At 47.1% G+C, this 115343-nt stretch carries 95 protein-coding genes and 1 pseudogene (1 of these 96 running past the window's edge); 40 read left to right on the forward strand and 56 right to left on the reverse strand.

Annotation, left to right across the window (positions count from 1 at the left end; translation table 11 throughout):
* Positions 1 to 480: 480 nt before the first annotated feature.
* The 9 genes from R6242_RS09595 to mpl all read right to left on the reverse strand — a co-directional run bounded on the left by R6242_RS09595 (position 481) and on the right by mpl (position 11761).
* The gene (locus tag R6242_RS09595; RefSeq protein WP_318426225.1) at positions 481 to 1095 is read right to left on the reverse strand and encodes a hypothetical protein; all 615 of its coding nucleotides are present in this window, start codon (positions 1093 to 1095) and stop codon (positions 481 to 483) included.
* Between the two features lie 597 nt (positions 1096 to 1692).
* Positions 1693 to 2079 carry a hypothetical protein gene (locus R6242_RS09600; protein WP_318426226.1) on the reverse strand — a complete coding sequence of 129 codons (387 nt, stop codon included), beginning with the start codon at positions 2077 to 2079 and terminating at the stop codon, positions 1693 to 1695.
* Between the two features lie 579 nt (positions 2080 to 2658).
* Positions 2659 to 3420, reverse strand: a complete 762-nt coding sequence (locus tag R6242_RS09605) for a hypothetical protein (protein ID WP_318426227.1) — start codon at positions 3418 to 3420, stop codon at positions 2659 to 2661.
* Positions 3421 to 3426: 6 nt separating this feature from the next.
* The gene (locus R6242_RS09610; protein ID WP_318426228.1) at positions 3427 to 3732 is read right to left on the reverse strand and encodes a hypothetical protein; all 306 of its coding nucleotides are present in this window, start codon (positions 3730 to 3732) and stop codon (positions 3427 to 3429) included.
* Positions 3733 to 4001: 269 nt separating this feature from the next.
* Entirely contained in the window at positions 4002 to 4655 is a 654-nt protein-coding gene (locus R6242_RS09615) for a hypothetical protein (protein WP_318426229.1), read from the reverse strand.
* Positions 4655 to 6025 carry a hypothetical protein gene (locus R6242_RS09620; RefSeq protein ID WP_318426230.1) on the reverse strand — a complete coding sequence of 457 codons (1371 nt, stop codon included), beginning with the start codon at positions 6023 to 6025 and terminating at the stop codon, positions 4655 to 4657. Before R6242_RS09620 ends, R6242_RS09615 begins: the two co-directional genes overlap by 1 nt.
* A gap of 2 nt (positions 6026 to 6027) precedes the next feature.
* Positions 6028 to 8850 (reverse strand): type VI secretion system Vgr family protein, encoded by a 2823-nt coding sequence (locus tag R6242_RS09625; RefSeq protein ID WP_318426231.1) that lies wholly within the window; start codon positions 8848 to 8850, stop codon positions 6028 to 6030.
* 419 nt (positions 8851 to 9269) lie between these two features.
* A complete protein-coding gene (locus R6242_RS09630; RefSeq protein WP_318426232.1) occupies positions 9270 to 10121 on the reverse strand; it encodes a PIG-L deacetylase family protein in 852 nt (283 codons plus the stop codon).
* A gap of 275 nt (positions 10122 to 10396) precedes the next feature.
* Positions 10397 to 11761 (reverse strand): UDP-N-acetylmuramate:L-alanyl-gamma-D-glutamyl-meso-diaminopimelate ligase, encoded by a 1365-nt coding sequence (gene mpl / locus R6242_RS09635; protein WP_318426233.1) that lies wholly within the window; start codon positions 11759 to 11761, stop codon positions 10397 to 10399.
* A 104-nt stretch (positions 11762 to 11865) separates the two neighbouring features.
* Here mpl and R6242_RS09640 point away from each other — a divergent pair, with 104 nt between their 5' ends.
* On the forward strand, positions 11866 to 12840 hold the full coding sequence (locus R6242_RS09640) for a GGDEF domain-containing protein (RefSeq protein ID WP_318426234.1): 975 nt from the start codon (positions 11866 to 11868) through the stop codon (positions 12838 to 12840).
* 50 nt (positions 12841 to 12890) lie between these two features.
* Here R6242_RS09640 and R6242_RS09645 read toward each other — a convergent pair whose 3' ends face one another.
* A complete protein-coding gene (locus tag R6242_RS09645) occupies positions 12891 to 14282 on the reverse strand; it encodes a diguanylate cyclase (protein ID WP_318426235.1) in 1392 nt (463 codons plus the stop codon).
* Positions 14283 to 14515: 233 nt separating this feature from the next.
* The gene (locus R6242_RS09650; protein ID WP_318426236.1) at positions 14516 to 16561 is read right to left on the reverse strand and encodes a M3 family metallopeptidase; all 2046 of its coding nucleotides are present in this window, start codon (positions 16559 to 16561) and stop codon (positions 14516 to 14518) included.
* Between the two features lie 382 nt (positions 16562 to 16943).
* Between R6242_RS09650 and R6242_RS09655 the strand changes: the two genes are divergently transcribed.
* The 4 genes from R6242_RS09655 (at position 16944) to R6242_RS09670 (ending at position 22541) form a co-directional block, all read left to right on the forward strand.
* Positions 16944 to 18740: a monovalent cation:proton antiporter-2 (CPA2) family protein gene (locus R6242_RS09655; protein ID WP_318426237.1), complete on the forward strand. Its 1797-nt coding sequence runs from the start codon at positions 16944 to 16946 to the stop codon at positions 18738 to 18740.
* A complete protein-coding gene (gene earP / locus R6242_RS09660) occupies positions 18737 to 19876 on the forward strand; it encodes an elongation factor P maturation arginine rhamnosyltransferase EarP (RefSeq protein WP_318426238.1) in 1140 nt (379 codons plus the stop codon). Before R6242_RS09655 ends, earP begins: the two co-directional genes overlap by 4 nt.
* A 37-nt stretch (positions 19877 to 19913) precedes the next feature.
* Entirely contained in the window at positions 19914 to 20474 is a 561-nt protein-coding gene (efp, locus tag R6242_RS09665) for an elongation factor P (RefSeq protein ID WP_293935843.1), read from the forward strand.
* A gap of 144 nt (positions 20475 to 20618) precedes the next feature.
* Positions 20619 to 22541 carry a PAS domain S-box protein gene (locus R6242_RS09670; protein ID WP_318426239.1) on the forward strand — a complete coding sequence of 641 codons (1923 nt, stop codon included), beginning with the start codon at positions 20619 to 20621 and terminating at the stop codon, positions 22539 to 22541.
* An 81-nt stretch (positions 22542 to 22622) separates the two neighbouring features.
* Here R6242_RS09670 and R6242_RS09675 read toward each other — a convergent pair whose 3' ends face one another.
* Positions 22623 to 24695: a prolyl oligopeptidase family serine peptidase gene (locus R6242_RS09675; RefSeq protein WP_318426240.1), complete on the reverse strand. Its 2073-nt coding sequence runs from the start codon at positions 24693 to 24695 to the stop codon at positions 22623 to 22625.
* Positions 24696 to 25016: 321 nt separating this feature from the next.
* Positions 25017 to 27032, reverse strand: coding sequence for an excinuclease ABC subunit UvrB (uvrB, locus tag R6242_RS09680; protein WP_318426241.1), 2016 nt, complete (start codon positions 27030 to 27032; stop codon positions 25017 to 25019).
* Between the two features lie 365 nt (positions 27033 to 27397).
* On the opposite strand from uvrB, the gene R6242_RS09685 reads away from it, so the two are divergent.
* On the forward strand, positions 27398 to 28966 hold the full coding sequence (locus tag R6242_RS09685) for a hypothetical protein (RefSeq protein WP_318426242.1): 1569 nt from the start codon (positions 27398 to 27400) through the stop codon (positions 28964 to 28966).
* Between the two features lie 686 nt (positions 28967 to 29652).
* The gene (locus tag R6242_RS09690; protein WP_318426243.1) at positions 29653 to 30696 is read left to right on the forward strand and encodes a hypothetical protein; all 1044 of its coding nucleotides are present in this window, start codon (positions 29653 to 29655) and stop codon (positions 30694 to 30696) included.
* Between the two features lie 356 nt (positions 30697 to 31052).
* On the opposite strand, the gene acs is transcribed toward R6242_RS09690, so the two are convergent.
* The 5 genes and pseudogenes from acs to R6242_RS09715 form a co-directional block, all read right to left on the reverse strand.
* On the reverse strand, positions 31053 to 33023 hold the full coding sequence (gene acs, locus R6242_RS09695; RefSeq protein WP_318426244.1) for an acetate--CoA ligase: 1971 nt from the start codon (positions 33021 to 33023) through the stop codon (positions 31053 to 31055).
* A 333-nt stretch (positions 33024 to 33356) separates the two neighbouring features.
* On the reverse strand, positions 33357 to 33794 hold the full coding sequence (locus tag R6242_RS09700) for an acetyltransferase (RefSeq protein WP_318426245.1): 438 nt from the start codon (positions 33792 to 33794) through the stop codon (positions 33357 to 33359).
* A 1-nt stretch (position 33795) separates the two neighbouring features.
* Positions 33796 to 34509 (reverse strand): hypothetical protein, encoded by a 714-nt coding sequence (locus R6242_RS09705; RefSeq protein WP_318426246.1) that lies wholly within the window; start codon positions 34507 to 34509, stop codon positions 33796 to 33798.
* Between the two features lie 4 nt (positions 34510 to 34513).
* A pseudogene (locus R6242_RS09710) lies at positions 34514 to 34891 on the reverse strand (GNAT family N-acetyltransferase); the annotation flags it as partial.
* 336 nt (positions 34892 to 35227) lie between these two features.
* Entirely contained in the window at positions 35228 to 35833 is a 606-nt protein-coding gene (locus R6242_RS09715; RefSeq protein ID WP_318426247.1) for a LysE family translocator, read from the reverse strand.
* A 373-nt stretch (positions 35834 to 36206) separates the two neighbouring features.
* Between R6242_RS09715 and R6242_RS09720 the strand changes: the two genes are divergently transcribed.
* The 4 genes from R6242_RS09720 (at position 36207) to R6242_RS09735 (ending at position 41198) form a co-directional block, all read left to right on the forward strand.
* Entirely contained in the window at positions 36207 to 36608 is a 402-nt protein-coding gene (locus tag R6242_RS09720; RefSeq protein WP_318426248.1) for a winged helix-turn-helix domain-containing protein, read from the forward strand.
* A 156-nt stretch (positions 36609 to 36764) separates the two neighbouring features.
* Positions 36765 to 37421 carry a helix-turn-helix domain-containing protein gene (locus R6242_RS09725; protein ID WP_318426249.1) on the forward strand — a complete coding sequence of 219 codons (657 nt, stop codon included), beginning with the start codon at positions 36765 to 36767 and terminating at the stop codon, positions 37419 to 37421.
* 1 nt (position 37422) lies between these two features.
* The gene (locus R6242_RS09730; protein WP_318426250.1) at positions 37423 to 39729 is read left to right on the forward strand and encodes a KGGVGR-motif variant AAA ATPase; all 2307 of its coding nucleotides are present in this window, start codon (positions 37423 to 37425) and stop codon (positions 39727 to 39729) included.
* Positions 39730 to 39731: 2 nt separating this feature from the next.
* Positions 39732 to 41198: a hypothetical protein gene (locus tag R6242_RS09735; RefSeq protein ID WP_318426251.1), complete on the forward strand. Its 1467-nt coding sequence runs from the start codon at positions 39732 to 39734 to the stop codon at positions 41196 to 41198.
* 47 nt (positions 41199 to 41245) lie between these two features.
* Here R6242_RS09735 and R6242_RS09740 read toward each other — a convergent pair whose 3' ends face one another.
* Positions 41246 to 41407: a hypothetical protein gene (locus R6242_RS09740; RefSeq protein WP_318426252.1), complete on the reverse strand. Its 162-nt coding sequence runs from the start codon at positions 41405 to 41407 to the stop codon at positions 41246 to 41248.
* Between the two features lie 213 nt (positions 41408 to 41620).
* On the opposite strand from R6242_RS09740, the gene R6242_RS09745 reads away from it, so the two are divergent.
* Positions 41621 to 43066 (forward strand): PLP-dependent aminotransferase family protein, encoded by a 1446-nt coding sequence (locus R6242_RS09745; RefSeq protein ID WP_318426253.1) that lies wholly within the window; start codon positions 41621 to 41623, stop codon positions 43064 to 43066.
* 106 nt (positions 43067 to 43172) lie between these two features.
* Here the strand turns inward: R6242_RS09745 and R6242_RS09750 are convergent, their stop codons facing one another.
* The 4 genes from R6242_RS09750 to R6242_RS09765 form a co-directional block, all read right to left on the reverse strand.
* The gene (locus R6242_RS09750) at positions 43173 to 43586 is read right to left on the reverse strand and encodes a type IV pilin protein (RefSeq protein WP_318426254.1); all 414 of its coding nucleotides are present in this window, start codon (positions 43584 to 43586) and stop codon (positions 43173 to 43175) included.
* A 136-nt stretch (positions 43587 to 43722) separates the two neighbouring features.
* Positions 43723 to 45627, reverse strand: coding sequence for an esterase-like activity of phytase family protein (locus R6242_RS09755; protein WP_318426255.1), 1905 nt, complete (start codon positions 45625 to 45627; stop codon positions 43723 to 43725).
* 304 nt (positions 45628 to 45931) lie between these two features.
* Complete coding sequence (locus tag R6242_RS09760) at positions 45932 to 47740, reverse strand: cation acetate symporter (RefSeq protein WP_318426256.1); 1809 nt, start codon at positions 47738 to 47740, stop codon at positions 45932 to 45934.
* Complete coding sequence (locus R6242_RS09765) at positions 47737 to 48045, reverse strand: DUF485 domain-containing protein (RefSeq protein ID WP_293938271.1); 309 nt, start codon at positions 48043 to 48045, stop codon at positions 47737 to 47739. Before R6242_RS09765 ends, R6242_RS09760 begins: the two co-directional genes overlap by 4 nt.
* Before the next feature lie 238 nt (positions 48046 to 48283).
* Between R6242_RS09765 and R6242_RS09770 the strand changes: the two genes are divergently transcribed.
* Complete coding sequence (locus R6242_RS09770; protein ID WP_293938273.1) at positions 48284 to 49171, forward strand: LysR family transcriptional regulator; 888 nt, start codon at positions 48284 to 48286, stop codon at positions 49169 to 49171.
* 274 nt (positions 49172 to 49445) lie between these two features.
* Here the strand turns inward: R6242_RS09770 and rpmG are convergent, their stop codons facing one another.
* The 15 genes from rpmG to flhB form a co-directional block, all read right to left on the reverse strand.
* Positions 49446 to 49601, reverse strand: coding sequence for a 50S ribosomal protein L33 (gene rpmG / locus R6242_RS09775; RefSeq protein WP_046350383.1), 156 nt, complete (start codon positions 49599 to 49601; stop codon positions 49446 to 49448).
* 17 nt (positions 49602 to 49618) lie between these two features.
* Positions 49619 to 49852, reverse strand: a complete 234-nt coding sequence (gene rpmB / locus R6242_RS09780; RefSeq protein WP_082752868.1) for a 50S ribosomal protein L28 — start codon at positions 49850 to 49852, stop codon at positions 49619 to 49621.
* Positions 49853 to 50518: 666 nt separating this feature from the next.
* The gene (locus R6242_RS09785) at positions 50519 to 52858 is read right to left on the reverse strand and encodes a DNA translocase FtsK (protein ID WP_318426260.1); all 2340 of its coding nucleotides are present in this window, start codon (positions 52856 to 52858) and stop codon (positions 50519 to 50521) included.
* 307 nt (positions 52859 to 53165) lie between these two features.
* Positions 53166 to 54140 carry a tetratricopeptide repeat protein gene (locus R6242_RS09790; protein ID WP_318426262.1) on the reverse strand — a complete coding sequence of 325 codons (975 nt, stop codon included), beginning with the start codon at positions 54138 to 54140 and terminating at the stop codon, positions 53166 to 53168.
* A 46-nt stretch (positions 54141 to 54186) separates the two neighbouring features.
* On the reverse strand, positions 54187 to 54930 hold the full coding sequence (locus R6242_RS09795; RefSeq protein ID WP_318426264.1) for a lysophospholipid acyltransferase family protein: 744 nt from the start codon (positions 54928 to 54930) through the stop codon (positions 54187 to 54189).
* A gap of 113 nt (positions 54931 to 55043) precedes the next feature.
* Positions 55044 to 55784 (reverse strand): flagellar motor protein, encoded by a 741-nt coding sequence (locus R6242_RS09800; protein WP_318426266.1) that lies wholly within the window; start codon positions 55782 to 55784, stop codon positions 55044 to 55046.
* A gap of 9 nt (positions 55785 to 55793) precedes the next feature.
* The gene (locus R6242_RS09805; RefSeq protein WP_318426268.1) at positions 55794 to 56534 is read right to left on the reverse strand and encodes an RNA polymerase sigma factor FliA; all 741 of its coding nucleotides are present in this window, start codon (positions 56532 to 56534) and stop codon (positions 55794 to 55796) included.
* A 44-nt stretch (positions 56535 to 56578) separates the two neighbouring features.
* A complete protein-coding gene (locus tag R6242_RS09810) occupies positions 56579 to 57160 on the reverse strand; it encodes an ABC-type transport auxiliary lipoprotein family protein (protein ID WP_318426270.1) in 582 nt (193 codons plus the stop codon).
* A 69-nt stretch (positions 57161 to 57229) separates the two neighbouring features.
* Complete coding sequence (locus tag R6242_RS09815) at positions 57230 to 58282, reverse strand: MlaD family protein (RefSeq protein ID WP_318426272.1); 1053 nt, start codon at positions 58280 to 58282, stop codon at positions 57230 to 57232.
* Positions 58283 to 58617: 335 nt separating this feature from the next.
* On the reverse strand, positions 58618 to 59361 hold the full coding sequence (locus R6242_RS09820) for an ABC transporter ATP-binding protein (protein WP_318426274.1): 744 nt from the start codon (positions 59359 to 59361) through the stop codon (positions 58618 to 58620).
* Positions 59361 to 60431 (reverse strand): ABC transporter permease, encoded by a 1071-nt coding sequence (locus tag R6242_RS09825; RefSeq protein WP_318426276.1) that lies wholly within the window; start codon positions 60429 to 60431, stop codon positions 59361 to 59363. The genes R6242_RS09820 and R6242_RS09825 overlap by 1 nt, the downstream gene beginning before the upstream one ends.
* A complete protein-coding gene (locus R6242_RS09830) occupies positions 60431 to 61333 on the reverse strand; it encodes a MinD/ParA family protein (RefSeq protein ID WP_318426278.1) in 903 nt (300 codons plus the stop codon). The genes R6242_RS09825 and R6242_RS09830 overlap by 1 nt, the downstream gene beginning before the upstream one ends.
* Positions 61311 to 62855: a flagellar biosynthesis protein FlhF gene (gene flhF, locus R6242_RS09835; protein ID WP_293938295.1), complete on the reverse strand. Its 1545-nt coding sequence runs from the start codon at positions 62853 to 62855 to the stop codon at positions 61311 to 61313. Before flhF ends, R6242_RS09830 begins: the two co-directional genes overlap by 23 nt.
* A 408-nt stretch (positions 62856 to 63263) precedes the next feature.
* Positions 63264 to 65357, reverse strand: a complete 2094-nt coding sequence (gene flhA / locus R6242_RS09840) for a flagellar biosynthesis protein FlhA (RefSeq protein ID WP_318426281.1) — start codon at positions 65355 to 65357, stop codon at positions 63264 to 63266.
* Between the two features lie 123 nt (positions 65358 to 65480).
* Positions 65481 to 66617, reverse strand: a complete 1137-nt coding sequence (gene flhB / locus R6242_RS09845) for a flagellar biosynthesis protein FlhB (protein WP_318426283.1) — start codon at positions 66615 to 66617, stop codon at positions 65481 to 65483.
* Between the two features lie 158 nt (positions 66618 to 66775).
* Between flhB and R6242_RS09850 the strand changes: the two genes are divergently transcribed.
* From R6242_RS09850 to R6242_RS09895, 10 genes are all read left to right on the forward strand, one after another.
* The gene (locus R6242_RS09850; protein WP_318426285.1) at positions 66776 to 67885 is read left to right on the forward strand and encodes a flagellar hook-length control protein FliK; all 1110 of its coding nucleotides are present in this window, start codon (positions 66776 to 66778) and stop codon (positions 67883 to 67885) included.
* A 185-nt stretch (positions 67886 to 68070) separates the two neighbouring features.
* The gene (gene fliL, locus R6242_RS09855; protein WP_318426287.1) at positions 68071 to 68607 is read left to right on the forward strand and encodes a flagellar basal body-associated protein FliL; all 537 of its coding nucleotides are present in this window, start codon (positions 68071 to 68073) and stop codon (positions 68605 to 68607) included.
* Positions 68608 to 68752: 145 nt separating this feature from the next.
* The gene (gene fliM, locus R6242_RS09860) at positions 68753 to 69775 is read left to right on the forward strand and encodes a flagellar motor switch protein FliM (RefSeq protein ID WP_293938305.1); all 1023 of its coding nucleotides are present in this window, start codon (positions 68753 to 68755) and stop codon (positions 69773 to 69775) included.
* Positions 69776 to 69954: 179 nt separating this feature from the next.
* Positions 69955 to 70368 carry a flagellar motor switch protein FliN gene (gene fliN, locus R6242_RS09865; protein WP_293938307.1) on the forward strand — a complete coding sequence of 138 codons (414 nt, stop codon included), beginning with the start codon at positions 69955 to 69957 and terminating at the stop codon, positions 70366 to 70368.
* Between the two features lie 123 nt (positions 70369 to 70491).
* On the forward strand, positions 70492 to 70932 hold the full coding sequence (gene fliO, locus R6242_RS09870) for a flagellar biosynthetic protein FliO (protein WP_318426290.1): 441 nt from the start codon (positions 70492 to 70494) through the stop codon (positions 70930 to 70932).
* Positions 70929 to 71684, forward strand: a complete 756-nt coding sequence (gene fliP, locus R6242_RS09875) for a flagellar type III secretion system pore protein FliP (RefSeq protein ID WP_318426292.1) — start codon at positions 70929 to 70931, stop codon at positions 71682 to 71684. The genes fliO and fliP overlap by 4 nt, the downstream gene beginning before the upstream one ends.
* A gap of 2 nt (positions 71685 to 71686) precedes the next feature.
* Entirely contained in the window at positions 71687 to 71956 is a 270-nt protein-coding gene (gene fliQ, locus R6242_RS09880; RefSeq protein ID WP_130106695.1) for a flagellar biosynthesis protein FliQ, read from the forward strand.
* 8 nt (positions 71957 to 71964) lie between these two features.
* Positions 71965 to 72765 carry a flagellar biosynthetic protein FliR gene (fliR, locus tag R6242_RS09885; RefSeq protein WP_318426294.1) on the forward strand — a complete coding sequence of 267 codons (801 nt, stop codon included), beginning with the start codon at positions 71965 to 71967 and terminating at the stop codon, positions 72763 to 72765.
* Between the two features lie 501 nt (positions 72766 to 73266).
* Positions 73267 to 74058: a GTP cyclohydrolase FolE2 gene (folE2, locus tag R6242_RS09890; RefSeq protein ID WP_293938316.1), complete on the forward strand. Its 792-nt coding sequence runs from the start codon at positions 73267 to 73269 to the stop codon at positions 74056 to 74058.
* A gap of 60 nt (positions 74059 to 74118) precedes the next feature.
* Positions 74119 to 74301, forward strand: a complete 183-nt coding sequence (locus R6242_RS09895) for a hypothetical protein (RefSeq protein ID WP_318426296.1) — start codon at positions 74119 to 74121, stop codon at positions 74299 to 74301.
* Positions 74302 to 74333: 32 nt separating this feature from the next.
* On the opposite strand, the gene R6242_RS09900 is transcribed toward R6242_RS09895, so the two are convergent.
* From R6242_RS09900 to R6242_RS09915, 4 genes are all read right to left on the reverse strand, one after another.
* On the reverse strand, positions 74334 to 74555 hold the full coding sequence (locus R6242_RS09900; RefSeq protein ID WP_318426298.1) for a YbdD/YjiX family protein: 222 nt from the start codon (positions 74553 to 74555) through the stop codon (positions 74334 to 74336).
* Positions 74548 to 76614, reverse strand: coding sequence for a carbon starvation CstA family protein (locus R6242_RS09905; RefSeq protein ID WP_318426300.1), 2067 nt, complete (start codon positions 76612 to 76614; stop codon positions 74548 to 74550). The genes R6242_RS09900 and R6242_RS09905 overlap by 8 nt, the downstream gene beginning before the upstream one ends.
* A gap of 608 nt (positions 76615 to 77222) precedes the next feature.
* Positions 77223 to 77813 carry a YigZ family protein gene (locus R6242_RS09910; RefSeq protein ID WP_318426302.1) on the reverse strand — a complete coding sequence of 197 codons (591 nt, stop codon included), beginning with the start codon at positions 77811 to 77813 and terminating at the stop codon, positions 77223 to 77225.
* Between the two features lie 116 nt (positions 77814 to 77929).
* On the reverse strand, positions 77930 to 83713 hold the full coding sequence (locus R6242_RS09915) for an alpha-2-macroglobulin (protein ID WP_318426304.1): 5784 nt from the start codon (positions 83711 to 83713) through the stop codon (positions 77930 to 77932).
* Between the two features lie 182 nt (positions 83714 to 83895).
* Between R6242_RS09915 and R6242_RS09920 the strand changes: the two genes are divergently transcribed.
* Positions 83896 to 84231: a hypothetical protein gene (locus tag R6242_RS09920; RefSeq protein WP_318426306.1), complete on the forward strand. Its 336-nt coding sequence runs from the start codon at positions 83896 to 83898 to the stop codon at positions 84229 to 84231.
* 135 nt (positions 84232 to 84366) lie between these two features.
* Here R6242_RS09920 and R6242_RS09925 read toward each other — a convergent pair whose 3' ends face one another.
* The 8 genes from R6242_RS09925 to phoB form a co-directional block, all read right to left on the reverse strand.
* Positions 84367 to 87597, reverse strand: a complete 3231-nt coding sequence (locus R6242_RS09925) for a type I restriction endonuclease subunit R, EcoR124 family (protein WP_318426308.1) — start codon at positions 87595 to 87597, stop codon at positions 84367 to 84369.
* On the reverse strand, positions 87587 to 88012 hold the full coding sequence (locus R6242_RS09930; RefSeq protein WP_318426310.1) for a four helix bundle protein: 426 nt from the start codon (positions 88010 to 88012) through the stop codon (positions 87587 to 87589). The genes R6242_RS09925 and R6242_RS09930 overlap by 11 nt, the downstream gene beginning before the upstream one ends.
* A gap of 21 nt (positions 88013 to 88033) precedes the next feature.
* On the reverse strand, positions 88034 to 88639 hold the full coding sequence (fic, locus tag R6242_RS09935; RefSeq protein ID WP_318426311.1) for a protein adenylyltransferase Fic: 606 nt from the start codon (positions 88637 to 88639) through the stop codon (positions 88034 to 88036).
* 206 nt (positions 88640 to 88845) lie between these two features.
* Positions 88846 to 90132: a restriction endonuclease subunit S gene (locus R6242_RS09940; RefSeq protein WP_318426312.1), complete on the reverse strand. Its 1287-nt coding sequence runs from the start codon at positions 90130 to 90132 to the stop codon at positions 88846 to 88848.
* 3 nt (positions 90133 to 90135) lie between these two features.
* Positions 90136 to 92748 (reverse strand): type I restriction-modification system subunit M, encoded by a 2613-nt coding sequence (locus R6242_RS09945; RefSeq protein WP_318426313.1) that lies wholly within the window; start codon positions 92746 to 92748, stop codon positions 90136 to 90138.
* Positions 92749 to 93353: 605 nt separating this feature from the next.
* On the reverse strand, positions 93354 to 94433 hold the full coding sequence (tal, locus tag R6242_RS09950) for a transaldolase (protein WP_318426315.1): 1080 nt from the start codon (positions 94431 to 94433) through the stop codon (positions 93354 to 93356).
* 180 nt (positions 94434 to 94613) lie between these two features.
* A complete protein-coding gene (phoR, locus tag R6242_RS09955) occupies positions 94614 to 95900 on the reverse strand; it encodes a phosphate regulon sensor histidine kinase PhoR (RefSeq protein ID WP_318426317.1) in 1287 nt (428 codons plus the stop codon).
* A gap of 128 nt (positions 95901 to 96028) precedes the next feature.
* A complete protein-coding gene (gene phoB, locus R6242_RS09960) occupies positions 96029 to 96721 on the reverse strand; it encodes a phosphate regulon transcriptional regulator PhoB (protein WP_293932823.1) in 693 nt (230 codons plus the stop codon).
* Between the two features lie 214 nt (positions 96722 to 96935).
* Here phoB and R6242_RS09965 point away from each other — a divergent pair, with 214 nt between their 5' ends.
* From R6242_RS09965 to R6242_RS09995, 7 genes are all read left to right on the forward strand, one after another.
* Positions 96936 to 97307 carry a DUF971 domain-containing protein gene (locus tag R6242_RS09965; RefSeq protein ID WP_318426321.1) on the forward strand — a complete coding sequence of 124 codons (372 nt, stop codon included), beginning with the start codon at positions 96936 to 96938 and terminating at the stop codon, positions 97305 to 97307.
* A gap of 45 nt (positions 97308 to 97352) precedes the next feature.
* Positions 97353 to 98090, forward strand: coding sequence for a bifunctional demethylmenaquinone methyltransferase/2-methoxy-6-polyprenyl-1,4-benzoquinol methylase UbiE (gene ubiE, locus R6242_RS09970; RefSeq protein ID WP_293932821.1), 738 nt, complete (start codon positions 97353 to 97355; stop codon positions 98088 to 98090).
* On the forward strand, positions 98090 to 98641 hold the full coding sequence (locus R6242_RS09975; RefSeq protein ID WP_318426324.1) for a sterol-binding protein: 552 nt from the start codon (positions 98090 to 98092) through the stop codon (positions 98639 to 98641). The genes ubiE and R6242_RS09975 overlap by 1 nt, the downstream gene beginning before the upstream one ends.
* Before the next feature lie 664 nt (positions 98642 to 99305).
* Positions 99306 to 100820, forward strand: coding sequence for a ubiquinone biosynthesis regulatory protein kinase UbiB (gene ubiB / locus R6242_RS09980; RefSeq protein ID WP_318426326.1), 1515 nt, complete (start codon positions 99306 to 99308; stop codon positions 100818 to 100820).
* A 653-nt stretch (positions 100821 to 101473) separates the two neighbouring features.
* Positions 101474 to 102265, forward strand: coding sequence for a transporter substrate-binding domain-containing protein (locus tag R6242_RS09985; RefSeq protein ID WP_318426328.1), 792 nt, complete (start codon positions 101474 to 101476; stop codon positions 102263 to 102265).
* Positions 102266 to 102516: 251 nt separating this feature from the next.
* The gene (locus tag R6242_RS09990) at positions 102517 to 103308 is read left to right on the forward strand and encodes a transporter substrate-binding domain-containing protein (RefSeq protein ID WP_293932817.1); all 792 of its coding nucleotides are present in this window, start codon (positions 102517 to 102519) and stop codon (positions 103306 to 103308) included.
* Between the two features lie 204 nt (positions 103309 to 103512).
* On the forward strand, positions 103513 to 104235 hold the full coding sequence (locus R6242_RS09995; RefSeq protein ID WP_293932816.1) for an LOG family protein: 723 nt from the start codon (positions 103513 to 103515) through the stop codon (positions 104233 to 104235).
* A gap of 61 nt (positions 104236 to 104296) precedes the next feature.
* Here the strand turns inward: R6242_RS09995 and R6242_RS10000 are convergent, their stop codons facing one another.
* A complete protein-coding gene (locus R6242_RS10000; RefSeq protein ID WP_293932815.1) occupies positions 104297 to 105853 on the reverse strand; it encodes a LysM peptidoglycan-binding domain-containing protein in 1557 nt (518 codons plus the stop codon).
* 99 nt (positions 105854 to 105952) lie between these two features.
* On the reverse strand, positions 105953 to 106705 hold the full coding sequence (gloB, locus tag R6242_RS10005) for a hydroxyacylglutathione hydrolase (RefSeq protein ID WP_318426332.1): 753 nt from the start codon (positions 106703 to 106705) through the stop codon (positions 105953 to 105955).
* Positions 106706 to 106711: 6 nt separating this feature from the next.
* Here gloB and R6242_RS10010 point away from each other — a divergent pair, with 6 nt between their 5' ends.
* A complete protein-coding gene (locus R6242_RS10010) occupies positions 106712 to 107464 on the forward strand; it encodes a class I SAM-dependent methyltransferase (protein WP_318426334.1) in 753 nt (250 codons plus the stop codon).
* Here R6242_RS10010 and R6242_RS10015 read toward each other — a convergent pair.
* Positions 107461 to 107763, reverse strand: a complete 303-nt coding sequence (locus tag R6242_RS10015; protein ID WP_318426336.1) for a hypothetical protein — start codon at positions 107761 to 107763, stop codon at positions 107461 to 107463. The genes R6242_RS10010 and R6242_RS10015 overlap by 4 nt on opposite strands.
* A gap of 98 nt (positions 107764 to 107861) precedes the next feature.
* Between R6242_RS10015 and rnhA the strand changes: the two genes are divergently transcribed.
* From rnhA to R6242_RS10045, 6 genes are all read left to right on the forward strand, one after another.
* Complete coding sequence (rnhA, locus tag R6242_RS10020) at positions 107862 to 108305, forward strand: ribonuclease HI (RefSeq protein WP_293932811.1); 444 nt, start codon at positions 107862 to 107864, stop codon at positions 108303 to 108305.
* Positions 108305 to 109024: a DNA polymerase III subunit epsilon gene (dnaQ, locus tag R6242_RS10025; RefSeq protein ID WP_318426339.1), complete on the forward strand. Its 720-nt coding sequence runs from the start codon at positions 108305 to 108307 to the stop codon at positions 109022 to 109024. Before rnhA ends, dnaQ begins: the two co-directional genes overlap by 1 nt.
* Positions 109021 to 109713, forward strand: a complete 693-nt coding sequence (gene ispD, locus R6242_RS10030) for a 2-C-methyl-D-erythritol 4-phosphate cytidylyltransferase (protein WP_318426340.1) — start codon at positions 109021 to 109023, stop codon at positions 109711 to 109713. The genes dnaQ and ispD overlap by 4 nt, the downstream gene beginning before the upstream one ends.
* Entirely contained in the window at positions 109713 to 110081 is a 369-nt protein-coding gene (locus R6242_RS10035) for a YybH family protein (RefSeq protein WP_318426342.1), read from the forward strand. The genes ispD and R6242_RS10035 overlap by 1 nt, the downstream gene beginning before the upstream one ends.
* A gap of 179 nt (positions 110082 to 110260) precedes the next feature.
* Positions 110261 to 110737: a 2-C-methyl-D-erythritol 2,4-cyclodiphosphate synthase gene (ispF, locus tag R6242_RS10040; protein ID WP_293932807.1), complete on the forward strand. Its 477-nt coding sequence runs from the start codon at positions 110261 to 110263 to the stop codon at positions 110735 to 110737.
* A gap of 242 nt (positions 110738 to 110979) precedes the next feature.
* Positions 110980 to 111903: a bestrophin family protein gene (locus R6242_RS10045; protein WP_318426344.1), complete on the forward strand. Its 924-nt coding sequence runs from the start codon at positions 110980 to 110982 to the stop codon at positions 111901 to 111903.
* 4 nt (positions 111904 to 111907) lie between these two features.
* Here the strand turns inward: R6242_RS10045 and R6242_RS10050 are convergent, their stop codons facing one another.
* The 3 genes from R6242_RS10050 to R6242_RS10060 form a co-directional block, all read right to left on the reverse strand.
* Positions 111908 to 112639 (reverse strand): UDP-2,3-diacylglucosamine diphosphatase, encoded by a 732-nt coding sequence (locus tag R6242_RS10050; RefSeq protein WP_318426346.1) that lies wholly within the window; start codon positions 112637 to 112639, stop codon positions 111908 to 111910.
* A 111-nt stretch (positions 112640 to 112750) separates the two neighbouring features.
* On the reverse strand, positions 112751 to 113254 hold the full coding sequence (locus R6242_RS10055; RefSeq protein WP_293932804.1) for a peptidylprolyl isomerase: 504 nt from the start codon (positions 113252 to 113254) through the stop codon (positions 112751 to 112753).
* A 103-nt stretch (positions 113255 to 113357) separates the two neighbouring features.
* Positions 113358 to 113927 carry a peptidylprolyl isomerase gene (locus R6242_RS10060; protein ID WP_293932803.1) on the reverse strand — a complete coding sequence of 190 codons (570 nt, stop codon included), beginning with the start codon at positions 113925 to 113927 and terminating at the stop codon, positions 113358 to 113360.
* A 147-nt stretch (positions 113928 to 114074) separates the two neighbouring features.
* On the opposite strand from R6242_RS10060, the gene coq7 reads away from it, so the two are divergent.
* Positions 114075 to 114710, forward strand: coding sequence for a 2-polyprenyl-3-methyl-6-methoxy-1,4-benzoquinone monooxygenase (gene coq7 / locus R6242_RS10065; protein WP_318426349.1), 636 nt, complete (start codon positions 114075 to 114077; stop codon positions 114708 to 114710).
* Positions 114711 to 114838: 128 nt separating this feature from the next.
* On the forward strand, positions 114839 to 115343 hold the 5' portion of the coding sequence (locus tag R6242_RS10070) for a formate/nitrite transporter family protein (RefSeq protein ID WP_293932801.1). Its footprint extends 344 nt past the window's final position; 505 of the gene's 849 nt are visible here — the first part of the coding sequence; its start codon is at positions 114839 to 114841; the stop codon falls past the right edge of the window.

Raw genomic sequence — 115343 nt, forward strand, 5'->3', positions numbered from 1 at the left:
ACAGCAGGTTGGAAATTAGCGCATGCTTGATGTGAAGAACATCGGAAAGCCGTGTGCGGGAAAATCGCATGCACGGTTTGATGAGGGAGGGTAGGTGAAAACCTGCTCTCTACTCTACCACAATTAAATCCTACGATGCTTAATGCTCTTAGAGCCAAAGAAAGAGGATTTAACTTTACTCTGACCCCAGTTATTCCGAAACCCTAGAGGCTATAATATTTTGAGCGCTCGCATAGTTAAATATAGTCACCAAAGCAAAGAACACGTAAATTTCAATCTTCATACTCAAAAATTCAATGAAATATTTTTTGCTACACGAGTTAATTTTCACTTGCCACCCTAATTAATATAACCTCATTAATTACATAGGTTAACACCTTTGGAATCAAAAAATAAAGGCTGCGGCCTAGCTTAGATAAAAATGAGCACCCGCATGATAAGATAAGACCATAAATATTATGCAATATAGTACTTACTCCATTAATTCCAATTTGTCTCCATTGTAGAAAACAATAAATTTACTGATTTTATAAAATCAAGATCCATATTGTTTTTTGGGTTGTAATTTACAGAGTAACGAATATAAGGAGGATTTCCTGATAAAGAATAAAATGAAAATTCTTTATTACTCACGGAGTCAGAAATTTTTTTGTCAATGGAATAAAAAATTCCCTTATCATTTTTTTTGAACTCTACATTCAGACCTTCGACGGGTACTCCATCATCAACTAGATCTGATGATGTTAGGCTGTTGTCATTTATTTTCTTTAAAATCAATTCAGGAATAGAGCTTTTAAGGTCAATAAATGCTTCAGACTTTTTCCTATTATCAGTCCTATTTATTGGAATAACCCTATCACATGCAGCAAGGTTTGTTTTTATTCTAGCGGAGCTTAAATCTGCCCCCTTGCCCCATGCAGGCATATTAACTCTTTGAAGGTTGTTTGAATTCCTTCTTATTGTATTTGAATCAATAGGGCTAACAACTGACAACCAAACAATGTCGCAATAATTTATTTTTTTGACATCACTAGAAAGTGCTTCTTTTGCACTAAAAGCAAACATAAATAAAAAAATATAATATAATTTTTTCATAATTTCACACCAAAATAGGGTCAAAGTTTTCAGGAGGGACGACTTCATCATTAAGAGCGAAGTAAGCGCTTTCAAAACATGGTAACCTTTTTTCAGCAAATTCTAGCCCCTGACTATTGACGCGCTTAGTTACCTCAAGATAATTTTCGGGACTACTTCCTTTATCTGCCCAAGAGTTAACGCTGAGTTTCCCATTTGGAACAATTACATTCTCAGACCTCCCATTTCTAACGTAAAAATTAAGCAGCTGGCCTACGCTGCAATTGAATAAAAAGCCGCACGTTCCGGCCAGTCTGCTTGAATGCCATGTTAGGCGTAGTACGGCTGCACAAAAAACAAAACCCCGTTTTTCGTAGCAAACCACAAAACTAAATAAGAAAGCCACTAAAACGGAGAAAACGAATTAAAAGCGTATTAATAAACCACGTAAACAGAAAGCTGCAAAACAGAATAAAAACATCAGCGCACCGCAACACAAACTGCCACTACAACGCGCCAACTAAAAAATAAAATAATTAGTAGCTGTGCCTAACGATTAAGCTAAGGGGCAGGCTTTAGCCTGTCCCAGCGAACGAAGTGAGCGATTTGAGCGCCTTGTTAGCGGCTCCACGGTCCCGTGATTTCCCGCCAATTCAACCCGTCACCAAAGGCATCGATGATAGCTGCTGTTGCTTCTTCGTGAGTTTTGCCTTTTCCATATGTGCCGCAATCCTGGCACTCGCAAAGGTAGTAATTGTTATTTATGTTGTATATTTTTAGCTCTTTTAAGCCACATTGCGGGCATTCTTCGGTGGCTAGATAGTGTTTTTCTTTTTCATTAAGCCAAGCATTTAGAAGAAGTTTATTTATTTCTTCACGTGCATCTGAGATTTTTTGCTCTTCCCGCTGGATTGTTTTTGCCAGTTCAGGATTGAATCTACCGTCTGCATAATTTGCAGGATTTTCTTCTGGGAAATCTTCGAAGTACTCAGACCATTCGCCCATGTTGGGATCTCCAATATTCGTGCTGTTTAGGTTTTGCCGCTAACAAGATGTAGACACCCGAAAACGGCAAAAAAACCACCACCTTGGGTGTATAAAAACGCTTCGCCCCTCTGGAATGCTTTACCGGGCGCAGCCTGAAGTGTCTTATATCAAGATGCTACACCTGACAAGGCGGATGTTTGCACCATGCAACTAATAAGCAAGTTTCGTGACAGGCTAAGCATAGTACAAAATAAAGGCTTTGCTTGTTCATCTGTCATGAAGGCTATATTTCAGCTATTTCGTTTGATTACTTCACCTGCGGGATTTTTGCGGGGTAGGGTGGTTATCAGTTGTGATTTGTGGTGATGCTCTTCAATGGGGCTTAATGCTAAGTGTTTGATTCTGTGGGCTAGATTTAAACCCCTCACGCATGGGGTGCAAGGCTGAATAACAGAGATTAACTGGGGTCATAACAAAATTAAATTTTATTTTGCTTAGTTTTTTTAGGGCCAAAGAAAGCTAATTTAACTTTGCTCTGATCCTAGTTATATGTTTTTTATGTTTAAAGAAACAAAGGATTAGCCAAAATTTTTTTATTTATTCAATTTCACGCCATACGTTTTTCCATTCATCGCCAAATAGTCGTTTTGGAATAATATAGTTTAAATAAATGGTGTAAACCATCATGAATATTAATGGTGGTGATATTATAAAGCTAAGGGCCGCACAAAAATATCTAACCATTAAATCAGGGTTGGGTGATAGTTTATAAACACCGCCAACCATTGCTAGACCTATTAAAATTAATACGGGTAAAGCAGTTGCGATTAATTCTATGAATTTGAATGGGTACTTATTTATTGTGTCATCAATCGCGTTCATGGATTTTTTTTTGATAATTATTTTTGTACCATCGTTAAAGAAGCCAGATGTCGTTAGTTTAATGACTGCTGGACAATTTTCTATTATTTGTATTGATTTTTTTATACTTAGGTAAATGTATAGAATAACACCTAGTCCTAAAGGAATGGCCAACACTAAGGGCATGGGTGGAGCTATTAGCGATAGAAGTAGGAAATTAAATGGGAAAATAGAAGAAAATACAAAAATAAAAGTGAGTGATAATAAAAAGTAATTTAATAGAGTGCTTTCAAAATTATTTCTATATATTTTAAATAAAACCCCTAGGCAGACGAAAAAAGAAATAACATAAAATACTGAACCTGTTATATAAATGTAATAGCTTGTTTCGCGGTACATGCTTTCGCAGAATTTATATAAAAAAAAGATAAAAATAAAACAACCAGAAATTATCTTTTTATATAGTTCCGAGATGGGGAAATCGATTTCTTTACTCATAAAAATTTAACTTTTCCTTGATGTTGGGTAATTGCTTGCAGGGTGCAATGATGTATTAACACCATAGGGGCGGTATGTTGCTTTATAAGAGTTTGGTTCAACGCTTGTAATATATTCCCATGACTTTCTTAGAGCATCCGTTAATTTACTTGTAGCTGAATGCTCGGCATCAGCTTTGTTTAAATAAAATCCTATAGCTATAGAAATTCCCACAGCAATGCCAGCGACGATCAAGCCTATAGGAGTTAGCCCCGCCATCATTCCAATTGAAGCAAAAAAGCTTAATGCTAGGCTGCCTATTTCTCCAGCCACTACAGTTTTAACCAGACTCAGTCCAACATTGCCAGCTAAATCAAAAAAATCTTTCGTAGGTTTTCCATGTGCATCTAGTTTGCTATAGTCGGTATACCACTCAGCAACACTAATACCTATAGAAAAAATAACCGCAATGCCTACCCCTATAGACTGACTTTATTTGGGGCTGAAATTAATTTAATAGATAATTGTTTAATTAACAAAAAAACTATAAAAAATCCGTGTAGGGTGGATTAGCCGCAGGCATAACCCACCTTGCAAGGCTTTCATTTTAATTTATTAATCCGGCCAGCCACCAGCCAGCAAGCGAATGAAAACTGATAGCAAATTAAAGAAATAAAACCAGCACCAAACAAAAGGCATATACCAGAAAAAGTAGGAAATGCTCTAATTGTGTTATAACCCACGAGAAGTAGAGCAAGGATCATCACAGAAAGAAATAATGGCAAATTATGCATAACAGATAAATTGTCATCAATCAGCTCTTGCGCACTCTTTTCAGAGTATTTTTGTTTTATAACTACTAATAGTTCTTCCTTTATCCCCCTTGCTTTTAACCACGTTTTTATTAGCATAAACGCTAAAGTCAGCACTAAAAGCGTGATCACGACAACTTTTGTTATTTCGCTATTTATTAGGTAGATACCAGGAAGACCAACTCCAGAAGAAAGGCAGGAAGCTACTAGAACAACCATACCTCTAGTTGCAATCTTTGCTGAGGGGCTACTTGGAATGGCTTTGAAATTAAGAATTAAATTTGCCATTGCAACAACTAGAGTGATTGCAATTAAAAGAATAACTGGATTGAAAATCAAATCAACACCAACAGTATATTTTCTCAGCATCAGTACCGCGCCCAGTATAGACAATACCGTGATAAATATGAATCCGTATAATGCGGTCCTTTGTAGTGTGTTCATTATCTTGCCCATGCTGCAGCAGACTCTTTCGCACCTGTTGAGTTATCAATATAATCAACGATTTCAGCAGCAATGATATAGCCAACAATTACTAGCGCTACAACCATAATTACAGGTGCACCTAAAGTGGCGGCCCCCATAGATATTATGGCAGCAAACGCACCACCAATTGCAGCCGTTGCTCCCGCTTTTAAAACAGATACCCCCGCACGGCCTAGAAACTCACTAAAGTCATGGCTACTTCCATCTTTCAAAAAAACTTCATTCGCATCGCCGAATATATCAATCACTGTGCCAATAGCGCCAATTTTCATACCCCCGCCAAAATTAGCTTTAGTTATAATATAAATACGTTTCATTGAACCTAACCCTCCCCTCCCTCGATACTGGTAACCACTACCAAGATGCTCAAATTTTGCATTTCCAATTGGAGCTTTAATCGTTGTCTTTGTTGCCGCAACGCCTGTAAAAGTAAGTAAACGCCCTTTTAATACATAGCGGTACATCCCTTTATTGGCTTTTTCAACATATAATTTCATGCCTAATGTGTTAAAAATACGCCAATTTGACTGAGCATATCCTGCAGTTTCTTTAAATGCATTAGCGGTCATAACACTACCAGTTAATGCTGAATTCGCTTCATTTGCTAAATTGGCCACTACTACACCAAGTTGGCTATTATCTCTCGGTTCTTTGAGTAATTGAGCCGGGTCGCCACTAATTGATCCTGTTCGCTGAAGGTCACTAAGAGCTGTAGGCTTTAAGTCACTTTCAGCAATTAGGCCGACAACAGCACGCTCCTCAAACTTAGGTTTCTGCTCTACATATTTTATATAATCAAACTGGCTAGGCTTGAGCTTTTGGTCCGCAAGGTACTTTTGATAGAAATCCTGATTTCCTGGTTGGACTGATTGGTCATAAAACGAATTTAAATCCCCCATTTTACACTCAAGGGAGCTACGTGATTGTTGCCCAATGACGACCATCATAGGCTCAGGTTTAATTTTCGGATCACCATCATACTGTTTATCGTCCAACGCATTGGGTTGGTATTTTCCAATTGCCTTGCCATTTAGTTCCAGTATTAAATTTCCTTTAAACTCTCTTGAAACCCTAATATAAAAACGTTCACCATCATCAAATTGTGAAAATTGTTTTTTCTTTATTTCGACCAATTTTTTGCGCTTTTCATCATAAAAATTACTCTTTTCCGCACGCAGTGTGTAGCGATTCCCTTTCTTCAAATTTATATCAAAAATTACATCCCGGTGTTTGCGTAAAATAATTCGATTATCGCAACCAGCCAACACACCTTTTGCATCCTCCCCCGGTAGGCAGATATAGAGTTTATTTTCAGGTAATTTGCTCATAATTAACCATCCTTCCTACGAGTTTGCACTGCTTTAAACTTATCAAAATCAATACCTTTCAATTCTACCCAACCATCCCCACCAAGCTCCAAAGCCTGCTTAGCGCCATCCGGCGTTATTAGTTGAAAACTCTCTCCAGATGGGGCGTTACCATCAGCATCTTCATAGCGCACACGCATATCGGTTTTTTTTCCTTCCAGTTTATAGCTTTGCATAAGGCTTTGCCCTCCACTTATCTCATGGTTCGCGCCCTTAATACTCACTTCCCCTGGGCAATGAATTTCGATATTGCCACCTTTTAATCGGATATAGCCGCCGCCCGCTGTGAAGAGCACTTCGTCCCCTGCGGCGATTTCTACTTTTTCTTTGCAGGCAGTTATTTTGACGTTTTTGTCTGCGGTGATTTCAACGTCATCGCTTTGTGCTTGCATCTGGATTTTGCCTTTGGCTGCGATCAGTTTGAGTGCAACTTTGTCTTTTACCCCAGCTACAAACAGGCTGATATGCTGGCCTACGTTGTGAATCCAACGGCGGCCAGAGGTTTGATTGGTGTCGCGCTGAGCAACAAGGTCTAAGTTTGTGCCTGCGGTAATCGTTTGGCTTTGCGGGCTGGTGATCGCTACGCCGTCTTCCCCGTGTAGCAGGATGATTTTTTGCTGACCCGCCTGGTCTTTGGATTTGCTCTTACCGTCTTTGTCTGTGTTGCTGCCTGCTTCAAGGCTTTTGCTGGCGTGTACGTGGTGGTGCAAGTGGCCGGTGGTGGCTTTGCCGCCTGCGCTATTGTCTGGCTTGACGGTTTTATCGCCTTCGCCGGTTTCGATAGTATCAGCGAGTTGCTTGGTGGCTGTTTCGCCTAGACTTTGGGCCAACGCTAAAGCTGATTCAAGCTGGCTTTGGGCTGGGCTATGGTCAAGTTGCTTGCCGCTTGCGCCGTTTTTGGCTTCGGTACTAATCAGCAGGCCGTTGGCGCGGATTGCGCCTTGATTATCGGTGCGCAGCTCAAAGCCTTCGCCGCGTGGCTCGCCTTTGCCGTCGGTGCGCGGGTGGATTAAATAGCCAAGGTTAAGCTGAGTTTTGCCGTGCTCGCTGGATAGTTTTGTGCGTACTTCACCTTTACTGTCGTCAAACAGCAGTTCGCCGTATTGGCCGCCTTCATGCTCTTTGCTTTTGATGCCTGATAGCGTTTTATTGGCAGGCAAAGCGCCAGCACCGCTAAACGCGGGTACTGAATGGCTACCGTTGTAAACTACACCGGTCACAATCGGGCGGTCGATATCGCCTTCGATAAAATCAACGGTCACCTCATTGCCGATTCGCGGAATGAACTGATGACCAAAGCCCGCGCCTGCTGATGGATAGGCAACACGAATCCAGCAAGAAGACTTGTCATCCATATTTGCGCCAAACTCGGGGTGTTCAGCTCTTCTAGTCCAGTGCATTTGGAGCTTAATCCGGCCTAGCTCATCGGTATGGACTTCGGTATCCGCAGGGCCAACCACGGTAGCTGTTTGCACGCCTAGGCTGGTGGGCTTAGTAAATTCTTGCTGGCCTAGATGGCTAAGCAGAGGCTGGCCGCGCCTTTGGGCGGTAAAGTCTACTTGATAAGGTGCGCTATCTTTAGCCGAAGCGGCAAGTAGGCTGGGGGCGATTAATTGTAATTGCTGGCTTAAATCCACCGGCAAATTATTATTTGCGGTGAAGTTAAGCTCGGTAACAGCGAATTCCCTTTGCTCGGCTGAGTCCCATTCGTGGGCGGGGTGATCTTCTAATCTAAACCATTGCCCCGCTTGCAGGCTGCGTAAAGTGCCAGAGCCAGTAAACGATTTCTTTTGCCCGTCTAAAGCATCTTGGCGCAGCTTAGCATCGTGGTTCAGCTGGTCTAAATCGCTGGCGTAGTAATGCGCCTGTGGGTCGTAATATTCGAGGCTGGATTGAATTTGCTGTCCGCCATCGCCTTGATCAACCGCGCCATCGCCTTGATCAACCGCGCTATCGCTCTGGCTGTGGCTGGTACTAGTGGCTTTGTAATCGAAGCTAGCCAAAGCCACCGAGCTACTACCAATTTGCCGCTGCGTCTGCCATGTCGTGAGTGAATCGCTTTCTTCTGCGGCCGATGCGCGGTGAAATCTGGCGATGGGGTCTAAAGCTTCGGGAATCGAAAAAACATCATCAAACACCACCAGCTGCACTTGTGGTGTACTTCCTCGCGACGCTGCGCTACCTCGCTCGGTCGCTCCCGCCAGATGCTCAAAACGCCAAGAAAGGCCGCTTTCTTTGAGCTGCCTGCACACAAAGGCAAGATCGTCTTCTCGGTATTGCACGCAATAAGAGCGTGGTGGATATTCGCCGGATAATTTGAAATCAACGGTTTGCACGGCAGCAAACACCGGATTTTTAGCCTGATGTTCGGCCAAGATCTGCTTCACTATTTCGACAATGGTTAAATCTTGGAATATGCGAGAAGTGCGGCGATATCTAAGCAGTGCAAAAGGCGGCTCTACGGTGAGCGAATACTTAGCAAAGCCGCCATCAGATCCCAATAGTTGAGCTTGCGAGATTACCCCGCAACGCTCAATTGCATCGCCATTGGCATCTGCAATAGACAATACCACCGGCAAGCCTAATAGCGATTTAAGCTCTAAATCGCCAGTGGGGGAAAGACATTCGATCTGATAGCAATAAGCCCGATTAATCCCCTCGCTGCCTGTGACGTGCTGGGGGAGTAACTGTTCACCCCATGCCGTACCGTCCCCCAATTGAAGAGAAATAAGACGCTGTTCTTGATTAAAAGCAGCGGCGAAAGAGGCAAGTAGATCAAAGGTCATGAGAAACCAAGGGCTTACGAGAAGTTCTGTATATTACACGAAGCTTTGCGCTTGCTGATCTAATCTGTAGAAAAATGTAGGGTGTAATTATGAACAAAATTATACATTGTAAGGTATTTTGCTTATTCTTGTTTCAAGAAAATTCTATGCAGTTATTAAGTAGAATGTACCTTGGAAGAATGGGGGACTTGGTAAAGATGAGTTCTTGGCGTGATTTTTGCGTAAAACTGTTACAGGCTGTTGTAGTTTGTTGCGGGTTAATGGCAAAAGTGAGTTTTTATAAGTTGTTGATTTTATTGGTTTATTACTCTTCCGTGCCGCATGGGGTGCATGGCATTATCTTTGGGAGTCACCCATTTAGGGTGGGCACAAAATCGTGCCCATCCTACAGTGCAGAGCATCTCGTGCCCTGGCCGCTATTATTTAAAGATGCTTCCGATTTTATCCCCAGCAGAAAGAATATATTTCTGCCCAGAGTCTTGCAGTGCCTTGCCATCAAAACGATCAATACGGTAAATCGTTCCAAACGAGAAGGTTGGGGCGGCTACGCCTGCGCCGCCTACTACTTCGGCACCACGGCGTACATTGTCGGCCATCCATGAGGTTAAGCGCAGATGGTAGGGATTGCGCTGTACTTCGCCCACGTGGCAGGCCAGTGCGGCGATGAGGTCGGCGGTGTCGGTGATGGTGGTTTCGATCAGGGCATTAGGCGTTGCCATGGCGCGCCAGAATTCAGATTGCACCACAAAGCAGGCGTGGCCAAGTTTAGCCAGTGCATCTAGCAATAAATAATGGGTGCCGATATGCGCGGCGTGGCCGTCGTTGTCGTTTGGCACTACGCATACCGTTGGCTGGTACTGCTCAATCAGTGCTGCGATTACGGCTACTTTTTCAGCCCATGCGGTTGGGTCGCTATCTCGGGTTTTTGGGTTCACCGCCATCAGGCCACCGGGGATGGTTTCTTGTAATTCAAAACCCAGTACCTGACAGGCACGATCAAGTTCGGCCAAGCGCTCTGGCTGGCGAGGCAGATTAGAGCCAAGGGTGACTGCAATATTAATTACGCGATAGCCATCTTCACGGGCTAAACGCAGCGGTAAGGCTCCAATAATGCATTCATCGTCTGGGTGCGGAGCAAACACCATTGCCACGGGGCCAGAGGTATTTTTTGCCGCGATCGTTAGGCCGTCTAATGCGCTAAATAGTGGAGCATCTTGCTTTTGTAACAGAGCATCGTGGGCCTTTACCAGCTCGATATAGGGATTGCTCATGCAGTCTTCTCCAAATCTTATGATGCAGTGGGCAGTATGCCGTGCCTGCGTACTGGGTTTTGAATTGTAAGTAAAAATACTTAGCTAGTATAAACTTTTGTAAGTGGGATGGGGGCACCAAAGGTGGCTGGCTTGTGATTTCGCAAAGCGTTTTGCAGCGTCTCTGTGCATGGTGGGTTATGCACAGTCTGTGCACGGCGGGTTACGCCAGAAAAGCTGGCTAACCCACCCTACGAAACTAGACCCCAGACCCCTCGCTTCCTGATTGGCCCCGATTAAAGCACTGCTAATAGTTTGTCGTGTAAGCCGCCAAAGCCGCCGTTGCTCATGACTAAAATATGGTCGCCTGCTTGGGCTATTTTGCGGATGGACTCAATCAGTTGGTCTAAATCATCAAAGCTTTGTGCGCGTGCGCCAAGGGAGGCTAGTGCGTCTTGGCTGCTCCAGCCCAAGTTGGCGCCGTAGCAAAAAATCAGATCGGCGTCGCTTAGGCTGCCTGGCAGCGCTTCTTTCATACTACCCAGCTTCATGGTGTTAGAACGTGGTTCTAGCACCGCCAAAATACGCGCGTTGCCCACTTTTTGACGTAAGCCCGCCACGGTGGTGGCAATGGCAGTAGGGTGGTGAGCAAAGTCGTCGTAAACGGTGATGCCCTTGCTATTGCCCTTTATTTCCATCCGGCGTTTTACGTTTTTAAATTCTGCAAGGGCAGCAATCGCAACTTCAGGGCTAACGCCAACATGGCGCGCAGCGGCTATAGCGGCTAGCGCATTCATTTGGTTATGCTCACCAAGCAGATCCCAGTGCAGCTCGCCCAGTGATTGTTCGCCCAATTTTATTTCAAAGCCATCGTCAAAGCATTGCCCTACACGCCAGCCTGAGGCGCCGCCAAAATATTCTACTTCGCTCCAGCAGCCCTTATCCAATACCCGTTTTAGGCTAGCTTCCTTACCATTTACAATCAGGCGGCCAAGGCTGGGTACGGTGCGAATTAGATGATGGAATTGGGTTTCAATCGCGGCTAAATCGGCAAAAATATCGGCGTGATCAAATTCAAGATTATTCAGTACGGCGGTACGGGGCCGGTAGTGCACAAATTTGCTGCGCTTATCAAAGAAAGCCGTGTCATATTCATCTGCCTCAAGCACAAAAAAGGGCGAGGTGGATGCTGCATCTTGCTTTGGAGCCCCTGGGACTCGCGCAGAAATGCCAAAGTTTTCAGGGATGCCACCAATCAAGAAACCAGGCGCTAAGCCCGCGTATTCTAGAATCCAAGCCAGCATTGAGCTGGTACTGGTTTTGCCATGCGTACCGGCCACGGCCAGCACCCATTTATCTCGCAATAGATTATCCCCAAGCCATTGTGGCCCAGATGTGTAAGGTAGGCCACGGTTGAGGATGGCTTCCATCAGAGGGTTGCCACGCGTCACCACATTGCCCACTACGTAAAGATCTGCGCCTAAATCAAGCTGCTCTAAGTCCCAGCCTTCAATAAGCTCAATACCTAGCGCCTCTAATTGATTGGACATCGGTGGATAGACATTTGCATCGCAGCCGGTCACTTTATGGCCGCTAGCACGTGCCAATGCGGCAATACCACCCATAAAAGTGCCGCAAATGCCGAGGATATGTATATGCATAATGATTTAAATTCCTAGGGTATTAAAGGTATTGTCATAGATTCATCGCTCGTGTTTGCGTACAATCGTTCTTCTAAATTATTGTGTAACGGCCTTGCCTGTCTATGTCTAATGCATCAGAGTCTGTCATTCCGGTAGAAATTGCACGGATTGCGCTTAAAAAGCTTTCAGAACGGGGCTTGCCTCCCACTCCTGAGAATTACACCAAATTTTATAACGCCATTGCCACGATTAAATCTCCCAATGCAAAAACATCGTTTGAAACCTTACAAGCTTGGCAGCTGCTGTATAAAGTTGAGGATATTTTAGGCGATGTGGGCGATTCAACGGAGCAATTGCTGAGCACCTTGGCCGGCGGTGGTGAAGCCATGTCGGCTAGCTTGGGGCAGTTGCAGGATACTCGCCGCGCTCATCTAGAGCTGGGGGCGAGCACGGACGATACGCACTCCAAGCTAGAATCATTACTCAATAGCATTATTAGCTCGACTTCTGAATTGCACTCATCGGTATCGGCATCTAGTGTTGATTTGCAAACGATTCGTGATTCGGTGCGCAGTATCGAGCAAGATCTGGCCGTTAACCGACAGATTTTAGAGCAAGATGCCCTAACTGGGGCGATGAATCGTCAAGGTTTTGATAATCGTTTGGTGCGTGAGGCAAAATTAGCGCAACGTCATAACCATAAGTTGTCTGTGGTGCTATTTGATTTAGACGATTTTAAATTAGTTAATGATCGATTTGGGCATGCGGTTGGCGATAATGTATTGATTCATATCGCAGGCTTAGCCAAATCAGTATTAAGAGATACCGATATTTTAGTGCGTTATGGTGGCGAAGAATTTTTAATTTTATTAGTAGAAACAGATATGCATGGTGCGCGTTATGTATTAGAGCGCTTGCAGCAAATGTGTCGCCGTAATCCATTTATGCATAAACAGCAGCGTTTGGAAGTCACCTTTTCTACGGGTATTGCGGCATTACGCGATGATGAAAATGGTCGAGCTTTGGTACTAAGGGCAGATGAGGCTTTATATATAGCCAAGCGCAATGGCCGAGGTTTAATTGAGATGGCTGAATAGTATTGGCGGCGCAAATAAGCAAAGCTAGCCTGCTAAATAGACTGGCTTGTTTATAAAGTAAATATAGAGACTCGATTACGCCCATTATGCTTGGATACATAGAGCGCTAAATCTGAATATTCAAGCAGTGTTTTCGAGTTTTCAGTGTGTTGTGGGTAGGTCGCTATTCCTGCTGAAAAGGTTAAATTGATGATTTTTTGCTGATGGCTTATCGTTAAATTAGCAAAATCTTCACGATATTTATCTACTTTTATTTGGGCGTTTTCTGCCGTAGCGCCCATCATCAAAATAAGAAATTCTTCTCCTCCTAAGCGGCAAACAATATCGCTTGTTCTAGATTGGGTCGCTAAAAACTGCGCTAGGTATTTAAGCGCTTCATCCCCAGTTGCATGGCCATGTGTATCGTTAACTGCTTTAAAATGGTCGATATCAATCATAACCGCCCTGAGCTGCATATCATTACGTGTGGCCTGTGCCAGCATAATATCCAGTGTTTCGGTTAAATAGCGGCGATTATAAAGGCCAGTTAATGGGTCTCTAATTGCAGCTTCAAGTAGCTTATCTTGTAATGCTTCTATTTCTTCTAGTTTGGTTTCTAATTTAATTTTGGCGTCTTGTAGTGCATCAAAGGTGTTTTTCCTTTGAGTGATATCTTCATATGCGCCCACAATACCAATGACTGATCCATCGGTGGCTAATAGAGGAACGTGGTTTAAGCTGATATGAGTGAGCTTGCCATCATGGGTGGTAATTGCGCCTTCTTGATTGAGCAAGCTTTGCCCCGTGCTAATCACGCTATGGGCAAATGCTTGTAGGGCAAAGGCACGTTCGGGCATTAAATCAAAATCTGTTCTGCCTTTGATGTCTTCTGATGAATCAACGCCATTATCATTGGCAAAATGGCGATTACAGCCTAAATAACGTGAATCTGGGTCTTTCCAAAATACGCGAATAGGAATTGCATCCAATACTGCATTAAGTAATCGTTTAGATTTATCTGCCTCTAGTTCTTTTTGGCTTAATTCTTGGGCAAAGGCTAATAATTTATCATTGTTTATTTTTTGCAGAATATGGGAGCGAACCCTGGCCAATAAGAGTGGTCGGCTAATAGGTTTGGTTATATAGTCCACCGCACCTAAGGCAAATGCACGCTCTTCATCTGCGGCCTCTAATAATGAGCTCACAAAAATAACGGGGATATGGAGGGTGATGGGGTTGGCTTTTAGTTGCTCATAGACGGTGTAGCCATCTAATTCACCCATAATAACATCCAGCAAAATTAACTCAGGCAAAGCTTGGGTGGCAATTTCTAATGCAGAGTGGCCGTTCGTGGTGCTAAGTACATGATAGTCATCCTGCAGGCAGGCGCTCAGTACGGCGATACTGCTAGGCATGCCATCAACAATTAATAGCGTAGGCTTTAGTTCTATTGGGGAATTCATGCTGGACCTTTCATCATTTAAGTAGTGCAGCGCTTTAACGCCCCAATAAAGTTGAAAATGGGAGCAGTGGTAAAGCGCTGCTTTTTAACTGATTACACTGTGATATTTGCCTTGCAGCATAGTACTTTATGCATGCCTTTTATGTATTTCAGTGCGGTATTTAGATCTACGGACAGGCGCTTTGTGATGGTTTTCAATACAAATCGGCTGCCGTAGATTTTTAAAATAAGCGATTAATCGCTCAAGCCCCGTTTACGTAATAATGCTTGCACCTCTGCCGCGCGGCCACGGAAAGCAAGGAAGCCGCTCGCTGGATCGATTGAGTTACCGACGCTATAAATATTGCGATAGAGCCGTTCGGCCGTGGCAGGATCAAAAGCATCGCCAGTTTCGATAAAAGCATCAAAAGCATCTGCTTCTAGAACCTCGGCCCACATATACACGTAGTAGCCTGCGGCGTAGCCATCACCAGCAAATAGATGCCCAAAATGCGGCAGGCGATGATTAATGCCCACGGCTTTGGGCAGGCTTAAAGCGCTGAGTGCCTCGCTTTCAAAGCGGCTGATATCGTGCAGCTTATGGCTTAAATCCATATGGATTTGTAAATCTAAGAGGGCGGAGCCTAGATAGCGAACGGTTTCAAAGCCCTGATTAAAGAAACGAGCATTTTGGATTTTAGCCAAGAGTGCATCAGGAATGGCCGCGCCGGTATCGATGTGTAGTGCGTGTTTTTTAAGCACTTCATCTTGTTCTGCCCAGTTTTCGAATAGCTGCGATGGCAGTTCTACATAATCCCTTGCCACATTTGGCCCTGCCAAAGCTTCAAACTCTACATTAGATAGCAAACCATGCAGGCCGTGGCCAAACTCATGGAATAAGGTGCGTACATCGTCAAAAGACAGCAGGGTTGCTTGGCCTGCGGGGGCTTTAGAGAAGTTATTATTGTTGGTCACAATCGGTAGGATGCGCTGACCATTGCTGCGGCTTTGTGGGCGGAATTCATTCATCCACGCCCCACCTTGCTTGCTGGTACGGGAGAAGTTGTCGCCAATAAACAGCCCAATCACTTCTTCATTACGGCGCACTTCCCAGAGGCGAGCATCTGGGTGATATAGCGGCAGATCAAAGCGCTCGCTAAAGCTCAGGCCAAATAAACGGCCAGCACAATCAAAGGCGGCGGCAATCATATTCTCTAGTGCAAAGTATGGCTTGATTTCAGCATCGTCTAAATCAAAGCGGGCGCTGCGCTGCTTTTCTGCCAGATAAAACCAATCCCAAGGCTGAATATCCAGCGGCTCGCCCAATTGGGCGGCAAGGGTTTGCAAATCGGCTTGCTCTTCTTTAACGCGGGCCAGTGCGGGCGTCCAAACTTTGTGCAGTAACTCTAGTGCGGCTTGTGGCGTGCCTGCCATTCGATCACTCAGCGCATAATCGGCAAAATGAGCATAGCCCAAAAGCTGTGCTTGCTCTTGGCGCAAGGCTAAAATACGCGGTGCGATGGGGCGATTATCGGTTTTACCCGTGTGCTCACCACGGGCTTTCCATGCGGTATGGGCCGCTTCCCGTAAATCACGGCGGCTGGAGTACGTCAGAAAAGGTACGACTGATGAACGCGATAAGGTAATCACATGGCCATCAATGCCGCGATCTGCCGCAGCTTGCTTGGCGGAGTTAATAATGGCTGCTGGTAGGCCGGCAAAATCGTTTTCACCGCTCAAGGCTAAGCGATACTCCGCTTCATCATTTTGTACGTTTTGCGCAAACTGTGTGCAAAGGCTTGCCAGCTCGGCCACGATGCTGGCAAAACGCTGACGCGCTTCACCCGCTAATTGAGCACCATTTCGCACAAAATCTAGATGAATGCGTTCTAATAAACGCATTTGTTCTGTGGATAGGCCTAGTTCTTGGCGCTGTTGATAAAGCGCATCCAAGCGCACAAATAGCCCAGCATTTTGATAAACCGCAGTATTATGCGTGGCTAATTCTGGGGCTAATACCAGCTCTATGGCTTGTAGCTTCTCGCTTGTTTCTGATGAAGTCAGATTATAAAAAACATGGCTCACACGTCTTAGCAAAGCGCCTGCTGCTTCGAAGCTAGCCACGCTATTGGCAAAATTAGCTAGGCTGGTTTGTGCGGCAATGGCATCTAGCTCTGCATGGTGCTGCGCCATGGCGGTGCCAAAAGCAGGGGTAAAATGCTCAGGTAAAATTTGATCAAAGGGTGGCAAGCCATAAGGCGTTTGCCAATTTTGCAATAGAGGGTTGCTTGAGATGCTCATTGATAAATGCCTTATTGGATTGAGATGAGTATTTTATTTGAACGGCATATTGCTGGCCATTGTGGCTTGTAGCATAAGCACTTTATGCCAACTTCTATTTGAATAGCGTTTGAGTAAAGTGTTTTTTCTTGAAAAATGCTATACCGCACTAAAAAAATAAATATAAGCATTGTTAAATCACCACAGACAGGTGATTTCCTTATTTATGTTTTGTAAATATGTGTATTATTTTTTGGCTAATAGGGAAAATTATCGAGTCAATCTCATGTGCTAAGTGCTATAAACGCTGCGGCGCTTAAGTGTAATAATGCGGAACAACAGAGGATTGTGTGATGCCCTATTACGCCGTCATCTATAGAAAGCAATAGTAAAGGAGTATGCGTTGGAGAATAATCAGCTATTACACACTTCGGTGGTTTTATTGGCTGCGGCGGTGATTGCAGTACCTATTTTTAAGCGATTTAATTTGGGCTCTATCCTGGGTTATTTAGCGGCAGGCGTGGTGGTTGGCCCCTATTTTTTAGGGTTTATTGAAGATCCCGCCGCCGTGCTTGATTTTGCTGAGATCGGTGTGGTGTTGTTATTATTTGTTTTGGGCTTAGAGTTAAACCCAAAATCATTATGGCAAATGCGTAAAAAAATCATTGGTCTGGGGGGCGCGCAATTACTGTTGTGCTGTTTGGCCTTGGGCGGCTTAGCGGCCTTAGCGTTGAGCCTTGAGTTTAAATTATCACTCTTAATTGGCATTACGCTGGCTTTATCCTCTACCGCTTTTGCTGTGCAATTATTAAAAGAGCGCAGCATGCTAAATCAACCGCTTGGGCGGATTGGCTTTGCCATTTTGCTGATGCAAGATTTAGCGGTTATTCCCGTATTACTCGGCGTACAAGCAATGGCATCTAATGCCAATGGGCATATTGCGCCTTGGTGGCTGGGCTTAGTGGCCGTGCTAATCACGCTGCTTATTGGCACCTATTTGCTCAACCCTTTGCTTAGAATTGTGGCTAAATATGGCAATTCTGAAGTGATGACGGCGGCAGCTTTATTGATTGTATTAGGTGCGGCATTAGGTTTTGAATACGCGGGTTTATCCATGCCGATGGGCGCGTTTATTGCGGGGATTATGCTGGCTAATTCTAGCTTTAGGCATCAATTAGAGGCGGATATCGAGCCGTTTAAAGGCTTATTGCTTGGGCTGTTTTTTATTACTATTGGCACCAGTATTAATCTGCACCTTTTATTTGCCAATCCTTGGGTTTTATTAGGCGGTTCTTTATTGCTGCTACTGGTTAAAACCTCGATTATTGGCAGTATTATTGCGTATACAGGGCAATCTAAGCGTAATAGCTTTAGGTTGGGTTTGATGCTGGCACAAGGCGGTGAATTTGCTTTTGTGGTGATGGCGCAGGCATTATCATTACATATTTTGGATAAGCAATCGACTGAGCAAATCACGATTGTTGTTGGCTTATCGATGGCGCTGAATGCCCCTTTGCTTCTGCTGTTTGAATCCTTAATTAAACGTAAAGGCAAAGAGAAGAAAGTTGATTATAGTAATGTAAAGTTTGAAACCAATAAAGTTATGATTGCTGGTTTTGGGCGCTTTGGCCAAGCTACAGGGCGATTATTGGCCGCTAAGGGGATGCAATTTACCGCCTTAGATAAAGATCCAGAGCATATTGAGTTTTTAAAGAAAGTAGGGCATAAAATTTATTTTGGCGATGCAACGCGTTATGATTTATTAAGAAAAGCAGGAGCTAAGCAGGCGAGTGTTTTATTAATTGCCATTGATAATATTAGCGATTCCCTGCATTTGGCTCAAATGGCAAAACGCAAATTTCCGCATTTAACTATTATTGCTAGAGCACATAATCGCACGCATGCTTTGTCTTTAATGGATTTAAATGTTGATGTGGTGATTCGTGAGGTATGGGAAAGCAGCTTAACGGCGGCGGAGCACACTTTACTGGCCTTGGGCTATGCACCGGCCCATGCTGAGCGAATGATTGATATTTTTCAGCGCCATGATGAAGCCTCTTTATTAGAGCAATTAGAACATAAAGACGATATGCCCGCCTTAATGGCTTTGGCTAAAGAAAATCGCCAACAAATGCACGATCTATTTGTGGCGGATAGAAATCTTTATGCAAGCGAAGAAACAAAAGTGGCGGGTAAATGAGTAATAGCCGTTGGGATATCTTTTGCCGCGTGGTGGATAATTACGGCGATATTGGCGTGTGTTGGCGATTAGCACGGCAATTGCACGCTGAATATGGCTTTACCGTGCGGCTGATGGTGGATGATTTAGCCAGCTTTCAGCGTATTCAAAGCGATATTGCCCTTGATCAATGCCAGCAGCAGTGTAGTGGCGTAGAAGTCTTGCACTGGCGCGAGCCTGCTATTGAGCTTGAACCCAGCGATGTGGTGATCGAGGCCTTTGCCTGTGATTTACCTGCCAGCTATATCGCCGCGATGAAGGCTATGCCGAGTGACCGAGTGTGGCTTAATTTAGAATACCTTTCTGGCGAAGATTGGGTGCTTGGCTGCCATGGCCTGCCATCGCCAGCTCAAGGCTTGCCTAAGTTCTTTTTCTTTCCTGGCTTTGTGGATGGCACAGGTGGAGTATTGGGCGAGCTGGTGCAGCGGGTGGCAAGGGCTGCGTGGTTGGTGGCGGATGCCGATGCGTATTTGGCGCAGTGGCAACGGCCACAGGCGGATTCCTTGAAGATTTCGCTATTTGCCTATGCAAACTCTGGCCTCGCCGAGTTATTACAGCTTTGGCAGAGCTCAAGCACGCCCGTGCAAGTATTTATGCCCGAAGGTTTGCTGCTGCCTTTGGCCAGCGCCGCGCTTGGGCAGGATCTGTGTGTTGGGCAAACTATTGCGCTTGGATCCCTAACGCTGACGGTGCTACCGATGCAATCGCAAGATGATTACGATCGGCTGCTATGGAGCTGCGATCTAAACTTTGTGCGGGGGGAGGATTCCTTTGTGCGGGCGCAGTGGGCTGGCCTACCTATGGTTTGGCATATCTATCCGCAAGATGACGACGCGCATAGGGTGAAATTAGCTGCGTTTTTGATGCATTATTTAGCCACTTGTCCACGTGAAGTGGCATTGGTTTTAAATGAATTTTGGCTGGCTTGGAATCATGCTGGCGATCTGCAAGCCGCATGGCACAAGCTTCTGCCAGCCTTGCCTAGCCTACGGGAACACGCTCAGGGCTGGGCAGAGCAATTATTACGACGCGGGGATCTTGCCACTAATCTGGTCAAATTCGTCAATAGCAAGGTAAAATACGGCGTTAAATTTTAACCATCATCTTAAGCTCTAGGTAAACACCGCAATGGCAATCAAAACTGCACAAGAAGTTCGCGTTGGTAACGTAATCATGGTTGACGGTCAACCTTGGGTCGTTCAAAAAACCGAAAACAGCAAGTCTGGCCGTAACTCTTCTGTTGTAAAAGTAAAAGCAAAAAGCTTGCTGGGCACTTCTGCATCAGAAAACGTTTACAAAGCGGATGAAAAATTTGAAGTAGTTACATTAGATCGCAAAGAATGTACTTACACCTACTTCGCTGATCCAATGTATGTATTTATGGATACTGAGTTCGAACAGTACGAAATCGAAAAAGACAATCTGGGCGATACCATCAACTTTATCGAAGACGGCATGCAAGATGTTTGCGATGTAACCTTCTACGACGGTAAGGCTATTTCGGTTGAAATGCCTACAACCATCGTGCGTGAAGTGGTTTACACCGAGCCAGCAGTTCGCGGCGATACTTCAGGCAAAGTAATGAAGCCAGCCCGTCTGGTGAATGGCTTTGAATTGCCAGTTGCGGCATTTATTGAAATCGGCGACAAAATCGAAATCGACACACGCTTCAACGAATTCAAAAAACGCGCTTAATCGCCGTTATGAATCAGATAAGCCACCTTGCAGAAGGTGGTTTTTTTTGTGCTTGAAAAACGTAACTTCAAACCAGCACGAAGTATTTTCTGAATTGCTTGGCAGTAGCTATAGTGGTATCAGCCCTATTGAATATTGCCCTTTATGACCCAGCCTCCTATTCCCCCTGATGAAACCGAGCGCTTGCATCTTTTGCACGCGCTGGGGCTGCTTGATACCGAAGCAGAGCCTGCTTTTGATCTGATTACGCGTTTGGTTTCTCAAATCCTGCAAGTGCCTATTGCCTTGGTTTCTTTGGTTGATGAGAACCGGCAATGGTTTAAATCCCGAGTGGGGCTAGATGCCACAGAAACGCCGCGTGAATTCGCTTTTTGCGCCCATAGCATTATGAATAGAGGCCCTATGCTTGTGCAGGATGCCACACAAGATAAGCGCTTCGCGGATAATCCTCTGGTGACTGGCCAGCCTAATATTCGTTTTTATGCAGGCATGCCGATTCGAAGCGCTGGCGGTTTGGCGCTTGGTACGCTCTGTGCGATTGATTCAAAACCCCGTGTCCTCACTCAAGATGAAGTGAGTATTTTGGTGGCTCTTGCCGATTTGATTAATAAAGAAGTGCAAATGCGTGAGGCCGTGTTGCTTGCACGCAGCCAGATGAATTATTCACAGAAAAAAATTCAGGCTATTGAGGCACGATTCCGTACGGTATTTGAGCGAGCCGGAGTGGGTATTGCCTTGGTTGCACCAGATGGTGGTTGGATTAGTGTGAATGATGCGCTTTGCCAGATTGTTGGCTATAGCAAGGCTGAATTATTCCAGCTTACATTTCAGGATATTACTTATCCAGATGATCTTGATAGCGATCTCAATCTGTTACAGCAGCTAGTGGCTGATAAAATTGATCGTTATCAGCTTGAAAAGCGTTATATCTGTAAAAACGGCAGCACGGTATGGGTGCAGCTAGTGGTGACCAAGTATGTGGGCCAGACGGGTGAGCTTGATTATTTTGTGTCGGTTATTAAGGACATACAGGCAAAGAAAGAGGCAGAAGCATCGCTTGTGGCCTTACAGCTTTCTTTAGAAGAGCGTGTGTTGGCCCGCACTCATGATTTACAAGAGGCTAATGAAAAGCTTTCTTTAGCCATTGCTCAGCAGCAGCAATCAGATCAAGCATTACGTAAACGTGAAGCAGAATTAAGCATGGTGATTGAAAATGCTAATGATGCTTATGTATGCACAGATCAGGCGGGTGTCATCATTGAGTGGAATCACCAGGCCGAGCAGACTTTTGGCTGGAGCGCATCAGAGGCCATTGGCTGCGCCTTAGATGAATTGATTATCCCCCCAGAAATGCGCGAGGCACACCGAGCAGGGATGAAGCATTATCATATTGCTGGTGAGCACAAGGTACTTAATCAGCGGCTAGAGCTACCTGCCTTACGGCGTGATGGGAGTGTGCTACCTACAGAGGTCAGAATTCGTGCTTTACATCTTGATGGGCAAGTCATTTTTAGTGCTTTTTTGCATGATATTACTGAGCGCAAACAGGCCGAATTAAAGCGTGAGCACGAGGCAAGGCATGATTTGCTTACTGGGCTACCTAATCGGCGAACGCTGTTTGAGCTAATTCCACAAGCGATCTCAAGGGCAAATCGTCTACGTGTTCCTCTGGCTATTGTATTTCTTGATTTAGATGGCTTTAAAGCGGTGAATGACACGTATGGGCATGAAGCGGGCGATGCCGTTTTATGCGCAATTGCCCAGCGCTTGCGTGAAAGTGTGCGCGATACCGATACGGTTGTACGCTTGGCTGGAGATGAATTTACTCTGATTTTAGAGCTTTTAAGTGGAGGTGTTCAGGATGCGTGTGTATTAGCAGAAAAGCTGCTGTTGCGTATTCAGGAGCCTATCTTACTTGGCCCAAATACTGCACATGTCAGTGCCAGTATTGGTATTACTCTTTATTTGCCCGGCACCGAAAAAACACCTGACCAACTAGTGAACACCGCCGATGCAGCAATGTACGAGGCCAAGCGAGCGGGTAAATCAAGAGTATGTGTGCAGTAGCTTTCTGCAAAATATCATGGCTTAGTATTGATTAGCTGAGCTTTAGGGTGGGCGTAGCAACGCACCCACCCTTAGCTATTATTACTTTAGCATCTTCCACAAAAAGCTGTATTCCAGCGCGGTCATGTCGGCTTTTTGCTTATTATCGGCTGCACCTGCGTGGCCGCCTTCCATATTTTCAAAATACCACGCCGATTTCACCCCCATGCTTTGCATCTTCGCCATCATTTTGCGTGCGTGCCCTGGGTGAACGCGATCATCTCGGGTGGAGGTGGTAAAGAGGATATTTGGGTATTGAGTTTTGACTTTGATATTTTGATAAGGCGAATATTTACTGATGTAATCCCACTCGGCGGGTACATCCGGATTGCCGTATTCTCCCATCCACGATGCGCCTGCCAGCAGCTTATTAAAGCGGCGCATATCCAGTAGCGGCACTTGGCAAACCACGGCACCGAATAGATCTGGGCGCTGCGTCATCATCACACCCATCAATAATCCACCATTACTGCCGCCCATAATGCCGAGTTTTTTAGGCTGGGTGATTTTCTTGCTAATGAGGTCTTCTGCTACGGCAATGAAATCATCGTAAGCTTTCTGACGGTTTTCTTTGAGTGCGGCTAAATGCCAGCGTGGGCCAAATTCACCACCACCACGAATATTGGCCAGCACATACACGCCGCCTTTTTCTAGCCAAGCTTTGCCAACACCCGCCGAATAATAAGGCGTAAGGCTTACCTCAAAGCCACCATAGCCATACAGCAGTGTTGGGGTATTGGCATCGAGTTTTAAGTTTTTAGGCTTAACAATAAAGTAGGGCACATGGGTGCCATCTTTAGAAACGGCTTGGTTTTGTGCGATTTCCATTTTGCTGGCGTCAAAAAAAGCGGGGCGTTGTTTAAGCAGCTCGCGCTCATCGCTGCCTGCTTTAGCAAGGTAAAGCGAATCTGGCGTCAGAAAATCGGCATGGGTAAAGAAATAATCATCGCTTGAATCGGCATCAATCGCCGTGGCACCAATACTGCCAAACGCGGGTGCATTGACGCTGCGTTGTGCCCATTGCCCATCTTTAAAGCGCCATTCGGTGAGGCGGCCTTTTACATTATCTAGTGATTCGATCAGCAGATAGTTTTTAGTGGCAGTTAGCCCATTAAGCGAGGTGCTTAGGCTAGGCGTAAACAGCGGCGTAAAATCCCGTTTACCGGCTTGGAAAGCATCAAAATTAATCGCCAGCAGACTGCCGCTTGGCCAAGTCTTATCGCCTATCGTCCACGCAGCTTTTACTGTAACTAGGAGCTGAGCGCCAAAAAACTGCACGTTGGCGTCGTCCGGAATCGCTATGCGGCTGAGTTTATCGCCACTTCTTAGATAAGTTTCATTGGTGTAAAACGTGACGCCACGGCGGATGATTTCGCGGCGAAAGCCAGGTTCTTCTGCCACAAGCGCCGAAACACTAATATCGGTTTTCTGCCCTTCAAAAATCGTCTTGGCGCTAGCAAGTGGTGTGCCGCGCTGCCAAAGCTTAACAATACGTGGATAGCCCGAATCAGTTTGGCTGTCTTTACCAAAATCGGTGGCAACAAAGATGGCGTCTTTACCTTGCCAACTGATTTCTGATTTAGCCTCTGGTAGGCTAAAGCCGTCTTTAACAAAGGCTTTTTGATTTAAATCGAATTCGCGGGTTTCTACCGCATCGGCACCGCCTTTAGAAAGGCTAATTAAGCAGCGATCATATTCTGGATAGCGGCATTCAGCGCCCTTATAAACCCAATTGGCATTTTCGGCCTTGGCTAATGCATCTAAATCTAATACGGTTTCCCATTCTGGATTGGCCGTTTTATAGCTGGCTAAAGTTGTGCGTCGCCAAACGCCGCGTGGATGCTCGCCATCGCGCCAAAAATTATAAAAATAGCCACCCATTTTATTTACATAGGCAATGCGTTCTTTAGAATTAAGAATATCCAGCACATCATTTTTAAGTGGAGCAAAACCTGCTTCTTTTTCTAGCATGCTACGGCTGGTGGCATTCTGCGCCTTCACCCAATCTAATGATTTTTTACCACCGACGTCTTCCAGCCACTCAAATTGATCGCTAGCTGCGTGGGCTAGTAGGCTGGCGCTGGCCAGTGCCATTGAAAGTAATACCTTTTGCATATTCTTCCTTGCTGAAATCAATGATTAAACAGAGTGGCAGGTATTGTGCGTACATATGCCATATGGGTTACAAAATATAGCATATTTGCCTAAGACAGGAGGGGGTTAGGCAATAAATGTGATGGGACTGTGCAATGATAGGGCGCAGAATTGTAGGGTGGGCACTGTTTTATCGTGCCCACGCGGCTAGAGCTAGAGCTAGAGCATAGACGCGTGGGCATAGTGCCCACCCTACATCTTTGATTGATTTTAATTGGATTTTCTCAGTGAAACTCCGTGTTCTCTGTGTTGTTTAAAGATTGGGGTTTAAATAAACGCCTATCAATTCCCAAACACCTGATCCCTCAGCATTTTAAGCTGATCCCTTAATTGAGCGGCTTTTTCGAATTCTAGGTTTTTTGCCGCGTCTATCATTTCTTTTTCTAGGCGTTTTAATTCTTTGGCGAGTGATTTTTCGTCAAATTCATTCAGCACTTTCTGGCGCTTCATTTCTAAGCGGGCGGCCACTGCGGCTTCTTCGTTATATACGCCGTCGATAATATCTTTAATGCGTTTAACTACGCCACGCGGGGTAATGCCGTTGGCTAAGTTAAATTCGGTTTGTTTGGTGCGGCGGCGTTCTGTTTCACTAATGGCTTTTTCCATCGATTTGGTAATTCGGTCGGCGTAAAGAATCGCTTTACCATTTAAATTACGCGCGGCGCGGCCTATGGTTTGAATTAAGCTGCGCTCTGATCTTAAAAAGCCCTCTTTATCGGCGTCTAAAATCGCCACCAGCGATACTTCGGGAATATCCAGCCCTTCACGCAATAAGTTAATCCCAATCAGCACATCAAATACGCCAAGGCGTAAATCGCGCAGGATTTCGACGCGCTCTACGGTATCAATATCCGAGTGCAAATAGCGCACTTTTACCCCGTGCTCGCTCAGATAATCAGTCAGTTGCTCGCTCATGCGTTTGGTAAGTGTGGTCACCAATACCCGCTCGCCAATATCGGTACGCAGCTTAATTTCAGAGAGTAAATCATCCACCTGCGTGCCCACAGGCCGCACTTCAATCAGCGGATCAACAAGGCCCGTTGGGCGTACCACTTGCTCTACCACTTGGCCTTGGTGCTTGGCCTCATAATCAGATGGCGTGGCGGAAACAAACACCGTTTGCGGCATCAGCTGCTCAAATTCTTCAAATTTAAGCGGGCGGTTATCCAGTGCAGAAGGCATGCGAAAGCCGTAATCAACTAGATTTTCTTTGCGTGATCGATCGCCCTTATACATCGCCCCAATCTGCGGAATGGTGACGTGGCTTTCGTCGACAATCATGATCGAATTGGGCGGCATATAGTTGATCAGCGTGGGCGGGGCCGAACCCGCTGGCTTGCCAGAAAAATGCCGCGAGTAGTTTTCAATGCCTTTGCAAAAGCCCATTTCGATCAGCATTTCTAAATCAAAACGTGTGCGCTGCTCCAGCCGCTGCGCCTCTACCAGCTTGTGTTCTTTGTAATAAAACGCCAGCCGGTCAGTCAGCTCTGCCTTAATGGTTTCGATAGCTTCCAGCACTTTTTCACGCGGAGTAACGTAATGGCTGCTAGGGAACACCGTAAAGCGGCCCACGCGCTGCTTGATATGCCCTGTAAGCGGGTCAAACAATTGCAGCGTTTCTAGCTCATCATCAAATAGATTGACCCGGAGCGCCAGCTCGGCGGATTCGGCGGGGAAAATATCGATTACATCGCCACGCACCCGAAAACAACCACGGCTAAAATCGGTGTCGTTTCTATCGTATTGCATGGCGGTCAGGCGTTTAATCATATCGCGCTGGGCAATACGCTCGCCTTCCTTCAGATGCAAAATCATTTTATGGTAGGAGCTAGGGTCACCAATACCGTAAATGGCGCTGACGGTGGCGACGATAATGCAATCGGGCCGCTCTAAAATCGCCTTGGTGGCGGATAGCCGCATCTGCTCGATATGCTCATTAATTGCTGAGTCTTTTTCGATAAATAAATCGCGGCTCGGCACATAAGCTTCAGGCTGATAATAGTCGTAGTAAGAAACAAAGTATTCAACCGCATTTTGCGGAAAGAATTCACGCATTTCCGAGTAAAGCTGCGCCGCCAGCGTTTTATTCGGTGCCAGCACAATCGCTGGCCGCCCAGATTGGGCAATCACATTGGCCATCGTATAAGTCTTACCCGAGCCCGTTACCCCAAGCAGGGTTTGATACTGCAAACCATCATCCAGGCCTTCAAGCAACTGAGCAATCGCTGTCGGCTGATCACCAGCAGGGGGAAAGGGCTGAAACAGGCGGTAAGGGCTGCCGGGGTAATCGACAAACATGGGCAAAATCCTGTGTTGACGAGGCGAAGTAGGCTTATTCTACCCAATAGAACGCTCGTGCGCTTTAATGGTTTTTGGGGGAGAGGGAAGGCTGTGATCATGGGGGATAGTAGAATCTGCAGGGGCGATCATGTTCGCTAGTTCTTTTGCCGTGAATATACTTTGATCTAACTTCTGTTTCCTTCAGTTTTCTCCCTATTTATCACTCTTTTAAGTTCGGCTTGGCGTAAAGCATTTCTATGTACTATCTTTTATTTTCTTGCGTTTATTAAAAGAATTTAATATTTTTTTAGTAAGTATTTGCAAGATTTAAGAAGCTGCTGTGAAAATCCATATTGATGCTCTTAATGAGAAATAGGAGATATATGAATAATTCTATTGTTCCCTTCCCTTCAGATGACTTTCTATGTGTAAGCATGTTTCAGAACAAGTCTAATCAACTGGAATTTTCCAGCTCATCTAATGGAATGGATTGGACTCTGGGAGTAGTGCCATTCCCAAGTATATTGGCCTGCAACCCTGTCTCTTATACTTTCGATGGTAAATTGTATATTGCCTATCAAGGGTATGGGCCATATCAAGGGATGAGCTCTGCAATTTATAAATTATATTTAGCCTCTACAGAAAATGGCATTGACTGGAATACTAATTCAGTGCCGATTGCGACTAATATTGGTGGTTATCATTGTGCTATGTTTTCATTTGACGGGGCATTTTGCATTATTTACCAAGAAGTGAATACAGCCAGACTTTGTCTTATTTCATCTTATGATGGTTCAAATTGGTCTACGCCGAGCTATGTTGGAGATTATGCAACTAAAACAGGTCCCTCAGTAACAGTTGATCAAAACACTATTTATCTGGTATTTCAAAATAATGACACTCAGCAATTAGTATTAACAACGTCAGTGGATTTAATTACTTGGTCGCCAGTAAGTATACTTTGTAATCAGCAATTAGCGTGCAACCCATCTATTTGTGTTCATCAGGGAGAGTTGTTTTTAATTTATCAGCCTTGGGCTGATGGCAAAGTGGTTGGAAAACTGTATTTTGCTACTTATGGTAATGGGATAAACTGGCAGTATGACTCTTCACCTATTTCAACAGAAATTGGTGGTTTTCCTGCCGTGATTACCGCATCTGAAACGGGTTTGTGTATTTTATATCAGATGATTAATAGTGCTTCACTTAGCTGTATGCAAAAGAATTACTCGGGAAACTGGGGGCCTACTCAAACGATATTGGATTTTGTTACATTAACTGGCCCAGCATTTTGTAATATACCTTATGCGTATGAAGCTGGCCGGAAACTTGCTGCAGCCCACCCTATTTATGCTTCAGATGATTTGCCTTTACCTGCAAATTGTATGGCTATTTTGGGGCCTGATGCAGAATATAATTGGGCGAATAAGCCAAAAGAAGCGGAAACATTCTGGGGCTTTACCGGTATCGTTGCTATTAAAGATACTCAATATGGCACTGATGCAAATCCAATTTCTTTAAAGGCAGGCTCGGTGATCATTTTTCCTGGAACGCATAGCCCCAAGTTGGCACGCAATGCAAAATCAATTTATGAGGGGTTTGCTCAGGTTAATTCAGTTCCTACAGATGCTATTTATAAAGGTTATGATGTTGCATTGGAGCCAGAGACCTCCTTGCATCAGCAGGTTTGTAAATTATATATGCCACCAAGCTATAAAGGCGGATTGCCGGCTTATATCAAAAATTTCATTGGATTTGCTTTTGATGTCACCGTGCAAAAAAAAGTTCCGAAATATTATATGTTATACAACAGCGGTCAACTCAATAATCCTTATTTTTACTATTTAAGCGATACCAATCAAAAGGTTCCTGCATCCATAATGTCAAAAGAATGGAGGAGTTGGTTAGCCGCATTTTGCACTAAAAATTTTCAAGGTTTAATTGAGAGATAAATTTTTAATTAAATATGGAGTAGCACTGTCTGTAAGGAATTATGCTGAAATTAATTGATTATTAAACAGCATGGTAGCTTGGGCTAAATATTTATTAGCCCAAGCTTTTCATTTACAGGGATGCGTTGGGCTGATAGAGCATGCCCAACCTACTTGCTGATCCAATTTCATTCGTTGGTTTCACCACATGCGCGCAAACCAACGTCAGAAAGACCTTTTAAGGGCCTTCGGCACGTTGATTTTGGAGCGGTAGCCACCGCGGGGGCGTTCTTTTCTTGAACGGCCAAGAAAAGAACCAAAAGAAGGCCGCCCCGACCAGCACGAAGGCCCCTCACTGCGGATAATCGGCTCGGCGGAAAAGGCTGCGCGCTCGCTGCCTCGCTACCCCTTTTCCGAAACCCCGAGCCGCTTATTCCTCGCTTCGGCGTGCTTCAAGGGGGATTTAAGTCCTATGCAAAGAGCTTGGTTATTGCATTTTTCTGCTGTTTGCAAATAAAAAAATAATTTTCTTGGCGTATAGAGGGCTTCATCCGCCCCATAAAACCATACACCTGATGCTCTGGCTTTCCCCTCGTGAACCCCATACTCCTCGTGCCCTTTATAATTCAAAGCTCAGGTTTTTTTACATGGCTGAATCATTGCGTTAAGGTGTCGCCATTGTTGAATCATGCACAGAAGCACTCCCAATGATAAATACTCCCCATTACTGCGAATTGAATGCTCAGCACCGTGCTGCGGCTGCTACATATGTGAACGATATTATCAGCGTGGCGATTGGTCATCGCAGCGATGAAGCGGCTTTGATTGTTTATGATGTTGAATGCCCTTTGGCGCAGGTGTTGGCGGATAGTTATCGCTTAGCTTTGCCCTGTGCGCAAGTGATTGAAATTAGCAGCGTGGATAATGATGCGGTGATGGCGGCGTTTCATGCTCAGCCTGCGGGGGCTTTGGTGGTGTTGATTCAATCAACGCATTTTCGCCTTGATGCCTATCGTTTGCGGGTGCAGTTGTTTAACCAAGAGTTAAAAGTCATCGAGCACGTGCATTTGGCTCGCATGGTGGCAGATGAAGCGCCTTTGTATATCGAAGCGCTGGCTTACGATGCTGCATATTATCGCGGCACGGGCGCGGCTTTGCAGGCGCGGATCAATGAGGCACCGCATGCACGCATCAGCAGCGGTGTGGGCCATGAGCTGATCTATGCGGGGCCACTTGAGGCCGCTAAGCTGAATGTGGGCGATTACCGCCAAATGAAGCATACAGGCGGGCAGTTTCCGATTGGCGAGGTGTTTACCGAGGCGCGTGATTTAACGCAGCTGAGCGGCCGTGCCGATATTTTTGTGTTTGGGGATACGAGCTTTCACTGTAATTTTCCGGCCTTGCCCATTACTTTGATTGTTGAGCAGGGCTGTGTGCTTGGGGTAGAAAACAGCACGCCGTATTTTGATGAAGTGCTGACTAAAATCCACGCGGTTGAAGGCGAAGTATGGGTGCGTGAATTAGGTTTGGGCCTCAATCGTGCGTTTAGCCGCGAGCAAACCGTGAGTGATATCGGTACTTTTGAGCGGCAATGTGGTATTCATCTATCGCTTGGTGCGAAGCACGGCAGCTACAACAAACCACAATTTAAGCGTAAAGACACGCGCTTTCACATCGATGTTTTCGTCGCGGCAACAGCCGTGTATTTGGGGGATGAAAACGTTTATATCGATGGGCAATGGCGGGTGTAAATCATCATGCTTTTAGCTTGCTGCTGATTGATCTGTTTTCGATTGCTGGTGCAATGCGCAGCACTTATGGTCATCTATTTTCCTGATTATCCCTCTTGCTCAAACAAAGCCATACATGTAGGCCAATATCCTGTAGGGGCGCTGCTTGCTGCGCCCTGTTCAGCGAGGGCGCAGCAAGCAGCGCCCCTACGAGTTAACTCTATTCATGTTGATATGCTCAGACAAACGACAAAAAATGAGCAAGAGACATAATCAGGTCTATTTTTGCTTAAAAAAAAGGCCCCGAAGCAAATTCGGGGCCTTAAAAGCTGCCGTGACGCAGTTCTTAGTAAGCGGTTTTTATAAGTACTCGCCGTTTACAGCGCGCTATGGCGCAGTTGTTCCAGAATCGCTGGGTTTTCTAGTGTGGAAATATCCTGAGTGATTTCTTCACCCTTGGCGATATTTCTAAGCAGGCGGCGCATGATTTTACCGGAGCGTGTTTTAGGCAGATTGTCGCCAAAGCGGATTTCATCCGGCTGAGCAATTTTGCCGATCTCGTGGGCTACCCATTCGCGTAGCTGCTTGGCTATCAACTTACCCGCTTCGCCTTCTGGGCGATCGCCTTTAAGCACCACAAACGCCACGACTGACTCGCCTTTAATTTCGTGCGGCCTGCCTACTACAGCAGCCTCTGCCACCAGTGGATTGGCGGCCAGTGCCGATTCAATTTCCATGGTGCCAAGGCGGTGGCCAGATACGTTTAGCACGTCGTCGATGCGGCCCATAATCCAGATATAGCCGTGCTCGTCGTAGTGCGCCGAATCGCCAGCAAGGTAGTACTTGCCGTTAAATTCATCCGGGAAGTAGGTGCTTTTAAAGCGCGCTGCATCGTTATAAATGGTGCGCACCAAAGAAGGGAAGGGGCGGGTAATCACCAGGGACCCGCCTTTGCCAGGCTCTACCGGCGCGCCGGATTCATCCACAATGGCCGTCATAATGCCCGGCAGTGGTAGGGTGCAAGAGCCTGGCTTGGTGGCCACTGCGCCCGGCAGTGGGGCCACCATATTGGAGCCGGTTTCGGTTTGCCACCAAGTATCCACAATCGGGCAGCGGCCGCCGCCGATCACCTCGTGATACCACATCCATGCATCTGGATTAATCGGCTCACCCACGGTGCCCAAGAGGCGCAGGCTAGATAAATCGTATTGCTTAGGTAGATCGCCGCCCAGTTTAATCAGCGAGCGGATGGCGGTAGGCGCGGTGTAAAAGGTGGTGACCTGATGTTTTTCAATCATCGCCCAGAAGCGGCCAGCATCGGGGTAAGTGGGCACGCCTTCAAATACCACTTGCGTTGCGCCAATACCCAGCGGGCCGTAAGTAATATAGCTGTGGCCAGTAATCCAGCCCACATCGGCGGTGCACCAGTAAACATCGTCTTCTTTGTAATCGAACACCCATTTCATTGATACTTGCGTACCCAAGAAATAGCCCGCGCTGGAGTGTTGAATACCCTTAGGCTTGCCGGTGGAGCCAGATGTATACAGCACAAACAGTGGATCTTCTGCGTTCATCCATTCTGGCTCGCATACATCCAGCTGGCCTTTCACCAGCTGATGCCACCAAACGTTATTGCTTTCGCTCCAATGATCGGGCTTGGTGCCGGTGCGTTGGAAAACAATCACTTTTTCGACAGATTCACAATTGCCAAGACCTAAGGCTTCGTCAGTCATGGCTTTTAGCGGGGTCGCTTTGCCGCCACGTACCGATTCATTGGCGGTAATCACAATTTTGGCCGTTGCATCTTGAATGCGATCGCGCAGCGCACCAGCAGAGAAGCCACCAAACACGACTGAGTGAATGGCACCAATCCGTGCGCAAGCTTGCATGGCGATGACGGCTTCGATGCTGTGTGGCATGTAAATCACCACACGATCACCCTTGACCACGCCAAGGCTCTTTAAGCCGTTAGCAAATTGGCAAACGCGGTGATACAGCTCGCGGTAAGTCACGCGTGAGACTGAGCCATCGTCGGCTTCAAAAATAATCGCTACTTTGTTGGCACGGCTTTCTAGGTGGCGATCTAAGCAGTTGTAAGAGACATTCATTTCGCCGTCTTCAAACCACTTAAAAAACGGCGCGTTTGATTCATCCAACACCTTGCTAAAAGGCTTTCTCCAGCTGACTAACTCACGGCCTAAATCGCCCCAAAAGCCTTGGTAATCGCTATTGGCTTTCTCACAAAGGGTGTGATAGCCCTCCATGCCGGATACATTGGCCTTGGTGCGGAAATCATCGGAAGGGGGAAACAGACGGGTTTCCTTAAGTACGGAATCAATGCTGCTCATATGGGGCTTCCTTCTTGCAGAGATAGTCAGATAAATCGGATTAAACCCAGAGTATCAGCGCACCTTTTACAAGGCTAATCGTGTTTTTTGATGGGGAGAATCAAAAAGGCTGATGTGAGGGTTTCTATGTAGTTTTCATCAGAAGGTGATGCATAAGGCGTGTGTGTTTTTTGATGGGGGGAATCAGAAAGACTGATGTGAGGTGTTTTACGCACATAGCATCTTTAATCTCAGGAGCGTTTAAAGCTGCTCCTTAGATTGAAGATGCTTCAGCAGACAGGCTTAATATGAACGCACTGGCGGGGCTCTCGCCTGTTTTATTGATTGGGCCTTTTATGCGGAAAGCTGCATATGCAAAATGGGGAATCGCTTGCCCATGCCATCAAGCTCGGAGCGACTGATGATTTTAAAACCCATGCGCTCATAAAAACGAATCGCTTGGGTGTTTTGTTTATTTACATCCACTTTGCTTGCCTGATGATGGGTGATGGCATCATTTAAAAGCATACAGCCTATTCCCAGCCCTCTATGCTCAGGAGCAATAAACAGCATCTCAATATTGTCCCCGCTTAATCCAATAAAACCGCATATTTTTGTCTGATTATCTTTTGCGCATTGTAGTGAGACTGCTGGGAAGAAATCGCTCAGCATTTTTGATTTATAAAATTGAATATCGTCTTCAGATAAAAAATCATGCGTAGCCCGTACCGATGATTCCCAAACACTTAATAGCTCAGGGTATTCATTGGGGGTAATCGCTAAAATTTGCATATTATTGTTTCCATAAATAAATAGAATCTTTACCATCGCCATTCAGTGATTTATTTTGCTCCACTAAAAGATAGCGAGTTTTACCATCAGCAATCAATTTAAACGCATGTAATCGGGTGTTGGCCGAAACAATATTTAAGCCCGTTTGCATTTGAGTAAAATCAGCGGGCGAATAGATCGTCGTTACGCCAGTGCTATTGGGGTAATGAAATGTGGTGCGGCTCATATTGCCTTGTGCATCAAAGCTTAAGCGTTCAGTTTGGCTGTCATCCTGGCAATCACTTACGCTGGTGGTAAAATTTTGCCCTGCCAGATCTAGAGCCGATGTCACTTTGATGGCATTGGCGGCGACTAAAACATAAGTCGCTTTTTTATCTTGAACGCCGCCCAAGCCTGGCTCGCACAGCATGGCGGCAAACGGCAGGTGTGGGTTTTCTGGCAGTTGATACACGCCGCTGCCGCCGCTTAAGCCATTGCCCCAGCTATATGTGCCATTACTGGCATAGGTGAAGCTGCCTTTAGGAAGAATAGGGCTGCTGATCCCTGCGCCGTAATCGCTGAGCTGCGCACTGCTCGTTTGCGAATCTGTGGCCGCGTAGTGGTAGGCGATGTATTTACTGCTGACTGTTGTGTGGGGGGTAGGGCTATCGTTACCACCGCCGCCACCACAGGCCGCTAAAGCAAATGTAATCAGGCAGATTGTATTTTTTTTCATGGGATTAAATCTTTGTGAGTGTGGATGTGAATTCAGTATTTAATAGGCCGTAAATTAAATCATTGCACCATTGATTATTTAATTTAAAGTTATCTCTTATCCTGCCTTCTTGTATAAAGCCTGAATGTTCTAATAGTTTGCTTGAGGCGATATTTCCTTCGCTTACTGTGGCGGTGATTTTGTGGAATAAACAGTCATTAAAGGCAAATTGCAATATGGCTTGCAAAGATTCTTTGCCATAGCCTTTACCTTGCAGGCTTGGGTGCAATAAATAGCCCACTTCGGCCTGCTGATAAGGCTGCCATTTGGGCATAAAGCTCGTTACGCCAACGGGGGTATGATTGGCTTTATCAAAAATAACCAAGCATAGCCAGTGTGCGCTGTGTTTATTCCAAGCTGCTAGGCGGCTATTAAATTTTCATTTATTTCATCGGTAGATATAGGGTCGCCTACATATTTCATTGTTTCTGGATGTTGATAAAGTTGGGTGAAAAAACCTCTATCTGCTTCGGTGAGAGACTTAATAATTAATCTTGGTGTTTCTGAACAGATGCTCATCTTATGGCCTGTTGTTTTTTTAATTCTTGGCTAAGCAATGAATAATTCATCAGTGAGATATATTTACCCTCTTTGATTTCGCACTCCCGGCTGATACCCTCTAAAGTAAAATTAAAGGCTTGCAGAAGCTGCTGCGATTTTACGTTTTCTATTTCTTTCCCTAGGCTAATAAAGCCAATTCACCCTGTAATAAAAATAATGCGGTAATGGCCATTAACCCTGCCATCGTGCCATTAAATAGCTTTAATTTTTTGGGAACGAGCAAATGCTGGCGTAAAGCATCGCCCAGCCATGCCCAAATACAGATGCAGGGTAAATTAATCAAAGCGCATAAAACGGCTAAGCCCGCTGCGGCGAGCATGCTATTTTGCTCGGCAGGCAAAAACAAAATTACGGTGTTGATCACCATCACCCATGCTTTGGGGTTAATCCACTGGAATAGCGCTGCGGCTAAAAAACTCATGGGCTTAGCGGCTTCTTTGCCCTCAGGCGATCCGGCTTTCCATATTTTCCACGATAGCCACAATAAATAAGCGCAGCCAAATACGCCTAAAATGGGGCGTACTGTATTAATACTGCTCATCACCCAAGCCAGAAGTACGCCAACGATAAACACCTGAATGCCGTGGCCAATGCTAATGCCTAATAAATGCGGAATGCTGCGGCGAAAGCCAAAATTGCCGCCAGAAGCCGCTAGCATCAGGTTATTGGGGCCGGGGGTGACGGACATCAGCGAGACATAGCTCAATAAGGCGGGGTTAAACATAGACTTGGCTCTGTATGGGTGAAAGGCAATTCATCATAAAAGCTTCGTCACAAAGGTTACAGTGTCATTGCTTGCTAATTTTTATGGGTACAATTTAGACATTGCGGTATTATCCAAAATGGATAGGTTTTATCTTGAAGTTGGGGGATGACTTTGCGCTGAATACGGTACTCGCTGGTGGTCAGCCTACAACCTAGCGATGGCGCGCGCAGTCCTATTAAGCGTGCCTTTGGAGGAAAGAGCCGCAATATACGCAGGCTCGCTACATTGTTTATGCCCTTGTGATAAAGCGTAAACTCCACCGATAAAGCGTGATACATCGCGACAGAATGCAGCAGATGTTAAGCAAGGAAGCCACCCTCTTCACTTGTGAATGAAACGTCAACAGAGCCTAGTGATGCAAATAGATACGCTTTATCAGCAGTTGGCCAATGATTTTGCGCAGGCAATCAGCCACGGCTCTTTGCCGCCCGGCTCCCGATTGCCATCGGTGCGTAAAACGGCACAAAGCCGCAGTTTGTCTTTGAATACGGTACTTACCGCCTATCGAATGTTGGAAGACCGTGGCCTAGTGGTGGCTAGGCCACAATCTGGCTATTACGTGCGCAGCCATTTGCCTATGCTACCAACGGGTAAAGTAGGCGCAGCGCCTAGCTCGGCTCAAGGCCCCGTCGGTGAGGTGCTGGATTTGATCGGTGCGGCCTTATTGGCCCAGCAAACACCGGGCTATATCAATCTGGCCTTAGCCTGCCCCAAGGGGGGGCACCCTAGCTGATCTGCTGCTATAGCATTTTCTGTAAGTGTTTCTCAATGAGTCAAAATTAAGACCATTGATATTCAATGCCCCTCCAGCTAGAATCAATTAAGTATCAATGATTTTTTGTTGATTTTTGGGGTGATTGGTCGATTTTTTACTTTGGAAGGGAATGTCATGAGCAATAATCATTGGCAGTTGCTGGAAGACATCCAGCAAAAGATGAAGCAGGCCTCAGATTTGCCTCGTGGGATCTTTAATGGAGTGGCTGAGCGTCTGGATGAAGCCCTTACAGGCTCATCGCGTGCGTCGATCGAAGCTTTGAATGCACAATTGGCAGGTTTATTGGATCGTTTGCTGAGCCTCGAACCGGCTACTGCTCAGGCTATTCTTGGCGCGCAGCCAGATCACAAAAATGAGCAAGCGGCTTATATCATTGGCCAAGTGAGCTTTGCACAACTATTGGCGGCACAAGCCGCAGAACGGCGAGTGGATGATGAGTTCACTACTTGGATGAGCAGTAGTTTGTTTAAGCCCTATATTGATGCGCTTGCTCGTAAGGATTTAAATGGGAAAGAGCTTGCTGAAATTTGCAATGAAGTACCAGAAACCGTTAGCCGAAAATTAAAACAATTACGGGAACTTGGCATTACTGAATTCAGGCGAGAAGGGACACGTTTTTATAATTTTTTGACTCCAGCTGCGCGTTCGGTTTTGTCTGAAAGCAAGTCTTTAGAGGTGAGCGACAAGCCTAAATTAACGCTTATCGCAGAGCTTCGTAGTGCTGCGCCATCTCATATGCAGCACAGTCAATCGCTCGCTCAGGCGGCATAACATGGCACAAGAAAATAGTATTGGTAAAATCGTTACGTTTTACTCTTTTAAAGGAGGAGTAGGACGGACAATGGCCGTGGCTAATTTGGCTTTTCTGGCGGCTTTAAATGGCAAGCGTGTGCTGGTTATGGATTGGGACCTGGAAGCGCCGGGGCTTGCGTATTATTTTCGAGGTTTGTTGAGTAGTGCAGAAACGAGGGCGCTTGGAGATGCACCGGGTGTCTTGGATATTTTAAGCGAGTGGAGCGCTACGATTGAGAAGGCAGAGTCAGACGAAGAAGTCTCCGCTTTGCAGCAGCGTTTTGAAGAAGGTTCGGTTTTTAAAGATTGTGTGCGAACTTTAATTGAAGCTGAGATGTCGGCCGATTTGCTACCTGCCACGGCGGCCCTAGATATTATTAGTGCGGGCAGTAATAAGGTTAAAGCGATCACAACAGCGGGTGATTTACCTTATGAAGAAGCGCTTGCTCAGTTTTCGTGGGCCGATTTTTTTGATAAATATGCAGGCGGCTTCGCATTAGAGCAATTGCGGCTTTGGGCAAAGAAGAATTACGATTTTGTACTCATAGATAGTCGGACGGGGTTATCTGATATTGCAGGCGTTTGCACCATGCAATTGCCAGATTCAGTGGCGCTATGTTTTGCACTCAATCAGCAAAATATTGATGGTATTGCTAAAGTTTCAGCCGCAATTCGTAGCAAGCGTCAGGATGCGGTGATTCAGCGTGCTATACCAATGCGGGTTGGAAATATCGATGCAGCAGATGGAAGTGATGCACAAGCGCGTGCTCTTTCTGCTTTAAGCCATATTGGTGGCGGTATTTCGGCGGATATCAAAGCAGATATGGCGATGTTATCTATTAAATTGGTTGATGATCTGCCCTTTTATGAAACGCTTGCGCCATTTGTAGCAAAAGACCCAGAGCTTGATAAATTGACCTTGAATTATCTACGTCTTGGAAAACATTTGCTGGATGTGTCTTTATCAATTCCGGTCTTTAATTCAGAAGTACTAAAAAAAATACAGCAACGCCTTCAGCCACGTAATGCAACAATTGAATATATTAATTCATTGCAATCGGCAGAGCCTGTGCGTGCAATTGATGAGTTAAGCCAATTAATTGATGCTGCGTATGATACGGCTGTAAATGGTGGTGTGCTGGATGAAATATATTTACATGCTTTACTTGAGGTGGGTATTGACATAAGTGAGCAGTATAGCATCGAGGACGATTTTTATATAAAATTGGAAAAAACACTAGATACTATTTGTGTTCTATATAAAAAAGAACCTGTGAAGTGGAAAGAGTTCCTTGTTTCTGAAATTCAATTGGTTATTGAATATTCAATGATGCACTTACCTGCTAATAATGTTAGAAAATGGTTTTGCGAACTGGATAATATCTTAGTAAATGAAGTATCTACTGCTTCTCGGTTAAAAAGAATGAATTATTTGCGGAGTTCCGCGCAAATTAGTCTGGATAATAACGATGGCGATGCATTGAATGATAGTGTTTCTCGTATTAATAATATTTACCAAAGTATTATTTCTGAAAAAGTGGTTCTTGACCCTGTAGAAAAAAAATCAATGCAGGCATCAATAGTAGATGTACAGTTATTGCTTGGAAATATTGCGTTAAAGAATAATGATATAGCTGAAGCTAGAGAATGCTATGAGAATGGTTTAAGTCTTTTTCCTAGTTTAGATCTAATTGAGACTGATACTGACTTAGGAATATTATGTTTTCGTCTTCACTATCAGCTTACTAAATTACCAATCTTGACAAAATTGGAGGCCGCTCAACATGCTAGCAAGGCTGTGCGTTTTTCTGGGCGTTTATTTCGATTTAAATTTTTTGAGTTAGCTAAGTTTGTGCTCCAAGCATCAGATTACCCTGAGGTTATTCTTGATTTTTGCGAATCATTTGTGAATGTAGCAGAGTCGAATAATCAATTGATATTATCTCAATACTTGTTGGGAGGGGCTTCAGGGAATGGTGTGAATTTAATTGATTTCATTAGTGATTTTTCTAAAATATTGATTGTTCATAATACTGAACGTGCAAACAGTGTGCTGCGTAGTTTGCTACAGCTCCTATCTTTTTCGTTTGATTCTCTTATTAGAAGAAAAATTATTCATGGTGATGCTATTGAATTAAGAGATAAACTGTCTTTTCAATTGAATGAGTTGAGTATTATATTAGCTGGGGCCGGCATTTCAATGGAAGATTTTTCAGGCTTGGCTAAAGCACAGAATGCCTATTCTGGGGCATTTTCGAGTGACGATTCATCTATGAATGCAGAATAAAAATGATGGAAGAGCATAGCCAAAACAAATCACCAGCCGATTTATTTCTTTGTCTTTTTGCAAAAGCAGAAGGCATGACCGCCCATCAACGGCGTACTGTTGTAAAGGATGCCACCTTTAAACCAAGTATTGAGAATGCATTAAGAAAGAACTCAGGGGATGATGCGTTTACTGCCGTAGAGGGGCTACTTTCCAAGGGAGGTGGCCTTCCGGCGGAGGTAAACGGTCGTATTTTAATGGCTATGCAGGCCATTGATGAATTTTTCTATCTCATTAACCCGCGTGCTCAATTTGTTCCTTTGGCTAAACCTGCTCATAAATTGCCTGATTGGCTGCGTGATTTACGGGATGCCCGCCGTATTTCTGGCCGCTATGCTCAAAATGAGAGATTTAATCTGGTACCGCGTGGCCCGCTGCTACGGCGGGATCGTGATGAAAATGCCTCTAATGCTGAAAGTCTATTGGATCGATTTACGGCTTTAACACCCGTGCCTATTACTTTAAGCATAGATACGCGCAAAATTAATGTTGAGTATGTCGTTATTGGTCTCGGCGCAATAGATGGGGTTGTTGCGGGTAAAAAAACAGGCCATGAAAAAGTTGTATTTATTCCGCTTGCTGAGAAAAAGGCTGATTTAGTTTTGAGTGAGCGAACTATTTCAGAGCAGCCCTATGTGGACTTTTTCTTAAGTCCCTCACTGAATGCTGCAAATATTATTCATGAGGTTTTAAAAAATACCGGCCCAGTTGATATTGCATTTGCGCCGGAGTTGGTGACCAAAGAAGAACATGCAGATAATTTGGCCGCATTACTGAATGCTAGCCCTGTTTTATCACGAATGATTATTGCAGGCTCAGGCCAGACAAGGGCGCTCTGCCCTGAAGGGCTGGCTTGGAATGAAGCACGCATATTCAATGGCAAGGGTAGCGAGTTATGGCGGCAAAGAAAGCTGTGGCCAGCAGGCTTAGCAGCGGAGCGGGCCAAGGAGTACGGGCTGGATTGCCCTGATGGCAAATTGGCGATGGAAGATAACGCCGAGGGTGACACTGTGGTGATTGCAGATCTTGATGGCTTGGGGAGATGCGTCGTACTTATTTGCCAAGATATTCAAGCCAAGCCTATGACCGCAGATTTAATTGATCGCTTTCAACCGGATTGGGTGTTCATCCCCGTGCTGGACCCTGGCGTACAAGAGGGGAGATGGGGCCATCAACGCTGCTTTGAGTTGAGTGAGGCGTCGAATACTCGTTTTATGATCGCTAGTAGTACGGCTCTTGCGGATAGGCTTGGTTGGAAAGACCCAGTTGCTTGTGGTTTGGCAATTGGCCCCAAGGCCCCTAGTGCAGACGGAGATCAGGGGCGTGTATGTAAAGAGGCAGAGATCTTAGCGGGTACAGCACCCGGCTATGCAAAAATTGAATGGCGTAGTGATGGGTGGAAAAAATCGACCTTAAGTGCAAATAAGTGAGTATTACGGCATTGATAGCGCATCAATGCCGTAGGTTGATTCAGCTATTAATTCACGCTGTATTCCTTAATATCTTTTAGCCGTTTAAATAGCCACAATCGTGAAGGGGCTTGCGTTGGCTTGCCTCGCCTAACATTAAATTTTACCGTGTCGGCTGCTGCCGCTACGCCATCAATTTTGCAGCCAGTTAGCTTGTCATCGCTGATCACGATGCCTTCAGGATCGATGCCGTTTTATCGGTGGCGAGCGTTTGCGGGGTATCGGACAGAGGCGCTTCTATACTTTGTTGTCGTCGGCATTTAAAATATCAGAGACTGAAACAAGGCTGGCTAATCATAAAAGCATCGTCATAAAGGTTGCAGTGTCATTGCTAGCCTATGTTTATGGGTACAATTTAGGCGTCGTGGCCTTACTCGGTACTTATGATGCAAATAGATACGCTTTATCAGCAGTTGGCCAATGATTTTGCACAGGCAATCAGCCACGGCTCTTTGCCGCCCGGCTCTCGATTGCCATCGGTGCGTAAAACGGCACAAAGCCGCAGTTTGTCTTTGAATACGGTACTCACCGCCTATCGAATGCTGGAAGACCGTGGCCTAGTGGTGGCTAGGCCACAATCTGGCTATTACGTGCGCAGCCATTTGCCTATGCTACCAACGGGCAAAGTAGGCGCAGCGCCTAGCTCGGCTCAAGGCCCCGCCGGTGAGGTGCTGGATTTGATCGGTGCGGCTTTATTGGCCCAGCAAACACCGGGCTATATCAATCTGGCCTTAGCCTGCCCCAAGGGCGGCGATTTTTACCCCAGCAATAAGCTAGCGCGAATCATGGGGCAGGTGCTTAGGCAGAATCCGGGCATGGTCAGTAGCTATGCTTTGCCGCCAGGATCAGAGCGATTACGTACCCAAATTGCCCGCCGCAGTGTAGAGCTGGGGATGTCTTTGCAGGCTGAAAACATCGTGCTGACTCATGGTTGTATGGAGGCTTTGCAATTATCGCTACGTGCTATCTGTGTGCATGGCGATGCCGTGGGGATTGAATCGCCTACCTATTTTAATTTGTTGCCACTGTTCAGCAGCTTAGGTTTAAAGGCGGTTGAAATACCGACTGATCCGCAAACGGGCATGTCACTCGATGCGCTTGAGCAATTGTTGGTTGATGGCCAGTTGCAGGCCATTGTGGCTATGCCCAATGTGCATAACCCTTTGGGCTGCAGCATGCCGCTGGAAAACAAGCGGCGGCTGGCTGGCCTGTTAAAGCGTTATCAAGTCCCCTTGATCGAAGACGCGCTTTACGCCGAATTACAATTTGCTGAAGCCTTTGCCCCAGCGGTAAAAGCGTTTGATGAAGAAGGTTGGGTGTTAATTTGCGCCAGTTACACCAAGACGCTGGCCCCTGATTTTAGAATTGGCTGGGTAGAGGGCGGGCGTTTTACCGAGCAGATTCGTAAGCTTAAATTCTCTTATTCCGTAGCCGAATCTATGGTGCTGAGCGAAACGCTGGGCTTGTTTTTAGAATCGGGCGGTTACGATCATCATCTGCGCCAGCTCAAGCGCCGCTACGCCATTCAGGTGGATAAAGTACGCGCATTGATCGCCGAGCATTTTCCGCAGGGCACCAGCGCCACCCAGCCTGCTGGTGGGTTTTTATTCTGGGTGGAGCTGCCAGCCAGCTGCGATAGCGTTAAATTATTTCACCGCGCCATTGCAGAGAAAATCAGCATCTCGCCCGGCCCGCTGTATTCCCCCAGCGGCCGCCATACCTCGGCGCTACGCTTATCCTGTTGCCAGCCATTAGATGAAAGCTATATCCAAGCTTTAGTCCGGCTGGGCGAGATGGCGCAGGACATTATGGATGAGGCGCTTTGTTGAGCTCCTTAAGGGGGATCTTTGCAAAGGGGCTAATATTTAATTGCTGGCAGTCAATTGAGTTACATCCTTGTATGGAGAATGGCTCTTTTATATAAAACGCAACGCTTTATTTGGCCCAGCATTTGCTTGGGGTTTGAATGGTGTTGGCGTTATTGAGCATTAGCTCAATCACTTTGCATTCACTATCTTTTGTTTGTGCTCCCTGTGCTGTTGCCTGTGCAACAAAACCATTGCTGCCAATACTAGGAAGAAGGGTGATGCGGTAGTAGCCGTTTTCGCTTAAATAACCGCTATCCGCGCCTAGCCCCAGCTGGCTAATCGTTCCATAAGATGTGTTATTCGCACGATATTTTTCCTGTGTTTGCAGCAGCTTGCTTAGGCTGACATAGGCATCCGTGCGATGAGATCTCAGAATAAAGCTGCTGTATGAGGGGAAAGCAATGGCAGCCAGAATGCCAATAATCGCGACCACAACCATGAGTTCGATCAGGGTAAAAGCATGTTGTTTATAGCGGTGCATGATGCGTCTTCTTATAAATAATCAACGATTAACAAGCTTTGTGTGCTTATTTATAAGTGATGGATAATGTTGTTTATACCTTTTTATGCCAAATGCGGCATTGCTGCCGCATTTGGATATTCACACGATCTGCCAATTAATTAACGCTGTATTCCTTAATATCTTTAGGCAGTTTAAATAGCCATAAACGAGAAGGGGCTTGCGTTGGATCGCCTCGGCTAATATTGAATTTCACCGTATCGGCGGCGGCCGCTACGCCGTCAATTTTGCAGCCACTTAATTTGCCATCGCTAATCACGCAATCGGTGGCGGTTTTGCCCTTACCGTCTTGCAGGCTGGCTTTGATATCAAAGTCATTGTCATTCACGATGGCGATGGTTTTGCCATCGATCATGGTTAAGCCCTCTGATTTCTCGGCCAGATAGCCAAAGCTCGCCACATCGTAATCAAATAGCTTGCTGCGTTTTACCATTTGCACGGCGGCTAAATCACTGGCGGAGCCAAATTCTAGTTCGCGTTTATCAGCCAATAATTTGCTGCTTAGATCGGTGGCGCTGCTGATATCGATCAGATAAATACTGCGATGCATCAGGCCGTCTTTTTGGATGCCTTGCTCAATCAGCAGAAAGCGCGTGTCAGATATCGCCAGCAGATCGCCAATTTTTAGCTCCTTGCTTTTGCTGTAATTGGCGTCAATCGGGTAGGCAAACATGCGGGTGGCTTTGCTAACCGGATCGTATTCGGTGATACGGGTAAACAGCGCCTTGCTTGATTTATTATTTTTGCTGTCGGTGATTTCCAAATTGCTTTGGATCGCGCCGTAGATTTTGCCGTTTGGCGTAATGGCAATGCCTTCAAAGCCACGGTTAGGTTGGCGATTGGCGAGTACGGCAGGTAGGCCACCTGCACCGGGGTAAAGTTTTTCTAAAATCTTGCCGGTTTTTGGATCGATGCGGATCAGGAAGGGGCCGTATTCATCGCAAATCCATAAATCACCATTTTTATCGACCACGATGCCTTCAGGGTCGATGCCGTTTTTATCGGTGGCGAGCGTTTGCAGGGTATCGGATAGAGGCACTTCTTTGCTGGAGCCGATTTCATTGGCAGCCGTTGGGCGGCCCGTGGTTTTGCTGCCGTCAGCATTTAAAATATCAGTGACTGAAATAAGGCTGGCTACGCCGTCTTTTAAGCGCATTACGCCAAACTTAGGTGTGAAATCGGGGGCGGGGAATACTTTGGTGGTGGTTCCATCGGCCAGAGTTGGCGAATCGGCATTTGGCCCGCGATCGCTCAATACATAAAATTCAATTGCGCCGTCGCTGGTTTTGCCTTTAAAGGCTAAAGCCGAGCCCAAGCTAAATGGAAAACCATTTGGGAAAGTGGCTTTCAGGCCCGCTAATGTGCCCGGATAGGCCACATTAAATTTGGGATCGACCACAATTTGATGTTTGGTCAGGCTGATATCGCCAATCTTGCTGGTATTGTCTTTGCCAAACTGGCTGGCGAGGGTGGATTCAAAGTGCTCGCTGGCTAAATTACGATCACGCACCTTTAGGCCGAGTTTAGCAAGCTCTGTGCCAAAGTCATTGCCACTTGCGGCTAATTTGATGCTGGATTCTGTTAATGATTTTAATAAATCACGCTGGGTGGCTTCAAGCTTAATGCCATTGCTTGGGTCGCCATCACTATCTAGTGTTTGCAGTAATTGGGCAATATTTAGTGCTTTATCATTAAAGCCGCTGCTTAAATCTGCAGGGGATAATTTAGCCGTAGCAATGGCTTTGCCTAAGACAACGCCACCAATTTTAAAGGTGATTTCATCACCCACTTGATATAAATAAAAGCCATCGGCTTTAGTGTATTGCGCGCTTGGATTACTGGTGGTGCTGTATTCTAGGCCTTCTACTGCTGAATCTTGAAATACGCCGCTGATAATAAATGGCTTATTATTTGTGCTGGTGGTGGTATCGGTGCTGTCGCTATTGCAAGCGGCTAATAGTGAACTAAGCGCAATACTGAGCGCAATTGTGCGGCGTTTCATTGGAATAACCCTGTTATTAAAATTAAATGAATAGTGCCATTTAAATATGACAAAGGGGTTAAGGTTGTAGTTTAAGCTAATATATTGATTAAATTAGTTTTATCTTTTTCAGGGGGGGGAATTAATCGATCCTATCAACTTAAGCCTGCGTTTTTAGTAGGGCGGGTGAAACCCGCGAGCGGCACTGAAAAACACATGGGTTTCACCCGCTCTACTAAAATCTATAATAAATTTAATTATTAAACTGGCATAACAAAAAACGCCATGCATTGCGCATGGCGTTGTGTTTTTTAATTAAAAATTCTTAATGTTTTGATGCACCTTCTGCACCTACCCCTGTCATAGAGCGGATAAATTGCGGCAGGAATGCAGCGCGTTCAGAATCAGCTTGGGCGCTCTTATCGGTGATAGAGAAGATCCATGTCATTAGGAAAGCCAATGTCATCGAGAAGATCGCTGGATTTTTATAAGGGAATAGCTCGCTGCCCTTAGCGTGGCCCAAAGTATCTACCCAAACGGCTGGGCCGAGGATAATTAGCACAACAGCGCAGATTAGCCCAGAGTAGCCGCCAATTACGGCTCCGCGCGTGGTTAAGCCTTTCCAGAACATGGATAGGAATAGCACTGGGAAGTTAGCCGATGCCGCAATCGAGAACGCTAAGCCCACCATAAAGGCGATATTTTGTTTCTCGAACAGAATACCCAGCAAGATAGCTACCACGCCTAAGGCCACGGTTGCATATTTAGACACGCGGATTTCTGTTGCTTCATCTGCACGTCCTTTACGCCAAACACTGGCGTATAAATCGTGTGAAACAGCAGAGGCACCAGAAAGAGTCAGGCCAGAAACCACGGCCAGAATAGTGGCAAAGGCCACCGCCGAGATAAAGCCTAAGAATAAGTCGCCACCCACTGCGTGCGAAAGGTGGATCGCCGCCATATTAGAGCCACCTAGCAACTTGCCTGCGGCGTCTTTATACGATGGATCAGTGGAAACCAGCATGATCGCGCCAAAGCCGATAATGAAGGTAAGGATGTAGAAGTAACCAATAAAACCAGTAGCCACAAACACAGATTTACGCGCCGCTTGAGCGTCTTTTACCGTAAAGAAGCGCATCAAAATATGCGGTAAACCTGCCGTACCAAACATCAGTGCTAAGCCCAGCGATATCGCATCGATAGGATTAGAAACCAAGCCACCTGGTGCCATGATGTTTTTAGCTGCTTTAACGGCGGCTTTGCCTGCATCAGATGCTTTTTCTACTAGCGTAGCGGCATCAGGTGAGTGGTTGGCCACGGCTTGCGCAGCAACGTCGGAGGCCGCAGAGGCTTTGATTGCTAGCAGCTGTGCACCCGCTTCTTTTACATGTACGGCTTGGGCAAACATGCCTTCCACGCTAAAGTTCACATGTTTTAGCACCATAAAGGCCATAAAGCTTGCGCCAGAGAGTAGTAGCACCGCTTTAATAATTTGTACCCATGTTGTAGCCAACATGCCACCAAAAATTACGTAAATCACCATCAGTACGCCAACCATTACTACAGCGGTGCTGTAATTCAGGCCAAATAGCAGCTGAATGAGCTTACCTGCACCTACCATTTGGGCAATCAGATACAAAGCCACCACGACTAAAGTGCCGGTTGCGGCAAAGGTGCGCACTGGGCCTTGCTGTAGGCGATAAGACGCTACATCCGCAAAAGTGTATTTACCAAGGTTACGTAGGCGCTCGGCTACCAAAAAGGTAATCACTGGCCAGCCTACCAAAAAGCCGAGGGAGTAGATCAGCCCGTCGTAACCGGTATCAAATACCAGTGCGGAAATCCCAAGGAAGGACGCAGCCGACATATAGTCGCCCGCAATGGCTAAGCCATTTTGAAAGCCGGTGATGCCACCACCAGCTGAGTAGAAATCTTTAGCCGAGCGTGTTTTACGCGCCGCCCAGTAAGTCACGCCAAGGGTAAAGGCCACAAATAGAAAAAACATAATAATGGCGTGCCAATTGATGGGCTGCTTAGTTACAGGGCCATCAATGCTGCCAGAGGCCCAAAGCGGTAGGCTGCTTAGGGCGAGAAGGGCCGCAAGGCCTAATTGTTTTTTGAACTGACTGATCATTGCTTGGCTTCCTCAATGATTTCACGGGTTAACTGATCAAATTCAGTGGCGCGCGAAACATAAATACCGGTGAGCACAAAGGCGGATAAAATCACCAAGATACCAATAGGAATGCCAATGGTGGTGATACTGCCAGCTGAAAGCGGGATCCCTAATGTTTTGGGAGAAAAGGCGATAACCAGAATAAAACCGTAGTAAATCACCAGCATGACTGATGATAAAAGCCAAGAGAGGCTGGTTTTCTTCTGGACCAATTCAGCAAACTTTGGGTTTTGCTGAATCCGGTCGATGATAGGATCATTCATTTAGACATCCTCCTAAAACAAGGTGAGATCCCCTAGGCTTGCCAGCAGGGGATAGGCAACACTTACTCTATTCGAGAGGGGGTGGGTATGCTAATTGCAATTTTTGATGCACAAAATCAGCAAAGCTGATGTTGCAATGCACAGAACGCATGGGCGGCTATATTTTAAATGCACATACTCTCTAGCTTATTCCTGAGAATAAACTGACAGGATTAGGGTTTTTGAGCATACTTTCCGCATGGAAATCTATCAAATACGCACCCTAGTGGCCGTTGCACAGCAGGGGCACCTCACCCAAGCCGCAGAGCTGCTGCATTTATCGCAGCCAGCCGTCACTGCGCAAATTAAAGCCTTGGAAGAAGAATTTGGCTTGCCGCTATTTGAGCGTTTCCCCGGCGGTGTGCAGCTGACCGAGGCAGGGAAATTGCTGCTGCCCGATGCAGAAAATATTTTGGCCTTGGCAAGAGCGATGCAAAATCGTGCTAAAGGGCTAGCAGGAGAGCCCCGAGGTAAGGTCAAGATTGGCACTATTGGCGTGCCTGCAAGGCTGCGTTTAGGCTCTTGGTTGGCTCATTTACGCGAGAAATATCCGCTGATTTCGGCACAAACCACCCATGGTATTTCGGTGAGTGTGCTGAACGATGTGCGGAAAAAAATCCTCGATGGTGGTTTTTATCTGGGGCGTAATCCCTATCAAAATGTGACCACTTTGCAACTCACCGAGATTGGTTTTTGTGTTGCACTGCCACCAGCCTTAGCAGGTGAGCTGGCCAATGCCGATTGGAAAACACTTGGTAAAACCGCTTGGCTTGGCTTGTCGCAATTTACTAGTCTTGCTGAAATTACTTTAGAGCTATGGCGCAGCCAAAATATTGCTCCTAAAGTGGTTGGTGAGTTTGATGAAGAAGCTACTTTGGTTGAGTTGGTTAAAGCAGGAATGGGGGTGGCTATTCTGGCAGAGCGCACGGCAAAGCGTTTTGCAGCGGACGGCTCAATTGCATTATGGCGGGGTGGGGAGATTGCAGTGCGAGTACCGCTACAGTTTATTTATTCGGCAGATAGGGAGCATGATCCTTTGATTGGCATGCTGCGTAGCTCGCTGAAAACGGAATGGGATCTGGCCTGAGAGGCTTGTCCATGAAAATTACTTGAAGGTGCTTCGTGCAGCTGTGATTTAAATATCAGCAGTGACTGCATGGCATATTGTTTCGTGGTTTTTTTAGTGGACTGCTCAATGTCTTTTAGCTGGCAAATAAAAAAGCCAGACGATGTCTGGCTTCAATAAAGCATGCTGGTTCGATAAAACCGATGCTTCTTATATCTTGCTACTGCTTTACTAGAAATACAAAAACCCCACTGGGAGCAGGGTTCTAGTATGAAGGTACCGTGCAACAACTGAATTACTTCAGCTTGGTTTCCTTGTAGATCACGTGTTTACGAACCACGGGATCGTACTTCTTGATTTCTAACTTAGTAGGCATAGTGCGCTTGTTCTTGGTCGTTGTGTAAAAGTGACCAGTACCGGCGCTGGATTCCAGCTTAATTTTTTCACGCATGATTTCTTACCTCAGCCTCAAACTTCGCCACGAGCGCGGAGATCCGCGAGGACGACTTCGATGCCTAGTTTATCGATAGTACGGAGTGCAGCGTTAGATACACGCAGACGAACAAAGCGGTTTTCGCTTTCTACCCAGAAACGACGGCTGTGTAGATTAGGAAGAAAACGACGCTTAGTTTTGTTATTGGCGTGGGAAACATTGTTCCCTGTCACTGGGCGCTTGCCGGTGACTTCACATACTCGTGCCATGGCGGGTAATTCCCTGACTTCTGAGAAAAACCGGATTTATAGCATAGATCCACTATTTGTTTCAAGAGCTATGTCACTTTGCACTAAGTTGGGCAGAAAACTTTCTTGCTATTTTTCAAGGGTTTTGGCGGCTAAAACCAGTCTTTCTGCGGCTTTGGCTGGGCTAATGTTGTTATTTTTCTAGTAGGAAAAAATGATCTCAAAAAATACACTTTTTGTGGCATCGTCTTGGGTCATATTACTGAGTTCAAGATGGCACTTAGTTGTTTTTGAGCTGGCTAGGCTAAAATTTTGGGCTGATTTTTTGGCGCAAGCATCAGGTTTTTTTAAACTCACCGCGCTGCGGGCCGGGAAATTGCCTTTGTGTCGCTTGAAATTAATTTGCGTGGTTTTGCTTGGCGTACGCGGAGCAGAGGATTGCAATTGGAATAAAGGCCGCGTGTGGATAGCAAAGCGATAAGCCTGATTCAGGCTTGTACTGCGAGCCTTGGCTGTTTTTGCATACGAAGGCGTCTGTATTAGTATTATTGCGGATCAGCTTAAAGCGGCCGTTCAACGCTATAAAAACTTTACGTCTTTAACGTGCGGGGCCACTAAAGTAAACAGGCGAGCAGCAGGTGGCGATGCTTGGGCATCTGCCACCCGTAGTTTAAAGAGAATAGTGGTTTATTCACTCGCAGGGGCTAGTACAGTGCGATTGCCATTGGTTTCCATGCCACTAACTAGGCCAGAGGCCTCCATCTGCTCAATCAGCCTCGCAGCGCGGTTATAGCCTATTCGCAACTGGCGCTGTACCGATGAAATGGATGCACGGCGGCTTTTTAGCACAAAGGCCACGGCTTCGTCGTAGAGTGGGTCGTTTTCATTATTGCTTTCACTGCTGCCACCACCCGCTGCGGCTTCTGCCTCAAAGCCCCCATTTAAGATGCCATCGATATAGTTAGGCTCGCCCTGTTGCTTCAGGTTTTCCACCACTTGATGCACTTCGTTGTCGTCCACAAACGCACCATGCACGCGCAGCGGGTAGCCACTGCCGGGCGGTAAGAACAACATATCGCCTTGTCCTAGCAAGGCTTCTGCCCCCATCTGATCAAGAATAGTGCGGCTATCAATTTTGCTAGAAACCTGAAACGCTAGCCGAGTTGGAATATTGGCTTTAATCAGGCCGGTAATTACGTCTACCGAAGGGCGCTGAGTTGCCAGAATCAGGTGGATGCCGGCCGCGCGGGCTTTTTGTGCCAGCCGCGCGATCAGCTCTTCAATCTTCTTGCCTGCCACCATAATGAGGTCGGCAAATTCATCTACCACCACCACAATAAAGGGCAGGTGCTCTAAGCGCTCAGGATCATCCGGCGTAAGCGCGAATGGGTTAGTGAGTGGCTTACCGGTTTTTTCTGCTTCGCGTATTTTTTGGTTGTAACCGGCAAGATTACGCACGCCAAAGGTGCTCATCAGGCGGTAGCGTTTTTCCATTTCGGCCACGCACCAGTTCAGCGCGTTGGCGGCCAGCTTCATATCGGTGACTACGGGCGCTAATAGATGAGGAATCCCTTCGTAAACCGATAGCTCTAGCATTTTGGGGTCGATCATAATAAAGCGCACTTCGTCGGCGGTGGCCTTATAAACCAGACTTAAAATCATGGCATTTACACCCACCGATTTACCCGAGCCGGTGGTCCCTGCCACCAGCATATGCGGCGCTTTACCCAGATCGGTCACAATGGGCTTGCCGGTGATGTCTTTACCTAATGCAATGGTTAGCTTGCTAGCCATGGCGTGATAAGGCTCGGAAGATAGGATCTCTGATAGGCGGATGATTTGGCGGCTTGGGTTGGGTAGCTCAAGGCCCATGCAGGTTTTATCTGGGATGGTTTCCACCACCCGTATCGATACCAATCCCAATGCCCGTGATAAATCCTTCATCAGATTCACAATTTGCGAGCCTTTTACCCCAACTGCCGGCTCGATCTCATAACGAGTAATCACGGGGCCTGGGTAGGCGGCAATCACTTTGACTTCAACATTAAAGTCGGCGAGTTTCTTCTCGATCAGCCTAGAGGTGAATTCCAGCGTGTCCTTGCTAATGGTTTCTTTAGCTGGCGGCGCTGGGGTCAGTAGCTTGATCGAAGGTAAGGCTTGATTGCTGGCAATAAGCGGCAGATCTTCGGCGTTAAATAGCGGCACTTGCGCGGCTTTTTGCTGCTCTTCTTGTGCTTTTTTGCTGAGCGGTTTGGGTACTGCTGGCGCTTCGCTATGCGTGGCTTCAATCCGCACGGGGGGCTTTTCATCGAAGCGTTTTTTCTCTGAGGTGACTTTCTCACTACGGATAACCGTGGCTTCGCGGCCAATTTTTCTATCTTGATAGGCTTGGATCGCATCCTGTGTTTTAAGGAAGGCCAGCTCAATTACCGTGCCTAGGTTTTCCATTAAGTGCAGCCAAGAAAGCCCTGTGAATAGCGAAACGCCGATACACATTGTGGCCACTAAAAATAATGTTGAGCCAGAAAAGCCAAAGCTTAAATACAGCCACCCCCCCAAGGACACGCCCAGAATGCCGCCAGGGGCTTGGGGTAAGGCCGCGGTGAGGCTATGCAGGCGCAATGCTTCAAAGCTAGAGCTGGATAAAATAATCAGCAGAAAACCAATGCAGGCAAACAATACGGTTGGGCGAGCGCCATCGCTTACATGATCGATGCGGCGATAGCCCCATAAAATGGCGGAGAAACAAAAGCCCACCCACCACCACGCAGAAAAGCCAAATAAATACAGTAAGACATCGGCAATCCACGCGCCCACGGCCCCGCCACGGTTATGAATCTCTGGCCGAGTGGCGCTGTGCGACCAGCCCGGGTCAATGGGGCTATAGGTACTTAGCACAAGCACCAGATAAATAACCAGCACAACCAGAATAAACCACCAAGATTCGCGTAATAAAATAGCGATTTGCGGTGGCAAGGCGGCGCGGCTGGAGACGTTCGCGACGTTTTTTTTACGAAATATGGCCATTTGGGCTGATGCTACTCAATAGATATGCGGCTAATTATAGCGGCAACATCCTACAAACAGCAGTGGGCTACTGCATTTGGGTAATAAACCATAATATTAATGGGATGGGCGTGCTTTCATTTGTGCAATTTTTGCTAAAGAGTTGCCCTAGATAAAGTTACTGTAGCACGGCATGCCGTGCCGCTACGAAGGCGCTAGGGAAAACCTGATTTATTCAGTTTCGTGATTCCCGCGCAGTCGGGAAACCAGTATTTACCTTGGATCTCTGATAAAAACATTCGGGGGTGCCGATTTAACCAGAGGTTTCCTAACTTGCTTTTTTTAGCTCGTTTAAGCGGGTATTGGCTTCATCAACGGCTTTGCTGTTTTTATTGATTTTTAAAGCAAGAAACTGTTCAAAATTAGCAATGGCTTTTTGTTTGTCGCCTTTCCTTTGATAGGCGATGCCAAGCCGGTATTGCCCGCCGAGATTCTTATCTAAATGCACGGCCTGCTCTAAGCTTTGAATGGCAGGATCAATTTTGGATTGTTCTAATAGGCTTTTGCCTAATCCCAAATGGAAACTCGCTTGATTGGGGTATTGAGTGAGCCGCCGCTGGAAAAGGGCGGCTGATTTGTCGGCTTGATTGTCGTTTAAATAAGCTAAGTCCAGCTGTAGCCAGATGCTCAGCAAGGTATCTAGCTCATCACCAGCCTTGGTAAGAAGCAATTCTGCCTGAGCTTGCTCAAACTTATCATCGGCAATCAATACAGAGGCACGCAATAAATGGCCTAAATTAGGCTGTAATTTAGCAAATTCCTCGGTATTCGCTTTGGCTTTGCTAATGCTGCCTCCCACAATACCTGGCGCTTGTAAGTAAAAATTATTGAGGCCATCGCGCGCTTCGTATGATTGGGGATCTAATTCAACTGCACGGGCGAATTCTGCCTTGATTTTACTGGCGTATTTAGCGGCAGTAAGCATGCCGGAGTTTTGCACCATCGTGCCATAGGTATTGCCTAGCCATAAATGGCAGGCTGATGAATTAGGATTAATTTCAATACATTTTTCTAAATAAGTAATTGATTCTGCTAGGTGTTTACTATCGCCACTCAGTACAGGAATTTGCCCTAGGCCAAGTAAAGCAATATCGTCTTTGGGATTGGCTTGTAGCTGCGCTTTTAACTGTTTTTCTGCTTCAGCATATTTCTTATCATTGAGTAATTGTTTGATATCTGCTGGGCTTGCTTGTGCAATGAAGGTGAGAAAGGCAAGGCAAAACATGACGATATAGCGGTGCATATCAGCATCCTGTTTTTTGTGCTGGGATGGGTGGATACAGAGGGGATTATTCTAGAAAGCGTTGTTGCCATGCTAGATAAAGCGCATAAGTGTGGCGCGAATATTCGTCTTTATCTTTAAATTGCTTGGCATCAAGTGGATCAAAAATATGATAATGGGCTACTTTATTCGGGGCGCAAATGATCTGCCAGAGTTTTTTCAATAGTGTGGTATTTGGGGCCCATTCAAAAGCCTCTTGCGCCTCGTAATGTAAAAAAACTGGCAAGATAGGCACACCTGTTGCTAATGAAACAGTAAATGCGCCATAAAGAAATTTATCCCATAAACGCCGGCCTTTGCAGCCGCCTTCTGGATAAAGCGCAATTGAGTGACCCGCTAGCACCGCGCTAATCATATTTTGCAATGCGGCTTGCCGAGCGTCTTTTTGCTCCCGTTGTACAAATAAAGTGCCTGCCGCCTCGGCAATCCGCCCAACAAACCACCAATTGCGTACTTCGGCTTTGGCTAAATTTCTAACAGGGAAAAAAGCCGGAATGCCGACATCTTCAAAGGCTGAAGGATGATTGGCGATCAAGATATATTGGCGAGGAAGGGGGGCTTGGTGGTGCTGGTGTAAACGTAGCTCTACTCCCAGCGCCCTAATAAAACAACGGCACCAGCTCTGAAATAGTGTGGGGTAAAAACCGAGCCAAGCCATCGGCAGACGGGCTAAGGCCATCATCAAGAGCGTAAAACACAGCAGATCTAGCCCAGCAATAAGAAGACGAAGCCATTTTGCAAGCCAAAGCATGGGAGTTCTCCGCAGGGCGATGGAGGGGCTGGGATGAAGTGCAAAAATACGGCGAAATTTTTTACATCACGATAAAAGCGGGCTGCCTGCGGACGGCGCTTACAAAAAATGGCTTAAGATAAAAACCCTGCTAGTTTGTTTTCTAGCACCCTTGGATTTTCACCATTGGCGATGGCAACTAAGCCTTCGAGTAACATTTCACGGCGTTTTATTTCGGTTTGGATATGCTGTTTTAGCTTGTGTGCAATGGGCAGAAACAGCAGGTTGGCCATGGCAACCCCATAAATGGTGGCGACAAAGGCCACAGCAATCCCCGCACCTAGCTTGGATGGGTCGGTTAGGTTTTCCATCACATGAATCAGCCCCATTACCGCGCCGATAATGCCGATCGTGGGAGAGTAGCCACCGGCCGCTTCCCAAATTTTGGCCGCGGAGCGTGCACGATCTTCAAATGAATCGATATCAAGCTCCATCGCGCGGCGGATGACTTCTGGCTCGGCTCCATCTACAACCATTTGCAGTGCGCGTTTTACAAAAATATCTTTTTCGCTTTGCACATAGGCTTCTAAAGCCAATAAGCCACCACGACGAGCTTGTTGGCTCCAGTTTAATAAAACGCCTAGTTGTTTTTTAAAATCATGTTGTGGGGGGATAAATACCCACTTCACCATTTTTATCCCTGCAATAAAATGATCTTGCCGAGTTTGCAGCATGACGGCCCCTAAGGTGCCACCCGTTACAATTAAAAAAGCTGTGGCTTGCATCAAAGACGCAACGTGGCCGCCTTCTAAAACTTGGCCAAGAATCACTGCAGTTAAGCCTAGTAAAATACCAAAAATACTAATTTTATCCATAAGTCTTTATCAACTCGTCCAATCGCCTAATCTGGCCCTTAAGCGGGCAATGGCTTGGCTGTGCAACTGGCAAACCCGTGATTCGGTTACACCTAGCACAGCCCCAATTTCTTTAAGATTGAGTTCTTCATCGTAATACAGCGCCATGACCAGTTTTTCACGCTCTGGTAGCTCGTCAATGCCCTTAATTAAATTTTGCTGAAAATTTGCATCTGCCAGTTGCTGCAGCGGATTAATCGCATGGTCGGCAGCGTATTGAACGCTGTGATGGTTTTCATCTTCGTCTTCAAGATCTTCAAGGTGCACCAGTTGGTGGCCTCGCGCTTCGCTCAGTAGGTCTTGATAGGCTTCTAAATCGAGCTGTAGGTACTTTGCAACTTCACTCTCTAGCGGCGCTCTACCTAGCTTGTGGCCTAGGGCCAGCATGGCGGCTTCGATATCGCGCATATGCTTGCGGGCGTGGCGAGGCATCCAATCGGCGCTTCTTAATTCATCGAGCATGGCACCGCGAATACGCTGTGAGGCAAAGGTTTCAAACAGCACTCCTGCATTCGGATCAAAGTTTTTTGCCGCTTCCATCAAGCCCATCATGCCCACTTGAATCAAATCATCGACTTCTACACTCGCAGGCAAACGGCTCACCATATGATAGGCGATCCTTTTGACCAAGGGTGCGTGCCGAGTGACGTAATCTTCATCTTGGCTTGCCTGAGTCTGACGATAAAGGGATAGTGCGCGTGGCGCTGCCATTTGTTTCTACTGTGAGGGAGGCTAAAATCAGTTTAGCCGACCGTCTAAGAAGTTGGGGATGAAATCAGTTTGCTTTCTAATTGTTTAAGCGTACTGGCAAGTGCTTTGTCTAATCCTGCCGCTATATCGCTAGCACTCGTGCCAGATAATGGCTCGTTTGCCGTAAGAATAGTATCGAGTATAACAGGGGACTTCGCAGAGCTTAAGCGTATATGCAGTTTTGCTACGGCAATAGGCTTTGCTTGCAAATCGGTATGCAGCGTGAGCAATTCACCGCTGAGTTGGTAATCTGCGGTCTGATTTGAGGATAAGGGCAGCACTTCGCTAAATAAGCCACTGCTTTTTAACCAAGTTTGCGCATGGGCTGTTATTAAGCCTGTGGGGGAAGAGAGCCATTCGCGGTAAGGATCTTTGGCAAAGCGTTGGGCGCTTTCACGGTAAAAAAAGTGACGCTCGCCAAACGGAGCTTGGGCGCTAAAGGCTTTGATTTGCAGCGTGCCTTTAAATTGCACCGCATGGCTGAGCCCGCTGCGCTCAATCACAGGCAAATAAGTTTCTTTGCTAGGAATGGCCGTGCCGCAGGCGGCGATCAAGGCACTACAGAGTAAGAGAATCAGGCGTTTCATAGGGATTTAGTCATTTTAAAGTTATTTCCTGATGGTAAGAAGTCGACGCTTTTTACTGTGTAACATCCGTCATTTATTTGGTAAAACATAAGGCGCGGGTGGTTTGCCAAGTAGTAGCCCGGTTGGGTTTGCTCTTGCAGCTTCACTGATTACGCGTAAGTCTTCGCTGATTTGTTGCATATTACTGAGCGTGTTATCTAAGCCGCCTTCATGTTGCTCTAATAGTTTATCTAGGCGGCTTAAGCTGCTCTCCATTTTTTGTAAGCTGCCAACGAGATGTGGGTTTTCTAGCAGGGCGCGTGCTTGTTTGGCGCTGGCGGCTAGATCGCTTGGGGCGCTGGCCCAAGCTGGATCGGTAAGGAGTTTTTGTAAGGCTTGATTACTGCTACGGGCTTCGTGCATCAGGCCACTGGCTTCGGTACTGAGCTCAGAGAAAGGAATTTTTTCTAGCTTATCCGTAATTAAAAGCATTTTTTGTGCGAGGGCTTGCAAAGGAATGTCATTCATCTTGCTATTGGCCGTGCTTAAGACTTGATTTAAATTGTTGATTAATCCTTCAATATCTAGCTTTTGTAGGCGTATCGCCAAGTTTTGGGTGGCGTTGACAAGCTGGGCCACGGTGCTTCTGGCTGAAGGAATATACAAATGTTGGGGCTGCCATTGCATAGCTAGGCTGGGGTTGCGCTCTAGATCTTGATAGTCAATTTCTAAGTAGCTAGTACCCGTTAGGCCTTGAGGATTAAGCCGAATCCGCAGGCCTTTGGCGATTTCTTTATCTAAATAGCTTTGATCAGGAAACGGCATGTTTTTGCCGCCAAATAATTCAGGGCGAAGTTTGGTCTCGATCAGCACATATTGCTGGCGCTCACTGGGGGGCAAATCCTGCTGATAGCGTGAATATGTAAAGCCAATATGGCTGACCTCCCCCACGACCACACCGCGATATTTTACTTTTGAGCCAATATCAACACCCTGTACTGATTCATTAAAGTAGCTTTCTAAGGTAATGGTGGTGCGTGTCCAGCGGCCAGCCCCAAAAGCAATGGCGAGGATGAGGCAAATACTGAGGGCAGCTAGGACAAATACGCCTAGGCGAAAATAGTGCTTTTGTGTGGTCATCATTGGGCCAGGGGTTTAATGCGCTTTAACGATTAATCATTTTTATGCGAATGCATTAAAAATACTCAGTCCACGAACTGCAGGAAAAACATGAATAGACCCGCATCGTGATTGCTCTTACTTGTTGAATCCGCCATGGTTTAAATATAAAGCAGCTCAATCGATTGGGAGCCTCGAAAAACCTAAATAAAGATGGGTATTTCGAGGTTTCCAATTGCTTATGCTTGCAGATCAAGCAAGGAGATACGCTTAATATTCCACGGATTTTTTCGTGCTTTTAGGGGACAAAAAATAGTTATGATTCGTAACAAAGTTGCGCGTCGGCAAGATAGATCGCCTTACAAGTGTCGGGTAAAAAAGTTGCTGATCCGAGGGTCGGGGTCTGCAGCTAGCGTTTTAGGTGCGCCAATGGCAATGATGCCCTGTGCGTGTTTATCCAGCATGATGGCGCGGTCTGCAATGGTGAAAATACTGGCTAGCTCGTGGGTGACCACAATAAAGGTGGTGTGCAGGCTATGTGCTAATTGCAAAATCAAGGTATCTAACTCGGCGGCGGTGATGGGGTCTAACCCTGCTGATGGCTCGTCTAAAAACAAAACTTGAGGGTCTAGGGCCAGCGCACGGGCAATGGCGGCGCGTTTTTGCATTCCGCCTGATAGCGCACTGGGTAAAAAATCTGCATAGGCATCCAGCCCCACCAAGCGCAGCTTTAGCCTGGCAACGATTTCACGGGCGGCATCATTGAGCGGGGTATATTCTGCCAGCGGCAGCATGACGTTTTCTAGCACCGTCAGCGAGCCAAATAACGCCCCCGATTGATACATCACTCCAATACGGGCCAAGATACGCTGCCGTGTTTCGCCTTGCGCACTCATGATGTCTTCGTCGCCAATCAGTACCGCGCCTTGTTGCGCGGGCAAAAGGCCGATCATATGTTTGAGTAAGGTGGATTTGCCGCAACCTGATCCACCTAAAATGGTAATGATTTCGCCCTTGCTAACCTCAAAGCTGATATCACGCAAAATAACGCGATTGCCATAGCCGCATTGCAATTGTTTGACTTGAATAATGGCGTCTTGCATCACCAGCCCAATAAGTAGAAAACAAAAGCAAATAGGCCGTCGCTAACCACAACAGCCACAATGCTGCTCACAACGGCTTGCGTGGTGGCGGCCCCTACGGCGCTGGCTCCACTGCCCGCTTGCAAGCCCCTAAAACAACCAATCAGCGCGATTTCCATACCAAAGATGGCCGCCTTAAATAAGCCACCGGTAAAGTCGCCTAAATGCACAATGGTTGAAACGCGGCTGATATACGTTTGGATGGGGATATTAAAACTGAGCATCACAATGGCCGCGCCTACAAGGCCAATCAATACCGCACAAGCCGACAGCAGCGGGGCCATCAGCGTAGTGGCAATAATTCTGGGTAGCACTAAATAGCGTATGGGATTCAGGCCCAAGGTGGTGAGGGCATTTAATTCTTCGTTTACTTTCATGCTGGCAAGCTCAGCGGCAAAAGCTGCGCCAGTACGGCCAGCTAGTAAAATCGCCATCATTAAGGGGGCCAGCTCACGCACCAAGGATAGGCCTACTAAATCGGCAACAAATACTTCTGCGCCAAATTGACGCATGGGGATCGCCGATTGAAACGCTAAGATCATTCCCAAAAGGGCGGCAATCAGAGCCACGATAGGCAGGGCATCTGCGCCATTTTTACTGGCGGTGGCAATCACTTCTGTAATGCGTAGTTTACTGGGGGAGAGCAGCACTTGGTGCATGGCGGCACTGAGCTCGCCCAGATAGCTGATGGCGTGACGCAGCGCCGTTTTATGCTCGGCGGTTGCTTTGCCAAGGGCGGTGAGCCAGCCTATTTTCGCAGGGATAGGCGCTTGATAGAGCGGAGTTTCGACTTGAAACGCGTCGAGTAATTCGGCAAAGGGAGGGGCTAGCTGCTTGATCTTGGCTCCGCCCTGAATCAGCAGATAAAACAGCGCCACACCGGCCCCATCGCAATAGCTTACTTTGCTGGCGTCTACTTCACAGACACCCAGCTTGCTGGCTGGGGCCCAGAGAGGGGCAACCGTCTGGGCGTCTAGGCGGCCAGAGAGTTGGATTGTGTGGTCTGTGGGGTTGATTTCGAGTTGAGTCATCAGTGTTGAAGTTGTTCAGCCAGCAGGCGGCTGGATTCAACCAAGCGGTAAAGAAAGCCGGTGCGATCTAGGCTATGGCTAGGTTTACGCCAGCGCAGCATCACATCGGCCAGTTGGCGAAAGGCATGGCTGGATTCTGCGTCAGGGAAAGCATCCAGCACCGTGCGGCCTAAGCGCCCTGCTCTTTGTAGTTTTTCGTCTTCTGGCACATAGCCAATCAGCTTCATTTGCGCTGCATCGCCTAAATATTGTTTGGCGACGCTTTTAAGGCGGTTAAAAATAAGCCCCGCCTCGGTAATGGTATCGACGCGATTCACTAACACTCTAAATTCACGCCTTGCGTATTCTGTGCTGAGTAATTTAATGGTGGCGTAGGCATCGGTTAGCGATTCGGCGCTATTAGAAACAATCACCATTACATCATCTGCCGCCAAGCTGAGGCAGGGCACGCCATGGCCGGCGGAGGGGCGAGTATCGAGTAGCAAAAATTCAACATATTGGGTGAGTTGCTCAAACTCGGCGGATAGCCAAGTTAACTCTCGCTCATTTAGGCTGCTTAGCACCGTCGCTTTAGCGCAGATAGGCAGGATAGAAAAACCTGCATCGGTGGCCAGCAGGGTATCAGCAAGGGTCACTTCGCGGCGTAGTACATGATCTAGCTCGTGCTTTTGCTCTATGCGCATGCGATGGGCCACATTGCCCATGCCGCTAAATTCATCCAGCAGAATGACCTCACGATTGCGCTCGGCCAGCGCTGCGGCTAGGTTAATGGCCAACGTGGTGGTGCCACTGCCGCCACGCCCGCCATTTAAGCTGATGCTGCGGCAGGGGATGGGGGCAATCATGGCCCGTAGGCCCGCTGCCTGATCGGACCACAGACTAGCCACGGGAATGGCTCGCATGATTCATATTAAAATCGAGCGGATTATCCATGGTGCCGCCTTGCGATCCCATATAGAGCGGGAACTCATCAGGCTTTAAGGTAAAAGCGCTATTTTGCGTTTCAGCCCTAAAAGCGCGGTCGACTAAGTAAGACACATTGGCACGGTGCAAGTCTTCTGGCACACGCTGGCCATTGGTTAAAAAGTGCAAGCGCAGCTTATGCCGAATCGCCACATCAAGGCAGCCGCCTAGATTCATGGCTTCGTCGAGCTTGGTAAGAATACATCCAGCTAAATGGGTGTTGCGGTAGCGGCGGGCTACATCGTCTAGCGTGCCGGTTTGGGCATTGGCCGCCAGCAGCAGCAGGGTAGAGACATTGTCTTCATCAAATAGCGCCAGTTGCTCGCTGATGCGTTGATCACGTTGGCCCATGCCGACGGTATCGATCAGCACTAAGTGCTTTTCGCTTAGATCGGCGAGGGTAAATTGCAGATCGGTTTCGTCTTTGACTTCGTGCACCGGCACACCAATAATGCGGCCGTAAATGCGCAGCTGATCGTGAGCACCAATCCGGTAGCTATCGGTAGTGAGCAGCGCTACCGAATCTGGCCCGTGCAGTAGGGCGCAACGCGCTGCCAGCTTGGCCACCGTGGTGGTTTTGCCGACGCCAGTGGGGCCGATGAGGGCATACACACCGCCACGGTTAATTAAATCATCGTCGGTGGTAGCGGCGGCTAAATTATGCGTGAGCGCGGCTTTAACCCAGCGCATACCTTGATCAAGCGTCATTTGCGCAGGCATTTTTTCGACCAGCTGACGTGATAAGGCGGGGCAAAATCCAGCGGATAGTAATTGGCGTAGCGCTTCTAGTTTTTCGGGGGCGTGACGAGATAACTCTCCCCAAGCCATGCCCGCTAATTGGCTTTCTAATAAGCCGCGCAATAGGCGGATTTCCCGTGCAATTCCATCCATGGCTTCTTTATCAGCAGGATTTTGTGCCACGGGTGAGGCGTCATCTTCAAAACTAAAGGTAGGTAAGGCGCGTTCTGGCGCTGGGCGGCGTGGTGCTGGCGTGGCAGCCCGTGGCGGGGGGCGGCTGGGGCGCGGCTGCTGGTATTCTGGATTACTATCTAGCGGTAAGGGGGCTTCTACTCGCTGTGATGCGGCGGGTGTGCTGCGGTTGCTGCGCAGCACCATAGGCTCATCGTGCACGATGTGATCGGTACTTGGCTCTGTATCGTCGTCATCAGGAATGGCGTAAGAGCGGGCGAGCGCCTTACTAATCGGTGCAGCGGCTTGGGCGCTTTGCAGCAGTTTTGCGCCATTTTGCGCGCCACGGCTGCTGGGGGCGGGGCGTGGCTGTGCTGCAACACTTTGGACATTGGTGAGGGAGGCTACATCGGCATCGGCTACGGCCATGATCTCTATCCCGCCACCGGATACTTGGCGGTTTGATAGGATCAGCGCGTCTGGGCCAAGCTCATCTCGAACTTGGCGCAGCGCATCACGCGTCGTTGCTCCGTAGAACTTTTTTACGACCATATCCAGTTGCCGTCTGAAAACACGAGTTATCCTTATGCATTGCGAGCAATGCGTATTTTGGGTGTTAGTTTAAGCTAACGAAAAATCAAAAAGATCGGTAAGCATACAGAAGAGGCACATTATGTGCGCCGCAAAAGGCGACTTGTTTGTTCTGACTTGAGTAAATAGCCATTCGTAATGTTGATTTTTATGTTTTAAGCATATTGAGTGGCTAATTAATTATTTATGATCTTGTTATAAAAAGACAATTATTTTTAGCTTATCTTCCATTTAAAGCCTTTCTGTATTGCTGTCGCTGCTTGCTGAACTGTAAATGCTGTTTACATTAATGCATCTGGCGCTAGAAATAATGCACTGTTATTGAGCTATAAGGCGTATTTAGTTTTAAGACCAAGCAAGTAGTTAAGTTTAATTTGCACCCAGCATCCCTACAATTCGAATGGTTTTGCTATCGGGTATCTCGGTATGCGCAATCACACGTAATCCGGGAATAGAGCGGCGTAAAAAACGGCTCAGCATAGGGCGTAGCTGGGCTGGGGCGATTAATACTGTGCTTAAACCTTGTTGCTCTAATTGATCAGATAATTCAGAAGCTTGTTTGAGTACGCGCTCCGCAAGGCCTGGTTCTAATCCACCTTGTGCATTACCCGATACGGCAGAGAGCAGAATATTTTCTAATTGTGGCTCTAAGGTCACAACTTGCAATTCATTTTCACCAGGAAATAGCTGGTGAACAATCGCTCGGCCTAATGCCACCCGCACTGCGGCAGTAAGCTCGTCAATATTTTGGGTACGAACAATGTGTTCAGCCAGTGTTTCTAAGATGCTACGCAAATCGCGGATATGCATCCCTTCTTCGAGTAAATTCTGTAAAACTTTTTGCAAAGTGCCAACGGGAATAATTTTGGGCACTAAGTCTTCCAATAATTTAGGCGCTTCCTTGCCAAAATGCTCCAGTAATTGCTGGACTTCTTCGCGGCCTAAAAGCTCGGCGGAGTGGCTTTGTAAAATATTAGATATATGCGTTGCCACTACGGTAGCGGCATCCACCACCGTATAGCCAAAAGCTTGTGCCTGATCACGCAAGGTGGCATCAACCCAAACGGCGGGCAGGCCAAAAGTTGGATCTTGGGTTGGTGTGCCTGGTAGTTGGCCAATTGCGTTGCCGGGGTTAATGGCGAGCCATTGGCCAGCAAACGCTTCACCGGTGCCTACATCCACGCCTTTGAGCTGGATTCGATATTGATTTGGCTTGAGCTCTAAATTATCGCGGATATGCACTGAGGGCACTAAAAAACCCAATTCTTGGGCAATTTTTTTACGAATGCCGCGAATCCGGCGGAGTAGTTCGCCGTCTTGGTTACGGTCTACCAAGGGAATCAGCCGGTAGCCTACTTCTAGGCCAACGGGATCAACGGGCTGTACATCGTTCCAACTTACTTCTTGTAAAGGGGCGGCGGGTGCGGCGGCAGGGCCTGCGGCTCCCGCTTGGCCGGCTGCGGCTCCTCCCCCTGCGGCATTAGCGCCTTGTAGCGCGAGTGCGGTTTTCTTTTGATCCAGCTGCCAGCCTATTCCCGCCAAGATGGCGGACATCAGTAAAAACGCGGTGTGTGGCATGCCGGGGATAATCCCCAAAATGCCTAATACCGCTGAGGTAACATAAAGCACCTGCGGCTGTGAAAACATTTGCCCTAAGATTTGCTCAGATAAATCTTCGCCATCACCCACTCGCGAAACCACAATACCGGCCGCAACCGAGATAATCAGCGAGGGAAGCTGGGCGACCAAGCCATCACCAATGGTCAGCAGGGTGTAGGTTTTGCCTGCTTCGGCAAAGGGCAAATCGTGCTGTGCCATGCCCACAATCAAGCCGCCGATGATATTGATCACCATGATCATAATCCCAGCAACCGCATCCCCACGCACAAACTTAGAAGCACCATCCATAGAGCCAAAGAAGGTGGCCTCGAGCGAGATCTCGGTACGGCGGCGGCGTGCGTCTTCTTCACCAATCATACCGGCGTTCAAGTCGGCATCAATCGCCATTTGCTTACCCGGCATGGCATCAAGGGTGAAGCGGGCAGATACTTCAGCAATCCGCCCAGCACCCTTAGTAATCACCACAAAATTAATAATGGTGAGAATAATAAAGCCGACCACACCCACGGTTAAATTATCGCCAATCAGCACGTGGCCAAAGGCTTCAATCACCTTACCCGCCGCATCTGCACCGTTATGGCCTTCGGTGAGCACCAGCTTGGTAGAGGCCACGTTGAGCGATAATCGCAGCAGCGTAGTGAACAGCAAAATGGTAGGGAAGCTAGAGAACTCGAGCGGCTTACGGGTGTAGAGCGCCACCATCAGCACGATGATGGAAATAGCGATATTAAAAGTAAAGAATAAATCGAGCGCAATGGCAGGCAGCGGCAGAACCATCATGCCGAGAACCATTAACACCAGCGCGGGGCCAGCGAGTTTGCTGTAATTAAAAGTGCGCCACATAGGGCTTTAAATTCTCTTTATTTGATTCAAAAGCTGGGGGAGAGGATTTCATCCCCTATCCTTTCGTAGGGCGGGTTTCACCCGCTCTGCGCGATTTACCGCTGTCCGGCGGCTGAATGAATCTTAGGCTTCGCCACCTGGGTCTAGATCACTAGGTACAGGGAGGTCGGTGGAAAGATTGGGCTCTTCGCCTCCAAAATTTTGCCAATGCTTAAGCTGGTAGATATAAGCCAGTACTTCTGCGGCAGCAGTATACAACGCGGCAGGGATCTCTTCCCCAAGTTCAGCATGGTGGTATAGCGCACGGGCAAAAGGCGGGGTGCGGACAATCGCTACTTTATGCTCTTTGCCCAGCTCAATAATCCGCTCTGCTAGCAAAAAAGCGCCTTTAGCCACAATCTTGGGCGCGCGCATGGATTCGGTATATTGTAAGGCCACGGCAAAGTGCGTCGGATTGGTGACAATCACATTGGCCTTAGGAATCTCGCTCATCATGCGCTTTCTGGCAGCTTCGTGCTGCAACTGACGAATCTTACCTTTAATTTCAGCCGAGCCCTCGGCATCTTTACCTTCTTGCTTCACTTCTTCTTTGGTCATGCGCAAGCCCTTGTAATAATCCCAGAGCTGATAAGGCGCATCAATCGCAGCCAAAATGGCTAAAGAGCTAATCACCAGCAGTAGGGTGTGTTGAACCATTTTCCACATATAGGGCATGCCTATTTCGAGTGGCATGGTAATCAGCTGGATAAACTCTTCTCTTTGCCCCCACAACACCCACGCCGCCACGCCGCCAATAAGACTGGATTTAAGAATGGTCTTTGTCATTTCAACGATGCTTTTCAGCGAAAACATCCGGCCTATCCCATTCATGGGATTCATGCGGGCAAAGTTAGGCGTTAAAGCTTCAATGGTAAATAACCAGCCGCCGATCAATACTGGCGTGATAATCGCCATCAGGGCGCAGGGCAAAATAATCGGTAGGCAAGCCATTAAAGCTTTTTGCGCTGAGCCAGTAAAATGCAGCAGCATTTGATTCGGGTCGCTAATGGTGGTTCGACTAAAGCTAAGTTCGGCAATAAAAATAGCTTTTAAAGTGCCGAGTAACTCAGGCCCAAGCGAAATCAGCATGACGATGCCGGTCATTAAAATCGAGAATGTTGCTAATTCTTGTGAGCGTGGGATCTGCCCTTTACCTCGCGCTTCTTCTAAGCGCTTACTGGAGGCGGGCTCCGTGCGTTCTGCGTCTGAATCTTCAGCCATTATTTAATCCTCGCTGGCCGATGAAAAGATAGACCAATTTATTGGGTGCACAGAAAAAAATCCGGCCAAGTCCAAGTTTACTGTGATTTATTCAGGCTGGCACTGCAATTGCTTAATCAAGTGCTATCAGCAATAAGCCCGTATCGAGGAGCCTCGTCATGGCGAGCAATCTCACTGTTTTAGCCAGCGCCCAAACTAGCCGGTCAACTGACTCTCGTTCTTCCGTCTCGATGGGGGCAGAGCCTGCTGCTGGGCAAACATTTGCCAAAACTCTGGAGCGGGAAGTTAACTCTCGCCAGGAAGGAAAATCGGCTGATTCTGACAAACCAGTGCCCGCAACAGAAAACACCAGCGAAGACGAGCAGAAAGCCCAAGCAAGTAGTGCGCAAGCGGCCCAGCCGTGGTTGGCCATGCTACAAGTGCAAGCGCTCTCTCAAGCCAACGCGTTGACTCATGTTGCTAAAGCGGATGGTGATACAGGCTTTGTGAAGCTGGATCTGACTAAGCTCGGCAAGGGCTTATTAAGCGGCGAAGCGGGTGAAGGTCAGGACTTAACTGCTTTGGGGCAGTCTGATTTAAATCCTGCTCAGGCTTTGGCTAGTAATATTGATGCGGCAAAATTTGCCTCTTTACGGCAGAAAACGGCCGGTGACGCGAGTGCATTTACCGCGCCAGAAAAAGATTTTGCCGCTCTGTTGGCCACATCCAAAGAAAATACACCGCTACTTAAGCCTGAAGCTGCCCCCGTGGTGGCCTTGCATACTCCTGTTGCAGAGGCTAAACCCGCAATGCCTACGCACGTTGCAGAGCCGGTGGGTAGCTCCCGCTGGGGTGATGCCGTGGCGCAGCGGGTATCGATGATGTTGCAAGATAAACATCAGCAGATTGATATGCAGCTTAATCCACCGCATCTTGGCCCAATGGAAGTGCGTTTAACCATGTCGGGCGAGCAGGCGAGTGTGGTGTTTAGCTCGCAACATGCTTCGGTGCGTGAGGCGCTTGCTGCGGCTACACCTAGGCTAACTATGTTGCTGGCTGACCAAGGTATTCAGCTGAGCAATGTGCAAGTGGCTTCTGATTCATTAAATCAACACGCCCAGCAACAGGCGCAGCAGCAAGCTAGTAGTCAACAAATGGACCAGCAGCATCAATCTAGATCAAGGCAATTTACGGGTAATTTGGCAGACAACTATAGTGAGGGGCTACCGCGTGTGATGACTGATGTTCACCTGCCTGTGGCGCGTAGCGGTTTAAATCTTTATGTTTAAACGGGGCGCCTCTTGTTAGGTTTGCAGCAAGACTAGCGCCTTACTCTCTGTTTGTTAATGCTTTTTAAGCTATAATCACATCACTTAATTCCAAAGCCAGCGCCCCTCGCATTTGATTGGGGCGCTTTGCTCTGGTTTTCAATTTTATTTTTTATAAAATATTTCAATCCATTCAAGGTGATGTGATGTCTGATGCCAAAGTGGAAGCCGCGCCTAAAGCGAAGAAAAATATTCTTTTATTTGCCGTGATTGGCTTATTAGTGGTCTTGTTAATCATCGTGGGTGGTGTGGCCGCCTTTTTGCTGACAAAAAGCAGCGATCCTGCTGCCGATGAAGTGGCGGCAGAAGCCACTGCACACGACGACGCAAAAAAGAAAAAGAAAGATCATAAAAAGAAAGAAGAGCACGCTGCTGTTTTTGAAAAATTGCCCCAATTTACGGTGAATTTACATTCAGAAGATGGCGATGGCATTTTGCAGACTGATATCTCTTTAGAACTGGGTGATCCAAAACTAGCTGAAAAAATTAAAAGTTTGTCACCTAAAATTCAGGGACAAATTAATAAGCTATTACGCGGAAAAACCATGGCAGAAGTAAAGGCCCCCGATGGTACGGATAAGTTGGGTAAAGAAATTCGTGAAATTGTAAATAAAATTTTAGGCGCAGAGAGTGAAGAAGAAGGGGTTCTCTCGGTTAATTTCACATCATTTATTGTGCAGTAATTTAATGTAATGATTTTTATGCTGGGTAGATGGTGTATTTACCCAGCATCAGCGTATGTGTTGTAGTTATAAATATCTACAGCCCAGCCGGGTTGAATACAAAATATATTAAATAACGGGTAAGAGTTTATCCGGACTAAGGATCATGGCAGACGATATCCTTTCTCAGGAAGAGGTCGACGCGCTACTGCGTGGTGTGACCGGTGAAGAAGATTCTTCCGACGAAGAGGTCGATGCTTCTGCTGTTCGCGATTATGATATTGGTCGCCAAGAGCGCATTGTGCGTGGGCGGATGCCTACGCTTGAAATTTTAAATGAGCGCTTTGCACGTAATTTACGTGTGGCTCTATTTAACTTTATGCGCCGCAATGCTGAAATCTCTGTTGGCCCCGTTCGGGTGCAAAAATATAGCGAATTTATTCGTAATCTGGTGGTTCCTACCAATTTAAATTTGATTCAAATGAAGCCGCTGCGCGGAACGGGATTATTTATTTTTGATCCTGATTTTGTGTTTTTAGTCGTGGATAATTTATTTGGCTCGGATGGCCGTTACCATGTTCGGGTTGAAGGGCGTGATTTTACCGCCACCGAGCAGCGGATTATTCAGCGCCTCTTAGAAGTGGTTTTTGAAGAATACGAAAAAGCTTGGCAGCCGGTATTCCCCTGTGAATTTGTTTACGTTCGCTCTGAAATGAATACCCAGTTTGCCAATATCGCCACGCCAACTGAAGTGGTGGTGGCGTATACCTTTAAAATTGAATTGGGCGCTGGTGGTGGGGATTTCCATATCTGCTTCCCCTATTCAATGATCGAGCCGATTCGCGACGTGCTCTATAGCACGATGCAGGCCGACCGGATTGAGGTGGATAATCGTTGGACCACCTTAATGCAAAAGCAAATTCAGCATGCTGAGGTGGATTTGGTGGCGACGTTGGGCAATGCCAAGGTGACTTTAGGCGAGATTCTAGAGTTGCAGCTTGGGGATATTATTTCTTTAGATATTCCAGAGGCCATTATTGCTGCGGTAGATAATGTGCCCGTATTGGAATGCAAATACGGCACTCTAAATGGGCAATATGCTCTAAGGGTGAGCAAAGTATTGGGGTCCGCTGAGGCACTAACGGGGAATGAAACAGAGGGCCAATTAGATGCCGACAGCAGCGAATAAATAGATTAAGTTTTAAGCTGTTCATTTAATCGCAAATAAAAATAGTTAGCCAAGGTAAATTGACCGTGGCTGATGCAAATGCTAAGCCAATGAGGGTTTTGTAGTGGCTGATGTACATAGTAAGCCAATGAGGGCTTTGTAGTGGTTGATGAAAATAGTAAGCCAATGAGGGTTTTGTAATGGCTGATGAAGATGAAATGGCAATGGATGACTGGGCTGCGGCCCTTGCCGAGCAAGAAGTAGCCGATGCAGCGGTGGCAGCAGCCCCTGATGTGCAGGCCGCTGATATTTTTCAGCGTTTTGATGCAAGTACACCTATTGCGAATGCACCTAGCAATATAGATATGATTTTGGATATCCCTGTTTCACTGACTGTGGAGCTGGGGCGGACTAAAATTGCGATTCGCAGCTTGCTGCAATTGGCGCAGGGATCAGTGGTAGAGCTGGATGGGATGGCGGGTGAGCCCATGGATGTGCTGGTGAATGGCTGTTTAATTGCCCAAGGTGAAGTGGTGGTGGTGAATGATAAGTTTGGTATTCGCCTCACCGATATTATTACCCCAGCAGAGCGTATTCGCCGCTTACATAAATAGTTTCGGGCATTATCAATAGGCCCGCTGCCCTGTGTTTTTAGGGGGCTAGCGGGCAATTTATACTTGCAGTGCTTCACAAAACTTCATTACAAACACATGCCTACACGATTATCGTGAGAGTTTATGAAATATCTACGCTGCAAAGTGCTGTTTTTTTTCTGTTTTATGTTTGCTAGCTGTTTACCTGCTCACGCAAATGCCTCTTCCCCTGTTACCGCTCCCGTTTCAAGCTTAATGTCCGTGGCTCAAGTGGTGCTGGCATTGGGTTTTGTTGTTGCCCTGATTGTATTTAGTGCTTGGCTAGTGCGTAGGCTCTCTTTAATTCCTATGGGTGCAAAAGGTCAGGTGCTCAAGGTGGTAACAGGGGTAATGGTAGGGGCTAAAGAGCGGGTCGTGGTGGTGGAAGTAGAAGGCCGCTGGCTGGTGCTGGGTGTGACGGCTAGTTCAGTTAATTTATTACATAGCTTGGATGCGCCTGAGCAAGTTGAAACTGTGGTACCTCAGGCATTTTCACAGCAATTTTCTGCCAAATTGGCCGCCGCTTTGCAAAGGACACCACGTTGAAACGCTTGATGATGGCCCTCTTAGTGATTTTATTTGGCTTAGGCCTTGTCAGCGTAGCGGGTGCTGCTGATCCAGGTATTCCTTTTATGACCGCCAATGCGCAAACGGGCGGCACGCAATATAGTTTACCGATTCAAACGCTATTGTTTCTAACTGCAATTAGTTTTTTGCCTGCAATTTTATTAATGATGACGGCATTTACCCGTATTATTATTGTATTATCTTTATTGCGCCAAGCCCTTGGCACAATGCAAGCCCCGCCTAATCAAGTGATTGTTGGCTTATCTTTGTTTCTCACTTTTTTTGTAATGTCACCGGTATTTGATAAAATGTATCAGGTGGCTTATCAGCCTTATGCAGAGCAAAAAATAGGTTTTAATCAAGCGGTAGAGAAAGGCGTGGTGCCATTAAAAGACTTTATGCTTAAGCAAACACGGCAAAAAGATTTGGCGTTTTTTATTGAGCTATCTGGCACACAAAAACCGAATGGCCCAGATGATGTGAGTTTACGAACCTTAGTGCCCGCCTTTGTAACTAGCGAGCTTAAAACTGCATTTCAAATTGGCTTTATTGTTTTTATCCCCTTTATTATTATTGATTTTGTGGTGGCGAGTATTTTAATGGCCATGGGGATGATGATGGTTTCCCCAGTTATTATTTCACTGCCCTTTAAGTTGATGCTATTTGTTTTGGTGGATGGCTGGACGCTATTAATGGGCTCGCTTGTGCAAAGCTTTTACGTTTCAGGATAGCTATGACGCCAGAAACCGTTGTTACCGTGATTCAAAGAGCCATGGAAGTCATGGTGCTACTCGGTGGGCCATTATTGCTAACCGCGCTGGTGGTGGGCTTAGTGGTGAGTATTTTTCAAGCTGCTACACAAATCAATGAAGCCTCTTTATCTTTTATCCCCAAGCTATTGATTACTTTTTTGGTGTTTGTGCTGATTGGCCCTTGGATGATTGAAACGGCTATGGATTACACCATTCGCCTATTTCAAAGCATCCCGCAAATGATAGGCTAGGGGTTAGCGTGAAGGATATTTGGACCGTTAGCCAAGCGCAAATCGATCTCTGGTTGGGTATTTTTTGGTGGCCATTTTGCCGCATCTTTGGATTTTTATTATCTGATCCATTTTATTCTAGTAAAGCGATATCAGTAAAAGTACGCGTGGCCATTGCTATCTTTTTGTCTTTAATTATTGCCCCAGTATTACCTGCTATGCCACAGGTGCAGATTGTTTCCCCCGAGGGGATTTTAATCGTGATTAATCAATTGCTGATTGGTATTGCAATTGGCTATGTGGTGCGAATTATTTTTTCTGCCATGGAAATGGCAGGGCATTTATCTGGTCTACAAATGGGCTTGGGCTTTGCTTCTTTTTATGATCCTCTGCATGCTACTAGCGTACCAATTGTGGCACAGTTTTTAAGTTTAATGACTATTTTGATATTTTTGGCTTTAAATGGCCATTTATTGGTGCTGCATACTTTATTAGATAGCTTTAATACCCTGCCCATTCGAGTACAGCCTATTTCTGGGCTGGGTTTTAAAATGTTGGCGGATTATGGATCATTAATTTTTCGCTACGGTGTGTTGCTTGCTTTGCCGGTGATTGGCTCCTTGCTGGTGACCAATTTGGCGGTAGGGGTGATGACGCGCGCAGCACCGCAGCTGAATGTGTTTGCGGTGGGCTTTCCTTTGATGATGGGGATTGGTTTAGGCGCGATGTATTTATCGCTACCTTATATGCCCGCACATATTGATATTATGTTGAGCGAAGGATCGCGCTTCGTGGTTAAAATGTTGACTGCGTTTGCTGGCAAGCCCTAAAGCCAGTTACTTGTTAGCTTTGCGGCATAAGTTTTCCTGATTATGTCTCTTGCTCATTTTTTGTCGTTTGTCTGAGCATATCAACATGAATAGAGTTAACTCGTAGGGGCGCTGCTTGCTGCGCCCTCGCTGAACAGGGCGCAGCAAGCAGCGCCCTTGGCCTACATGTCATATATGGCTTTGTTTGAGCAAGAGGGATAATCAGATAAGTTTTTCTGATTATGTCTCTTGCTCAATGAGCTCTGTGCAGATGGGTTTCTTAAGTGTTGGGCTTGGTTTTTGAATGTGTAGGGCGGGTGAAACCCGCGAGCCATGCTGAAGAAATACGCGGGTTTCACCCGCCCTACGATATTTATAATGAAATTGAGCAAGAGACATAATCAGGTAAGTTTTTACCTATCAAGCCCGTAGATTTTTACAATAATTCCCGAGCACTTTACTCGGGTATTCTCAGTGTTATAATCTTACCCATCAGAGTTAATTTTTTTGGAGTTATACCCCATGACCATGGCGATTGCCGACGTGCAAAACACGGTGGATACCCGCAATATTGCGATTAATAAAGTGGGCATTAAGTCCATTCGTCACCCAGTTAAAGTAGCGGATCGTACCGATGGCGTGCAGCACACTATCGCCATGTTTGATATGTATGTGTTCTTGCCTAAGCAATTTAAAGGCACACATATGTCGCGCTTTGTGGAGATCTTAAACAGCCACGAAAAAGAAATTTCGGTGGATTCTTTTGAAACGATTCTGCGCGAAATGTGCCAGCGTTTAGAAGCAGATTCCGGCTATCTGGAAATGCGTTTTCCTTATTTTATTAATAAAATAGCTCCGGTTTCCGGCGTACAAAGCTTGATGGACTACGACGTTACCCTGATTGGCGAACTTAAAAATGGCGTATTTGAGCAAAAGCTAAGGGTATTGGTTCCAGTCACCAGCCTATGCCCATGTTCGAAAAAAATATCAGCTTATGGTGCGCATAATCAACGCTCACACGTAACCGTGACGGCCACACTGGCGAAAAGTGTCTGGATTGAAGAAATTGTGGCACTGGTTGAAGCCGAAGCCTCTTGTGAGCTGTATGGTCTGCTTAAGCGCCCAGATGAGAAATTCGTGACTGAACGCGCTTACGACAATCCTAAATTTGTAGAAGATATGGTGCGTGATGTAGCAGCGCGTGTAGATGCGGACCCGCGTGTGAGCGCTTATGTGGTGGAGTCAGAAAACTTTGAATCTATCCACAATCACTCTGCCTATGCGCTGATTGAGCACGATAAACACGCAGTTTAAGCATCACTGCGCCTGATAAAGCCCCGGCAACGGGGCTTTTTTCAATTTGCGGGAGCAGCAATGTACATTATTTTGATTGGCTATTTATACGTGGTGCTGATGTTTTCTGCGGTGGCAGGCAGCATTGCTAAAGGCTTGACGATATTTTTTATTTTTGGCTTTTTGCCAACCATGCTGATTATCTGGTTAAAGCGTGGTAAACAAATCGTGAAAGAGCGTAAGCAGGAAGAAGAGAATGAGTAGGGGCACGGCATGCCGTGCCCTTTGGCTCTATTTTAGCAAGGACACTTACTGATTTTGCCTGCACCTGGAAAGCGAGCCTCTAGGCAGTAGCGATAAAATTCATCGCGGTTTTTAGGCTCGATCTCTGGGTGATGCTCGCGCATATGCAGCAAATACGCATCGTAATCGTGGATGCCTACCATCAGGCGGCAGGTTTGCACCACGCGTTTAGCGTTGTTTCTGAATGCTGATCCTGGCTGTAAAAACTTAAGCATGGCTGGCCTCCGTGGCTAATGGTCCACCTACTTCATGCACCGATATTTCTTTATTATTTAGGGCCTTGCGGATCTGAATAATGGTCGCAACCAGCATGGTGATCGCAACCAGCATAAAGAAGCTGCATAGCACCGCGTTGATCTGGTTATTGAAGACAATTCTTTCCATGTCCGCAATGCTTTTTGCTGGGGCCAGCAGGGTGCCGTCATGAATGGCATTCTTAAAGCGATTTGCCTGTGCCAGAAAGCCTATTTTTGGGTTTTCATGGAAAATCTTTTGCCAGCCTGCCGTCATCGAGGTAATAAACAGCCATACGGTGGGTAGTAGAGTAACCCAAGCATAGCGCTGTTTCTTCATTTTAAAGATCACAACCGTGCCCAGCAGCAGCGCCATCGTGGCCAGCATCTGATTGCCAATACCAAATAGCGGCCACAGGGTGTTAATGCCACCCAGTGGATCGGTTACGCCTTGGTAAACAAAGAATCCCCAGCCAGCAACGGCTACGGCGGTGCCGATTAAATTACCGACCCATGATTGGGTTTTAGCTAAGCCAGGAATAAATACGCCTACGGTATCCTGCACCATAAAGCGGCAGGCGCGAGTGCCTGCGTCTACAGCGGTCAGAATAAAAAGTGCTTCAAATAAAATAGCAAAGTGATACCAAAAGCCCATCATGGCGGTGCTGCCGGTAATGGTGCTGATGATATGGGCCATGCCAACCGCAAAGGTTGGCGCGCCACCGGCTCGCGATAAAATCGAATGCTCGCCTACATCTTTAGCAATTTGCGTGAGGTATTCTGGCGTAATCACAAAGCCCCAGCCATTAATCACGCTTGCTGCGTGCTCTACAGTAGTGCCGATCAGCGCCGCTGGTGAGTTCATAGCAAAGTACACGCCAGGGTCGAGTACCGACGCGCAGATCAGCGCCATGAGCGCTACAAAGGATTCCATCAGCATGGAGCCATAGCCAATCAGGCGGATATGGCTTTCTTTTTCGATGAGCTTAGGTGTGGTACCGGATGCCACCAGCGCATGAAAACCAGAGATCGCGCCGCAAGCAATGGTAATAAACAAAAATGGAAATAAGCTACCAGCAAACACGGGGCCGCTGCCGTCAATAAAGCGGCTTACCGCAGGCATTTTTAGCTCGGGCGCGGCAAATACAATCCCTACGGCTAAGCCAGCAATGACGCCAATTTTTAAAAAGGTAGATAGATAATCACGCGGAGCCAGCAGCAGCCACACGGGTAAAACGGAGGCAATAAAGCCGTAGATAATCAAGGCCCATGTTAGCTCGGTGCCACGCATGGTAAACAGTGGTGCCCACTCTGGGTTGGCCGCAATATCACCGCCATACACAATGGCTGCCATCATCAGCACAAAGCCAATCAGCGAGATTTCGCCAATACGGCCAGGGCGGATATAGCGCATATATACGCCCATAAACAGCGCAATAGGGATGGTGGCGGCAATTGAGAACACGCCCCATGGGCTTTCAGCCAAGGCTTTAACCACCACCAGTGCCAGTGCAGACAAGATGATAATCATCACGCCCAGCGCACCCAGCATCACAATCACCCCAGCAAAGGGGCCAAGCTCTTGCTTGGCCATCTCACCTAGGGAGCGGCCATCGCGGCGGGTAGAGATAAATAATACTAAGAAATCCTGCACCGCCCCAGCCAGCATCACGCCAACCAAAATCCAGATGGTGCCAGGTAAAAAGCCCATTTGAGCGGCCAAAATAGGCCCAACTAAGGGGCCAGCACCGGCAATGGCGGCAAAGTGGTGGCCAAACAGCACCCATTTATTGGTAGGTACATAATCTAGCCCATCGTTACGACGGTAGGCGGGCGTAAGGCGGCTATCGTCGAGTTCGAACACCTTTTCGGCGATAAATTTAGAGTAAAAACGGTAAGCAATGCTGTAGCAGGAGATGGCGGCCAGCACCAGCCAGACGGCATTCACGTGTTCGCCTCGGCTTAAGGCCAGCATGGCAAACGAGAATGCACCACCCAGTGCAACCAGCAGCCAGACTCCCCATTTTTTAAAATGATTCATAGCCTTCCCTTGTTAAAACTATTTTGTTTTAAATGTGCTACAGAGGGTTTTAAAAACGTCTCCGTTCAATAAAGATAGGGCGTGCTTGAAAAAATAGTCGCTACATAGATTTGATATATAAGGAGAATTGTTTAAAGCACAACGCAGTCTTATGATGAAAGATGAGTTTTTTGAAGTTCCCTTACGTTCTAAGACGATGATGAAACGATGTAAGCCACCCGCCCATAGGTGCTTTCCCTAGGTGTCAGCTATTTGCTGATGTTTTCTAAGTAAATGCTGAGTTTTGTTTTAAAACGAAGGCCGCGCCCTGCAATCAATGGGCAGGGCGTAATCAGTTTTCCTGATCATGTCTCTTCTCAAACAAAGCCATGTATTTTCCGTAGGGGTGCTGCTTGCTGCGCCCTGCTCAATGAGGGCGCAGCAAGCAACGCCCCTACGGTTTATATCCCTTCATGTCGATCATCTCAGGTAAACGACAGGAATAAGCAAGAAGAATAATCAGGTAAGTTTTTTGCGGGGGAGGGGGCAGACGCACTACGCCGAATAGAATTCATTTCAAAGGTGCAATGCGCTTTTGCTGAGCAAGGTAAGCGTTGTATGTAGAGCTGCTAGTTACTTGTAAGCCGTAGCTGGCCAGCGCAAAGATTATTGATTTCTTGTAGCAAGTTGGCAGATTGATCTTGCGGCAGTTGCAGCTGTAAAAGTGCTTCAACATTGCTGTAGTTCACGCCTAATACCTCCCCCCCATGTTGTGCAACAAAGCGGCGAACGCGGCCTTCTTCGCTAAAAGGCAGGGCGATTTTAAGCTGGGTTTGGGCGATGCTGGTGATGTATTCGGCTTCTAGCAGGGCGGTGGCAATAGCGTCGGTATAGGCGCGGGTTAGCCCGCCAGCGCCAAGCTTTATGCCGCCAAAATAGCGCACTACCACTCCTAAAACGCCTTCTAGGTGCTTGTGTTGCAAGACATTCATAATCGGCTTGGCCGCCGTGCCGGATGGCTCGCCATCGTCATTCATGCCCGATTCCCCACCCGCCAGTAGCGCCCAGCAAACATGGCGGGCTTCGGGGTGTTGTTTCCAATATCCATCCACCAGCGCCAGTGCCTCCGCGCGGCCAGTAACGGGATGGATATGGGCAATAAAACGGCTTTTTTTAATGATGATTTCTGCAGAAACCGCAGTGGCAATAGAGGTCGTCATGGGGGTATTTTAACAGCTTCCTAAGGGGGCAGGTTTTGTGTGCCCACGCGTCATGTCATAGAGCATTGCCACGCGTGGGCACAAAATCGTGCCACCCTACATTATTTCAACTCCCATCAAGGTTTCACAATTTCTAGCTTGCCTGCCACACCTCGGCCTTGCTGGGCGCTGTACATGCCTTGTGCGTAAGGCGCAGGGCTGGTGAAGACTCCCGCGTGGGTGGCACGTAGGCGGTAGACAAAGGTGGCGGCGTCTTTGCTGATGTTGCCGTACAGCACGATTCTGTCGTCGCGCATATCAAGATAATCTGGCCGCCAGCTGGATTGCTTTTCTCCCAGTGGGGATTGCCAAGCTGGGCGCTGTGGCGCTTCGCCTTCTCCCTCGCCTTCTGTGCTGGCTTGAGCGGGGGCTTCTTCCTTAGGCGATGGCACGATTTCTACCCCGCCTGGTAATAGCTCAACAATGGCCATTTGCGCGCTGTTTTGCTCAGCGCGCAGCCGTAGGCGTACTAAAAACTCTTCGCCAATTTTGACTTTACTAATGGCTTTACCCGCAATATCGGTGTATTCGCGGATGATTTCCACCCCCTGCTTAATGGCTGCCTTGGGTGGCTGCTTATCAAAGCCTGCTTCGCTGAGTAGATAAAAGCCGGGTAGGGCACCTTCTTTGCCAAAGCGTACTCTGTGAGCGGTGTTTGAAAGCAGCGCGGTGTTGTCTAGCTTGCTGATCTTGCCGCCTTTATCCACTTCGTCCAGCGTAAATACCCCTGCATTATTGCTATAGGCCTCCAGCCCCAGCATTAAATACGCGGCAGAAAGCGAATGGTAGTTTTGGCCGCTGATGGCGTTGCCCAGCTGCGCCAGCTCGGCGGAAGGCACGCTGCTGAGCTGCTCTTTAAAGTGGCGCGATAGCAGATACAGCCGCTGAGCATCGTGTACCAGTGGGCTGTAGTAATTCTCGCCGCTGCTGGGTGGGGCTTTAGCAATCATCAGCCACGGCACGGTTTTAAATAGCTTGTTGGCTAAAGAATCTTGTTTAAGAAGCTTGTAGCTGGCAGCTAAATAGGCGGCGGTAAGGTCTTGTTGCCAGACTTTAGCGTGGTGCGCTTCCAGCTCTTGTTGTAGTGCTGCAATCATGCCGCTGGTCATTACGCCTTGACGGCTAAGCAGGTAAATAGCGTAGGCCCGCTCTCTGGCTTCACTTAGGTTTTCGCTGCTGCCAGTGGCGAGGATTTCTAGCCAGCTATTGGCGCGTTTGAGCATATCGTCGGATACCGGCAAGCCGCGCTCTTTGGCTTCAACTAAATAATGCACGGCGTAAACGGAAGCAAAGCGCGAGATATCAGGATTGCTAGCCCATAGGCCAAAGCTGCCGTCATCATTTTGCCGCTCGGCCAAGGTTTGCTTTAGATTGCTAAATACTTTCTGCGTTTTGTTGCGATCTAAATTAGGCAACAGCAGGGCAGGGAAGCCCTTACTGATGGCTTGCTCGGTGCAGCTATAAGCGTAGTTTTCTAGATACACCGCCAAGCCCTGAGCCCAGATTAAGGGCGAGCCAGCCACGCCCGCACTGACCTTTCGATACTCCTTAAATAAGTCACGGCTTAACGCCACTTCCTGCGTGGCATTATCAAAGCGGCCCACGCTTAGCTTGGTGGAGTAAGGCACAGCGGGGCGAATGCTAACGGCATCTCTGGCTATGCCTTGCTTGCCACCACTGCTGGCGGTAAAGCGTAACCCGCCCGAGCCAAGCACGCTGTTGGCGCGCAGGCGGAACTCTGTGCTGGCTTCACGCTGGCTGGCGATATTCAGTGTTTGTTGGGCGGGCGAGAGTAAAGTAAAGGCCGCATCCGCATCTAGTTTTAGCTGCACGGGGGCAGTGCCTGCTGCGCGTAGATTATTAAATACCCCTAAGCTCACGGTAAATTCATCGCCGGGGGCAAGGGTATATGGCACATTGGGGCTAAGGATTAAATCGCCGCGCACCTCGCTGCCGCCTTCAAATACGCCGATTTTATCTGCCGTTACCGCCACGGCCATCAGCCGTAATTTGCCGTTAAAGGTATCCGGCACGGTGTAACTTAGCGTTTTGCCCTGTGGCCCCACGTCGATCAGCCCAGACCACCACGCTACGGCGGCTTGGCGTTTGCGTTTAAATGGATTGAGGTGTTTGCCAAGCGCACCCGCAGCATCCCCGCCGGGGGCTGCACCTTGCATTAGTCTTGCAAATTCTGGCAGGATTAAGTCTAAAATCTGGCTGGTGCGTACATCTAAGGCACGTTTTTGGAAGAAAAAGTCTAGCGGCTTAGGCGTGCTATAACGCGCCACTTGCAAGATACCTTCGTCCACCGCAAACACCACCACGCGGGCATCTTGATTGCTGCTGACTTTCATTTCAAGCTTTTGCCCCGGTTTGACCTCTTTGGCGGTGGCGATTTTGACATCGAGCTTTCTGGCATCCAAATTCACCGCAAACGGCACAACGCCGTAAGAAAGCGGGCTCATATAGACTTCATCACTGCTTGGGCTGCGGATAAACTGCACCGAGATATAGCCATTGCCTTCAAAGTCTTTAGGCAGGGTGATTTTTTGCACCGAGCTGGTGGTATCTGCCTTAAACCAAACGTGGCTATAGACTTTATCGCGCTCTATGGTGATCAGCCCCGCGCCGGTGTAGGGCGCACGGATATTGACTTCGATCTCTTCACCCGCCTTGTAGTCTTTCTTATTTAAGGTGAGTTGCAGCTCGGCATTACGCTCTAAGGAGCGGGCGATATTGGCCGCGCCCACCACGGTGTATTCGATACGGTTTAGCTCTGCACCATCTGGCCCTCTCAGCACCAGCGCAAAATCGCCCGGCTCGGCAGTTGGCAGCGTTAGATTGCTGCCTCCAGCGGGCAGGCTAAGTGGCTTGCTATCGCGGTTGATTTCCTTTTTACGCGATTGATATTTGAATGTGCCATCGGGCTGCTTCACCAGCACTGACACATATTTGCGCTCCACCCAATTGACGGTGAGCTGCTCAGCCAGCATCGGTTTGAGATCTGGGCCAAGCGCCAGCCAGTGCGCGGCGCGTTTGGCATTGCGCTGGATATACGTCAGCTCGCCATCGCTTTTTACCCCAATTAAATACGGGGCGGATGACACCAGCACGGCACTTTCTGCCGCCACGCCACGGCCACTGCCCGCTTCAAAAGCACGGGCGGTGAGGTGCAATTGGTAGGTGGATCTGGCAAAGCGCGCCAGATTCAGATTCAGCTCCGCGTCACCCTGATCGTTGCTGGTGGCGCTGGGCAGTGCGTCTCTAAACGGCTCTTTAAGCTGGCCCGCCTCGCTGAAGCGATACTGGGCAAAGGCGGCAAAGGTGGGCACGCTAGGCGTTAAAATCATCTCGCCCTCTACCCGCCGCCCGCCTGCTGGGCTACCAAATAAGTGCATGACTTTTACATTGGCCTTGATCTCTTCCGGCTTAATCCAGCCGACGACGGGCGCATTGCTCAGCGTGGCGCTGACTTTCATCCGATCTGGCTCAAACTCTTTTACCTTGATGCTGCCACTGCCAATTTGCTCGTGATCGTTCTTGCCTTTGATAAGGTAAACACCAATCTGATAATCGCCGGTGGCCGCGCTTTCACTGCTGGCAAAATCAATGCTTTCAAAGCCAGCGCTGCTGAGCTTGATTCTTTCTTTTTTGACGACTTGCCCACGCGGATCGGTGATTTCCATTTCTAGCGGCAGGCCCGCTAAACTGCCCGCCCAATTGGCGCTGCGGGTAATGCTGTGGATATGCGCGGTTTCGCCCGGGCGATACATGCCGCGATCAGAAAACACAAAGCTGGATAATTGCTGCGCCGATGTCGCATTGGCCAAGCCGCCAATATCAAAGCGCGATAGATTCAGCTGCCGATCGTAGCGATTCATCGGCAGAAACGACACATCGTCACCCTTGCTGACTAAATACATCAGCGGTGCTTTTTCGCGGGCTAAGTCTTTAAGCGCAGGCAGATGCGCACGGCCACTGTTGTCCGTTTGGCTGCTGGCCACGGTAAGCCCGTTGCGGCCTATCACCTCAATTTTTGCGCCATCCACCGCATCGCCGTTAGATATGGACTGCACAAACACATCATTGCTGCCATCCACGGCGGTTTTGGCCAGCACGCCTAAATCAGAGACCAAAATAAAGCGGCTATCGCTGGTTTCCTCATCACGGTTTTTAGGGTGCTTGGGGTCAAAAGGCGTGAGCTTCAGCATAAATACGCCGCGCCGATTCCCTGTTTTATCCGCCAGATAGCGGCTTAGATCGATGCTGTCGTAATAAGGCTTGCCCGGCTCGGTGGCAGGCAGGGTGCGCTCTTCGGTAAAGCGCTCAACGAGAGTATCTAAATACTGATCGGCGATCTCGGGCTTGGCAAAGTTGCCGCTGCTTTGGTCAACCAAATGGTGCAGTTGGTTAGGCAATAAGCGCCCTACTTCAATCCGCACCCCAGGCAAGCCACGCGCCACAAAGGCGATTTTTTTATCTGAAGCCATAGAAAGCAGCGCGCCATCGGATAGCAGCTTCACTGCCTTAGGGTAAGGCGCTACCTGAAACACACGGCTCATGATCTTGCCAGATTGATAGCCGCCAAACGCCTGCACACCGGCATCCACCTGCAAAAACACCGAGCGCCCAACAGGGGCGGAGAAGCGCCAGCTATGCATCGTGCCAAACTCATCGGCGGCGGGGAGGGGTTTGAGCGCTAGCTCTGCCGTAAGCTGTGCCTTGCCAACCTGACTGGCCCCCCATTGATACACCCCATGCTGATCTTCTTTAGGCGTATTGGGCGGGTATTCTGGCAGTAGCCAAGCATGCACTTTGCCTTTAAGCGCCGCCTCAGATACCGGCACATTGCTGGACATCATCACTACTTGTTCTGGCTCGTAGCGCTCGTTATCGGCCAGCAGCATTTGCACATTATCAAAGCGCAGGCTGTAGAGGCCCGGCACGCTGATCTTGCTGTCTAAATCTGCATCAAGTGCATTGCCACCTTGGGCCGCTTTTGCGCCTTTTGCCAAAGTGAGCAGAATATCGCTGTCTTCTTTAGGCACGGTCAGTGGGGCGGAATGAATAAACGCGTTCAGCTTGGCTTTATCAAAATTAATTGAATAAGGCGGCACTTTATCGCTTTGATAGCTCAGCCCACCGCCAAGCTTTAGGCTGATGTTTTTTTGAATGCTGGCAGGGTCAACCGGATGGCTAAAGTGCAGGGTAGCGACTAATTTTTTAAGATTGGCATCCCTCGGGTCTTGGTAAAAACGTGCCTCGGCCACATTGGCGGCAAAGGGCGCGGTCTTGAAGGTAAAACTATATTCCTCAAGCTTTACGCTTTCTGCCAGCAGGTTTTTTTTAGCCAGCGAGACTTCAAACTCCGCATCCACCGGCCAATCGGCCTTGGGCTGAAACACCAGTTTTCTATCGCCTTCCCAAACCCAGCTACCCGCCATAGCAGGGGAGAGTTTTACGCCATCCCCTGCTGGCTTATCAATTTGCTTAAGCGGCGCAGTGGATTCGTTGAATTCCACCACCAGTGGTAGCGGCTGTGGCCGATCTTTATCGTCATAAGGCGTTAAGGCTGGGGCCGTTACCACATAGCTCACCCGCTGCGGCTTAGGCTGAGCCTGATACCAGCGCCAGCCCATTGTTCCACCTGTTGCCAGCAGCGCAAAAGCCAACACAGCAATCCCCGCCTGCTTGGGCTTGGCCCGCATCCAGCGCATTGCGGCTTCTAGCCCCAGCGCCAGCTTTTGCAACCAGCGCGGCGCCTGCCAGTTCACCTGACCAAAGAGAAAGGTGAGCACAAAAGCTGCGGCACGGTGCAGCCATTGCCAGAGGGGCAAGGCGAGTTGCAAAAGTCGTTTCATTATTGCTGCTCTTCAGGCAAGGATGATGTCAGTATATATGCAGGCAGCGATGGCTTTGCATCTCGCCCCGCATATTTCACGTTCTGGCCGCAACAAATTACAATCTGTCTCTCTGCTGTTTAAAACTGCGCCAATACGGAAGATACTCGTCTTATTCCAACGGCGTTGTTCTGGGGCTAAAAATGAAAAATATACTGATTGGATTGCTACTGGTGTTACTTGGCGTTTATTTAGGTGCAGATTATTTTAACCACGGTTTAAATATTCAAATGACTGGGGATAATGAAAATTGGCAATGGGCTGCGGATGGTGCGGATAGCTTAATCGCTATACCGGTGTTATTGCTGGTGGGGGCTATTTTATTATTTGTATTTGCAGGCTTAGCAGCTTTTCTGCTGTTTATTGGCGGGGTAGTTTTACTGGCGTGTTTGCTACCGGCCTTATTGTCTTTGCTACCGGTATTGCTGATGGCTTATTTGGTGTATTTGCTGGTGCGTAAATCTAAACAGGTTTCTTGATGGTGTAATGATGTGCTTTGCAAGGCTTTAGTCGCTCTGCGTGCAAGGTGTGCGTTGCACGCAGAGAGCCCATTACACCGTTTTGCTTAATTCCATACGGCGTATCTACCTATATCAATCAACGGCTTTTACGACTTATGCCGTGCAAGTGTTGGGTTGCTGTAGATCTAAACCACCTTTCATAATGAAATCCTGTAGCAATTTGTCGATTTTCATATTGATCTGAAATGCCGAAAAACTAGCGGCTTCGGATTTTTCGAAATATGCTTTTGCTTTGGCTTTATCGACGTAGCTTTTCAGCGTGTCTAAGCGGCCAAACTCATTGATATTGGCTGCAGTAATGCCAGTATTCATCATCCGGCTTAATTTGTCGGTAAACACGGCAATATCTGTAGCCTTACCCAGTGCATTCACCAGCTCGGTAATTTGCGCGTTTTTAGCATTAGCTAAGTATTCAGTAATGTAATCTCGAAAGGTTTTGCCTTCTGCTAGCGTGGCGTCGCCGCGCTGCACGTCATTCAGAAAAATATTGGCGTACTTTTGCTCTTCTTGAGTCAAGGTAGCAAAGGACTTATGCAGCTCATCCTTGATTTTTTGAATGTCTACCGCGCCACCATCATTTTGCTGAATCGTCTTGAGGTATTTTTCAAAGCGCGAATTCATGTAATCGGCGTCGATTTTTCCGGTGTCGATTTCGGTTAAATGCCCAGATAGATCAAATGGCACCGCGCTCTCGCCGCCGCCCCCATCGCCGCTGCCGCTGGATAATTCTTTATACCGAAGCGCTAATGCCAAATAGGTATTTTCATCAAAGCCTAGCGTGATTTCAAATTGCGCCTTACCCACCCCAAATGGGTAGCTGAGTTTGCGCCAAGTAAACCCTTGTATTTTAGCCGCTTCTAAATGCTGATTGAGCTGCGCAAACAGTTTGGCAAATTGACCGCATAGCGATTTATCGGCAGGCAATTTTTCAAAGTTAGCGATGCCAGCATTACTAAATAGCTCAGCAATGTCAGCATAAAACAGATTCATTTTTTCTAAATTACTCGGCAGTTTCTCGACAAATAGCCCAATCGGTTTATCGCCGGAATACATCTTGATGGCAGCCGCAATATTGCGCTCCATCGTGTGCGGCTTACGATAGTAGCGTATCGTGCCAAATGGCTTTTCATGCTCGATATACAGGCGATTGGTACGCGAAAAGGCTTGGATGATATTTTCATGCTTGAGCATCTTATCCAGATACAAGGTGTTGAGCCATTTTGAATCGAAGCCGGTGAGCATTTGATCCACCACAATCAATAAATCAATTTGCTGCGCTGGATTTTTTTCAAGGCGTAAATACGGCCTTTTATGCGCCAGCCGAGCGGCTAGGTCTTTTTTAAATTGAGCATGACTGCCCAAATTAAAATCCTGCCCATACTGCGCGTTATAGTCTTGAATGATTTCAATTAAACCGGCTTGCTTAAACGCGGTATCGACATAATTACCCACCTCATCAATATTCGGATCGAATAAGGCACTTATTTTTAACTCGGGTTTTGCAATTTTTAAACGGCGATAATACTCAATCGCCTCTTTAATGCTGCTGGTGGCAAAAATAGCGTGAAATTTACTGTTCTGGCTCAGACTCGTCCAGTTGTCAACGATATCTTTAATTACTTCCTGTTGATGTATCGCTTCTTCGTATTGAGAATTCGGCAACTCATCTTCAATGCCTTTCACATAATCGCCATTGGCTTCTTTGTGACCAGCCATCGCGACATCACGCATATAGCGATTAAACACTGCCTTTTTCTGCGGGTCGGCCAAGGCTTCACTTTCCGTACTGGCTTTGGCTTTCTCTAGTGCCACGGCTCTTCTTAAATCTTTATCTCTGTAAGTCATCACCTTGTACGGATCAAACCCCAATACATTTTTATCACGGATGCCATCGGCGATCGTGTAGCGATGTAATTCGTCGCCGAATACCGTTGCCGTCGTATTCAGATTTTTTTGGTTTTCATCTTGAATCGGCGTGCCGGTAAAACCAAAAAAAATCGCCGCTGGAAAGGTGGCTTTAATCGTGATCAGCATATCGCCAAAGGTGGAGCGGTGCGCTTCATCCACAATAAACACAATGCGCTGCAGGTTGATCAACGCAATATCATGGCTTTGTAAACTCACGCCATCGTCATTGGCCTCGGCATTGATGTTACTCATTTTTTGAATCGAGCTAACAATCAAGGTATTGGCAGGATCGGTGCTTTTGAGTTTGGTGATCAACACGCCGGTATTTTCAGTCGCCTGCACGGATTCACCCTCGCCAGCAAAGCCTTTGTATTCTTGTAACGATTGCACGCCCAGCTCGATACGATCCATTAAAAAAATCACTTTATCAGCGTCTTTAGAATGGGCAATCAGCTGCGCTGATTTAAAGCTGGTCATGGTTTTACCAGAGCCGGTGGTATGCCACACATGGCCGCCCAAACGGTCACGATCAGCCCAGTTGGTTTTGGATACTTTGTCTGAAATGGCATTGGCGGCAAAATACTGATAGCTGCGCATCACTTTGAGCACGCCATCCGAATGATCGGCCACGGTGTAAAAACCAATCAATTGATGCGCCATCGGGATAGACAAAAAGACCGAGGCGATGCTTTTCCAATCATTCATGGGTTGGTTATTAAAATCAGCCCAATGAAAGTAAAAATCTTTGTTAAATTTGCCATCCATGCCAGGGTTGGCAAAATAGACCATCTCGCTCGGCGTCATCGCCACAAACACCTGCACCAAGCCAAACACGCCGGTAAATACGCCCTCGGCTGAATATTTTTCGATTTGATTGTAGGCATGGCTGACTGGCACAGCGCTGCGTTTGAGTTCGATGTGAATCAAGGGCATGCCATTAATCAGCAGCAACACATCGCCACGGCGGTCATTCAGGATTTTGGACGCCTTAGCAAATTGCGGTTGCTGCACAATTTGGTAGCGGCTTTGCCCAGCAGCGATTTCGTGGCGGTCGTAGATTTTTAGGCTAATTTCCTTGCCAAAATGCAGTGGGTCTTGCGGATTATCGCGGGTAATCGACACGGTTTTGCCATTGATAAATCCATTGAGTTTGAGCGGGGTTTTGAGCTCGCGAATTTGCTCCACAATTTGCTGCATTTCGCTATTAGTCAGCGGTACATCGTTCAGGCGGTCAATGTCGCGGTTGTTCTGAAATAAAATATCCGCCCAGTTTTGCAGCAAATCCGCTTCGGTCGTATTTTTTAAGACCTGATCTTCCCAGCCTTTATTTTTTAGCTCATTGACTAAGGCAGTTTCAAAAGCGGCTTCGCTGACGAATGTTGAATGATGAGTGATGAAGGATGAATTACTTGCCATGCTGTTTGCTCTGTTGTGCTGTTTTTACGATGCTGGTTAATATTCGCACCAACTCATCAGACTCTTGGATGATCTCTTTTATCATGTGCGTTTCGACTAGATTCGTTGCTTGCAACAGTTTTAGCCAATACAGGGTTTCTCTGGATTCTTTTCGGGCAATCGACATTTTTGCAATAAAATCCGCTTTACTCTGCCCCGCCTGTGCTTCTTCTGTATTAGCACCAATCGATGTGCCAGAACGTAATAATTGATTAGCCAGCGTTTGAGATACTTTGCCTTGTTTTTCCAAAAACTGACACAAACGCACTACCCGAATCGCAAACTCAAACGTACGAACCGGAATGGCAATGCTAAATGATGAATGATGAGTGCTGAATTCATCACTTTTATCATTACTGTCTTTTTCATTCATCATTCATACCTCAGCATTCATAATTCACAATTCATCCGTCTTATACAGGGTGTAGCCTTCGTAGTAATAGCTGGCGTCGATCCCTTTCATGTAAATCTCGGTATTGTCGATTTGATCGGTCAGCGCTTGTTGCAATAGATATTTAATCTCAATGTCTTTCACGGGGCTGCGTTCCATCGCCATGAGGTAATCATCTTTATCCACACGCTGCCAATCGATCACTTGCTTGAGTTCTTTTTTTAAAATCAAATCCAGCCAAATTCGCGTACTGCGGCCATTGCCTTCGCGAAAGGGATGGGCAATATTCATTTCGACGTATTTCTCGATGATTTCATTAAACGTACTTTGCGGCATCGCTTCGATGTTTTTTAAGGACACGGCCAGATACATCACCGGCGCAAAACGAAAATTCCCTTTGGCGATATTCACCTCGCGCACCTTTCCCGCAAAAGCATAAATCTCACCAAACAGCGCGGCGTGAATACTGGCCAAAGCCTGAAAGCTACCGACCTCCAGCGTATCTAAAAAGCCGCTGGTAAATAGCTGATGGGCTTGGGCTTTACTCAATCTTTCTTCCACCCGAGCCAGCTCGACCGCATCGGTGATGCCCAGTTTATTCTCTAAGATCATTGGCGAACTCCGTTCGAGTTATGAATGCTGAGTGCTGAATGATGAATTTTAGAGGCATTGGTTTTTAATTCAGAATTCATCATTCATAGCTCATAATTAGCTAGGGTATACGTCTGTAGCCATTATTCATAAAGGGCTACAATCGCATACCATTAAGCAAGTAAACCAGCTCGCAGCGATGTTAAAACAAGGCCTACGCCGTGGCCTTAAACAAACATTTTGACCATGCAAGCTTGCTTGATGTTATTGAGTTTTTTGAGTTGGGCTTGGTGTTGGTTTATTAGTGCATCGAACTGATTGAACAGGTTGCCAATTTTTATCTGCTCATCATCTTGTGGCATGGCTATGTTTTGTCTTTTTACAATTTCAGAATTAAGATTTACTTGGCTTCCAGGTTGCCCATATTTTTTCCATTCTCGTTCAAAACCTTTTAACCATTGAAATAAAAATTCACGATCAAAAACTGGTTTCATGAAAATTAAAAAACCATCATGTACACCTGTACTTACATAGTTAATCACAGGTTTTCCTACTGTAGCTGCAATACTTAAAAGAAGATGTGGCTCAGTAAGTACACGGGTTTTTTCTTCACCCGCTTTTGAAATTCGTTGTTCTAAATAATAAATTCTTCCATCTTGTTCAGATACATCTTTAATTCTTAACCATCCAACATCTGACTTTTCATCAAACCATTTTTTATCTTCAATTGGCCTAGGGCTGGCACCACGAACAATCTCAGATAAATCACCCAATACCTTATACTCCCAATCCCCACTAAATCCCTTAAACCTAATTTCTGGCACGGTTGCGCCTTGCTTGGGGAACATCTTTTCGAGCAGGGCTTTTTTAAGGCTTAATAGCTTGTCGTGCTTTTGCTGATGCTGAGCAATCAGAGTATCGAGCTGTTGAAAATAATCGCCGATTTTGGTTTGTTCAGCAATATCTGGGAAATTAATTTCTAGTTCTTTCAAGTCAGCGTTGCGCACATGAACTACTGATTTACCTTGTGCTCTTTTCGACAAGTCTTTCTTTGGTTTACCATTTGAAATGGTAAGCGCTAAAAATACGCAATAAATTTTATCATGTGGGTAAATAACATTTAAATCGCCACCTAATAAAATTCCCGACTGCACAACTGCTGATGCTCTTGCAATATCTTCAGAGGTTTCACCTGATGCAGGAACTATTACCTCACTGCCTTTGCTTACAATGGATTTACCATTGTTTTTCACAAATGTATCCACTTCAAAAATTGTGGTTTTATATTTCGTATATAATCTCCCATATAAAACTATTGGGCTTCCCTCTGCGATCAAATCATTTTTAGAATAACCTTGACCTTTTAAGAACTCAGCATTCAACCCTAATTTTTTCTCTTCCCATTCACCATCAAAGCTCTTAAACCGAATAGCAGGCGTGTTGTTAATTATGAATTCTGAATTATGAATGCTGAATTCAGTGCTGCCATTGATAGAGTGGTTTTCATTCATCATTTATCACTCATCACTCAGCATTTTCATTAATTCGTTTAGGGCGGCAAGATCAAACTCATTCCCCGTCAGTTCTTCAATTAAACCCGCTAGCGCTTGTTCGGTTTGTTGGATGTCGCTGGCAACTGCGGCGTAGGTGGTGGCGTATTTATCGGCTAGTGCTTGCACTTGGCGGGTGAGTTGCCCAATCAGCTGTGTCGGCAATTGCGCTAGCTCGGCCAGTAAGGGCGTAATCCATTTTAATTCGAGCAGCGTATTCACTTGTTCATCGCTCAGGCTTTCGATGGTGGCTTTGGTTTTGAGGTGCAGTGCATCGGCGGCGGCTTTAACGGCTTTTTTCAGCTCTTTTTCTTCGACGATCAAGGTATCGGCTTGGATGATTTTGGCTTCATAGCTGTCTGCATCCAAGGCTTTTACTGTTTTCGAGGCGGCTTTGAGGTCGGCTTTTAGCTGCTTGGCGGCTTTGGCCACGGCGGCATTAACAAAGCCATCGCCGTTGTCGTTGACGGTATCGAGGGATTTATCTTCTTCAGAGAGCGAATCGAGGATGGCTTCTAATTCGGCGCTGATTTCCGCTACGCGATTTTCTTGCTGCTGCAGCGCGTGTAGCTCGGCGCTGAGGTAAGTGTTTTGCACCAAGGCAAACGGCAGGATGTGGCCAAGCCAGCCGTCTTGCACTTCGGTTTCGATGCCTTTGACTTTTTTGTTGACCATATTGGGGTCAACCTGCTTGCTGGCGGCAAAGCCTTCGGTTTGCAGCATTTCCAAATCGGCGGCGATGGTTTGCCAGTGATTATCGAGCAATTGATAAGCGTGGTAGCGGCTGATTAAGGCGATGTCATTCAGGCGGGTACTGGCTAAGCGCGTAAACAGGTCTTGGCAGAGCGTGTCTTCTTGCCGTGCAATACTCACCGTCTGCCACTGCGTGATGAGTTCGGTTTTGAGGTAGGTATCAAAGCCAGTAAACGCCTGGGCGTAACTGAGCCCAAACGCATTGACTTCGGCGTGTTGGGTGATGGTGGGCTTCACCTCGGCCGCCGCAATGGCGAGCTGCGCATAGTGGCTGTTGGTGTTGCTAAATAATGCCTTACGCAAGGCAGGGAACGCTTGCCAATAATGCTGTAGCTGATTGATTTCGCTGACCGGAATACCGCCGAGCATGGTGGCGTGCAAATCCCAAGTGTCACTGGTATCGGCAGAATCGACATAGCGCGGAATATTCAGGTTGTAGTCGTTGTCGCGCAGCGTGTGCTTGCTGACCAATTGCGAAAATTTGGGATGATTGGCGCGCTGAATCACCGCATCGCTGATGCGTTTGATGTCGGAGGCTTGCAGCTTATTGTTTTTGCCGACTTTGATAAAATGCTTGGACGCATCGACAACGAGTACATCCGTCGCTTCGCGTTTTTGGCGCAGCACCAAAATCACGGTAGGAATGCCGGTGCCAAAAAAGATATTGGCAGGTAGGCCAATAATCGCATCAATGTGGTTTTGCTCAATCAGCTGCTTGCGAATCGCACCCTCTTCACCGCCACGGAATAACACACCGTGCGGCAAGACAATGGTCATGATGCCATCGGGCTTGAGGTGATACAGATCGTGCAGCAAAAAGGCGTAGTCGGCTTTGGTTTTAGGTGCAAGGCCAAAGCGCGCATAGCGTGGATCGCTGGCTTTGTGCTCTGGATCCCATTGCTGAGAATACGGCGGATTGGATACCACCGCATCGACATACAGCGGGTGATAACCCAATGGGTCGTTTTCATCAAAATAAGGCCAATCGTCCTCTAAAGTATCGCCATTGCGGGTCACAATATTGTTGGGCTTGATGCCGCGCATCACTAAGTTCATACGGGTTAAATTGTAGGTGTTGGCTTTGAGTTCTTGTGCGAAGTATTTAATATTGTTTTCGCCATCGATGTATTTGGCGACGCAATTACCGATGTTGATCAGCAAAGAGCCCGAGCCACTGGTCGGGTCATAAATCTCGATTTTTTCTTTGTCTTTGACGTGATGCGCGATGATCTCGGACATCAGTAATGAAACTTCGTGCGGGGTATAGAATTCACCCGCTTTTTTACCGGCGTTGGCGGCAAATTTTTCAATCAGGTATTCGTAGATATAGCCCAGCACGTCGTAGTCTTGCTTGCCATCCATGGGGATAACTTTAATCAGTTGCAGCAAGTCACTGATGGCTTTGGTTTGCTTGGCGGCGCTTTCGCCTAATTTACTCAATCCCGTTTGCAGGGTATTAAAAATGCCGTCGAATAGTTTTTTGTGATTGCTGTGGATTAGCCGATCAAACGCAGACAAGGCATCGCGCACATTCGAAACATCAAAGTCACTGCCCTTAGAAAGCCAAGTCGAAAACAAATTGTCGTAGGCAATAAAGTAGCCCAGCTCTTTTTTGATGTACTCGACCGTATCTGCATCCTCTTCACTGAGCAATGCGATTTCAGCGGCCGACATGCCTTGCTGCTTGGCGAACTGGATGAGTTGATCCGATAGGTATTTGTAAAAAATGAAGCCCAAGATGTAGTCTTTGTACTCGTTGGCTTCAATTTTTGAGCGCATCTGATTAGCAGATTCCCAAATTTTGCCTGCTAATTGTTGTTTATTCAAAATACATTTCCTTTTTGTATTCTTTGACTAACAGCGAGGCTCTGTTGTTTAATTGCTGACGTTATCCAGCCAAATTTCGAAATACGCAACCCGCTATAAAATATAAAAAACATGAATAAATACTGCATGACCATTTTTTATGGTTAATTTTTATATTTATAATCAAGTGTTTATTAGGTTTTAATTTTTGTTTGATGATAAAAAAAGAAAGGTGATTGTTCTGTTTTTATCCGTTTTTTATGTGTTGAGTGTTTTTGGTAGATCAATATTTTGTGTGTGTAGCATGAGTTAATCGTTAATATTTCACCTGTCACAGCACCTCTTTACCTAAACGTAAAATGCCACCGAAGGGGCTGGATGTGAATGAAGTGCAATCGATACATTATACGCTGGCCATCATTAAACAGAGCGACAATAGCGTGTAATTATTTAATTCAGACGGATTAAGTTGGCACATGGCTATCTTGCACAAGAGTATGAATTAAGCCTGCGATCTAGGCTGGATTTCTCTTTGGCATGAGTGCGTACTGGGTATGATTTTATTTAGTCCATAAAAAAAGCACACCCGAATATTCTTGGGGTGTGCTTTTTTAATTTAGAAACAATTATGCAGTCAGTGCCAGTAGTTTTACAAAGGCATCATCAAATTGCTTCAGGCCTTCGGTTTGTAGCTGCTCGCCTTGCAGATTGTAGTTAATGCCCAGTTTGCGCAGCGCGGCCAGATTGGCGATGGCTTGGTCTGTTCCTGTTTCAAGCGTCAGCGCGGCTACGCCGTGGTCGCGGAATAGATCGAGTGTGGCGTCTGGTACGGTGTTGACGGTTTCTGGGCCGATCAGATCTGCCACGTACATCACATCGCTATAGGCTTTGTTTTTGGTGCCGGTAGAAGCCCACAGCATGCGTTGTGGGTTTGCGCCCAGTGCTTTTAGTGCTGCAAAGCGAGTGCCGTGGAAGAGCTTTTTGTAATGCTCGTAAGAGACTTTTACAAATGATTTTGCCACTTCACCGCGCAGAGCTAGCGCCTCGCTGCTGCCAATCGCTTCCAGTTGTGGATCAATCAAGCTATCTACGCGGGATAGGAATACGGACGCTACGGCATGCACGTGATCTACCGGCAGGCCAGCGGCAACGCGTGCTTCTAGGCCGCGGATATAGGCTGTGAGCACTTCATCAACGTGTTTCAGGTTAAACATCAACGTAACGTTGATATTCAGGCCAGAGGCAATCAGCTCTTCAATGGCGATTACGCCGGCAGAGGTGGCGGGTACTTTGATCATCAAATTAGGGCGATCAATAGCCGCCCACAAACGCTTGGCGTTGCTGATGGTGCCCACTGCATCGTGCGATAGCGTTGGGGAAACTTCTAGTGATACGTAGCCGTCTTTACCCTTGGTTTCATCGTAAATGGCACGGGTTACATCGCAAGCGGCTTGTAAATCTGGGATCACTAGCGCTTCATAGCGCTGTTCTGCTGTGAGGTTTTGTTTTTTTAATTCGGCTAGATCACCAGTGTAAAGCGGATCGGAGCTGATGGATTTGAAGAAAATCGCTGGGTTAGATGTCACCCCCACAATGCCGTCTTCTTTCAAAATCTTGGCAAGATCGCCAGATTGAATCAGACCACGCGATAAATTATCCAACCAGATGCTTTGACCTAGGGGCTTAATGGCTGCGATTTTGCTCATGGGGGTGACACCTCAAATAAAGAGATAGAAGAAAAGTAATGCTCAGTAGCAAATTATCCCCTATCCCCCATGATTTAGCATTTGTCATCACGCAATAATTATTACTATTTTTTAAGCTTCATGAAGGTTGACAGGGGGAAATGCTTGAAATGGGTGTGCAGAAAGGGTGCATAACCCTCGTTATTTAATCACTCGCTGTGGTGGAAACTTCACCGCAAATTGGCTGCCGATGCCTGCTTGCGATTGCACCACTAGCTGAGCTTGATGGCGCTGAATAATGTGTTTCACAATGGCTAAGCCTAAGCCGGTGCCGCCAGTAGAGCGCGATCTGCCACGGTCTACTCGGTAAAAACGCTCAGTAAGGCGGGGTACATGTTCGGGGGAAATGCCGATGCCCGAATCTTGCACGCTAAATACGCCGTGCTCGTCAATCAGATTCCAAGCCAGCGTAATTTTGCCTTCATTTGGGGTGTAGCGAATCGCGTTAGAAACCAAATTGCCAAAGGCTGAATGCAGCTCGTCGTGATTGCCAATCAAACGGATTGAGTCGAGTTGGCCAATGGCTACAATATGGCGGCCTTGGGATAGGCCTTCGGCTTCGGCAGCGAGTAGGCGCATAAGCTGTGGGATATCTACTTCTTCCTCACGCATTTGCTGGCCACTTTCTAGGCGAGAGAGCGTCAGTAAATCGTCAACCAAACGTTGCATACGCTGTGTTTGATCGTACATAAGCTGTAAATGCTGGCGACGTATATTGGCATCCGTGTCAGGCATATCGATCATGGTTTCGATAAAGCCGCCCACTACGGTGAGCGGCGTGCGTAGCTCATGCGATACATTGGCAACAAAATCGCGGTGTACAGTTTGTACGCGATCAAGCTGGGTGATATCACGGGATAACAGCAGCTTGCGGCTTGAATCAAAAGGAACCAGTTGCACTGATAACACCTGCTCTTGTGGCCTATGTGTATGTAAAACCAGCGGATGGGCAAAATCTTGACTGCGTAAGTATTCGCGCAGCGAAGGATGGCGAACAATATTGCTAATTACTTGCCACACATCGCTGACGCGGTTGATGGCCATATGTTGCGCCGCCGAGCGATTGCACCATTCGATGCGATCGTGCTCATCTAAAATCACCACGCCATCGGGTAGCGCTTCACTGGCATTGGTAAAACGATCCAGCGTATTGGTGAGGCGTTCTTTAATTTTGCTTTGCAGGCGTACCTGGTTGTAAACCCGATCAAATACTTCCTGCCAAATCAAAATACCGCTGGGTACATTATCAACGCGGGAGTTTTCTACCCAACGGTGTAAGCGGCCAAGATTAATTAAGTGGTACAAAACCGATAGCGATAACAGCCCAATTGCGGTTGCCATGCCATATAGCAAGCCATGGATTCCACCGATTGCCGCAGAAAATAGCGCCATTACCAAATAATGAATCAGAGAGCGTAGCCAAAGCATTTAGATTTGTTCCAAAGGGAAAGCGCTTACTCATGCAAGGCTATAAATCATTCGTCGTTTCTAGCTAATTATCTTTAAAAGCTTTATGTAAGTATATCTCAGCTTGAGGCCTGGTATTTACCTTAGGCTTAATTATTATGTGCAGAAAGCCGATAGCCTGTACCACGTACGGTTTGGATTAGACGATCAAAGCTGGTTGATTCCAGCGCCGAGCGTAATCGTCGAATATGTACGTCTACTGTGCGTTCTTCCACAAATACATGATCGCCCCAAACATGATCAAGCAATTGTGCGCGTGAATGCACTCGCTCTGGGTGGGTCATAAAGAAATGTAGTAGCCGGAATTCTGTTGGCCCCAGGTCAATGGTGTCGCCATTGCCGGTTACGCGGTGCGTGGCAGGGTCTAGGCGCAGGCCCTGTACTTCAACGGTATCATCGGTAATTTGCGGTGCGCGGCGGCGCAGCACAGCCTTAATGCGCGCTTGCAGCTCACGTGGGCTAAATGGCTTAGTAATGTAATCATCAGCGCCAGTTTCTAGGCCGATCACTTTATCTTGCTCGTCCGAGCGGGCGGTGAGCATGATCAAAGGGATTTGCCGAGTGCGCTCTTCTGCGCGCAGCTTTTTAGCAAAATCAATCCCAGTCATGCCAGGTAGCATCCAATCGAGCAAAATCAAATCAGGTAGGGCATTGCGGACGATATTTTGCGCACTTTCTGCAGAGTCAGCGCGCATCACATGGTGCCCTGCTTGAGATAGATTGAAAGCAATCAGCTCTTGAATGGCGGGTTCGTCTTCAACAAGTAAAATATTTGCAGGCATAGCGATTGACCTCGCGGAATAAAGTTCCACATTTGTTGCAAGATTAAGGCCTCAATATGTCTTTAATATTACAAGTCGTAAAGAAGTGGTCTTATTTTAAATTACAGTGGCGTATTTTTCACACTCAAAAGTAAATTAACAGCCTGCATGCTGCTGACAGCAAAGTCCTGAAGCGGGGTATCATGCAAGGGTTCATTCAAGAGCGTCGTGACCAATGGCCGGACTTAGCGCAACAACCCCGCAACCCAGCGAAATTAAACTGCATCAAGCCTCTAAAATACTAGAGATTCACTTTGATGATGGCTGTCATTTTGATTTATCTTGCGAATACCTAAGGGTGTTTAGCCCCTCTGCCGAAGTGCGCGGCCACGGCGCTGGGCCCGGCACGCTACAAGTAGGTAAGCAAGGCGTCAATATTATCGATATCGCCCCCGTGGGCAACTACGCAGTAAAATTGGTATTTGATGATGGCCATGATTCAGGGCTGTATTCTTGGGACCACCTCTATGAGCTGGGCCGTAATAAGGAAGCCAACTGGCAAGATTATCTAGCGCGTTTAGAGTTGGCAGGGGCTGCGCGGGCTTAATTGTCAGCCATAAAGTTAAAGAACAAATATTGTGAGAGTTTAAAAATGACTGATCCAAGTACCCATTTTGGTTTTAAAACGGTGAATGAGTCCGAAAAAGCGCAAAAAGTCGCTGAAGTTTTTCATTCGGTGGCTAAAAAATACGATGTGATGAATGACTTAATGTCAGGTGGTTTACACCGCATCTGGAAATTTTTTACCATTGAAACCAGTGGTGTGAAAGCCGGCGATAAGGTGCTGGATATTGCCGGTGGTACGGGTGATTTATCCAAAGCTTTTGCAAAAAAAGTGGGCAAAACCGGCCAAGTATGGCTAACCGATATTAATAGCTCGATGCTGGGTGTAGGGCGTGATCGGCTATTGGATCAGGGCTATGCATTGCCGGTGGCGCAGTGCGATGCAGAGAAACTACCGTTTCCAGATAACTACTTTGACTGTGTTTCGGTGGCCTTTGGCCTGAGAAATATGACGCACAAAGATGTGGCGCTGGCCGAAATGTGCCGCGTCTTAAAGCCAGGCGGGCGCTTATTGGTGCTGGAGTTCTCTAAAGTTTGGGCTCCTTTAAAACCTGCTTACGATATTTACTCGTTTAAGTTATTGCCATTTATGGGCAAGCTGGTGGCTAATGATGCAGATTCTTACCAGTATCTGGCGGAATCGATCCGCATGCACCCAGATCAAGAAACCTTAAAGCAAATGATGAAAGACGCTGGTTTTGGCCGCGTTGATTTTCATAATATGACCGGTGGTGTGGTTGCCCTGCATAAAGGGATAAAAATCTGATGTTACTGGCTGCCGTACTTAATCGCCTGTTGGTAGAGGACGCGGCAGCGAAGGCTGAGCTTGCGCAATTCGCTGGCCGTAGCATCAAGATTTCCCTGCCGCTGGTGAGCGAAACCTTGGTGCTGATGAATGATGGCCGCTTGGCTGAAAGCAAGGCCGAAGCAGAAGCTACGCTCGATTTACCTATCAGCTTTTTTACTCACCGCATGCAGGATAAAACCGCAGCCGCCCGCCATGTGCGCTTGAGTGGCGACGGCGAGCTAGGCAGCCGCATCGGCCATGTGCTGAGCGGCCTGCGCTGGGATGCTGCTGAGGAATTATCCAAGCTGATTGGCGATGTGGCGACGCAAAGACTGGTCAGCATTGCAGGCAAAGTGGGCGGGATTCCTGGTGCTATGGGCTCAAAAATGGTGGCCAATTTGGCCGAATACTTGCGCGACGAGGCCCCACTGTTGGCGCATAAGCGCGATGTGAACCAGTTTTGTAATGATGTGGATGAATTGCGTGATGCGCTGGCAAGGCTGGAAAAGCGAGTTTCCCAATTAATATAAGGTGGGTTGGGTTTATGACTTTTGTATTTATCAGCTCAATAGTTGAATTGTAAAAATGTATTGAGCTGATAAAACCGTCACTTATATTTTGTGAATTAACGCAACGCATACAATTAAAAAAACCAGCAACATACCGAGTGCTAAAATTATTTCGATAATTTTCATTTTTTATTATCCCTGGGTGATTTAATGAATTCCTATTCAATCACAAATACCCTAGGTTTGGAGCGCAAAAAAATCGGTAATTCATGTTTTGCACCATTTTTTGCGCTACCAAGCGTAATTCTATATCGGTAGAAACATTGGGATTTTGCGTAGCTAAGCCTGTTTTAGCAATAGTATTGTTAATTATTTCTTTGTTTTGTCGTTGTTTCTTACACTAGAAAACATTGCAGAAAGCAAAATGACCACGCTCTCGGCATAGGGCTTAATAATCCCCTTGAAGCACGCCGAAGCGAGGAACAAGCGGGCGGGGTTTCGGCGAGGACTGTTTGAGCGAAGCGAGTTCCGCAGCCGCCGCTCGATTGTCCGCAGATGAGGAGCCTTCGTGCCTAGGTGGTTGTCGCTTGGCTTCGTTTCTTGGCGAAGCAAGAAAGGAAGGCCCCGCGGTGGCTACCGCTCCTAAATCAATGTGCCGAAGGCACTAAAATCTTAAGTTGAACCAATGCGTCTTTCTCGTTTAATTAAAATTGTCCGTGTGGTTTTTGGCTATGGTCTGGATGAGTTTTTACTCGGCCATGAGCGGGTGCGTGGCTTGGGTAAGCTGATTCAATCCTTACTCTCTGGCCGAGATTTAACCGCGCCAAGGGCTGAGCGTTTGCGGCTGGCGCTGCAAGAGTTGGGGCCAATTTTTGTCAAATTTGGTCAGGTTCTGTCTACTCGCCGCGATTTAATGCCGCTGGATGTTGCCGATGAGCTGGCGAAACTACAAGACGATGTACCACCTTTTGCTGCGGCTACGGCAGTGGCGGTGATTGAGGCAAGCTTAGGCCGTAAATTGGCTGAACTATTTGCTGAATTTGATCACACGCCGGTGGCTAGCGCCTCGGTGGCGCAGGTGCATAAGGCACGTTTACATAATGGCCAGCAGGTGGCGGTAAAAGTCTTACGGCCTGATATCTTGCCGGTGATTGAATCTGATTTGGCGCTGATGCGCATTATGGCGGTGCTATTAGAAAAACTCTCGGCCGACGGTAAGCGTTTGCGCCCTAGAGAAGTGGTGGCCGAGTTTGATCGCTATCTGCACGACGAGCTGGATTTAATGCGCGAGGCGGCCAATGCCAGCCAGCTGCGCCGCAATTTTTTGAATTCCAGCCAGCTCCTAGTGCCGGAAGTCTTCTACGATTTTTGTGCGCGTGAAGTGTTTGTGATGGAGTGGATGGATGGCATTCCGGTCGGGCGCATCGATGAGCTGCTGGCAGCAGGAATGGATTTAAAAAAACTGTCGCGCTTTGGGGTAGAAATCTTTTTTACCCAAGTGTTTCGCGATGGGTTTTTCCATGCCGATATGCACCCCGGCAATATCTTAGTGGCGGCGGATAATCGCTATATTGCGCTGGATTTTGGCATTATCGGCACCTTATCAGACAGCGATAAGCAATATCTGGCGATTAATTTTTTAGCCTTCTTTAATCGTGATTACCACCGTGTTGCCACTGCGCATATTGAATCGGGCTGGGTGCCTAAAGACACACGAGTGGAAGAGTTAGAAGCGGCAGTACGCACCGTTTGCGAGCCTATTTTTAACAAGCCGCTGTCGCAAATTTCTTTTGGCCAAGTGCTGCTGCGTCTATTTGAAACCTCGCGCCGCTTTAATGTAGAAATCCAGCCGCAGCTGGTGCTGTTGCAAAAAACGCTGCTGAATATCGAAGGCTTAGGCCGTCAGCTTGATCCAGATCTAGATCTGTGGCAAACGGCTATGCCGTTTTTAGAGCGCTGGATGCACGAGCAAATTGGCTGGCGTGGCATGCTGCGTAATCTAAAAAAAGAAGCGCCGCAATGGGCCGCCTTACTGCCCATGCTGCCACGTAAATTAGGCGAGCTGCTCGATCAAAACCATACCGAGCTATTGATGGCAGGTTATAGCGGCCTGATGTGGGAACAAAAAAAGCGCAACTGGCTGCTGGGGGTGATTGCAGCGCTGTTGGCGGGATTATTGCTGACTTGGTGGTATAAATAGCTGGCAGTAAGCTAAGTGCTATGCCGGTAAAGCCTGCTAGTTTACTACTAAAAAAATGGCGTTTGTCGCGGCGTAGTGACAAACGCTTTTTTATACTCAGTCCCTCTAAAATACTTGTAGTTGTCATCGTTCAGCTATTCTGCTGAATATGGTTTGATTTCTTGATCTACTTTCCGCCTAGTCTTCTGATTTATATTGCCTTGGCCTCTGCACGCCTTAGTTATTTTTCAATTAGCGCGTCGCTATACTGCGAAATAAACGCTTTTTTAATAGCGTACCTTTATCAGTTTGGGCAGGTTTATTCTGCTTATCTTCATACAATGGGGAGGCTTGATACCGATTCTATCAACTTAAGCAATCTGCGGTTCCTAATGGGGCTGAAACCCACGAGCGATGTTGCCCCCCCCCCCCGCCCGCCCTACGGTGATATTTTTCTTAAGTTGATAGGATTTGGCTTGATATATCCTTTGTCGCGTATTTTTCTTCTTGTTTTTTGCAAATTCTATGATGAATCACTGACTACACTGCTAGTTTGATGTATGTGCCTTAGCCCTTGCTAATGGTATAAACCCACTTGCTACTATGCTATATAATTAAATTCTTATAATTCATAAAACAATCTTTAGTAGTAATTTGCATACTTGGAGCTTTAAATGAAAAAATTATTCTTAGCCGCTTTGCTTAGCACTTGTAGCATGCTGGCGCATGCTGATTTGGTGGATGCCATTAAGACCCGTGGCTCTTTGTTGGCTGGGGTGCGGGCTGATATTCCGCCGTTTGGACAAAGAAATAAAAATCAAACGGTTTCTGGTTATGACGTTGATTTTGCTGGAGCAATCGCTAAAAAGCTGGGCGTTAAATTGGTGGTGCTCAATTTGGATCCAAGCGAGCGTATCTCTGCCGTTAAAACAGCTAAGGTCGATATTTTGGTCGCAACATTTACTAAAACGCCTGAGCGCGAGCGTGAAGTAAATTGCAGCAGTGGCTACTTTGTTGCGGCACAAAAAGTGCTGTCTAAGAAAGGGAGGTTTCCAACTCCAGAATCCTTAGTCAAGGCTAATATTGGTGTAGCGCGTGGGACAACTGGTGCTGATTTGGTTCGCAAGCTCTACCCTAAAGCCACGGTCGTTGCCTTTGATGATATTCCTGAGGCGGTACGTTTCTTAGAAGAGGGAAAAATTGATGCAGTAGTGGATGATGAGCCATCGCTTGCACGTAATCTAAGCCAAATGTCTAACAAGGCACAGTTTGAATTATCGAGTTATGCCAATGCCACAGAGATTTATGCTATTGCCGCTAGGCTTGGTGAAAAGCGCTTAATGAATATCATTAATGAAACTTTGCTTGAAATGGAAAACACTGGCGAAGCAGAGCGTATTTTTAACCAATGGTTTGGGCCACAAACAGCAACGCCATTTCCCCGCACGTTTAAGATTCGTGGGTAATTTAGCAACACTTTGCCTCATTTATTATGGAGGTTGCTGAAGGAATTTTTCATATTAATGTAATAAAACGAGCGTTTAGGTAAGTGTTTTTACTTATTTTGCTACTGTTTTATATATGCACAAATTCTTACTTAGTGCAGTTGGAGATTGTCGCAGTATAGAGGTCAAGCTAAAGCGCTTTAAGATCAGATTCTTCTTATCTGATATGGCAATGATGCGATCTTGATGCATCAATAGTCTGGAGCTTGATTATGCAACGATTAATTCTGGCTGGTTTTTTGAGTGTTTGTAGCGTACTGGCCCACGCCGATTTAATTGATACGATTAAGGCTCGAGGTACCTTGGTGGCGGGGGTTTCGGCAGACGTTCCCCCGTTTGGGCAAAGAAATAAAAATCACACTGTTTCTGGCTATGACGTTGATTTTGCTGCAGCTATTGCCAAAAAGCTGGGTGTCAAACTGGTAGTGCAGGATGTGAACCCCGCTGAGCGTATTCCCAGCGTAAAGTCAGGCAAGGTGGATGTGATTGTGGCTGCATTCACCAAAACGCCTGAGCGTGAGCGTGAAGTGGCGTGCAGCATTGGTTATTTTGTTGCCGCGCAAAAAGCTTTAAATAAAAAGGGTAAATATCCTAATTCAGAGTCTTTAGCTAAATTACGCATTGCGGTTTCTAGCGGCACAACGGGTGAAGAGCTTGCTAAAAAACTTTACCCTAAGGCGCATATCACTGCATTTGCTGATATTTCAAATGCGGTGCGTTCTTTAGAGCAGGGCGGTGTGGATGTGGTGATGGATGATGAGCCTACTTTAGCGGGCGCATTAAATAACATGACCACCAAAGCACAGTATGAGATTTCTAGTTATTCTAATGCTACTGAAATTCTTTCTATTGCCGTTAAGTTAAATGAAAAGCGTTTACTTAATCTAGTTAATGAAACATTGCTTGAAACTGAAAAAACCGGTGAGGCAGAGTTAATCTTTAACCGCTGGTTTGGCCCACAAAGTAATACACCATTCCCGCGTACATTCCGTATTCAGGGGTGATTATTTCTTAGTTTTATAGTGCTTTTATCTAAAGCCCACAAAGCCTTTGGCTGTGTGGGCTTTATTTTATTTAAATAAAGTTAATCTGTGCCGATATAAAGTAAAAGATCCTCCATTATTATTGGGAAAATTACACTTAGCTGACCCATAATTACCTAGTGTAGACTGCACATTCCATTTTATTGGCCGCGTAGGATATAAAAAATGATAAATCCAAATAATAAGCCGATTGGTGTGATTGATGACGAGCAAGCGCTGGATATCGTGGGTGATGCCGTGCTTAAGCTTTGGGATGTAGTGGATGAATTGGCCCGCCTGCGCCCTGCGCATACGCCTGATTATCACGTCACTATTTTTGGCTCAGCCCGCATTCAAGAAGGCTCGGCAGCCTATGAAGCGGTTAAACAACTTGCTAGCGAATTAGCCGCCATGGGCTGCCGTATTGTTACTGGAGGTGGCCCAGGTTTAATGCAGGCTGCTAATGAAGGCGCACGTGATGGTGCGCCTGATCGGCCAGAGGCATCAGTGGGGATTCGGGTTGATTTAGATTTTGAACAAAATGTGAATGATTTTGTTGGCAAAGTTTATGAGCACAAAACATTTTTTTCACGTTTACACCATTTTATTTTGCGCTCTAATGCGTTTATTGTGACATCCGGCGGTATTGGCACTTTATTAGAATTAGCCATGGTGTGGCAGTTAATTCAGGTGCGTAAATTGTATGACACGCCTTTGATTTTAGTCGGCGAAATGTGGCACGAGCAGGTAGATTGGGCTCGGCGTTATATGGTAGAAAATAATGCGGGCTTAGCTAGCGAAGTCGATATGCAAATCCCAATTGTAGTCGATACCATTGAAGATGCTGTTCAGCTGATCCGTGAGCACCACGAGAAATGGGAGCAAACGGGGTATTCTTTGAATAATTAAATGAATGCCAAATAAATAAAAGCCCCTGATGGGGCTTTTATTTTGCGCTATAAAGATCCGCTTAATAAATAACTAATTTGGTACCTGCTTGGATAGGCTTAGCGTTATTCCATTTTTTTAGATCTGCAGCAGCGACATTATAGCGTTTTGAAATAGAGGAAAAAGTATCACCACGCTTAGCTGTATATTCACGGCCATCTTTGCCCGAAACCGCGCTCTCTGTTTTAACCGATACACGTAAGATTTGCCCAAGCTGCACTTGCCCGTCGGCAATATTATTCATGCTTTGCAAGGCGGCAATATTCATACCATAGCGTTTAGCAATATTGTAGGCCGTATCGCCTTTGCTGACGCGGTGCTCGCTGCTGGCAATGACGGGAGCGTGTGGTTTATCGTTAGCGCCGGTATCAATGGCTTCTACGCTGCGGTTAGCGGCTAAAGCGGTTAAGGTTTGTCGGTCAGAAACATCTAGGCCGTTAATCTTGGGCACAAGGATGGTTTGTCCACGGGCGAGGCGATCACGGCTGGCGATATCGTTGATGTCTTTAAGCTCGTTTGCGGCTACGCCAAAGGTTTCTGCTAGCTTATCGAAAGACTCCCCCTGTTTAGTGACGTAAGGCTGCCAGTTCAGTAGTGGTTTTTCGTACTCTGCCAGATTTTTTTGAAATATTTCAACTTTAGCCACGGGCAAAACTAAGGATCGGTCATCTTTATAAGCAATGACTGGCCGGATAAAGCCAGGGTTAAGCCTAAGCAATTCTTCAACTGGTGTTTCAGCTAACTCGGCAGCAACCTTCACATCCATATGTTTACCAACGGTGAGCGTGGCAAAGTAGGGCTGGTTAGGCAGTGAGGTTAAGGTGACGCCGTAGGCTTGCGGGTTGGCGATGATATTGCGCACGGCTAATAGCTTAGGCACGTAATTGCGTGTTTCGTCTGGCATGCGTAAATCAATAAACTGAGTGCCAAGATTGGCAGCTTCATTTTTGGCAACAGCACGGGCAACTGCAGTTGGGCCCCAGTTATAAGAGGCCAAGGCCAGCTGCCAGTCGCCAAATTGGGTGTAGCTGCCATTTAGATAGTCTAGTGCGGCGCTGGTGGCGGCCACTACATCACGGCGGCCGTCGTACCACCAAGTGCGTTCTAGACCGTAATCTTTGCCTGTAGCTGGCATAAATTGCCACATTCCCGCAGCTTTTACCGATGATTCTGCTCTTGGATTAAAAGCAGATTCAATCATGGGTAAAAGCGCGATTTCCATCGGCATGCCGCGTTTCTCAACTTCATTCACCACGTAATATAAATAAGGCGTGCCGCGTTTGATAATTCGATTGAGATATTCTGGGCGGCTAGCGTAGTAGTTTTCCCATTTTCTAACCAACTGATGATCTAGCTCTGGAATAGTAAAGCCGGTACGAACGCGCTCCCATAAATCCGCGTATTCGGGGGCCATTACCGCGTCAGAAAACAAGGCGTCAATGGTGCGATTTGTATCGTCTGGGGAGATAAAAGTGGGATTATGTAGCTGGTAATCGATTTTGGCTGGAGCAAGGGTTTCTGCGTGCGAACCCAAGGCACATAGGCCTGTAATGAGGCCAACAAGGAGTCTTTGTTTCATGGGTACCTGCGCCATTTAAAATCTAATAATCGAGCGATGCTGCCGCTGCTGTCTAATCTTGTCAATCTGTTTGTGCTTAATGGTGATATTCCTTTGAAATCAACGGAAGTTATCTTTCCACTTGCGCAGTGCAGCAAAAACATCCACGGGGGATTTTACTTGTGGATTTTGTGTTTGAGCGGCAGCAATGACGTCGTTATGCTCACAGCGTAAAAAGGGATTAATGGCTTTTTCTTGGCCAATTGTGGAGGGTAACGTTGATAAGTTTTGCTGGCGCAGTGCACGCACGTTTTGCATTCTTGCTATCAGTGTAGGGTTATTGGGCTCAACACTGAGGGCAAACTTAAGATTGCTTAAGGTATATTCGTGGGTACAGCAAACAAGGGTTGAATCAGGGTAGGCCGCTAGTTTTTGTAGGGAAGCGTGCATTTGTGCTGGGCTGCCTTCAAATATCCTGCCACAGCCGCCTGCAAAAAGTGTATCACCACAAAATAATGCGTCAGCCGCCAGATAGCTAAGATGATCTAAAGTGTGGCCAGGGGTGGCCAATACCTGAATGTGGGTATTAAGTAGCTGTAATGTTTCACCTTCTTTTACAGGGTTGGAAACATTTTTAATGCCGGCAGGTCCATATACGGGCATCTGGTAGTGTGACCAGAGCACAGGCAAGCCATCGATATGATCGTGATGGTGATGTGTAATCAATACCGCCGCCAGTTCTAGGCCATTTTCTTTAAGATATTGAATGAGGGGCAGTGCGTCGCCAGGGTCTACTGCGATGGCATGCGTGCCTTGTTGCAAAACCCAGATATAATTGTCTTCGAAAATTGGCACAGCGCTAATGCGGATCATAAAAGAATGCCCTTAAATGTTGATGCTCGATTGAACCACTTTGCAGATTGGCTCGCCACCCCATTAGGTCACTATTTAGCTAGTGCGGAGATGGATTGGTACGATCGCACCGTGACCGATATCTTTGGCTACAAAGCGGTGCAGCTAGAGTTGCCACAGCTCGATTGCTTGCGTGCTAATCGCATGGCATGGCATTTGTGTGCTGGGCAATCGCTAGGCGTGGATTTGCGCTGTATGGGCGAGGCTTTGCCGTTTGCTAGCCAAAGCCTAGATCTTTTGGTGCTGCCGCATGTGCTAGATTTTGCCGCGAATCCACAAGCGATGTTGAGTGAAGCCGAGCGAGTATTGATGCCTGAGGGGCGCTTATTGATTACAGGGTTTAATCCTTGGAGCCTCTGGGGGCTGCGTCGTTTACAAAATGGCTCGCACCCCGCCCCATGGCGTGGCAATTTTGTAGCTTTGCCTAGGCTAAAAGATTGGTTAGCAACCTTGGGCTTTGAAACAATGCAGGGGGAGTTTCTTTGCTATGGCTTACCGGTGCAGCGTGAAAAATGGCTATCGAGAAGCCGTTTTTTAGAAGATGCGGGGGATCGCTGGTGGCCCGCCGCTGGCGGAGTTTATTGCCTTGATATGGTAAAGCGTGTGCATGGTATGCGCTTGATTGGGCCTAAATGGCGCAATGTACCGGTGGTTGCGGGGGCTGTGACGGTTACAGGGGCAGATAAAATCATCGTGCTTGAAAAAGATCCTCAGCGCTAATTCATGGTTTTATTATGCATATTGGGCAAATCGCAGCGACGTGCGGCATCGCTCATATCTTGAAGAATTTTTTGTCCTTCAGCGCGATTTTTGATGGCGGTTTTAATTTCATGGCCACTGCCTAAGTTGCCGCCCCCAAAAGCCACTTTTATTTCCTCATCGCTGATATCAATGGTTTGTACCACGGTGAGATTGATAAATCGTTTGCCATCGCTGCCTGGTACAGGCCAAGGGCAAAAAGGCGCGGCGAGGGCCGCTTGGCTAAGTAATAGTGTTATAAGCAAAAAGCGTGGTTGCATCGTGTGTTTTCCAAATTAGGTAGCAATAAGGTGGCAGGCTTGCTGGAGCCACATATAACAAGCGTAGGTTTAATAGTGCGTTTTTCCAGGAAATAAGCATGAATAAAGTAGTGATTTACACCGATGGTGCGTGTAAAGGCAATCCCGGCCCCGGCGGCTGGGGGGCGTGGTTACAGTATGGCGATAAAGAAAAAGAGCTGTGCGGTGGCGAGCTAGACACCACCAATAATCGCATGGAATTGATGGGCGTGATCAAGGCGCTGGCGATTTTAAGCCGCCCTTGTGACGTGGTGATCTGGACCGATTCGCAATATGTAAAAAATGGGATCAGCACTTGGATTCACGGCTGGAAGAAAAACGGTTGGAAAACTGCGGCCAAGCAACCGGTTAAAAACGCTGATCTTTGGCGCGAGCTAGACACTGCTGCGGCACAGCATCAGATCGAATGGTGCTGGGTGAAAGGCCATGCTGGGCATGAAGGCAATGAGCGTGCCGATCAGCTGGCCAATAAAGGCGTGGAAGTTGCACTGGGGCGTGGCTAATGCGGCAAATTATTCTAGATACCGAAACCACCGGTTTACGTGTTGATGATGGTAATCGCATTTTGGAAATTGCTGCGGTTGAAATGATAGACCGGCGTTTATCCTCGCCAGATCGCCACTTTCATTGCTATATCAACCCAGGGCGCGACAGTGAAGAGGGCGCGCTGAATGTGCACGGCTTAACGACGGAGTTTTTATCGGATAAACCAAAGTTTGCACAAATTGCAGATGAATTCTTAGAATTTGTTGCCGGTGCCGAAGTCATTATCCATAACGCACCGTTTGACTTGGCCTTCTTAAATATGGAAATGGCCAAGCTTGGGCGGGGCAAGTTTCAAGACCACGTGGCCAATGTGATTGATACCTTGGCTATGGCTAAAGACCAGCGGCCAGGTAAGCGCAATAACTTGGACGCGTTGTGCGATTTCTTTGATATTGATCGCAGCAACCGTACCTTGCACGGGGCGCTGATCGATTGCGAACTATTATCAGAAGTCTATCTAGGCCTCACCCGCGGCCAAGATAGCTTGATGATCGATTTTGACCCTTATGCAGGGAACGATGCGGCTTTGGCATTTGCAAAAAGTAATCGCAAACCCTTGCGAATTGTGAGCGCTAGCGCTGCCGAGCTGGCCGAGCACGAGGCTTATTTGGTGGCTTTGGATAAAAGCGTGAAGGGCGAGTGCCTGTGGCGGCAGATGGAAAAAAGCGGCTTATGAAGATCGCTTTGCTTCCCGCTGCGGGCAGTGGCTCACGCATGGCATCGCTTACGCCTAAGCAATACCTTGATCTGGCAGGCAAACCGTTGATCTGGCACACCTTGGCAGCTTTGGCGAGAGTGAGTGAGTTAGATCGCATCGTGGTGGTGATCTCCGCTGAGGACGAATGGTGGGATGGCTTTGACTGGAGCGGGTTTAAGCAGCTTGAAGTACTACGCTGCGGCGGTGCCAGCCGCGCGCAATCGGTGCTGAATGGTTTGCTGGCCCTGCACGCTGCTGCGGATGATTGGGTGCTGGTGCACGATGCCGCCCGCCCCTGCGTAGATCCCGCCTTAGTCAGGCAAATGATTCAGGAGCTAGAACATCATCCGCTTGGGGGGATCTTGGCCTTGCCGGTGGCCGATACGCTTAAGCTGGCCGATAGCGCACAGCAGATTCAGCATACACATCCTAGGGATGGCCTATGGCAGGCACAAACGCCGCAGATGTTCAGAGTGCAGCAGCTAGCCAAGGCACTTGCCAGTGGCATGGGGCCGGATATTACCGATGAAGCCAGCGCCTTAGAAAAACTAGGTTTACAGCCCAAGCTCATCATGGGCAGCCCATGGAATTTGAAAGTCACTTACCCACAGGATTTACGCTTGGCTGAGCTAATTTTGGCGGCAGGTGATGACCAAGAGACAAAATAATGGCTTACGAACAACTCTTGTCTGATTACAAGCAGGCACTGGCGACTCAAGACTGGCATAAAGTGGCCCCGCTGATTCATCAGGATGCATGCTTTATTTTTAGTGAAGGTACTTATTTGGGTAAGGCTGCTATTGAAGCGGCCATCACTCGGACGTTTAACTTAATTAAAAGTGAGCACTATGCAATCAAAAACTTGGTCTGGGTCTGTGTGACAGATCTTTGTGCAACTTGCACTTACGAGTTTGATTGGTCTGGCCTGATTGATGGTGTGAGCGAGCAGGGTAGTGGGCGTGGCACAACGGTTGCTGTAAATAATGATGGGGTGTGGAGCATCGTTCACGAGCATCTGGGCCCATCGGCAGGCTAAAAATTCAATAAGTACTTTTTCATAAGTTTCCGCGAATGACTAAAATCAGCGCCGTCATTCCCGCGTAGGCGGGAATCCAGCGGAGCTACTGGATCCCCGACAAAAACGCTCGGGAATGACGCCTGTTTAAACCTGTTTAAAATTTATGAAAACTTGTTGTTAACGATTAAGAGAAAAAAATGAGAATAGGGCAAGGTTGGGACGTACATCGTCTGGTTGAAGGCCGTAAATTGATTTTGGGTGGGGTAGATATCCCTTTTGATAAGGGGTTACTTGGGCACTCTGATGCCGATGCCCTGCTGCATGCTATTACTGATGCGGTGTTGGGCGGGGCTGGCTTGGGTGATATTGGCCGGCATTTTCCTGATACCGCAATCGAATTTAAAGGCGCGGATAGCCGCGTTTTGCTGCGCGAGGCGGTGCGCCGCGTGCGGGAAGCGGGCTGGAAGGTGGGTAATGTGGATGCGTCAATCTTGATTCAGCAGCCTAAAATGGCACCGCATATTGCGGCCATGGTGGCCAATATCGCCGCCGATCTTGGTGTGGATGTGGCTGCCGTGAATGTAAAGGCCAAAACCTATGAGAAGCTTGGCCCTGTAGGTGCGTCTGAAGCAGTAGAAGCACAGGCAGTGTGCTTGCTACTAGCTGCGGATTAAGCGGTTTGAAGGGGTAGCTTTGCCCACGTTGTATCTCAGCGTGGGCGAAAAGCGAGCCACTATTGTTTGCTGTGAATTTTAATATTTAGTTAATTTGCATAAATAAGGTGATGCGCAAGCAATTCATCTGGGTGTTATAAAAACAAATCAATTTGATTTAATTTTATCGGTATTTATTTTACTTTTTTATGCTTTTATTTAGGCGTATCCTCAACGCGCTTATTTAAAATAAAGTATTCGCAATGATCGTTCATCCCCCCGTACATTGGTTCCGCCTGATATTAGCTTGGCGGGGTTCTATTTTGCCGGCTATTTTTCCTCGGCTAGTGTTAGTGCTCACTATTGCATTGAGTATTGTGATTTTTCATCGCTTTACTCAAGGTTTTGGTCTGCAATTATCGATTGGTGCTTTTAGCTTAATTGGGCTAGCACTGGCGATCTTTTTGGGCTTTAGAAATAGCTCAAGTTATGAGCGTTATTGGGAGGCACGTAAGCTATGGGGATCGCTATTAATTAATGCCCGCTCCTTGCAGCGCCAAGCAATGTCGATGACTCGTTTACGGGCAGATGACCCTAAACTTTATGAGTTCTCTCAATTATTACAAGCCTTTGCCTATGCGTTAAATCACCAATTACGCTGTACTGATCCGCGTGCCGATTTACATCGCTTATTACCCTATCCACTGGCTAAAGAGCTAAGCACTGCGCGTTTTATTCCTTCGATTATTTTAGTGAAATTGGCGCAATCTTTATCAATATGGTATCGATCTGGGGAAATAGACGTTATTTTATTTCAGGCAATGGATACTAATTTAAATAAGTTATCGGATATTCAAGGCGGCTGCGAGCGGATTATGACTACGCCTATTCCTTATGCCTATAGCGTATTGATTCACCGTACTATTTATACGTATTGCATACTATTGCCGCTAGGCTTAGTGGATAGCTGTGGCGTTCTTACGCCGTTAATTACAGTGTTTATTGCCTATACTTTTATGGCGCTAGAGCATATTGCAAGCTCTTTAGAATTGCCCTTTGGTTTCGAGCCAAATGATTTAGCACTCAATGCCATTTGCCGCACTATTGAGCGTAGTCTGTTAGAAATGCGAGGCGAAACGGTTTTACCGCCTGCTTTATTGCCGCAAAAAAATTATATTTTGGATTAAGCGTTTAAAACGCTCTGCCATCAAGCTGATGCATGCTGATGCCGCTGGCCTGCACGCATAAATAGCCACCCTTGCCTTGATACCAGTCGGGTAGCACCCAGCGTTGGCCTTGGGGCAGCATATGCTGTGCGGGGCGGTGGGTATGGCCGTGGATCAGTGTCTGGACGTGGTGCTGTTGCATTAAGCTGGCGACGGCAGCTGTATTTACATCCATCACATCGCTACGCTTCATTTGATTTGATTCTTTAGAGCGTGCGCGCAGCTTCTCAACCTGCGCTAAACGCCAACGTCGTGGTAGCGCCAGAAATAAGCTTTGTACCCATGGATGACGTACGATAAGGCGAAAGCGTTGGTAAGCTAGATCGTCGGTGCATAGCGCATCGCCATGCGCGATTAATACGTTTTGGCCGAATAGCTGCACTAAGCTTGGATCGTTAAGAATGGTTAGCCTAGCGGCATCAGCAAAGCGCTGCCCTGGTAAAAAATCTCGATTCCCTGCTAAGAAAAACACTGCAATTTTTTGCTCAGCTAATTGGGCAATCGCCGCCACAATCTCTGCATTAAAAGCCTCGTCTAAGCCATCATCGCCAATCCAAAATTCAAATAAATCCCCAAGAATATAGAGCGCACTGGCGTTGCGTGCAGGGCCTTGCAAAAAGGCATGGAAAGCAGCCGTCGTGGCTGGGTCGGCGGGGGAGAGGTGTAGATCAGAGATAAATAAAATGGGGGCGGACATAGGGGAGGGGCGATGTCATTGTAGGGTGGGCAAGGTTTGCCTGCCCACGCGGGCACAAGGCTGCATTAAATGTAGGGTGGGCAGGGCTGCCCACCCTACATTTCTATATTTTTAAGCTAAAACTTCAGCCTTGATAATCATCACATCTTCTTTAGGCACATCTTGGTGAAAGCCTTTGCTGCCCGTTTTAACGTTTTTGAGTTGATCAACCACTTCTTTACCTTCGATAACCTTGGCAAATACGCAGTAGCCGAAGCCTTGCGCTGTAGCGCTTTGGTAATTCAGAAAATCGTTATTAGCAACGTTGATAAAGAATTGCGAAGAAGCAGAATGTGGATCTGGAGTACGCGCCATTGCCAGTGTGTAAGCGTCGTTTTTGAGACCATTGGCAGCTTCGTTTTTGATTGGTGCACGGCCTTCTTTCTTTTCGTCCATGCCTGGGGCAAAACCGCCGCCCTGCACCATAAAACCATCAATAATGCGGTGGAAAATCGTACCGTCGTAATGGCCTTCTTCTACATATTGCAAGAAATTAGCTACGGTAAGCGGTGCTTTTTCTGCATTCAGTTCAACGATGATGTCGCCAAAAGTGGTGGTGAGTTTTACATTGCTCATGGTGTTTTTCCTTTTGAGTAATCATTCCTGACTAATTGGAATGATAAATAATTAAAATGGTTAAAATAAAGCCAAAATTACTGAAATAAGGGTAGCGAAAAAATTATTTGCCTGACTTTTTGCTAAGCTCGCGCGCAGATTGAATGGTAATGGTATTGACAGGCACATCGCCTGGCGCGGTTGGGCTAACGCTAATTTGATCAACTACAGGCAAGCCAGAAATTACTTTGCCAAATACGGTGTAGCCAAAGCCATCACGGCTTGGGTAATTTAAAAAATCGTTGTTCTTTGAATTAATAAAAAATTGTGCGGTGGCGGAATCAGGATTGGCGGTTCTGGCCATCGCAACAGTGCCTCGATCATTTTTCAAGCCTTTTTCAAAGGCGATTTTGGCTTCATTTGTAACCGGCGGACGCGTTGGCTTTTCGGCCATTTTGTCGTCCATGCCACCGCCTTGAATCATAAAGTCTTTAATCACACGGTGAAAAATAGTGCCGTCGTATTGCTTATCTTTAACGTATTGCAAAAAATTTGCCACGGTAAGCGGGGCTTTTTCTGGGTAAAGCTCAATTACGACCTTGCCTTTTGATGTGATCAATTCTACCTGTGGATTTGCGGCAAATGCGCTCAGGCTAGCTAAGACAAGGCTTGTTGCAATAATTAGACGTTTCATCGTGCATTCCTGCAAAAAGGATCAAGGTGAATTTCGCGGCAATTATAGCAGACCTTCACCTGCAGCAAGCCACGCTGGTATTTGCTTTGCTCGGTATCTAAGGCTTTTCTGGGGTAAAATCGTAATATTCCAAGGATAGTTGCCGCCATGTTGAAATTACCTTCAATCGATCAGTTTATTTCTGAGTTTGATACCGTGCTTAGAACCCTAGCCGCCTCCGCGCAGAGTGTGCGCCCACATCCTGATGCCAGCGTTGCCGAGCTGGAAATGACTGGCGCAGAAAAGCAGCATGCTGCGGGTTTGATGCGGGTCAATCATTGTGGCGAGGTGTGCGCTCAAGCACTTTATCAAGGCCAAGCGCTCACTGCGCGTAACCCCGCTACCCGTGATGCGCTGCGTGAAGCGGCGCACGAAGAAGTCGAGCATCTGGCTTGGACTGAGGCAAGGATTGCTGATTTGGGTAGCCATAAAAGCTTATTAAACCCTTTGTGGTATGCGGGTTCTCTTGCGATTGGGGTGACGGCAGGAGTGATTGGGGATAAGTGGAATCTGGGGTTTTTAGCCGAAACTGAGCGCCAAGTTGCAGAACACTTGCAATCGCATTTAAGCCAGCTACCAGAACAAGACGCAAAAAGCCGCGCGATTGTGGCGCAGATGCATATCGATGAAACGCATCATGCCGAAAAAGCCGAGCAGCTAGGTGCGGCGGCATTGCCGTTTCCAATCGCAAAAGCGATGCAACTCAGCTCAATTGTGATGACTTCACTTTCTTATCGGCTCTAAAATTTGCGCTAAATCAGAGCAAGTTCAAATAGGGCGTATGACGAGTAAATAGTTTACAGATTTGCTCCTAGGCTTACAGATATAACGCTGATTAACGATTCACGTTACTACGTTATTTGGGGCCATTTATGTCTGAAATGAATTCACCTGCACAAGTTGTTGATTATGTTGATCACGCTGCGTCAGAAAAAGCTGCGCTGCCTTTTGCCCGATTGCTGGTGATGGCCATTATGGGCGGAGTCTATATCGGGCTTGGCGGCCTGCTGGCCTTAGTGGTTGCTGGGGGCTCGCCTGAGTTACAAGCGAGCAATCCTGGGCTCGCTAAACTTTTATTTGGAACCGTTTTTCCATTGGGCTTTATTGCGGTGGTGCTAACAGGGGCTGATTTATTTACCTCCAATTGCGCCACCCAAGTGGTGTCGTTATGGCGTAAAAAAGTGAGCCCAAGCACGGTGGTGCGCGTCTGGTGTGTTTCTTATTTGGGCAACTTTATTGGTGCATGCTTTGCTGCATGGGCTTATACCAGCGCTACCGATCTATTTACACCCGATCAGCCATGGACTCAATACCTGCTGAGTATGGCGCACCACAAACTAGAAAACCCCTTTATGGTGAGTTTTATGCGTGGGGTTT

It is taken from the genome of Iodobacter sp. CM08 (assembly GCF_033446605.1).
GTDB lineage: Bacteria > Pseudomonadota > Gammaproteobacteria > Burkholderiales > Chitinibacteraceae > Iodobacter.

Excerpts from the sequence above, each read along its gene's own strand:
- R6242_RS09595 (WP_318426225.1), bottom strand. The coding sequence starts at position 1,095 with ATGAAAAAATTATATTATATTTTTTTATTTATGTTTGCTTTTAGTGCA.
- R6242_RS09600 (WP_318426226.1), bottom strand. The coding sequence starts at position 2,079 with ATGGGCGAATGGTCTGAGTACTTCGAAGATTTCCCAGAAGAAAATCCT.
- R6242_RS09605 (WP_318426227.1), bottom strand. The coding sequence starts at position 3,420 with ATGAGTAAAGAAATCGATTTCCCCATCTCGGAACTATATAAAAAGATA.
- R6242_RS09615 (WP_318426229.1), bottom strand. The coding sequence starts at position 4,655 with ATGAACACACTACAAAGGACCGCATTATACGGATTCATATTTATCACG.
- R6242_RS09620 (WP_318426230.1), bottom strand. The coding sequence starts at position 6,025 with ATGAGCAAATTACCTGAAAATAAACTCTATATCTGCCTACCGGGGGAG.
- R6242_RS09625 (WP_318426231.1), bottom strand. The coding sequence starts at position 8,850 with ATGACCTTTGATCTACTTGCCTCTTTCGCCGCTGCTTTTAATCAAGAA.
- R6242_RS09630 (WP_318426232.1), bottom strand. The coding sequence starts at position 10,121 with ATGAGCAATCCCTATATCGAGCTGGTAAAGGCCCACGATGCTCTGTTA.
- mpl (WP_318426233.1), bottom strand. The coding sequence starts at position 11,761 with ATGCATATACATATCCTCGGCATTTGCGGCACTTTTATGGGTGGTATT.
- R6242_RS09640 (WP_318426234.1), top strand. The coding sequence starts at position 11,866 with ATGTCTAATGCATCAGAGTCTGTCATTCCGGTAGAAATTGCACGGATT.
- R6242_RS09645 (WP_318426235.1), bottom strand. The coding sequence starts at position 14,282 with ATGAATTCCCCAATAGAACTAAAGCCTACGCTATTAATTGTTGATGGC.
- R6242_RS09650 (WP_318426236.1), bottom strand. The coding sequence starts at position 16,561 with ATGAGCATCTCAAGCAACCCTCTATTGCAAAATTGGCAAACGCCTTAT.
- earP (WP_318426238.1), top strand. The coding sequence starts at position 18,737 with ATGAGTAATAGCCGTTGGGATATCTTTTGCCGCGTGGTGGATAATTAC.
- R6242_RS09670 (WP_318426239.1), top strand. The coding sequence starts at position 20,619 with ATGACCCAGCCTCCTATTCCCCCTGATGAAACCGAGCGCTTGCATCTT.
- R6242_RS09675 (WP_318426240.1), bottom strand. The coding sequence starts at position 24,695 with ATGCAAAAGGTATTACTTTCAATGGCACTGGCCAGCGCCAGCCTACTA.
- uvrB (WP_318426241.1), bottom strand. The coding sequence starts at position 27,032 with ATGTTTGTCGATTACCCCGGCAGCCCTTACCGCCTGTTTCAGCCCTTT.
- R6242_RS09685 (WP_318426242.1), top strand. The coding sequence starts at position 27,398 with ATGAATAATTCTATTGTTCCCTTCCCTTCAGATGACTTTCTATGTGTA.
- R6242_RS09690 (WP_318426243.1), top strand. The coding sequence starts at position 29,653 with ATGATAAATACTCCCCATTACTGCGAATTGAATGCTCAGCACCGTGCT.
- acs (WP_318426244.1), bottom strand. The coding sequence starts at position 33,023 with ATGAGCAGCATTGATTCCGTACTTAAGGAAACCCGTCTGTTTCCCCCT.
- R6242_RS09700 (WP_318426245.1), bottom strand. The coding sequence starts at position 33,794 with ATGCAAATTTTAGCGATTACCCCCAATGAATACCCTGAGCTATTAAGT.
- R6242_RS09705 (WP_318426246.1), bottom strand. The coding sequence starts at position 34,509 with ATGAAAAAAAATACAATCTGCCTGATTACATTTGCTTTAGCGGCCTGT.
- R6242_RS09715 (WP_318426247.1), bottom strand. The coding sequence starts at position 35,833 with ATGTTTAACCCCGCCTTATTGAGCTATGTCTCGCTGATGTCCGTCACC.
- R6242_RS09720 (WP_318426248.1), top strand. The coding sequence starts at position 36,207 with ATGAAACGTCAACAGAGCCTAGTGATGCAAATAGATACGCTTTATCAG.
- R6242_RS09725 (WP_318426249.1), top strand. The coding sequence starts at position 36,765 with ATGAGCAATAATCATTGGCAGTTGCTGGAAGACATCCAGCAAAAGATG.
- R6242_RS09730 (WP_318426250.1), top strand. The coding sequence starts at position 37,423 with ATGGCACAAGAAAATAGTATTGGTAAAATCGTTACGTTTTACTCTTTT.
- R6242_RS09735 (WP_318426251.1), top strand. The coding sequence starts at position 39,732 with ATGATGGAAGAGCATAGCCAAAACAAATCACCAGCCGATTTATTTCTT.
- R6242_RS09745 (WP_318426253.1), top strand. The coding sequence starts at position 41,621 with ATGATGCAAATAGATACGCTTTATCAGCAGTTGGCCAATGATTTTGCA.
- R6242_RS09750 (WP_318426254.1), bottom strand. The coding sequence starts at position 43,586 with ATGCACCGCTATAAACAACATGCTTTTACCCTGATCGAACTCATGGTT.
- R6242_RS09755 (WP_318426255.1), bottom strand. The coding sequence starts at position 45,627 with ATGAAACGCCGCACAATTGCGCTCAGTATTGCGCTTAGTTCACTATTA.
- R6242_RS09760 (WP_318426256.1), bottom strand. The coding sequence starts at position 47,740 with ATGATCAGTCAGTTCAAAAAACAATTAGGCCTTGCGGCCCTTCTCGCC.
- R6242_RS09765 (WP_293938271.1), bottom strand. The coding sequence starts at position 48,045 with ATGAATGATCCTATCATCGACCGGATTCAGCAAAACCCAAAGTTTGCT.
- R6242_RS09770 (WP_293938273.1), top strand. The coding sequence starts at position 48,284 with ATGGAAATCTATCAAATACGCACCCTAGTGGCCGTTGCACAGCAGGGG.
- rpmG (WP_046350383.1), bottom strand. The coding sequence starts at position 49,601 with ATGCGTGAAAAAATTAAGCTGGAATCCAGCGCCGGTACTGGTCACTTT.
- rpmB (WP_082752868.1), bottom strand. The coding sequence starts at position 49,852 with ATGGCACGAGTATGTGAAGTCACCGGCAAGCGCCCAGTGACAGGGAAC.
- R6242_RS09785 (WP_318426260.1), bottom strand. The coding sequence starts at position 52,858 with ATGGCCATATTTCGTAAAAAAAACGTCGCGAACGTCTCCAGCCGCGCC.
- R6242_RS09790 (WP_318426262.1), bottom strand. The coding sequence starts at position 54,140 with ATGCACCGCTATATCGTCATGTTTTGCCTTGCCTTTCTCACCTTCATT.
- R6242_RS09795 (WP_318426264.1), bottom strand. The coding sequence starts at position 54,930 with ATGCTTTGGCTTGCAAAATGGCTTCGTCTTCTTATTGCTGGGCTAGAT.
- R6242_RS09800 (WP_318426266.1), bottom strand. The coding sequence starts at position 55,784 with ATGGATAAAATTAGTATTTTTGGTATTTTACTAGGCTTAACTGCAGTG.
- R6242_RS09805 (WP_318426268.1), bottom strand. The coding sequence starts at position 56,534 with ATGGCAGCGCCACGCGCACTATCCCTTTATCGTCAGACTCAGGCAAGC.
- R6242_RS09810 (WP_318426270.1), bottom strand. The coding sequence starts at position 57,160 with ATGAAACGCCTGATTCTCTTACTCTGTAGTGCCTTGATCGCCGCCTGC.
- R6242_RS09815 (WP_318426272.1), bottom strand. The coding sequence starts at position 58,282 with ATGATGACCACACAAAAGCACTATTTTCGCCTAGGCGTATTTGTCCTA.
- R6242_RS09820 (WP_318426274.1), bottom strand. The coding sequence starts at position 59,361 with ATGCAAGACGCCATTATTCAAGTCAAACAATTGCAATGCGGCTATGGC.
- R6242_RS09825 (WP_318426276.1), bottom strand. The coding sequence starts at position 60,431 with ATGACTCAACTCGAAATCAACCCCACAGACCACACAATCCAACTCTCT.
- R6242_RS09830 (WP_318426278.1), bottom strand. The coding sequence starts at position 61,333 with ATGCGAGCCATTCCCGTGGCTAGTCTGTGGTCCGATCAGGCAGCGGGC.
- flhF (WP_293938295.1), bottom strand. The coding sequence starts at position 62,855 with ATGGTCGTAAAAAAGTTCTACGGAGCAACGACGCGTGATGCGCTGCGC.
- flhA (WP_318426281.1), bottom strand. The coding sequence starts at position 65,357 with ATGTGGCGCACTTTTAATTACAGCAAACTCGCTGGCCCCGCGCTGGTG.
- flhB (WP_318426283.1), bottom strand. The coding sequence starts at position 66,617 with ATGGCTGAAGATTCAGACGCAGAACGCACGGAGCCCGCCTCCAGTAAG.
- R6242_RS09850 (WP_318426285.1), top strand. The coding sequence starts at position 66,776 with ATGGCGAGCAATCTCACTGTTTTAGCCAGCGCCCAAACTAGCCGGTCA.
- fliL (WP_318426287.1), top strand. The coding sequence starts at position 68,071 with ATGTCTGATGCCAAAGTGGAAGCCGCGCCTAAAGCGAAGAAAAATATT.
- fliM (WP_293938305.1), top strand. The coding sequence starts at position 68,753 with ATGGCAGACGATATCCTTTCTCAGGAAGAGGTCGACGCGCTACTGCGT.
- fliN (WP_293938307.1), top strand. The coding sequence starts at position 69,955 with ATGGCTGATGAAGATGAAATGGCAATGGATGACTGGGCTGCGGCCCTT.
- fliO (WP_318426290.1), top strand. The coding sequence starts at position 70,492 with ATGAAATATCTACGCTGCAAAGTGCTGTTTTTTTTCTGTTTTATGTTT.
- fliQ (WP_130106695.1), top strand. The coding sequence starts at position 71,687 with ATGACGCCAGAAACCGTTGTTACCGTGATTCAAAGAGCCATGGAAGTC.
- folE2 (WP_293938316.1), top strand. The coding sequence starts at position 73,267 with ATGACCATGGCGATTGCCGACGTGCAAAACACGGTGGATACCCGCAAT.
- R6242_RS09895 (WP_318426296.1), top strand. The coding sequence starts at position 74,119 with ATGTACATTATTTTGATTGGCTATTTATACGTGGTGCTGATGTTTTCT.
- R6242_RS09900 (WP_318426298.1), bottom strand. The coding sequence starts at position 74,555 with ATGCTTAAGTTTTTACAGCCAGGATCAGCATTCAGAAACAACGCTAAA.
- R6242_RS09905 (WP_318426300.1), bottom strand. The coding sequence starts at position 76,614 with ATGAATCATTTTAAAAAATGGGGAGTCTGGCTGCTGGTTGCACTGGGT.
- R6242_RS09910 (WP_318426302.1), bottom strand. The coding sequence starts at position 77,813 with ATGACGACCTCTATTGCCACTGCGGTTTCTGCAGAAATCATCATTAAA.
- R6242_RS09915 (WP_318426304.1), bottom strand. The coding sequence starts at position 83,713 with ATGAAACGACTTTTGCAACTCGCCTTGCCCCTCTGGCAATGGCTGCAC.
- R6242_RS09920 (WP_318426306.1), top strand. The coding sequence starts at position 83,896 with ATGAAAAATATACTGATTGGATTGCTACTGGTGTTACTTGGCGTTTAT.
- R6242_RS09925 (WP_318426308.1), bottom strand. The coding sequence starts at position 87,597 with ATGGCAAGTAATTCATCCTTCATCACTCATCATTCAACATTCGTCAGC.
- R6242_RS09930 (WP_318426310.1), bottom strand. The coding sequence starts at position 88,012 with ATGATGAATGAAAAAGACAGTAATGATAAAAGTGATGAATTCAGCACT.
- fic (WP_318426311.1), bottom strand. The coding sequence starts at position 88,639 with ATGATCTTAGAGAATAAACTGGGCATCACCGATGCGGTCGAGCTGGCT.
- R6242_RS09940 (WP_318426312.1), bottom strand. The coding sequence starts at position 90,132 with ATGATGAATGAAAACCACTCTATCAATGGCAGCACTGAATTCAGCATT.
- tal (WP_318426315.1), bottom strand. The coding sequence starts at position 94,433 with ATGAGCAAAATCGCAGCCATTAAGCCCCTAGGTCAAAGCATCTGGTTG.
- phoR (WP_318426317.1), bottom strand. The coding sequence starts at position 95,900 with ATGCTTTGGCTACGCTCTCTGATTCATTATTTGGTAATGGCGCTATTT.
- phoB (WP_293932823.1), bottom strand. The coding sequence starts at position 96,721 with ATGCCTGCAAATATTTTACTTGTTGAAGACGAACCCGCCATTCAAGAG.
- R6242_RS09965 (WP_318426321.1), top strand. The coding sequence starts at position 96,936 with ATGGCCGGACTTAGCGCAACAACCCCGCAACCCAGCGAAATTAAACTG.
- ubiE (WP_293932821.1), top strand. The coding sequence starts at position 97,353 with ATGACTGATCCAAGTACCCATTTTGGTTTTAAAACGGTGAATGAGTCC.
- R6242_RS09975 (WP_318426324.1), top strand. The coding sequence starts at position 98,090 with ATGTTACTGGCTGCCGTACTTAATCGCCTGTTGGTAGAGGACGCGGCA.
- ubiB (WP_318426326.1), top strand. The coding sequence starts at position 99,306 with ATGCGTCTTTCTCGTTTAATTAAAATTGTCCGTGTGGTTTTTGGCTAT.
- R6242_RS09985 (WP_318426328.1), top strand. The coding sequence starts at position 101,474 with ATGAAAAAATTATTCTTAGCCGCTTTGCTTAGCACTTGTAGCATGCTG.
- R6242_RS09990 (WP_293932817.1), top strand. The coding sequence starts at position 102,517 with ATGCAACGATTAATTCTGGCTGGTTTTTTGAGTGTTTGTAGCGTACTG.
- R6242_RS09995 (WP_293932816.1), top strand. The coding sequence starts at position 103,513 with ATGATAAATCCAAATAATAAGCCGATTGGTGTGATTGATGACGAGCAA.
- R6242_RS10000 (WP_293932815.1), bottom strand. The coding sequence starts at position 105,853 with ATGAAACAAAGACTCCTTGTTGGCCTCATTACAGGCCTATGTGCCTTG.
- gloB (WP_318426332.1), bottom strand. The coding sequence starts at position 106,705 with ATGATCCGCATTAGCGCTGTGCCAATTTTCGAAGACAATTATATCTGG.
- R6242_RS10010 (WP_318426334.1), top strand. The coding sequence starts at position 106,712 with ATGCCCTTAAATGTTGATGCTCGATTGAACCACTTTGCAGATTGGCTC.
- R6242_RS10015 (WP_318426336.1), bottom strand. The coding sequence starts at position 107,763 with ATGCAACCACGCTTTTTGCTTATAACACTATTACTTAGCCAAGCGGCC.
- rnhA (WP_293932811.1), top strand. The coding sequence starts at position 107,862 with ATGAATAAAGTAGTGATTTACACCGATGGTGCGTGTAAAGGCAATCCC.
- dnaQ (WP_318426339.1), top strand. The coding sequence starts at position 108,305 with ATGCGGCAAATTATTCTAGATACCGAAACCACCGGTTTACGTGTTGAT.
- ispD (WP_318426340.1), top strand. The coding sequence starts at position 109,021 with ATGAAGATCGCTTTGCTTCCCGCTGCGGGCAGTGGCTCACGCATGGCA.
- R6242_RS10035 (WP_318426342.1), top strand. The coding sequence starts at position 109,713 with ATGGCTTACGAACAACTCTTGTCTGATTACAAGCAGGCACTGGCGACT.
- ispF (WP_293932807.1), top strand. The coding sequence starts at position 110,261 with ATGAGAATAGGGCAAGGTTGGGACGTACATCGTCTGGTTGAAGGCCGT.
- R6242_RS10045 (WP_318426344.1), top strand. The coding sequence starts at position 110,980 with ATGATCGTTCATCCCCCCGTACATTGGTTCCGCCTGATATTAGCTTGG.
- R6242_RS10050 (WP_318426346.1), bottom strand. The coding sequence starts at position 112,639 with ATGTCCGCCCCCATTTTATTTATCTCTGATCTACACCTCTCCCCCGCC.
- R6242_RS10055 (WP_293932804.1), bottom strand. The coding sequence starts at position 113,254 with ATGAGCAATGTAAAACTCACCACCACTTTTGGCGACATCATCGTTGAA.
- R6242_RS10060 (WP_293932803.1), bottom strand. The coding sequence starts at position 113,927 with ATGAAACGTCTAATTATTGCAACAAGCCTTGTCTTAGCTAGCCTGAGC.
- coq7 (WP_318426349.1), top strand. The coding sequence starts at position 114,075 with ATGTTGAAATTACCTTCAATCGATCAGTTTATTTCTGAGTTTGATACC.